Source organism: Thalassospira povalilytica, from assembly GCF_002844235.1.
Taxonomy (GTDB): Bacteria; Pseudomonadota; Alphaproteobacteria; order Rhodospirillales; family Thalassospiraceae; genus Thalassospira; species Thalassospira povalilytica.
Map to the genome: position 1 here is coordinate 114,810 of NZ_PGTS01000001.1, position 115,343 is coordinate 230,152.

100 protein-coding genes, 1 tRNA gene and 1 riboswitch (1 of these 102 only partly in view) are annotated in these 115,343 nt (G+C 54.3%); of the genes, 50 read left to right on the forward strand and 51 right to left on the reverse strand.

All coding sequences use genetic code 11. The features are described from left to right. Nucleotides 1–63 precede the first annotated feature (63 nt). Nucleotides 64–213, forward strand: a complete 150-nt coding sequence (locus tag CU041_RS20500; RefSeq protein WP_170310061.1) for a hypothetical protein — start codon at nucleotides 64–66, stop codon at nucleotides 211–213. Between the two features lie 186 nt (nucleotides 214–399). Beyond that, nucleotides 400–555, forward strand: coding sequence for a hypothetical protein (locus tag CU041_RS20505; RefSeq protein ID WP_170310062.1), 156 nt, complete (start codon nucleotides 400–402; stop codon nucleotides 553–555). Between the two features lie 65 nt (nucleotides 556–620). Here the strand turns inward: CU041_RS20505 and meaB are convergent, their stop codons facing one another. The 3 genes from meaB to CU041_RS00445 form a co-directional block, all read right to left on the reverse strand. After that, nucleotides 621–1,679 (reverse strand): methylmalonyl Co-A mutase-associated GTPase MeaB, encoded by a 1,059-nt coding sequence (gene meaB / locus CU041_RS00435; protein ID WP_101245307.1) that lies wholly within the window; start codon nucleotides 1,677–1,679, stop codon nucleotides 621–623. A gap of 82 nt (nucleotides 1,680–1,761) precedes the next feature. Beyond that, nucleotides 1,762–3,915 (reverse strand): methylmalonyl-CoA mutase, encoded by a 2,154-nt coding sequence (gene scpA / locus CU041_RS00440; protein ID WP_101245308.1) that lies wholly within the window; start codon nucleotides 3,913–3,915, stop codon nucleotides 1,762–1,764. Nucleotides 3,916–3,917: 2 nt separating this feature from the next. Then, nucleotides 3,918–5,966, reverse strand: coding sequence for a methylmalonyl-CoA mutase family protein (locus CU041_RS00445; protein ID WP_101245309.1), 2,049 nt, complete (start codon nucleotides 5,964–5,966; stop codon nucleotides 3,918–3,920). 148 nt (nucleotides 5,967–6,114) lie between these two features. Next, nucleotides 6,115–6,222, reverse strand: a riboswitch (cobalamin riboswitch). A gap of 321 nt (nucleotides 6,223–6,543) precedes the next feature. Between CU041_RS00445 and CU041_RS00450 the strand changes: the two genes are divergently transcribed. Next, nucleotides 6,544–6,966, forward strand: a complete 423-nt coding sequence (locus CU041_RS00450) for a response regulator (protein WP_101245310.1) — start codon at nucleotides 6,544–6,546, stop codon at nucleotides 6,964–6,966. Nucleotides 6,967–6,993: 27 nt separating this feature from the next. Here the strand turns inward: CU041_RS00450 and CU041_RS00455 are convergent, their stop codons facing one another. Both CU041_RS00455 and phhA read right to left on the reverse strand, forming a co-directional pair. Beyond that, nucleotides 6,994–7,968 (reverse strand): hypothetical protein, encoded by a 975-nt coding sequence (locus CU041_RS00455; protein WP_101245311.1) that lies wholly within the window; start codon nucleotides 7,966–7,968, stop codon nucleotides 6,994–6,996. A 347-nt stretch (nucleotides 7,969–8,315) separates the two neighbouring features. Next, on the reverse strand, nucleotides 8,316–9,206 hold the full coding sequence (gene phhA, locus CU041_RS00460) for a phenylalanine 4-monooxygenase (protein WP_101245312.1): 891 nt from the start codon (nucleotides 9,204–9,206) through the stop codon (nucleotides 8,316–8,318). A 140-nt stretch (nucleotides 9,207–9,346) separates the two neighbouring features. On the opposite strand from phhA, the gene CU041_RS00465 reads away from it, so the two are divergent. The 3 genes from CU041_RS00465 (at nucleotide 9,347) to CU041_RS00475 (ending at nucleotide 11,283) form a co-directional block, all read left to right on the forward strand. Then, nucleotides 9,347–9,826, forward strand: coding sequence for an Lrp/AsnC family transcriptional regulator (locus CU041_RS00465; RefSeq protein WP_101245313.1), 480 nt, complete (start codon nucleotides 9,347–9,349; stop codon nucleotides 9,824–9,826). Nucleotides 9,827–9,935: 109 nt separating this feature from the next. Then, nucleotides 9,936–10,940 (forward strand): asparaginase, encoded by a 1,005-nt coding sequence (locus CU041_RS00470; RefSeq protein ID WP_101245314.1) that lies wholly within the window; start codon nucleotides 9,936–9,938, stop codon nucleotides 10,938–10,940. A gap of 22 nt (nucleotides 10,941–10,962) precedes the next feature. Continuing rightward, nucleotides 10,963–11,283 carry a YnfA family protein gene (locus CU041_RS00475; RefSeq protein ID WP_101245315.1) on the forward strand — a complete coding sequence of 107 codons (321 nt, stop codon included), beginning with the start codon at nucleotides 10,963–10,965 and terminating at the stop codon, nucleotides 11,281–11,283. Between the two features lie 42 nt (nucleotides 11,284–11,325). Here the strand turns inward: CU041_RS00475 and CU041_RS00480 are convergent, their stop codons facing one another. The 4 genes from CU041_RS00480 to CU041_RS00495 all read right to left on the reverse strand — a co-directional run bounded on the left by CU041_RS00480 (nucleotide 11,326) and on the right by CU041_RS00495 (nucleotide 16,544). Further along, a complete protein-coding gene (locus tag CU041_RS00480; protein ID WP_101245316.1) occupies nucleotides 11,326–12,726 on the reverse strand; it encodes a two-component system sensor histidine kinase NtrB in 1,401 nt (466 codons plus the stop codon). Between the two features lie 30 nt (nucleotides 12,727–12,756). Continuing rightward, on the reverse strand, nucleotides 12,757–13,941 hold the full coding sequence (locus tag CU041_RS00485) for an HD domain-containing phosphohydrolase (RefSeq protein ID WP_233432958.1): 1,185 nt from the start codon (nucleotides 13,939–13,941) through the stop codon (nucleotides 12,757–12,759). A gap of 14 nt (nucleotides 13,942–13,955) precedes the next feature. Next, complete coding sequence (locus CU041_RS00490; RefSeq protein ID WP_101245318.1) at nucleotides 13,956–15,179, reverse strand: HDOD domain-containing protein; 1,224 nt, start codon at nucleotides 15,177–15,179, stop codon at nucleotides 13,956–13,958. A gap of 141 nt (nucleotides 15,180–15,320) precedes the next feature. Next, nucleotides 15,321–16,544 carry a response regulator gene (locus CU041_RS00495; RefSeq protein WP_101245858.1) on the reverse strand — a complete coding sequence of 408 codons (1,224 nt, stop codon included), beginning with the start codon at nucleotides 16,542–16,544 and terminating at the stop codon, nucleotides 15,321–15,323. A 355-nt stretch (nucleotides 16,545–16,899) separates the two neighbouring features. Here CU041_RS00495 and CU041_RS00500 point away from each other — a divergent pair, with 355 nt between their 5' ends. Then, nucleotides 16,900–18,171, forward strand: a complete 1,272-nt coding sequence (locus CU041_RS00500; protein ID WP_101245319.1) for a pentapeptide repeat-containing protein — start codon at nucleotides 16,900–16,902, stop codon at nucleotides 18,169–18,171. Between the two features lie 170 nt (nucleotides 18,172–18,341). Next, the gene (locus tag CU041_RS00505) at nucleotides 18,342–19,616 is read left to right on the forward strand and encodes a pentapeptide repeat-containing protein (RefSeq protein ID WP_101245320.1); all 1,275 of its coding nucleotides are present in this window, start codon (nucleotides 18,342–18,344) and stop codon (nucleotides 19,614–19,616) included. A gap of 81 nt (nucleotides 19,617–19,697) precedes the next feature. Here the strand turns inward: CU041_RS00505 and argJ are convergent, their stop codons facing one another. The 4 genes from argJ to CU041_RS00525 form a co-directional block, all read right to left on the reverse strand. Beyond that, nucleotides 19,698–20,927 carry a bifunctional glutamate N-acetyltransferase/amino-acid acetyltransferase ArgJ gene (gene argJ, locus CU041_RS00510; protein WP_101245321.1) on the reverse strand — a complete coding sequence of 410 codons (1,230 nt, stop codon included), beginning with the start codon at nucleotides 20,925–20,927 and terminating at the stop codon, nucleotides 19,698–19,700. Nucleotides 20,928–21,104: 177 nt separating this feature from the next. Further along, a complete protein-coding gene (locus CU041_RS00515; RefSeq protein ID WP_101245322.1) occupies nucleotides 21,105–21,971 on the reverse strand; it encodes a peptidylprolyl isomerase in 867 nt (288 codons plus the stop codon). Nucleotides 21,972–22,257: 286 nt separating this feature from the next. Further along, on the reverse strand, nucleotides 22,258–23,382 hold the full coding sequence (locus tag CU041_RS00520) for a hypothetical protein (RefSeq protein WP_101245323.1): 1,125 nt from the start codon (nucleotides 23,380–23,382) through the stop codon (nucleotides 22,258–22,260). Between the two features lie 54 nt (nucleotides 23,383–23,436). Further along, the gene (locus CU041_RS00525) at nucleotides 23,437–24,546 is read right to left on the reverse strand and encodes a hypothetical protein (protein ID WP_101245324.1); all 1,110 of its coding nucleotides are present in this window, start codon (nucleotides 24,544–24,546) and stop codon (nucleotides 23,437–23,439) included. Nucleotides 24,547–24,881: 335 nt separating this feature from the next. Between CU041_RS00525 and secA the strand changes: the two genes are divergently transcribed. From secA to CU041_RS00550, 5 genes are all read left to right on the forward strand, one after another. Then, nucleotides 24,882–27,590, forward strand: a complete 2,709-nt coding sequence (gene secA / locus CU041_RS00530; RefSeq protein WP_101245325.1) for a preprotein translocase subunit SecA — start codon at nucleotides 24,882–24,884, stop codon at nucleotides 27,588–27,590. Between the two features lie 201 nt (nucleotides 27,591–27,791). Then, nucleotides 27,792–29,840: an O-linked N-acetylglucosamine transferase, SPINDLY family protein gene (locus tag CU041_RS00535; protein ID WP_101245326.1), complete on the forward strand. Its 2,049-nt coding sequence runs from the start codon at nucleotides 27,792–27,794 to the stop codon at nucleotides 29,838–29,840. Nucleotides 29,841–29,924: 84 nt separating this feature from the next. Further along, a complete protein-coding gene (gene mutT, locus CU041_RS00540) occupies nucleotides 29,925–30,356 on the forward strand; it encodes an 8-oxo-dGTP diphosphatase MutT (RefSeq protein WP_101245327.1) in 432 nt (143 codons plus the stop codon). Between the two features lie 65 nt (nucleotides 30,357–30,421). Continuing rightward, nucleotides 30,422–31,186 (forward strand): competence/damage-inducible protein A, encoded by a 765-nt coding sequence (locus CU041_RS00545; protein ID WP_101245328.1) that lies wholly within the window; start codon nucleotides 30,422–30,424, stop codon nucleotides 31,184–31,186. 124 nt (nucleotides 31,187–31,310) lie between these two features. Beyond that, nucleotides 31,311–31,661: a hypothetical protein gene (locus CU041_RS00550; protein ID WP_101245859.1), complete on the forward strand. Its 351-nt coding sequence runs from the start codon at nucleotides 31,311–31,313 to the stop codon at nucleotides 31,659–31,661. Nucleotides 31,662–31,905: 244 nt separating this feature from the next. On the opposite strand, the gene CU041_RS00555 is transcribed toward CU041_RS00550, so the two are convergent. The 3 genes from CU041_RS00555 to CU041_RS00565 form a co-directional block, all read right to left on the reverse strand. Further along, entirely contained in the window at nucleotides 31,906–32,157 is a 252-nt protein-coding gene (locus CU041_RS00555) for a hypothetical protein (RefSeq protein WP_101245329.1), read from the reverse strand. Between the two features lie 44 nt (nucleotides 32,158–32,201). Further along, a complete protein-coding gene (bluB, locus tag CU041_RS00560) occupies nucleotides 32,202–32,888 on the reverse strand; it encodes a 5,6-dimethylbenzimidazole synthase (RefSeq protein ID WP_101245330.1) in 687 nt (228 codons plus the stop codon). Nucleotides 32,889–33,019: 131 nt separating this feature from the next. Beyond that, the gene (locus tag CU041_RS00565) at nucleotides 33,020–34,333 is read right to left on the reverse strand and encodes an autotransporter domain-containing protein (RefSeq protein WP_233432959.1); all 1,314 of its coding nucleotides are present in this window, start codon (nucleotides 34,331–34,333) and stop codon (nucleotides 33,020–33,022) included. Nucleotides 34,334–34,640: 307 nt separating this feature from the next. Here CU041_RS00565 and CU041_RS00570 point away from each other — a divergent pair. Continuing rightward, a tRNA-Leu gene (locus CU041_RS00570) sits at nucleotides 34,641–34,728 on the forward strand. A 279-nt stretch (nucleotides 34,729–35,007) separates the two neighbouring features. On the opposite strand, the gene CU041_RS00575 is transcribed toward CU041_RS00570, so the two are convergent. Then, entirely contained in the window at nucleotides 35,008–35,745 is a 738-nt protein-coding gene (locus CU041_RS00575) for a substrate-binding periplasmic protein (RefSeq protein WP_101245331.1), read from the reverse strand. 326 nt (nucleotides 35,746–36,071) lie between these two features. Here CU041_RS00575 and CU041_RS00580 point away from each other — a divergent pair, with 326 nt between their 5' ends. After that, a complete protein-coding gene (locus tag CU041_RS00580) occupies nucleotides 36,072–36,458 on the forward strand; it encodes a hypothetical protein (RefSeq protein ID WP_228195133.1) in 387 nt (128 codons plus the stop codon). Between the two features lie 29 nt (nucleotides 36,459–36,487). Here the strand turns inward: CU041_RS00580 and CU041_RS00585 are convergent, their stop codons facing one another. Continuing rightward, entirely contained in the window at nucleotides 36,488–37,258 is a 771-nt protein-coding gene (locus CU041_RS00585) for a substrate-binding periplasmic protein (protein ID WP_101245333.1), read from the reverse strand. Between the two features lie 276 nt (nucleotides 37,259–37,534). Here CU041_RS00585 and CU041_RS00590 point away from each other — a divergent pair, with 276 nt between their 5' ends. After that, a complete protein-coding gene (locus tag CU041_RS00590; RefSeq protein WP_101245334.1) occupies nucleotides 37,535–37,810 on the forward strand; it encodes a DUF3572 domain-containing protein in 276 nt (91 codons plus the stop codon). A gap of 6 nt (nucleotides 37,811–37,816) precedes the next feature. Here the strand turns inward: CU041_RS00590 and CU041_RS00595 are convergent, their stop codons facing one another. Further along, nucleotides 37,817–38,377: a GNAT family N-acetyltransferase gene (locus CU041_RS00595; protein ID WP_233432960.1), complete on the reverse strand. Its 561-nt coding sequence runs from the start codon at nucleotides 38,375–38,377 to the stop codon at nucleotides 37,817–37,819. 37 nt (nucleotides 38,378–38,414) lie between these two features. Further along, nucleotides 38,415–39,245: an undecaprenyl-diphosphate phosphatase gene (locus CU041_RS00600; protein WP_101245335.1), complete on the reverse strand. Its 831-nt coding sequence runs from the start codon at nucleotides 39,243–39,245 to the stop codon at nucleotides 38,415–38,417. A gap of 265 nt (nucleotides 39,246–39,510) precedes the next feature. Between CU041_RS00600 and CU041_RS00605 the strand changes: the two genes are divergently transcribed. Further along, on the forward strand, nucleotides 39,511–40,941 hold the full coding sequence (locus tag CU041_RS00605; protein ID WP_101245336.1) for an NAD(P)-dependent oxidoreductase: 1,431 nt from the start codon (nucleotides 39,511–39,513) through the stop codon (nucleotides 40,939–40,941). Between the two features lie 29 nt (nucleotides 40,942–40,970). Continuing rightward, entirely contained in the window at nucleotides 40,971–45,536 is a 4,566-nt protein-coding gene (gltB, locus tag CU041_RS00610) for a glutamate synthase large subunit (protein WP_101245337.1), read from the forward strand. Between the two features lie 243 nt (nucleotides 45,537–45,779). Here gltB and CU041_RS20880 read toward each other — a convergent pair whose 3' ends face one another. From CU041_RS20880 to CU041_RS00630, 4 genes are all read right to left on the reverse strand, one after another. After that, nucleotides 45,780–45,926: a hypothetical protein gene (locus tag CU041_RS20880; protein WP_233432961.1), complete on the reverse strand. Its 147-nt coding sequence runs from the start codon at nucleotides 45,924–45,926 to the stop codon at nucleotides 45,780–45,782. Between the two features lie 218 nt (nucleotides 45,927–46,144). Further along, the gene (locus tag CU041_RS00620; protein ID WP_101245338.1) at nucleotides 46,145–46,369 is read right to left on the reverse strand and encodes a hypothetical protein; all 225 of its coding nucleotides are present in this window, start codon (nucleotides 46,367–46,369) and stop codon (nucleotides 46,145–46,147) included. 273 nt (nucleotides 46,370–46,642) lie between these two features. Continuing rightward, nucleotides 46,643–49,000, reverse strand: a complete 2,358-nt coding sequence (locus tag CU041_RS00625) for an ATP-binding protein (protein WP_101245339.1) — start codon at nucleotides 48,998–49,000, stop codon at nucleotides 46,643–46,645. A gap of 42 nt (nucleotides 49,001–49,042) precedes the next feature. After that, nucleotides 49,043–50,947 (reverse strand): ABC transporter substrate-binding protein, encoded by a 1,905-nt coding sequence (locus tag CU041_RS00630; RefSeq protein ID WP_101245340.1) that lies wholly within the window; start codon nucleotides 50,945–50,947, stop codon nucleotides 49,043–49,045. A gap of 920 nt (nucleotides 50,948–51,867) precedes the next feature. Here CU041_RS00630 and CU041_RS00640 point away from each other — a divergent pair. From CU041_RS00640 to CU041_RS00650, 3 genes are all read left to right on the forward strand, one after another. Further along, nucleotides 51,868–53,082, forward strand: coding sequence for a hypothetical protein (locus CU041_RS00640; protein WP_101245341.1), 1,215 nt, complete (start codon nucleotides 51,868–51,870; stop codon nucleotides 53,080–53,082). A gap of 102 nt (nucleotides 53,083–53,184) precedes the next feature. Then, nucleotides 53,185–53,544 (forward strand): TraR/DksA family transcriptional regulator, encoded by a 360-nt coding sequence (locus tag CU041_RS00645; protein ID WP_101245342.1) that lies wholly within the window; start codon nucleotides 53,185–53,187, stop codon nucleotides 53,542–53,544. Between the two features lie 179 nt (nucleotides 53,545–53,723). Beyond that, nucleotides 53,724–54,317, forward strand: coding sequence for a hypothetical protein (locus tag CU041_RS00650; RefSeq protein ID WP_233432962.1), 594 nt, complete (start codon nucleotides 53,724–53,726; stop codon nucleotides 54,315–54,317). Nucleotides 54,318–54,325: 8 nt separating this feature from the next. Here the strand turns inward: CU041_RS00650 and CU041_RS00655 are convergent, their stop codons facing one another. The 3 genes from CU041_RS00655 to CU041_RS00665 all read right to left on the reverse strand — a co-directional run bounded on the left by CU041_RS00655 (nucleotide 54,326) and on the right by CU041_RS00665 (nucleotide 57,333). Then, nucleotides 54,326–55,000, reverse strand: a complete 675-nt coding sequence (locus tag CU041_RS00655; protein WP_233432963.1) for a Crp/Fnr family transcriptional regulator — start codon at nucleotides 54,998–55,000, stop codon at nucleotides 54,326–54,328. Nucleotides 55,001–55,212: 212 nt separating this feature from the next. Continuing rightward, the gene (locus CU041_RS00660; RefSeq protein ID WP_101245345.1) at nucleotides 55,213–55,884 is read right to left on the reverse strand and encodes a response regulator transcription factor; all 672 of its coding nucleotides are present in this window, start codon (nucleotides 55,882–55,884) and stop codon (nucleotides 55,213–55,215) included. 45 nt (nucleotides 55,885–55,929) lie between these two features. After that, nucleotides 55,930–57,333 (reverse strand): cache domain-containing protein, encoded by a 1,404-nt coding sequence (locus tag CU041_RS00665; protein WP_101245346.1) that lies wholly within the window; start codon nucleotides 57,331–57,333, stop codon nucleotides 55,930–55,932. A gap of 433 nt (nucleotides 57,334–57,766) precedes the next feature. On the opposite strand from CU041_RS00665, the gene pyc reads away from it, so the two are divergent. The 4 genes from pyc (at nucleotide 57,767) to glcF (ending at nucleotide 65,428) form a co-directional block, all read left to right on the forward strand. After that, nucleotides 57,767–61,237: a pyruvate carboxylase gene (pyc, locus tag CU041_RS00670; RefSeq protein ID WP_101245347.1), complete on the forward strand. Its 3,471-nt coding sequence runs from the start codon at nucleotides 57,767–57,769 to the stop codon at nucleotides 61,235–61,237. Nucleotides 61,238–61,252: 15 nt separating this feature from the next. Then, nucleotides 61,253–62,737 (forward strand): FAD-linked oxidase C-terminal domain-containing protein, encoded by a 1,485-nt coding sequence (locus tag CU041_RS00675; protein WP_101245348.1) that lies wholly within the window; start codon nucleotides 61,253–61,255, stop codon nucleotides 62,735–62,737. Between the two features lie 115 nt (nucleotides 62,738–62,852). Next, nucleotides 62,853–64,103 carry a glycolate oxidase subunit GlcE gene (gene glcE, locus CU041_RS00680; protein WP_101245349.1) on the forward strand — a complete coding sequence of 417 codons (1,251 nt, stop codon included), beginning with the start codon at nucleotides 62,853–62,855 and terminating at the stop codon, nucleotides 64,101–64,103. Then, entirely contained in the window at nucleotides 64,103–65,428 is a 1,326-nt protein-coding gene (glcF, locus tag CU041_RS00685; protein WP_101245350.1) for a glycolate oxidase subunit GlcF, read from the forward strand. Before glcE ends, glcF begins: the two co-directional genes overlap by 1 nt. 158 nt (nucleotides 65,429–65,586) lie before the next feature. Here glcF and CU041_RS00690 read toward each other — a convergent pair whose 3' ends face one another. Continuing rightward, nucleotides 65,587–65,889: a hypothetical protein gene (locus CU041_RS00690; RefSeq protein ID WP_101245864.1), complete on the reverse strand. Its 303-nt coding sequence runs from the start codon at nucleotides 65,887–65,889 to the stop codon at nucleotides 65,587–65,589. Between the two features lie 411 nt (nucleotides 65,890–66,300). Here CU041_RS00690 and CU041_RS00695 point away from each other — a divergent pair, with 411 nt between their 5' ends. The 6 genes from CU041_RS00695 (at nucleotide 66,301) to phoB (ending at nucleotide 72,454) form a co-directional block, all read left to right on the forward strand. Continuing rightward, nucleotides 66,301–67,332, forward strand: coding sequence for a PstS family phosphate ABC transporter substrate-binding protein (locus CU041_RS00695; RefSeq protein WP_101245351.1), 1,032 nt, complete (start codon nucleotides 66,301–66,303; stop codon nucleotides 67,330–67,332). A 134-nt stretch (nucleotides 67,333–67,466) separates the two neighbouring features. Next, on the forward strand, nucleotides 67,467–68,846 hold the full coding sequence (gene pstC, locus CU041_RS00700; protein WP_101245352.1) for a phosphate ABC transporter permease subunit PstC: 1,380 nt from the start codon (nucleotides 67,467–67,469) through the stop codon (nucleotides 68,844–68,846). Nucleotides 68,847–68,898: 52 nt separating this feature from the next. Further along, nucleotides 68,899–70,188, forward strand: coding sequence for a phosphate ABC transporter permease PstA (pstA, locus tag CU041_RS00705; protein WP_228194620.1), 1,290 nt, complete (start codon nucleotides 68,899–68,901; stop codon nucleotides 70,186–70,188). Nucleotide 70,189: 1 nt separating this feature from the next. Further along, complete coding sequence (pstB, locus tag CU041_RS00710) at nucleotides 70,190–70,993, forward strand: phosphate ABC transporter ATP-binding protein PstB (protein WP_170310064.1); 804 nt, start codon at nucleotides 70,190–70,192, stop codon at nucleotides 70,991–70,993. Nucleotides 70,994–71,015: 22 nt separating this feature from the next. Next, complete coding sequence (gene phoU, locus CU041_RS00715; RefSeq protein ID WP_101245354.1) at nucleotides 71,016–71,738, forward strand: phosphate signaling complex protein PhoU; 723 nt, start codon at nucleotides 71,016–71,018, stop codon at nucleotides 71,736–71,738. A 17-nt stretch (nucleotides 71,739–71,755) separates the two neighbouring features. After that, nucleotides 71,756–72,454 carry a phosphate regulon transcriptional regulator PhoB gene (phoB, locus tag CU041_RS00720; RefSeq protein WP_101245355.1) on the forward strand — a complete coding sequence of 233 codons (699 nt, stop codon included), beginning with the start codon at nucleotides 71,756–71,758 and terminating at the stop codon, nucleotides 72,452–72,454. A 113-nt stretch (nucleotides 72,455–72,567) separates the two neighbouring features. Here phoB and CU041_RS00725 read toward each other — a convergent pair whose 3' ends face one another. Further along, the gene (locus CU041_RS00725; RefSeq protein ID WP_233432964.1) at nucleotides 72,568–74,622 is read right to left on the reverse strand and encodes a cation:proton antiporter domain-containing protein; all 2,055 of its coding nucleotides are present in this window, start codon (nucleotides 74,620–74,622) and stop codon (nucleotides 72,568–72,570) included. Between the two features lie 299 nt (nucleotides 74,623–74,921). Between CU041_RS00725 and CU041_RS00730 the strand changes: the two genes are divergently transcribed. The 7 genes from CU041_RS00730 to moaE all read left to right on the forward strand — a co-directional run bounded on the left by CU041_RS00730 (nucleotide 74,922) and on the right by moaE (nucleotide 82,196). After that, a complete protein-coding gene (locus tag CU041_RS00730) occupies nucleotides 74,922–75,884 on the forward strand; it encodes a calcium/sodium antiporter (protein WP_101245356.1) in 963 nt (320 codons plus the stop codon). A 47-nt stretch (nucleotides 75,885–75,931) separates the two neighbouring features. Further along, nucleotides 75,932–76,702 (forward strand): SDR family oxidoreductase, encoded by a 771-nt coding sequence (locus CU041_RS00735; RefSeq protein WP_101245357.1) that lies wholly within the window; start codon nucleotides 75,932–75,934, stop codon nucleotides 76,700–76,702. Nucleotides 76,703–76,789: 87 nt separating this feature from the next. Next, a complete protein-coding gene (folB, locus tag CU041_RS00740; protein ID WP_101245358.1) occupies nucleotides 76,790–77,230 on the forward strand; it encodes a dihydroneopterin aldolase in 441 nt (146 codons plus the stop codon). Nucleotides 77,231–77,669: 439 nt separating this feature from the next. Continuing rightward, nucleotides 77,670–79,607: an excinuclease ABC subunit UvrC gene (gene uvrC / locus CU041_RS00745; protein WP_101245359.1), complete on the forward strand. Its 1,938-nt coding sequence runs from the start codon at nucleotides 77,670–77,672 to the stop codon at nucleotides 79,605–79,607. A 159-nt stretch (nucleotides 79,608–79,766) separates the two neighbouring features. After that, nucleotides 79,767–81,017, forward strand: a complete 1,251-nt coding sequence (locus CU041_RS00750; protein WP_228194615.1) for a uracil-xanthine permease family protein — start codon at nucleotides 79,767–79,769, stop codon at nucleotides 81,015–81,017. Nucleotides 81,018–81,167: 150 nt separating this feature from the next. Continuing rightward, nucleotides 81,168–81,719: a CDP-diacylglycerol--glycerol-3-phosphate 3-phosphatidyltransferase gene (gene pgsA, locus CU041_RS00755; protein ID WP_101245361.1), complete on the forward strand. Its 552-nt coding sequence runs from the start codon at nucleotides 81,168–81,170 to the stop codon at nucleotides 81,717–81,719. A gap of 24 nt (nucleotides 81,720–81,743) precedes the next feature. Continuing rightward, entirely contained in the window at nucleotides 81,744–82,196 is a 453-nt protein-coding gene (gene moaE, locus CU041_RS00760) for a molybdopterin synthase catalytic subunit MoaE (RefSeq protein ID WP_101245362.1), read from the forward strand. A gap of 24 nt (nucleotides 82,197–82,220) precedes the next feature. On the opposite strand, the gene CU041_RS00765 is transcribed toward moaE, so the two are convergent. The 4 genes from CU041_RS00765 to metX all read right to left on the reverse strand — a co-directional run bounded on the left by CU041_RS00765 (nucleotide 82,221) and on the right by metX (nucleotide 85,256). Continuing rightward, entirely contained in the window at nucleotides 82,221–82,508 is a 288-nt protein-coding gene (locus CU041_RS00765) for a hypothetical protein (RefSeq protein ID WP_101245363.1), read from the reverse strand. A gap of 16 nt (nucleotides 82,509–82,524) precedes the next feature. Beyond that, nucleotides 82,525–83,367 (reverse strand): hypothetical protein, encoded by an 843-nt coding sequence (locus tag CU041_RS00770; RefSeq protein WP_101245364.1) that lies wholly within the window; start codon nucleotides 83,365–83,367, stop codon nucleotides 82,525–82,527. A gap of 120 nt (nucleotides 83,368–83,487) precedes the next feature. Beyond that, nucleotides 83,488–84,144 (reverse strand): methionine biosynthesis protein MetW, encoded by a 657-nt coding sequence (metW, locus tag CU041_RS00775; protein ID WP_101245365.1) that lies wholly within the window; start codon nucleotides 84,142–84,144, stop codon nucleotides 83,488–83,490. 2 nt (nucleotides 84,145–84,146) lie between these two features. Continuing rightward, nucleotides 84,147–85,256, reverse strand: coding sequence for a homoserine O-acetyltransferase MetX (gene metX / locus CU041_RS00780; protein WP_101245866.1), 1,110 nt, complete (start codon nucleotides 85,254–85,256; stop codon nucleotides 84,147–84,149). A 237-nt stretch (nucleotides 85,257–85,493) separates the two neighbouring features. Between metX and CU041_RS00785 the strand changes: the two genes are divergently transcribed. From CU041_RS00785 to CU041_RS00800, 4 genes are all read left to right on the forward strand, one after another. Beyond that, nucleotides 85,494–86,387: a chorismate mutase gene (locus tag CU041_RS00785; RefSeq protein WP_101245366.1), complete on the forward strand. Its 894-nt coding sequence runs from the start codon at nucleotides 85,494–85,496 to the stop codon at nucleotides 86,385–86,387. Between the two features lie 53 nt (nucleotides 86,388–86,440). Continuing rightward, nucleotides 86,441–87,538, forward strand: a complete 1,098-nt coding sequence (gene hisC, locus CU041_RS00790) for a histidinol-phosphate transaminase (protein ID WP_101245367.1) — start codon at nucleotides 86,441–86,443, stop codon at nucleotides 87,536–87,538. Nucleotide 87,539: 1 nt separating this feature from the next. Next, entirely contained in the window at nucleotides 87,540–88,505 is a 966-nt protein-coding gene (locus CU041_RS00795) for a prephenate/arogenate dehydrogenase family protein (protein ID WP_101245368.1), read from the forward strand. A gap of 84 nt (nucleotides 88,506–88,589) precedes the next feature. Beyond that, nucleotides 88,590–89,471 carry a DMT family transporter gene (locus CU041_RS00800; RefSeq protein ID WP_101245369.1) on the forward strand — a complete coding sequence of 294 codons (882 nt, stop codon included), beginning with the start codon at nucleotides 88,590–88,592 and terminating at the stop codon, nucleotides 89,469–89,471. Between the two features lie 5 nt (nucleotides 89,472–89,476). Here the strand turns inward: CU041_RS00800 and CU041_RS00805 are convergent, their stop codons facing one another. Both CU041_RS00805 and CU041_RS00810 read right to left on the reverse strand, forming a co-directional pair. Then, nucleotides 89,477–89,932 carry a GAF domain-containing protein gene (locus CU041_RS00805; RefSeq protein ID WP_212733748.1) on the reverse strand — a complete coding sequence of 152 codons (456 nt, stop codon included), beginning with the start codon at nucleotides 89,930–89,932 and terminating at the stop codon, nucleotides 89,477–89,479. Between the two features lie 36 nt (nucleotides 89,933–89,968). Continuing rightward, nucleotides 89,969–91,660: a gamma-glutamyltransferase family protein gene (locus CU041_RS00810; RefSeq protein WP_101245370.1), complete on the reverse strand. Its 1,692-nt coding sequence runs from the start codon at nucleotides 91,658–91,660 to the stop codon at nucleotides 89,969–89,971. A gap of 134 nt (nucleotides 91,661–91,794) precedes the next feature. Here CU041_RS00810 and CU041_RS00815 point away from each other — a divergent pair, with 134 nt between their 5' ends. From CU041_RS00815 to CU041_RS00840, 6 genes are all read left to right on the forward strand, one after another. Next, nucleotides 91,795–92,589, forward strand: coding sequence for a GntR family transcriptional regulator (locus tag CU041_RS00815; protein WP_101245371.1), 795 nt, complete (start codon nucleotides 91,795–91,797; stop codon nucleotides 92,587–92,589). A gap of 43 nt (nucleotides 92,590–92,632) precedes the next feature. Beyond that, nucleotides 92,633–93,574 (forward strand): tripartite tricarboxylate transporter substrate binding protein, encoded by a 942-nt coding sequence (locus tag CU041_RS00820; protein WP_206926744.1) that lies wholly within the window; start codon nucleotides 92,633–92,635, stop codon nucleotides 93,572–93,574. Beyond that, entirely contained in the window at nucleotides 93,571–94,185 is a 615-nt protein-coding gene (locus CU041_RS00825; RefSeq protein WP_101245372.1) for a hypothetical protein, read from the forward strand. Before CU041_RS00820 ends, CU041_RS00825 begins: the two co-directional genes overlap by 4 nt. A 9-nt stretch (nucleotides 94,186–94,194) precedes the next feature. After that, nucleotides 94,195–95,793: a tripartite tricarboxylate transporter permease gene (locus CU041_RS00830; protein ID WP_101245373.1), complete on the forward strand. Its 1,599-nt coding sequence runs from the start codon at nucleotides 94,195–94,197 to the stop codon at nucleotides 95,791–95,793. 244 nt (nucleotides 95,794–96,037) lie between these two features. Further along, the gene (locus CU041_RS00835) at nucleotides 96,038–96,598 is read left to right on the forward strand and encodes a gamma-glutamylcyclotransferase (RefSeq protein WP_101245869.1); all 561 of its coding nucleotides are present in this window, start codon (nucleotides 96,038–96,040) and stop codon (nucleotides 96,596–96,598) included. Then, a complete protein-coding gene (locus tag CU041_RS00840; RefSeq protein ID WP_101245374.1) occupies nucleotides 96,598–97,563 on the forward strand; it encodes a DMT family transporter in 966 nt (321 codons plus the stop codon). The genes CU041_RS00835 and CU041_RS00840 overlap by 1 nt, the downstream gene beginning before the upstream one ends. 138 nt (nucleotides 97,564–97,701) lie before the next feature. On the opposite strand, the gene CU041_RS00845 is transcribed toward CU041_RS00840, so the two are convergent. The 4 genes from CU041_RS00845 to ftsE form a co-directional block, all read right to left on the reverse strand. Further along, nucleotides 97,702–98,520: a lysophospholipid acyltransferase family protein gene (locus CU041_RS00845; protein ID WP_101245375.1), complete on the reverse strand. Its 819-nt coding sequence runs from the start codon at nucleotides 98,518–98,520 to the stop codon at nucleotides 97,702–97,704. A gap of 101 nt (nucleotides 98,521–98,621) precedes the next feature. Then, nucleotides 98,622–99,341, reverse strand: a complete 720-nt coding sequence (locus tag CU041_RS00850; RefSeq protein ID WP_101245376.1) for a YdcF family protein — start codon at nucleotides 99,339–99,341, stop codon at nucleotides 98,622–98,624. Between the two features lie 118 nt (nucleotides 99,342–99,459). Further along, a complete protein-coding gene (locus tag CU041_RS00855; protein ID WP_101245377.1) occupies nucleotides 99,460–100,362 on the reverse strand; it encodes a cell division protein FtsX in 903 nt (300 codons plus the stop codon). Nucleotides 100,363–100,413: 51 nt separating this feature from the next. Next, the gene (gene ftsE, locus CU041_RS00860; protein WP_101245378.1) at nucleotides 100,414–101,091 is read right to left on the reverse strand and encodes a cell division ATP-binding protein FtsE; all 678 of its coding nucleotides are present in this window, start codon (nucleotides 101,089–101,091) and stop codon (nucleotides 100,414–100,416) included. Nucleotides 101,092–101,449: 358 nt separating this feature from the next. On the opposite strand from ftsE, the gene CU041_RS00865 reads away from it, so the two are divergent. Beyond that, entirely contained in the window at nucleotides 101,450–102,277 is an 828-nt protein-coding gene (locus CU041_RS00865; RefSeq protein ID WP_101245379.1) for a DUF3426 domain-containing protein, read from the forward strand. A gap of 94 nt (nucleotides 102,278–102,371) precedes the next feature. Here CU041_RS00865 and CU041_RS00870 read toward each other — a convergent pair whose 3' ends face one another. The 4 genes from CU041_RS00870 to argH all read right to left on the reverse strand — a co-directional run bounded on the left by CU041_RS00870 (nucleotide 102,372) and on the right by argH (nucleotide 107,804). Then, nucleotides 102,372–104,804, reverse strand: a complete 2,433-nt coding sequence (locus CU041_RS00870) for a DUF4175 domain-containing protein (protein ID WP_101245380.1) — start codon at nucleotides 104,802–104,804, stop codon at nucleotides 102,372–102,374. A 173-nt stretch (nucleotides 104,805–104,977) separates the two neighbouring features. Next, entirely contained in the window at nucleotides 104,978–106,249 is a 1,272-nt protein-coding gene (lysA, locus tag CU041_RS00875; RefSeq protein ID WP_101245381.1) for a diaminopimelate decarboxylase, read from the reverse strand. Then, nucleotides 106,246–106,392: an LPS translocon maturation chaperone LptM gene (gene lptM, locus CU041_RS20510; RefSeq protein ID WP_170310066.1), complete on the reverse strand. Its 147-nt coding sequence runs from the start codon at nucleotides 106,390–106,392 to the stop codon at nucleotides 106,246–106,248. Before lptM ends, lysA begins: the two co-directional genes overlap by 4 nt. Continuing rightward, nucleotides 106,389–107,804, reverse strand: coding sequence for an argininosuccinate lyase (gene argH / locus CU041_RS00880; protein ID WP_101245382.1), 1,416 nt, complete (start codon nucleotides 107,802–107,804; stop codon nucleotides 106,389–106,391). The genes lptM and argH overlap by 4 nt, the downstream gene beginning before the upstream one ends. A gap of 30 nt (nucleotides 107,805–107,834) precedes the next feature. Here argH and CU041_RS00885 point away from each other — a divergent pair, with 30 nt between their 5' ends. Beyond that, on the forward strand, nucleotides 107,835–108,395 hold the full coding sequence (locus tag CU041_RS00885) for a TlpA disulfide reductase family protein (RefSeq protein WP_101245870.1): 561 nt from the start codon (nucleotides 107,835–107,837) through the stop codon (nucleotides 108,393–108,395). 21 nt (nucleotides 108,396–108,416) lie between these two features. Here the strand turns inward: CU041_RS00885 and rbsK are convergent, their stop codons facing one another. The 8 genes from rbsK to CU041_RS00925 form a co-directional block, all read right to left on the reverse strand. Beyond that, nucleotides 108,417–109,340, reverse strand: coding sequence for a ribokinase (gene rbsK, locus CU041_RS00890; protein WP_101245383.1), 924 nt, complete (start codon nucleotides 109,338–109,340; stop codon nucleotides 108,417–108,419). Between the two features lie 142 nt (nucleotides 109,341–109,482). Next, a complete protein-coding gene (gene xylB, locus CU041_RS00895) occupies nucleotides 109,483–110,949 on the reverse strand; it encodes a xylulokinase (protein WP_101245384.1) in 1,467 nt (488 codons plus the stop codon). Between the two features lie 164 nt (nucleotides 110,950–111,113). Next, nucleotides 111,114–112,001, reverse strand: coding sequence for a 3-hydroxybutyryl-CoA dehydrogenase (locus tag CU041_RS00900; protein ID WP_101245385.1), 888 nt, complete (start codon nucleotides 111,999–112,001; stop codon nucleotides 111,114–111,116). 68 nt (nucleotides 112,002–112,069) lie between these two features. Next, the gene (locus CU041_RS00905) at nucleotides 112,070–113,005 is read right to left on the reverse strand and encodes an electron transfer flavoprotein subunit alpha/FixB family protein (RefSeq protein WP_101245386.1); all 936 of its coding nucleotides are present in this window, start codon (nucleotides 113,003–113,005) and stop codon (nucleotides 112,070–112,072) included. 15 nt (nucleotides 113,006–113,020) lie between these two features. Continuing rightward, complete coding sequence (locus tag CU041_RS00910) at nucleotides 113,021–113,770, reverse strand: electron transfer flavoprotein subunit beta/FixA family protein (protein ID WP_101245387.1); 750 nt, start codon at nucleotides 113,768–113,770, stop codon at nucleotides 113,021–113,023. Between the two features lie 242 nt (nucleotides 113,771–114,012). After that, nucleotides 114,013–114,585: a cob(I)yrinic acid a,c-diamide adenosyltransferase gene (locus tag CU041_RS00915; RefSeq protein ID WP_101245388.1), complete on the reverse strand. Its 573-nt coding sequence runs from the start codon at nucleotides 114,583–114,585 to the stop codon at nucleotides 114,013–114,015. A 54-nt stretch (nucleotides 114,586–114,639) separates the two neighbouring features. Then, entirely contained in the window at nucleotides 114,640–114,834 is a 195-nt protein-coding gene (locus CU041_RS00920) for a twin transmembrane helix small protein (RefSeq protein ID WP_101245389.1), read from the reverse strand. A gap of 169 nt (nucleotides 114,835–115,003) precedes the next feature. After that, nucleotides 115,004–115,343: the 3' portion of a sigma 54-interacting transcriptional regulator gene (locus CU041_RS00925; RefSeq protein WP_101245390.1), read on the reverse strand. 1,616 nt of this gene lie beyond the right edge of the window; only the last 340 of its 1,956 coding nucleotides appear in the window; its start codon lies beyond the right edge, outside the window — the gene reads right to left on this strand; its stop codon occupies nucleotides 115,004–115,006.

Below are 115,343 nucleotides of genomic sequence, written 5' to 3' on the forward strand. Positions count from 1 at the left end.
CCGGTCAGACTCAGACATTGCTCAGACAATGGTTGGTATCTGACAGGGCAGGAGCCAAAAAAGATGCTGTATATTTTTGAAAGTGCCTTTGATGAAGTCGAAGCTGTTTCGCGCGAAGCCCGTGAAAAGCTTTCCGGTCTTGAAACGGTGTTGAAGTCAACGTCTGAAAGCCTTCAGGTTCTGAAAGAACGTCTGGAACAGACCGCCTCCTGATCCGTTAAAACCATATCGAGATGCTCCCTCAAAGACGATTACCCGGGCAAATACAAAGTGTTTCCGCAGGTTTGATCTATATCTTTGAATTGCAACACGAACAGGTACATGCTTGGTGCTATGGTCATTACGTGCCAGCCCGACACGATGCGTGTCAGTGCCAAGACGCATGAAGGAGGATTGAGAATGCTTTATATCGTTGAAAAAGCTTTGGACGAACTCGAAGCAATGCCGCGCGAAAAGCGCGAAGGCCTTGCCCATCTTGATCGCGAAATCAATGATGCCGTCGAGAAGCTTAAAATCCTCAAGGACAAGCTCAAGGCCGAGCCGGAAAACAAGTAACGCATCCGCGTTTGAAAAATTCAAAGGGTCGCACATTTCTGGTGCGGCCTTTTGTTATGGCCGGTTTATGCCTGTCCGGTTGTTTTGATCAGGCCCAGCAATTCCTCGACCGCAGCGGTCGGGTTAGTGGTGCCTGAAAGAACGTCGGCTTCAAGCGCGCTCAGGCGGCTTGCGACGTCATCGCGATGGGTAAAGGTTTCAAGCAGCCGGTCACGCAGCATGGTCCACATCCAGTCGCGCTGTTGACGGGCGCGCTTGGCGGTGAATTCGCCTTCCTTTTCCATCACAGCACGATGCTGGTTGATCAGGTCCCAGATGGTATCAAGCCCGTCATTGATCAGGGCGGAAACCATCACTGATTGCGGGCGCCAATGTTTGCTGGTCGGCTGCAAAATTCGCAAAGCCGAGGAATACTCACGTTTGGCTTCGCGTGCTTTGGCGGGGTCGGCATCGGACTTGTTGACCGCGATCAGATCGGCGATTTCAAGCACACCTTTTTTGATGCCCTGCAATTCATCCCCGGCACCGGGCAGCATCAGCACCAGGAAGAAATCGGTCATCTGGGCGACCATTGTTTCGCTTTGTCCGGCACCCACCGTTTCGACCAGAACCACATCAAATCCGGCGGCTTCGCACAGAAGGATGGTTTCACGGGTCATGCGATTGACCCCGCCAAGATATCCGCTGCTGGGGGACGGGCGGATATAGGCGTTGGGATCAATGGAAAGCTCGTTCATGCGGGTTTTGTCGCCCAGAATCGAGCCACCGGATCGGGCACTTGTCGGATCGACCGCCAGAACCGCGACCTTTTTGCCCGCACCGGTCAGGTTCTTGCCGAACGCTTCGATAAAGGTGGATTTACCCACGCCGGGTACACCGGTAATGCCGATGCGCTGCGAACCGCCGGTATGGGGCATCAGACGGGCGAGAACCGCCTGGGCCTGTTCGAAATGTTTGGGATTGCGGCTTTCGACCAAGGTGATGGCACGTGAAAGGATGGTGCGATCACCGGCACGCACGCCATCAACCAGTTCATCAGTTGATAGCACACGTCTGCGCACGGCCTTGCGCGGGCTGATATTGCCGCCCGTGCCTGCGGGTATGGTGCGCAGCGTTTCTTTCACCGATGGTTCCTTTGCGGATGCCAGATCACGGAGATATGCCCGCCGTCAGGTTAGGGCATGAAAGCCGGAAGAAGCAAGCCGATCAGGCTGCTTCTTCGCCAGACTGATTTAGCTTTTCTAGCAGGTCGCCCGCGGCTTCGGCAATCACCGTTCCGGGTGGGAAGATCGCCTCGGCGCCGGCTTCGAACAGCTTGTCGAAATCCTGTGGCGGGATAACGCCCCCGGCAACGATCATGATGTCTTCACGGCCAAGCTTGTCCAGTTCGGCGCGAAGCTGCGGCACCAGCGTCAGGTGGCCCGCGGCCAAGGAGCTTGCACCGACAATATGAACGTCGTTTTCAACAGCCTGCTTTGCGGCTTCTTCCGGGGTCTGGAACAGCGGGCCGATATCAACATCAAAGCCAAGATCGGCAAAGGCGGTGGCAATGACTTTCTGGCCACGGTCATGACCATCCTGGCCCATTTTGGCGATCAGGATACGCGGACGGCGGCCTTCGGCGGCTTCGAATTCCGTGATCAGGCGATCAACCTTGGCCAGGGCCTCGTTATCGGCACCAACTTCGGTTTTGTAAACGCCGGAGATGGAACGAATAACCGCCTGATGACGTCCATAAACCTTTTCCAGTGCATCGGAAATCTCGCCGACGGTGCATTTGGCACGAGCGGCCTGAACAGCAAGTTCAAGCAGGTTGCCCTTACCGCTGTCTGCGGCATTGGTCAGGGCCGTCAGGGCACTTTCAACCGCACCATTGTCACGTTCAGCCCGCAGGCGTTCCAGTTTGGCGATCTGCTGGCGGCGCACTTCGGCGTTATCGACCTGAAGCACGTCAACCGGGCGATCATCGGTTACACGGTATTTGTTCACTCCAACCAGTGTCTGACGGCCGCTATCGATGCGGGCCTGTGTTCTGGCGGCGGCTTCTTCGATGCGCATTTTGGGAATGCCTGCTTCAATCGCCTTGGCCATGCCGCCCTGTTCTTCGACCTCGGCAATATGGGCCCATGCCTTTTCGGCCAGATCGCGGGTCAGGCGTTCGATATAATATGAACCACCCCACGGATCGATGACATTGGTCGTACCGCTTTCCTGTTGCAGGAACAGCTGGGTATTACGCGCAATCCGGGCCGAGAAATCGGTCGGAAGGGCCAATGCCTCGTCCAATGCATTGGTATGGAGCGACTGGGTATGGCCCTGGGTTGATGCCATGGCTTCGACGCAGGTACGGATGACGTTGTTAAACACATCCTGCGCGGTCAGGGACCAGCCCGACGTCTGGCTGTGCGTACGCAGCGACAAGGATTTGGGGTTTTGCGGATCAAACTGTTTGATCAGCTTGGCCCAGATCATGCGCGCGGCACGCATTTTGGCGATTTCCATGAAGAAATTCATGCCAATCGCCCAGAAGAAGGACAGACGCGGCGCGAATTTATCAATCGGCAACCCTGCGGCCTGACCGGCACGGGCATATTCGATACCGTCGGCTAGGGTATAGGCCAGTTCAAGATCGGCGGTCGCGCCTGCTTCCTGCATATGATAGCCGGAAATCGAGATCGAATTGAATTTCGGCATGTTTTGCGAGGTAAAGGCAAAGATGTCCGAAATGATCCGCATCGATGGTTTGGGCGGATAGATATAGGTGTTGCGCACCATGAATTCTTTGAGAATGTCGTTTTGGATGGTGCCCGAAAGCTGTTCGTGTTTCACACCCTGTTCTTCGGCAGCCGCAATATAAAGCGCCATGACGGGCAGAACCGCGCCATTCATGGTCATGGAAACTGACATCTGATCAAGCGGAATGCCATCAAACAGGGTGCGCATGTCATAGATGCTGTCAATTGCCACACCAGCCATTCCGACATCGCCGGTTACGCGGGGATGGTCGCTGTCATAACCGCGATGGGTGGCAAGGTCGAAGGCAATCGAAAGGCCCTTTTGACCGGCTGCAAGGTTGCGGCGATAGAACGCGTTGGATTCTTCTGCGGTCGAGAAACCGGCATATTGGCGGATCGTCCAGGGGCGCTGCACATACATGGTCGGATAGGGACCGCGCAAGAAGGGCGGCATACCGGGCATGGTTGACAGATGATCAATACCGTCAAGGTCGTTAGGGCCATAGACCGGTTTGACGTCAATGCCTTCTGGTGTGGTCCATGGTTCTGACTGGAACGGGTCCTTTGCCCCGGCAGAAGCCCCGTCAAACAGCGGAAGGTCGGAGAAATCAGGAATGCGGGTCATGGTTATTTCTCCCCCCGTTTGCCAAGAAGGTGGTCAAGTGCGGCACCACAAATCGCCAGAACATCCGCCCCGACATAGATAAATTCATCAATCCCGGCAGCCTCGTAACTGTCGCGGGCCTCGCCCGGATGTCCGGCAAGGTAAACCATGCTGGCACCGGCCGATTTCAGGGCCTTGGCAACGTCACTGGCCATGTCGCCATATTGCGGATCCGATCCACAAATGACGGCGATCTTTGCGTCACTTTCGGCAAAGGCCTTGGCGGCGGCATCGGCAGTATCAAAACCGTTACTGGTAATCGCCTCGATCCCGCCTGCTTCAAAGAAGTTGCGAGCAAAGGTCGCGCGGGCGGTGTGCTGGGCAACCTTGCCAAGATTGGCCAGGAAGATTTGCGGGAAGCTGCCCGATGCGGATTTATGCGCGTCTGCACGTTTGCGCAGGGCCTCAAAGCTTTCGGACAAACGATGCGGCGTCAGCGGTGAAATACGAGTCGCGGCACTGGTGCCATAAAGGTCGGTAAAGATATGACCGATGGTGGCACCTGCACGGGCGGCCTCCATCATCGAAGCCAGATCTTTGCCAACGGTGCCGTCATATTTGGTCTGACGGGATTTGGCGTCGGCCTGAATCGCATCAAGGTCAGGCGTGTCGCATTGAACCTTTGCCTCGGCGATATTGGGGAATTCCGAAACGCCGGTCAGCGGATCACGCCGGGTCGCCAGACGCTTTTCGCGTTCCTGCCAGACAGTTTCGATTTCCGATTTCAGTGACCCGTTGGCAAGGGCCTTAAGGATACCACCGGATGCTTCAAGCGACTGGAACTTGCCCCATGCGGTTTGTGCCAGTTCCTTGGTCAGGTTTTCGATGAACCATGACCCGCCAGCCGGGTCGATTACGCGGTGAACGTTGCTTTCTTCCTGCAAGATCAGTTGCGTGTTGCGTGCGATGCGACGGGCAAAGCCATCAGGCAGGCCAATCAGATGATCATAGGGCAGGCAGGTCACGCTATCGGCACCGCCAAGACCGGCCGCAAAGCTTGTAACCGTCGTGCGCAGCATATTGACCCATGGATCAACCTTGGTCAGGGCCATTTCAGCGGAAATCGCGTTGATTGAAATCGTTGCATCCTGTGCGCCCGACGCGGAAAGAACGCGGCTCCACATCATGCGAAGCGCACGGAGCTTGGCAATACCGGCAAAGAAATCCGTCCCAACCGCAACGTTAAAGACAATCTCACCCGCCGCCTGATCAACGACCATGCCCGCATCGGTCAGGGCGCGTAAATAGGTCACCCCCGATGCCAGCAAGCATGCCAGTTCCTGACCGTCGGTCGCACCGGCATTGTAATAAGGCGTGCCATTTACCGAAATTGCAGTTGCCAGCGGGAACAGATCAATCAGGTCACAGGCAACAGATGCGGCATGACCAATGGCATCTTCGGCACTACACGGCAGGGCACCCGTGGCGGCAAGGGTGCCGATCGGGTCGATATTAAAGGCCGGCGCTGCTTCGTCGGCATCGTCGGAGCTTGCGATATGAGCCGCCAGAAGGGCGGCTGCGGGAACACCGGCGGCCCCGGCATCCAGCCCGATGGTGGCAAGATTGGTATAAATATCATCAAGGGCGATCTTAAGGTCCGCCAGGCAATGGATCGCGATCCCGTCAACGCCGACTTCGCCTGATGAAATTTCGCGCCCCTGACGGGCAGCGGCATCAAGCTTCAGCGTGATCGATGTCGCGCCATTTTCGAGATCGTCAAGAATCGCGGCATTGGTTGCCTTGGGATCGGGATGGGTATGAAGTTGGCGAATATCCCAGCCGGTCACGGTTTCGCGCGGCTCGACCGTTGCGGTCAGAACTTCGTGGATCAAGCGGGTTGCATCATCCTGATCATCAAGGGTGTAGATCGGCTGAACGGAGAATCCGTCGCGCGCACGGGTCACCAGTTTCTTGTCGAAAGGCGCGCCTTTAAGGGCGTCCTCGGCAAGTTTACGCCAGCTTGCGTAGTCGGCAGATGGAAATTCAGATGCAAGTTTAAGCGGGTCGGACATGGATTCTCCCGGCTTGGTGACTTCTGTCTGATCCGCGGTATATGGGGATGGTGCGCAACCGACAGAACGTTTCCAAATATTATTTTACTACGGATTCCCTGTACCCGGTACACCCCGCCCGGCCCAATTCAAACCACGGAAACAGTATCGGTATTCTGACTCGTGCATCGGCAAAATCCGCCTTTGCACATACAGTTGCGGGGGCAGTTCCGGATTTGGCGACAGCATATTTGCACCAGACCGCACCGGATTCCCGACGATATTTCCCGGTCACATTTGCGACAGGGCGGTTTATAGCACCTGACAATAATTCCGTAAATAGGCATGGAAATACCTATTTAGGCGTAGTCACCACGTCAGAGATGATGGTTCCGTAACGTCATGTCGTGGAAACCGGCGGATTTTCTTGCACTGCACATAGGTGCTTGGGCTTGCTGCTGGTCGGAAAATCGCTGTGTACTTTGATGGCAGAATCCCTGTTGCCAAAGCTATGTGGCAAAAAATCGGCAGGTTTAACCAATTTGACATTTTCATCTGCCAATTTGGGGCTGTCCCAATTCTCGGAGTATCGCCATCCATGAACGCGCTTAGCGCCATGCCGTCGCAAATCAGTCCTGATGGGCTGGTTGCCTTTGCCGACGACAGCCCCAGTGCCAAGGCCGCACTTGAAACAGTGTTGCGCCGGGCAGGATATGACGTGGCCGGTTTTGATTGTGCAGATGACCTGATCGATCAGCTTGACGGGCTGTATCCCCGGGCCATCATTCTTGATATCGAAATGCCGGGCATGAGTGGCTTTGAAGCGTTTTGTGAAATTCGCCGCCGTTATCCCGATGCGGTGAATGTGCCGGTATTTTTCTTCTCGGCCCATTATGACGCCGATACCCGCGCGCAGGCAGATGCACTTGGCGCTGCTGATTTCATCAGCAAGGATGCCAGCCCGACCGTGGTGCTTGAGCAACTCAACCGAGTACTGTTAGGGGCCGAGTGTTTGTGTTGAGGAATGGGGACAATGGGTAGTTTAACCTCAACTTTTTTGCCTAAGTAGCATGTAACCGGTCCAGGGATGTAGGATTGACTCACCGGATATATTTATCGGGTGGTTCTTCGTCGCTTTATTTTGTGGGCCTTTTTCATCTAGGTTGTTGTCCAAATGCTTGGTGCTATGTGCAAGTGGTCGATATATTACTGAAATATCTTTAGAGTCTGTTTCAACCATTAAATGCCAATTTCTGACGTATGTGCGGAAAAGATACCTTGAATCTGGCTCTACTCCAATTGGATGTATCTTTCGTGTCTTTCTTATTAGGGTGTATTTCTCTTCTCCGCTCAGTTCGATACTATAGGTTGTCCGGCCATCTTTTTCTTGAGCGAATTGCGTGAAATCTGTCTTTGGAAATTCTTCAACCGAGAGCTTTTCAATAGTGATAGTCGATTTTTTACCGTCAGAAATTTGATCCGGTGTGTTCTGGAAATGTAATTTAACGGTGTCAGATTTGCTGTGCGGTATGATAATGCTTTTTACTGTTTCTTCTTCAACAAATGAACTTTTTTTATTTTTGTCGAGCCAGTTTATCTTGATATTTCTTCTTATTTCTTCATAGTAATAGTTCTCGTTGGATAGTATTCTCTTTTGTATCTCGCTCAGCATGCCGTTGGTTAGGTCATCGAACTTCCAAGACATGTGGGCAATTGTAACTTTATTCCAGATATCTTCTATGTCTTTTCGACCACTCAATGACTCTTCAGCGTAAACAATTTTTCTAAGTGCGTCGCTGAATAATTCGAGAAAAGTGTGGGATTTAACTATCGCGTTGAAAACACCACCAGCTAGAATCGCTTGTCCCATACTGGATAGTGTTGCTTTTATTTCTGCAGTCAGCAACGAACTGGCAATTTTGATATCTAGTAATGGCAGCAAAATTAGCGTGATACCTAGACCTGTCATTATGTAGGTCAGATTTTTAAAGAGCCATGATCTTACGTTTGCAAGGCGCACCATTTTAAGTAATCTCTATAAAACTCTTAGTATTTTGATTTTCTAATTTGTGAATTTATAGGGGCATCTTGATTCTCGTCAAGGTTGAATTTTTGTTGCGTCTTCGGTGCTTAATTGGTTGTTTGCATTTGGGGGTGTATAGTAGTATCTGAGGAGCCCGCGTTAACGGAGGATATAAATGTCGTTCGATGAAGAGATTGAGTAGTTGCTACTATAGTGACTGTACTTAAGATTTTTGAAGTTCTAGGGCAGAGTGAAGCAGACTGATTTTGCGAAAGTCAGCCTCTGCTGCGTTGAGACAAGAGTAATTCGCGACTTGAAGGTTCTCGAGTACTGATACGCGGTGGCTATTAACCGGAGAGTGGTTCTTTACAACCATCGGGTTCAATGGCGATGACGCTGTCCGCATCCCCATGCACATGATAAAGCCGATCTGTTGGCAGGGTGGTTTCCGGATCTATGGCCGGTTTTTCCGCCAGACGATCATAGATCGGGGCCATCGGCATATTCATCGCATCAAACAGCTGATCGTAGCTTTCCAGAACAAAATAGGTCTTCTGGAAATCATCAATCGCATAATCGGTGCCCATCACGCGTTCAAGATCAAAGGCAACCCTGTTGGGGGTTGGATCGGTGACGGAATAGATGGTTTCGGTTTGCGATGACAACATGCCTGCCCCATAGGCGCGCAGGCCATATTCGGTCATGATCAGGCCGAATTCGACCATATACCAATACATCCGCGCCAGGTTTTTTAGGCCGCCCATGGCGATGGCCTCGACCCCCTTGGCGCCATAGGCAGCAAGGTAATCGGCAAAGACCGGATCATAAAGCATCGGCACATGGCCAAAGAAGTCATGGAAAATGTCGGGTTCGACCAGATAATCCATTTCTTCGGGTTTGCGCAGCCAGACCGTTACCGGGAACCGCCGGTTGGCGAGATGGTCAAAAAACACATCATCAGGAACAAGTCCGGGCACCGCGACAAGATGCCAACCGGTGGCGGCATGAAGCTGTTCACTGACCCGGCCGAAATGCGGAATCTGATCCGCGGCATCAAGGCGGGCAAGATTTCGAATGTAATCCGGGGCGGCATAACCCGGCAGAATGGCCGACTGGCGGGCATAAAGCTTGCGCCATAATTCGTGTTCTACCTCTGTGTAGGCATCCCAGTCCTGCAAGATGGTGTAATCATCATTGATGTGGCTGTAGTCGCCGCGCAGATTTTTTCCCTGATCCATGGCCGTCCTCATTTTGGTTCTTGTGCCGATTTATGAGAACGATTCTACATCAGTTTAAATGTCATTTTCGGGCCAATAAGATATCGAAATCGGATGCTATTGATATAATGTGACCATAGGTTGATATTTTGGGGTGAAAAATGACCGACGTAACCTTAAGCACAACAGACATCCGCATTCTGCAAGTTCTGCAACGGGATGCCTCGATCAGTAATGTGCAGCTGGCTGAAATGGTTGGTATGTCCCCGTCACCCTGTTTGCGCCGGGTCAAGCAACTTGAAGAAAGCGGGGTGATCAAACGACAGGTCGCACTGCTTGATCGCAAGAAACTGGGATTCGGGGTGTTGGCAACCATTCAGGTCCGTCTGCAAAGCCACACCGAAGCCGGGGCAGAGGAATTCGCCCGTGCGATGAACGATCTTCCGGAGGTTCTGTCCTGCTGGGCGATGACCGGCAGGCAGGATTTCCTTTTGGTTGCCGTTGCACGCGATATCGAAAGTTTCGGTGATTTCGTCACCCACCGGTTGCTTTCAATGCCCAATGTTCGTGATGTGCAGTCCAGTCTGGTTCTTAAGGAATACAAGAATCTGACCGCCATCCCGATGCCCAGACTGCCCTGAAATGGCAGGGTAGCACGGTGGAAATGATCGGGGGTGCTTGGCGAGGCTTGCTTTTGGCCCCATGTTTCGGGCATAGGAAGAACAGTCCCACATCTGCCGGAGCAACAAGATGTCCCAAGCCGCCAATCCGATCCTGGTTGAAGCCACCCGTGGCGATATGGTCGAAAGTTTCCATCGTGGACGCTATGTGGTGATGAAAGCGGATGGCACGGTGATTGATCAGGGCGGGGATATCGATGCGTTGATGTATCCGCGATCGGCGATTAAGCCGTTGCTGGCGATCCCGTTTATTGAAAGCGGCGCGGTTGAGGCATTCGGGCTTGAGGACAAACATATTGCACTGGCGTGCTCGTCCCATAATGGCGAAGAAGAACATGCACAGACGGTAAAGGCCTGGCTTGAAAAGATCGGATTTTCGGTCGATACGCTTGAATGCGCGCCGCACTATTCACTTAGTGCAGCAGCCGGGATCAAGCAGGCAGCCGATCACGTGACTCTGACCAAGGCGCACAATAATTGTTCGGGCAAGCATTCAGGTTTTCTCAGCACGATTGCGCATCTGGGCGAAGACCCCAAAGGATATATCGAAGAAGCCCATCCCGAGCAGCAGCGCCTGATCAAGGTGCTTGAGGAAATGGGCGATTGTGATTTGTCATCGACCCCGCGCGGTATTGATGGCTGCGGCATTCCGGTGATCGGCATGCGGTTGCGTGACCTTGGACTGGCCATGGCGCGAATGGCGGACCCGGCCGGGCTTGATCCCAAGCGCATTGAGGCGATCAAACGCATCCGCAAGGGATGTGCAAATGCGCCCTTCATGGTCGCAGGCACGGGCCGTTTCTGTACCGGGATCATGGAAGAATGCGGTGAAGATGCATTGGTCAAGGTCGGGGCAGAGGGTGTCTATTGCGCTGCTTTCCCGAAGCAAGGGTTGGGCGTTGCCCTTAAGATCGATGACGGGACCCAGCGCGGCGCGGAAGTCGCCATGGGCGGACTGTTGCGCAAGCACGGTGTGATTGACGATGCCAAGGCAGAAATTCTTAAAAACTATCTGACCCCGGTTTTGACCAACTGGGCGGGCAAATATGCCGGTGATTTACGTCCGGCTTTCTGATTGCGGATAAACGGAAAAGTATATGCAAAGCATCGCGGCCTATATCTTTGCAGCTATTGCTGAAATTGCCGGATGCTTTGCCTTCTGGGCCTGGCTGCGATCGGGGAAGTCGATCTGGTGGATCGTGCCGGGGATTGCATCGCTTGTTGTGTTTGCCTGGTTGCTGACCAAGGTCGATGCCGAATTTGCCGGGCGTGCATATGCAGCCTATGGCGGGGTTTACATCACCGCATCGGTTTTATGGATGTGGGTTGTTGAGCGCAGCAGTCCCGATCGCTGGGATGTGACCGGGCTTATGGTATGCCTGCTTGGTGCGGGCATCATATTGTTTGCACCGCGCTGAGTGGTTGGTTGTCAGCTGCGGCGTCCTTGATCGTCGATCTGTTTATTCGCTTGCCGATTTGCCTGTGCGGTCCTCGCCCGGAAGCAGCACATGGAACGTTGTTCCCTTGCCGACCTGGGTTTCAAACCAGATTCTGCCACCATGGCGCACCGTTACGATGTCATGGGTAATCGAAAGCCCCTGACCGGTGCCCTTCCCGACTTCCTTGGTGGTGAAGAACGGGTTGAAGATTTTCGATCTGTTTTCCTTGTCGATGCCCGTGCCGTTATCGGAAATGCTGATCAGGATGCTGTCATCAAGGGATGTGGTTTTGACGACAATCTCGCCTTCGGACGGTTTGCGTCCGGCTTCCTGAATGGCCTGGACCGCATTGACAATCAGATTGAGAAAGACCTGGTTGACCTCGTTGATATAGCAAGGAATATGCGGAATTTCCGGGTCAAACTTTTCGACCACGTCGGCATAGTGTTTCCATTCATTGCGCGAAATCACAATGACGTTTGACAGTACCCGGTTGATGTCGGTTGTTGTTTTTTCCGTCCCGCCGGGATGGGAGAATTCCTTCATCGACAGGACGATGCGCGCGACCTGATTGATACCGTCAAGGGATTGCTGGGTCGCATGCGGGATTTCTTCGAGCAGGAATTCCATATCTGAATTGCGCAATTGCTTGGCGAATTCTTCAAAGGTGTTGTCGGGCAGAAATGCGCGGTTTTTCCAAAGTGTTTGCAATGACAGTCCAAGGACACGCGAAAGCGCACCATAACTGTCATTGAGGAATTTCAGATTGTCGCGGATATACTGGCTTGGCGTATTGATTTCATGGGCGATGCCGCCGGCAAGATGGCCAATTGCCTCAAGCTTCAGAGCTTCACGCAGATCTTCTTCGAGCTTCTTTTGCGCATCTTCGGCCTGACGGCGGCGGGTGATGTCGCGGAAAATGTAAAGGTAGCTCATTTCCGAACTGAAATTGGCCGGGCTGACGATGATTTCCATCGGGAAACTGTCGCCATCCAGTCGCTGGGCCATGGTTTCGGTATAGTCGTATTTCAGAACGCCGGAACTGATATTGATACACCGGTTCAAAAGTCGGTGGCGCACCGTCATCTTGCGGTCGATAAACATCACATCGACTGATGTTCCAAGCAACTCGCCACTTTGCGCACGCAGGATTTCTTCGGCGGATTTGTTGAAGTCCTGAATGATGCCGGCGGCATCCACAATCAGGATGCCTTCGACCACGGTATCGAGGATCGTTTTAAGGCGCTGGGTGATTTCCAGTTTGCGGCGGCTCTGTTCGTTGAACAGTTCCATGAATTGCTTCTGGAATTCTTCGGGGGCTTCGATCTTGCTGATTTCGTCAAGCAAGTCGTCATTGGTGATCAACTCGTCACCGCCGCTCATGATTTTCGGCGTTTCGATGTTATCCTGATCTTCGGCCATGGTTCTTTCCGTCACGAAATTGTTGCAGTATCAACCGCTTGCGCCTTTGCCGCCGCGGCGAACACGGATCGGCTCATGAAACTGATGCAGTTTCTGGAAAACACGCAGGCGTTGGATCTGAACTTCGGAAATATAGTTTCCGTGGGTCAGCAAGACATGCCCGTCACGGGTTTCGATGTCGGTCAGCAGGAAATCGCCCATCCGCAGATGTTTGAGATAGATGTCATGTTCGGTTCCTTCGGGGAAAGCGGTCTTGTCATAGGAGGGATCAACAACCGCGAGAACCATTTCGATCTTGTCGAGAAGGCTCATGTCATAACGTTTCGGCTTTTGACGCAACTCGTCAAAATGCTGTTTGACCACCAGTTCGCTTTCCGTGATTTTCCCCAGATCATTGAATATCCGAAGAACCCGTGATCCCAGCGGGATATCGGTTCCTTTCGGGCCGTCTGACGGGAAGCCGGAACCATCAAAATCGCGATATTGCATATAGACAATCTGCGCGACATTTTCGAGACGGGGGATATTTGAAATCAGACTGCGCGCAACTTCTGGCGTGCGTCTTACGACATCGCGTTCAAGGGGCTGAAGCGGCTTTTCCTCGCCAAGGCGGCTTAAGATATCGGCGGGCAACGAAACATACCCGATTGGCGCAAGAAGGGCGGCAAGCCCCAATTCCCAGGGGTGCGGGTATCCGATCGACTTGGCGATCTGGTCACACCAGACCTTTGCGCGCATGGCCTTGCCAAAGATCGCGGGGTTCAGCTGTGACAGGACTTCGGTCAGGACCTTGATGCTGCCGGCAAGTGTCTGTTCAATCAGCGCCTTTTCAGCTGTGATCAACTGATGCTGGCGCAAGGCGGCATTGACCCCGACAAGCAGTTCTTCGTCTTCGCAGGGCTTGTTGAAAAAACGGAAAATCCGCCCCTGATTGATGGCTTCGACCGCTGTTTTCTGGTCGGCATTGCCCGTCAGCATCATATTGACGGTATCGGGGCTGAGTTTTGCGACATTGCTGAGAAGTTCGACCCCATCCATTTCGGGCATGCGCATATCGGCAACACAAACCGCGTATTTTGCCCCGCCCTTGATCTTTTCTATGGCCTCAAGCGGGCCAAGGGCGGTGTCGAAACTGAATTTGCCCCGCAGCCGGCGTTTCAGTCCCATCAGCAGGTTTTCATCGTCATCGACGAAAAGTACACGCGGCTCTTCCATGATATGTCCCTCCCTTACTTGGCGAGTTCCGAATATTTTTCTTCGACCAGCTTTGCGGTTTCACGCCATGCCGGCAGTCTGTCGGCCTTGTTCATCCGTTCAAGATATTCGATGTCGATCCGGCTTTCCGGGGCTGTGCCGGTTCTGAGTTCGATGGCGACTTCGCGCGCAAGATGTTGCGCAACGTAAATTGTCGTCAGCGCATCCATTTCATTGTGGGGCGTGTCCTGGGGGCGGTGGTGATAGGCGACGGTTTGAACCATCGCGCTGGGGAAACCCCACAGACCCAGAAGATAGGCGCCGATTTCCGGGTGGGCGGCACCGAACTGGTCACGTTCGGCAAGATTGATCGGGATGTCTTCGCTTTCGACGCGTTTGATGACTTCGGTCATTTCCTTGGCGCGGAATGCGTAAAGGATCAGGCTGCCGGTGTGGCTCAGCATGCCGATGGCAGGCATGACATTGATGATTTCCGGGGCGAGCTTTTCTTGTTCGGCAATCAGGGTTGCCAGAACGCCAAGTTGCTGGCTGCGCTGGCACAGTTGCATCATGCGCGTGGCATCGGTTTTGGGGCCGTCGTAACTGCGAAACAGGCCGGTAAAAAGTGCCAGCGCCTTAAGCGTATCAATGCCAAGCATGCGGATGGCAAGTGATACAGACGTGATGTTCTGACGAATGGCAAAATAGGCCGAATTGGTCAGTTTCAGGATTTCGGCGGTCAGGGCAATGTCAGACGCCACGATCGAGGTCAGCTTGTCATTGCTGACCATCGGGTCTTCAAGGGCATTGACCAGATTGGTATAGGTGCTGGGCGGGGATGCCAGCGTATCAATCCCGCCGACCAATGATCGCAAGTCCGGATTGGTCAGCAAATTGCGAAGATCAAGCGCGTTGTCGATGGTTTCAAGCAACATGTTGTCGTCGCAAGGTTTGGCCAGATATTGATGGGCCGGGCCGACAGTTCGCAAGACGGCTTCTTCTTCGCTGAAGCCCGAAAGAATGATACGTGCCGTGTGTGGATGCTTTTGCTGCATCACGGTCAATAGTTCCGCCCCGTCCGTACCGGGCATACGCATATCGGAAATGACGACGTCGGGCTCTGTTTCCGCGGCCTGGGCAATTGCACTTTCGGCATTCGCCGCAAATGACAATTTCCAGTCAGGACGCACAGAGTGCAGACGTCGACGCAATCCTTCCAGAATGTTTGTTTCATCATCGACAAACAGGATGATGCTCATGGTTACCCTCTTACGCACGTTTCATATTGTTTAGATGGGATTGCAGACCGTCCATTCACAGTCCGCATTTGAGGAGGGAGTTCAGATAATTGCAGGAAACCCATGGCAATTGGCCTGCAACGCCGGGATGCGGCGGATGTGTCAGCTGTTGGTAAGTTCACTGTATTTTTGCGAAACAATTCGGGCAATGTTTGTCCATTCTTCGATCCGGCCCGTTTTGCCGATCAGCGCCAGATAGTTCATATCAATTCGGCTTTCGGGATCTTGCCCGTTTTCCTGGTCGGCGATTTCACGGGTGAGATGCTGGGCAACATAAATCGCTGTCAGGGCATTCATCTCCTTATGGGGGAGATCCATGGGGCGATGGTGATAGGCAACCGCCTGGATTACCGGGGCCGGGAACCCCCACAGCCCCAAAAGATAGGCACCGATTTCGGCATGACAGGCACCGAATTGCTCGGTTTCGGCCTTGGCAATTGAAATGCCTTCGGTCTCGACCCGTTTGGTGACGGCCTCCATCTCGTCAGGCCGGTTGGCATAGAGGATCAATGTGCCGATGTGGCTGAGCATCCCGATACTGGGCACCGCGTGGCAGATTTCGCGCGGCAGGTCTTCGAATTCGGCAATAAGAGCCGCCGTAACACCGATTTGCTGGCTGCGATGGCACAGGCGTTTGAGGTTGGCGGCCTGATTGGGCGGACCTTCAAAACCGCGATAAAGCCCGACAAAAAGCGCCAGCGCCTTGAGCGTTTCCTTGCCCAGCATGCGCACCGCATGCGAGACCGATGACACCGTCTGTGTAACTGCGAAATAGGACGAGTTGGTCAGTTTGAGAACTTCGGTCGTCAGCGCAATGTCAGACTCGACAATTTCCGAAATGCTTTCGAGTGAATAATCCGGATCGGCAAAGGCGTCCTCAAGCCGGATATAGGTATCGGGCGGGGAGGCGAGGCTTTTGGAATCCGCCACCAGTGTTCTTAGTTCCGGACTTTGCAACAACTGGCGCAGTCCCAGCGCATTTTCCATGCTTTCGATCAGTGTTTGATTGTCGCAGGGTTTGCTCAGAAACTGGTGGGCGGGGCCGATGGTGCGCAGATAGGATGCGTTGTCAGCATGCCCGGTCAGGATGATCCGGACAGCATCGGGGTGGGTTTCTTGAAGTTTTTCAAGCAAGGTAATCCCGTCCATTTCCGGCATCTGGATGTCGGAAACAATCACATCGAAATTCATCTTGCTTGCAAGTGTCAGGGCTTCTGCGCCGCTGGTCGCGAAATAGAGATTCCATTCCGGCCGTGCACTGCGCAGCCAGCGGCGCAATCCGCTCAGAACATTGGTGTCGTCATCAACAAAAAGGATGTGATGCATTCGCAGGGTCGCCTTGTTTTTCTTGCTTTGCAGGTGGGGGCTTTGCGGCGCGATCACAAGATCGGCTGTTTAATTCAGGGAAAGCTGAAAAAAGGCAGCCAGGGTGTGACGTGTGATGCGGTTTCGTGGATGGGCAGAGCAACATTGATGCATTGTCCAATCCGGATGGATAAGGTATGGGTATCTTATCCTTCGGTATAGTTATTGATGTGTAAGCATCTATATTTGCAGTGCTTTTTTATGCAAATGTCATATTTTGTCAGACTGTAACCGGCCGGGGACAGTTACAATTATGTGGCTCGCGAACGACATAGAAGTATATTGCCGTATGAATGATCGGGGTGCGGTTTAATAGATGACAACGCGTTCAGAACTGATTGACGCGATAAAAAAACACCAGCTGTATGTGACTAAGCAGCCGGGTGGCAAACGCATGCAACTGCGTAACGGCAACCTTTCCCGCATCAAAATGAGCAAGATCACCCTCGAAGACGCAGTCCTTCCGGGCGCGAACTTTATTCAGGCCGTGATCCGTGACGTTAAGTTCGATTTCTGTGACCTGTTTGGTACCAATTTTGTCGAAGCCGACCTTGAAGGATCCAGTTTTGTTCGTGCGGATTTGCGCGGGGCAAATATGGCGCGGGCGAAATTGCGGCACGCCAACCTTAAGGGGGCTGACCTTCGATCCGGTGTGATGGTGATTGTTGATGCCGGGCGCGAGAAAAAGGTCAAACGTGCAACGGATCTTGCCAATGCCGATTTGCAAGGATCGATGTTGTCCGGGGCCAATATGGCCGAAAGCAATCTTTCAGGCGCGCGTCTTGCCGATGCCGATCTAAGCGATGCCAACATGTTTGCGGTCAACCTTGCCGGGGCTGATCTGACGGGATGCAATCTTTCGGGGGCGAAGCTTAAAAACGCCAATCTCAAAGGGGCGCGTCTTAAAGACAGTCTGCTGGTTGGAACCGACCTTACCGGTGCAAATTTGCGCAATGTCGATTTGACGTCTGTCGATCTATCGCAGGCCAATATTGCCAATTCAATTGGCAGCAAGGCCGTAACCCCCTTGCCCGAAGACATTCGCGAACTGATCAACAGCCACACCGAATGGCTGACCAGTGGCGGTTCATCCGGTGTGCCGTTAAATGTCACCGGCCGTGATCTGACCGAGCTTGATTTTTCGGGACTGGATCTTTCGGCGGCGTGTTTTGATGATTGCATTCTTAAGGGTGCATTGTTTGTGGATGCCATTCTGGCAATGACATCAATGCGCAATGCCGATCTGCGCAATGCCCGTCTGAGCGGTGCGATCATGAACGGTGTGCGGATGTCTTATGCCAATTGCGCCAAGGCGATTTGTCAGGGCGTGCGGTTTGGTGGCGTGGAACAGCGCGATGCCAAGGGCAACAAGACCGGTGATGTCTGGCGGGCCGATCTGACGGCGGCGGATTTTTCACATGCCGATCTTCGGAATTCTGTATTTGAAGCCCCGCAGATGAAGGGTGCGATTCTGAGCAAGGCAAATATCGCAGGCGTCGCATTCGGGGAAACCGACCTGTCCGAAGTTGAGCTGACCGGAACCAATATCGGCGCCATCCTTAGCGGCACAATTCCCGAACAAGTATAGTGTTTTTGCCGGCTTCCTGTTCATCAGGATAGTCCGAAAACCGAAATTCTTCCGATAAAACTAATTTAGCGACAGGTGCGGTGCGATTTGCATTGCGTTGCTGCTAACTGTTGCAGTTTATTAGATTAATACAAAACAGTGTGATCTTGGTGTGGGGGAAAATTGGTCACATGACAGCGCGTGCCGAGCTGATTGATGCAATCAAATTGCATCAGCTTTATTTGAACCAGAAACCGGGTGGCCGGCGCATGCAGGTGCGCAACGGCAACCTGTCGCGCATCAAGATGAGCAAAATCAGCTTGCAGGAGGCCGTCCTGCCCGGCGCGAACTTCATTCAGGCAACTGCGCACCAGGTCTGTTTTGATTATTGCGATCTGTTCGGGGCCAATTTTGTCGAAGCTGATCTTGAAGGATCAAGCTTTCTGCGTGCCGATCTTCGTGGTGCGAACATGGCACGCAGCAAATTGCGATACGCCAATTTAAGCGGCATTGATCTACGTGCCGGCATCATGGTCGTGGTCGAGGGCAGCCAGGAACGCCCGGTCAAAAAAGCAACCGACATGAGCAACACCGACCTTGAAGGCGCAATGATGTGGGGGGCCAATCTGTCGGGAGCCAATATGTCCGGTTCGCGGCTGGCCCACACTGATATGAGCGATGCCAACATGTTTGCCGTCAACCTTGAAGGTGCGGACCTTACGGGCTGTAACCTCAGCGGTGCAAAATTGCGCAATGCCAATCTCAAGGGGGCGAAACTTGCCGGTTGTGAACTGGTTGGTGCGGATCTGAGCGGGGCGAACCTGCGCAATGTGGACATGACCGATGTCGATATCAGTCAGGCCAATACATCCTATTCGATCGGTGGCGGAACACCGTCCGCACCGCTGGCCGACGATATTCGCGATCTGGTCAACGGGCATAGTGAATGGCTTTCGACAAGCGGGAAAAGCGGTGTTCCGATGATTGCGGTTGGTCGCGATCTGAGCGGGCTTGATTTTTCGGGGCTTGATCTTTCGGGGGCGTGTTTTGACAAATGCATCCTGCGCGGCGCGCTGTTTGTCGACACCATTCTTGCCATGTGTTCAATGCGCGATACCGATATGCACAAGGTCCGCATGAACGGGGCGGTACTTGACGGGGTGCGGATGGCAAATGCCGACTGCACCGAGGCCGTGTTTCAGGGCGTGAAATTTGGCGGTGTCGATCAGCGCGATAAGAAGGGGGCCAAAACCGGCTCTGTCTGGCGGGCCGATCTGACCAATGCCAATTTCGAACAGGCTGATTTGCGCAATTCGGTTTTTGAAGAAACCCAGATGAAAGGTGCCAATCTGACCAAGGCGAATGTTGCCGGTGTTGCATTTGGCGCAACGGATTTGACCGAAGTCGAACTTGAAGGATCAAATGTTGGTCTGATCCTTAATGGCTATATCCCGGGCCGCAAGTAATCGGGCATTGCATCATCATGTGAAATGCAAAACGCCGCCCGGGCAGGCGGCGTTTTTTATGTTTGATCAGACGATCGTCGATCAGCTGCGGTAATCCGCATTGATCGAGATATAGCCATGGGTCAGGTCACAGGTCCAGACCGTGGCCGCACCATCTCCAAAGCCAAGATCCGCTGCAATGTCGATATACTGGCCCTTGATATGGGCTTCGACCGGGCCTTCGTCATAATCGGCAACCCGTTCGCCGTTTTTGGCAAGTTCAATGCCGCCGATGGAAACGGTCAGTTTGTTCGGATCCGCGGTCACACCGCATTTGCCAACAGCCATGACAATACGGCCCCAGTTGGCGTCTTCACCGGCAATCGCGGTTTTGACCAGCGGGGAATTGGCAATCGCCTTGGCGGCAATTTTGGCTTCTTTTTCATTCACCGCACCCGTGACATTGACCGTGATGAATTTCGATGCACCTTCGCCGTCGCGAACGATCTGATGGGCAAGATCACGAAGGACACCTTCAAGAGCATCCTTGAATTCGGCGATTGCCGGGTCATTGGCATCAGACACGGTGTCATTTCCGGCCTTGCCGGTGGCGGCAAGCAGCAAGGTGTCAGACGTGGAGGTGTCGCTATCCACCGTAATCGCGTTGAAGCTGCGATTGTTGCAGTCCGACAGCAATGCCTGAAGGACACTGTGCGGAAGGGCAGCATCGGTGAAGACAAAGCCGAGCATGGTGGCCATGTTCGGTTCAATCATGCCTGAACCCTTGGCAATGCCGGCAATGGTGACTTTGGTGCCATTGATGGTGGCGGTCGCCGACGCCCCTTTGGGGAAGGTGTCGGTGGTCATGATGGCCTTGGCCGCATCAAGCCAGCCTGCATCATTGGCAAGAATATCGTCCAGCGCATCGGTAATGCGGGTTGCGGTGGTTGGCTCGCCAATCACCCCGGTCGACGCGGTGAAGATTTCATTTTTGGCACAGCCAAGGGCCTTGGCAGCGCATTCAACCTTGTCTGCGACGAACTTTTCGCCGGCCTTGCCGGTAAAGGCGACCGAGTTGCCCGCATTGACAAAAAATGCACGTGCGGTCCCGCCTTTGAGTGCTTCGCGGCCCCAACGAACAGCCGCAGATGCGGTGGTCGATGTCGTGAAGACACCGGCAACCTGGGTGCCCGGTTCAAGTTCGGCAAACAGAACATCCGGGCGGCCCTTGTATCGAATGCCAAGGGTGGCCGTATGCAGTTTGACACCGGCAATAGCCGGGAGTTCAGGGAACCCTGCGGGGGCAAGCGGTGAAAGCGAGGTCGCTACCATCAGTGCAATTTCCTTAAATGGACAAGTTTGGTTCATCCTGCCGCAACGGTGACGAAAAGCAAGCAGCAGAATGCATTTATTCAGATCGGTGATCGGCAACACAAACGGGGTGAAGCCAGTGGCCGCACCCCGTTTGGTTCAAGTGAATTCAAGATCAGTCGGTATGAGCCGGGCTGATTAGTTCTTCTTGTCTTCTGCAGGTGCGTCCTTGGCAGCTTCTTCTGCTGCTTTTTCGACATTGTTCACGATGTCGGCTTTTTCGCGCAGGCCTTCAACAATGGTGTTGATGGCATCGCGGGTGACTTCGGCGGTCAGCTGTTGACGAACTTCGTCAAGCGAAGGCTGGGTGCCTTCTTTCTTTTCTTCAACCTTGATCACGTGCCAGCCGAACTGGGTCTGAACCGGTTCTTTGGAATAGGTGCCGGCTTCCATTGCAAAGGCTGCTTCGGCAAACGGGGCAACCATGTCAGCACGGTTAAAGAAGCCAAGATCGCCACCATTCGGGGCAGACGGGCCGGTCGACTTTTCCTTGGCGAGTTCTACGAAGTCCGCGCCATCATCAAGTTCGGCGATGACTGCTTTGGCGTCTTCTTCGTTTTCAAGAAGGATGTGACGGGCATGAACCTGCGGTTCGGGTTCGTTGTTTGCGACGAACTCATCATATTTTGCCTTGATCGCGTCTTCGGTGACGGCATCGTCAAGTGCACGGTCAAGATAGGTTTCGGCAATCACGCGGCGCTCAAGCGCTTCGACGCGTTCCTTGACTTCCTCGTCGTCGGCAAGACCGGCGTCGCTACCTGCAATCATCAGCAGGCGCTGGTTGATTTCGCGGGTCAGCAGATCGGCCTTAAGCATTTCGAACGGCAGCTGGCGATACTGTTGCGGCAGGCCCTGTTGGGTTGCACGGACTTCAGATTCCAGAATTTCTTCGCCGTTCACCGTTGCCAGAACCGGGTCTTCGGCCGGTGCAGCATCCTGTGCCAGAACAGGGGATGCAAAAATGACGGATGCCAGCGACGCGGCAAGAAGGGTATTGCGCAGCATAGTTTCTCCAGACTTTGATTTCGCGGGCTTTCAGCCCAGTGCCTCTCTCCACGGGTAAATCACATAAGCGGGTCATGCACAAGGCTTCGCCGTGGAAGTCGGGCTTTTTCGCAAAGCAATCTGTCCAAAATGTGAAACCCTTACATGCAAGAGTAAAAATATGACTTTCCGTGCCAAATAGCTGTGAAAATGCCCGCGGTCATCCACGTCATCAAAACCCGTTTCAATCACGCGGGCATGTCAAATCCGGTGAATGACCGATTTATGAAATTTGGGGTGGGGCTGATCAGGCTTTCACGTCAAAAAAGACTTCGCCGACCTGACCTGTTGATCCGTCATCGCGTTCAAACTTCGACTGTGCCACCAGATCACCGCCGATCAGGCGTTCATCGATCGGGGTTACCATGGCAAGCGAAATGGATTTGATGCCGGCATCAGCCAGGCCTTGCTGGCTGCCATCCGCGCGCAGCAAGACAAGGGATGAAAATACGCCGTCCTGCTGGTCAATCAGGCCATCAAGATTGTCGTCAAATTTCGACAGTTCCGCGAAGCCGTCCTTGGCGCCGTGCTGGTCACCAAACAATTCGCGACCATCGTTGATTTCACCGTCACCATTGCGGTCAAGTGCCAAAAGGGCATCTGCGCCCTTTATCCAGGCGGTCTGGTCAAGTGTGCCATCGCCATCGATGTCAAACAGCTGCCCGTCCTTGAGGCTTGTGATGTCTATGCCGTTGCCATCAAGGTCAAGGATCAGGGGGTCTTGCTGGAACATCAGGGCAATTTCGATCCGCACCATTTCGATATGTGCCTTGAATTCCGAGATCGAGACATTTGTCTGACCACCGATGCGCGAAAATTTCGCTTCAAAGGCGCTGATATCGATTTCAACCCGCTGGGATGAAACGGACAGGGCACCAAGATTAATCTGGTTTGCGCCATTGCTGATGTTCAGTGACAGTTCCTGTGCCGAAATCGCCCGACCCGAACCGTTCGCACCGGAAACGGCCATATCTTCGGGGGCGCCACCGGTCATGGCATTGGCCATGGCGCGTGCCTTGGCCGGGGGAATGCCCATCATTGCCAGCACAATGAAAGCTTCGCGGTTCATTCGCGTCTGCGCTTCGTCCATTGCCGGTTTGATGGCATTGACCACATCAAGGGCATTGGTCTGAATTTCGAAAACCGGGCGCTGCAATTGGCCAAGCGTTTGTTCGATACGCTGGTTTGCTTCGATGCTGAGATCAATCTGATCGACGATCGCGCGCTGACGGGCAAGTTCCCCATCGGCTGCGTCATTATCACCGGACTTTGTGGTTACGCTGACCGCACTTTGTGATGCGGCCTGCGACAATGCGACCGTGGCGGCATTTTGATGGGCCGTCGGGTTTGTCAGGTTGGTATGGTCAAACATTCAGCGCCTCCTTCCTGAAGGGCTGCGGGATGCCACAGGGCATCCCGTTTGCAGTTAAATCAGAACATCCTGTTCCTGTGACGGGTCGATCACCGGTACGGTTTCGCCGGTCGGGAAGGTGAAGGTTGCATCACCGCCGTCCTGACCAAAACGTCCCATCGGCATCAACATGTCGACTGTAAGTTTCAACTGATTGTTGTCAGCACCTTCTTGCGGTGCGGACTGGCTGATGCCACGGACGATCAATGTCGCCTGTTCCATGAACTGTTCGGTGATCTGGGCATTGAGTGCAGCCATACGTTCTGTTGCAATCGACTGGCCGGTCGCCGGGGGTGTTGATGCGTCTTCGCCGTCGCCAGATTTGCTATCATCCGAACCGACTGTTGCATTCATCAATTCGCGGATGAACTCGGCGACTCCGTTATCATTAATATCAAACAGCAATCCGCCATCTTCGGCATTGGCCGGGTTGCCCAGCATATCAACAAGAGAACCGCCGCCAAGGCCGTCCATTACCGTGCCAAGCGCACCCAGTGCTGCCCCCATGCTGTTGCCAATGGCAACGGCTTCGGTACGGACAACCTCGATTTTGGCAGCCTGATAATTGAACGAGAATTCGCCGGTATCGTTATTGATGCTGATATCAAGTGATTGGACGGCCATCATGGCTGTTTCGGAAACACCAACAGCGGCACCATTCGCGCCAGCATATGAAATCGCTGTCTTGCTGTGACTTGCAATGGCCTGGTCAAAGGAAAATTCAAACTGGTCCTGACCCTTTGCGGCATCGCGAATGCCGTCAAACATGGCATCGGTTGCGGCAATTGCGTCTTCCTGGCTCATCCCGGACAGGGCAAACATTTCCTGGACACTGCCGCGGATCATGTCAAGCGACGCATCAAGGGCGCGCTCAAACAATTCTTCGGTCGTCAGCGGTTTGTTTGAAAGGGCTTTGCCATTGGCCGGTGCAAGCTGCTGGCTTTCATTATGAGCGGCCAGCGCATCATCAGACAAGGCAACCGGGTCCATACGGCTGCGCGCATTGGCATTCGCCTGTGCGGAGTCCTGACCGTTTTCTGTGCCGGGCTTTGCAATGGCCTGACGCGCGTCCTGCAGGCTGGATTGGCCCTGACGGAACGGATTAAGCGCGGAGAAATCTACCATTTCCTCCTCCTGAGGATGCGTTCAGGCATCGGGACAAAACCCTTTTTGATTGCCGGAACTGAGCTACATGCTCTTTGAAGTTTAAAACTGTGGGCCAAATAATACGGTTTTTTTGTGCATTTCTCAAGCCAGAAGCGATCAGGGGCAAAGCCAACTCTCCCTGGCATGGTGATCGGGCGTGAAACGGCGGTTCAATCGGTGCCTATTTTCGGCCCAACATTAGCGATATTGGTTCGTTCCGTTGACAGATGGCAGGCAGGGTTCTATCTGTGATCGGGCTCGGCTTTCTGCCGTTGCCTAATCGTGTCTTTATTCATTTGTTCAGGAACGTATTAATGCTCGGCGCCATTGCCCGGAAAATTTTCGGTTCAGCTAACGATCGTGAAGTCAAAGCCCTGCGGGCCACGGTCGAGCAAATCAATGCCCTGGAACCCGAAGTCGAAAAGCTTAGTGACGACGAACTGCGCGCCCGCACGGACTGGCTGCGCGAACGTCTGAAAAACGGCGAGACTCTTACCGATATTCTGCCCGATACATTCGCCACCATCCGCGAGGCATCCAAGCGTGTTCGCGGCGAACGGCATTACGATGTTCAGCTGCTTGGCGGTATGGTTCTGTGCCAGGGCAAGATTGCCGAAATGAAAACCGGTGAAGGTAAAACGCTTGTTTCAACCTTGCCGGTTTATTTGAATGCGCTTGAGGGCAAGGGCGTTCATGTGGTGACCGTCAACGACTATCTGGCCCGCCGCGATGCGGAATGGATGGGTGAAGTGTATGGCTTCCTTGGTCTTTCGGTTGGCGTGATCATGCATGGCATGACCGATGATCAGCGCCGCGAGGCATATGCGTGTGACATCACCTACGCGACCAACAACGAGCTGGGCTTTGATTATCTGCGCGATAACATGAAGTTCCGCCTTGAAGACATGGTACAGCGCCCGTTCAACTTTGCGATCGTCGATGAAGTCGACTCGATCCTGATTGACGAAGCCCGTACCCCGCTGATTATTTCCGGCCCGGCCGAAGACAGCTCGGAACTGTATCGTGCGATCGATGTCCTGATCCCGAAACTGACCGAAGATGATTTCGAAAAAGATGAAAAAGCCCGTGCCGTTACCCTGACCGAAGACGGGACCGAGCACGCCGAACAGCTTTTGATGGAAATGGGCATCCTGACCGAGGGCACGCTTTATGACGTTGCCAACGTTCATCTTGTCCATCACGTCAACCAGGCCCTTCGTGCGCACAAGCTGTTCCAGAAGGACACCGATTACATCGTCAAGGACGACAAGGTCGTCATCATTGACGAATTTACCGGTCGTATGATGGAAGGCCGCCGTTATTCCGATGGCCTGCATCAGGCGCTTGAAGCCAAGGAAAAGGTCAAAATCCAGAACGAGAACCAGACGCTGGCATCGATCACGTTCCAGAACTATTTCCGTCTGTATCCGACCCTGGCAGGCATGACCGGTACGGCAATGACCGAGGCCGAGGAATTCGAAGAAATCTATGGCCTGCAGGTTGTCGAAATCCCGACCCATCGCCCGATTGCCCGTAAAGATGCCGATGACGAGATCTATCGCACGGCCAAGGAAAAATGGGTGGCAATTGCCGAACAGCTTGCAGATTGCCACGAACGCGGTCAGCCGGCACTGGTTGGGACCGTCTCGATCGAAAAATCGGAAATTCTGTCTGACCTTCTTAAGCAGAAGAAAATTCCGCACGAAGTTCTCAATGCCAAGCAGCATGAACGCGAAGCATTGATCGTTGCCCAGGCCGGTGCGCCCGGCGCCATTACGATCGCCACCAACATGGCCGGTCGTGGTACGGACATCAAACTTGGCGGTAACGTCGAGATGCGTGTTGAACATGAACTGGCTGACGTTACTGACGAGGCCAAGCGCGCGGCTGCAATTGAAAAAATCAAAGCCGAAGTCAAGGCCGATCAGGAAAAGGTTCTGGCTGCCGGTGGTCTGTTTGTGATTGGTACCGAACGTCATGAATCACGCCGCGTGGACAACCAGCTGCGTGGTCGTTCCGGTCGTCAGGGTGACCCGGGCGGTTCGAAATTCTATCTGTCGCTTGAAGATGACCTGATGCGTATTTTCGGGTCCGAGCGCATGGACGGGATGCTTCAGAAACTGGGGCTTCAGGAAGGCGAGGCGATCTACCATCCGTGGATCAACAAGGCGCTTGAAAAGGCCCAGCAGAAAGTTGAAGCACGTAACTTCGACATTCGTAAGAACGTTCTGAAATTTGACGATGTCATGAATGACCAGCGTAAGGTCGTTTATGAACAGCGCCGTGATCTGATGCAGGCCAAGCATGTCGCCGAAGACGTGGCCGACATGCGTGCCGAAGTGATCGAAGAACTTGTCGAGAAATACTGCCCGGCAAAAGTTTATCCGGAACAGTGGGAAGTCGCGAGCCTGCATGAGGAAACCACGCGACTTCTGGGCCTTGATCTTCCGATTTCGGAATGGGTCAAGGAAGAAGGCATCGATCAGGAAGTCATGCGTGAACGCATCGAAAAGGCAGCATCTGAAAAAATGGCTGCCAAGGTTGCGAATTACGGCGCGGATATCATGCGTCAGGTCGAGAAAAGCCTTGTTCTTCAGCTGCTCGATCAGTCGTGGAAAGAGCACCTCCTGGCGCTTGATCATCTGCGTCAGGGCATTGGGCTTCGGGCCTATGGACAGCGCGATCCGCTGAATGAATTCAAGCGTGAAGCATTCAATATGTTTGAAGGCATGCTGGCCAATCTGCGCGAACGTGTGACCCAGATGCTGTCACATGTTGAACTGCAATCCGCACCGCGCCCCGAAGACCTTGAAGCCCGTCGTCCGCAGCAGGAAATGCACGAAAACCGCGACGAACTTGAAGGCAGCGAAGAGGGATCGGACAGCGCAACTGTTCAGTCGCGTCAGGCATCGGGCACCGTGAACCCGAATGACCCGTCCACCTGGGGACGTGTCGCCCGCAATCAGGCCTGCCCGTGCGGTTCAGGCAAGAAATACAAACATTGTCATGGTCAGCTTGCCTGATTGCATCTGGTAATATCGATCACAAAACGCGCATTCTTCGGAATGCGCGTTTTTTTGTTTCTGTGAAGATAGCTAAGAATTTTGTCCTGTTTAGAGTTGCCTAGGTAATTGGATTTATTTTTATTTTCCAGGTGTGTTGCTGCTTTGAATCTGGTGATTTAAAATTTCTCGCGACAGCACAAGCATTGGAAAGGAAGCAAGGTGTCCTCATTCGATCAGGTCTCCAGGCGGGCCAAAAAACTGGAAGCCGACGGCCGGATCGGTGAAGCGATCAAGCTTTACGAGGAGTTCTTGCAGAAATTTCCGAAGAATAGTCGCGCGAAGGCTGCCCGCGAAGAATTACTGCGCCGAACCAAATCCGCAAGCATGAGTGCTGCACAAGAATCCTATCAGACTGCCAAGGCGCTGTTTGATCGGGGGGATTTTGCAAAAGGGATCGCTATTGCGGAACGGATTGTTACTGAAGTTCCGGAAAGTGCGGAGGCCTGGAATTTTCTGGGGGCAGCGTATTTCCGAAGTCAAAATTTGGTTGAAGCGGAGCGCTGTTTGCGCAAGGCGCTTGAAATCGACAAGAAGCTGATCCCGGCATGGACAAATATCGGAACTCTGTTTCATGCTCAGAACCGGCTGGACCAGGCGTTGGTTGCGTTTCAAAACGCAAGTTTTTTGGAACCGGAAAATGGCGGGTTTTACAACAGCATTGGCGGGATATTGATTTCAATGGGCCGCCTTGAAGAGGCGGAGCAGTTTTGTGCGCGTGCGATCAAATATGCGCCGAACCTGCCAAATGCATATAGCAATCTTGCTATTGTCTTCTATCACAGGTCCAAGTTGGATTTGGCAAAGAAAGCATATGAAAAAGCCTTGCAGCTTGAACCCCAAAACTTCGCGGCTTTTGGCGAGTATTTCTATATCCGGGCAAAGCTGTGCGACTGGTCAGAAGTTGCGATTGAATTGCCAGACACCAGCCCAGTTGGCGAGCCGGGCAACTCTATGTCGCCGTTTTCAATGTTACCGTATGAGGATGACCCGTTCGCACAACGCAAGCGTTCCGAGGTGCGTGCACGCGAGTTGCAGGTTCCAAACCGGTTTCCGGCGTTCCAGCCGCCTTCGGCACGCCCGGAGAAATTGAAGATCGGTTATTTCTCAGCTGATTTCCATAATCACGCCACCATGTCGCTGATGATGGGGGTGTTGGGTGCCCACAACAAAGACAAGTTTGAAATTCATGCCTATAGCTATGGCGGTGTGAAAGAAGGATGGCGTCGGGCGCAGTTTCAGGAAAAAGTCGAAAAATGTTGGGATGTTCACGGTGCCGCGGACGAGGAAATTGTCAAGCACGCGCGCGAGCAAGGGATTGATATTGCCATCGATTTGAAAGGTTACACCGATCAGGGGCGGACGCGTCTGTTTGCACATCGCATTGCACCGGTTCAGATCAGTTATCTTGGCTATCCCGGCACATTGGGCGCCGACTTTATTGATTATATGATTGCAGACCGTTCGGTCATTCCTGATCAATACAGGGATGCTTACTCGGAAAAGCTGATCTACATGCCGCATTGTTATCAGCCAAACGATGCCGGTCGCAGGTTTGAGCCAAGCCACCAGTCGCGCGAGGATCTTGGTTTGCCGGAACGTGGCTTTGTCTTTTGCGCATTTAATGGCTGCTACAAGATTTCCCCGCGGGAGTTCGAAATTTGGATGCGACTTCTGGACAAGGTAGATGGATCGGTGCTGTGGTTGCTTGGCGGTAGTGAAGACGCGGTAAGTAACCTCAGGAAAGAGGCCGAGCTGGCCGGCATTGATCCCGGTCGCTTGATCTTTGCAGATTTGGTGCCTGAAGAGCAGCACCTTGCGCGGCAAGCCCATGCTGACCTGTTTCTTGATACCTTCAACGTTAACGCCCACACGACGGCAAGCGACGCTTTGTGGGCCGGGTTGCCCATTCTGACGGTGGCGGGCAAACAGTTCGCAGCAAGGGTTGCTGCCAGCATTCTCAAAGCGGCAAACCTGCCAGAGCTGATTGCGAAAGATGAAGCCGAGTACGAGGAAATCGCTCTTGATCTTGCGCTGAATCCTGAGAAGGCACAGGCCTTGAAAGTCAAAGTTCAGGAGCAGCTTCAAACCTGTCCGTTATTTGATACCAAAAGCTATACCATTGCGCTGGAAGCCGGGTTTGAAGCGGCATATGACCACTATTTGAACGGGGTTGCGCCAGAAGACATTGATCTGAGTTCATCTGTTTGATGAAGAGTGTTTTCTGCACTTGGCGAAGCACATTGGCCGCGATAAAACATTGTCATGACGATACAACAACCAGAGAAAGGCTGCATGTCGGTCGACTTGCGGCAGGGTAAAATACCCTGGAAAACAGTGTTTGTCAGTGCCGTGGCACTGGTGGATGCCGATCATCGCGTATTGATTGCGCAGCGCCCCGAAGGCAAATCCATGGCGGGGCTTTGGGAGTTTCCGGGTGGTAAGGTCGAACCCGGTGAAACACCGGAAATGGCACTGGTGCGCGAACTGAAGGAAGAGCTTGGCATCGATATTACCGAAAGCTGCCTGGCGCCTTTTACCTTTGCCTCATTTACCTATGATGACTTCCATCTGATGATGCCGCTTTATCTGTGCCGCGTCTGGAAAGGCGAGATCACCCCGATGGAAGGCCAGCAGGTAAAGTGGGTGCGTCCTGTGCGCCTGGGTGACTATCCGATGCCGCCGGCTGATGTGCCGCTGGTTGCGATGTTGCGCGATTTCCTGTGACCCGGACGCCTGTTAGGTGCGTAAGGTCTAGAGTCTGAAAATGATATTGAAGTTGTGGGGAAGTGATGTCTGATCCGGTCCGTGCCTGTTTGATTATTATCGGCAATGAAATCCTGTCTGGCCGTACCCATGACAAGAACCTGCCCTATCTGGCAGAAGAACTGAACAAGATCGGCGTGCGGCTGGCCGAGGCCCGTGTGATCCCCGATATCGAAGACACCATTATCGCCACAGTCAATGAATGCCGGGCGAAGTTTGATTACGTCTTTACCACCGGGGGCATCGGGCCGACCCATGATGACATTACATCGGAATGCGTTGCCAAGGCGTTTGGCGTAGAAATTGAACTCAATGCCGAGGCGCATGAACTTCTTAAAAGCCACTATGAAAACCCCGAAGACCTGAACGAGGCGCGTCTGCGTATGGCGCATGTACCGGTCGGTGCCGAACTTGTGCAGAACCCGATTTCAAAGGCGCCGGGTTTCCGCATGGGCAATGTTTATGTCATGGCCGGTGTGCCGATGATTATGCAGGCCATGTTCCAGGGCATCAAACATCAACTGGTCGGTGGCAAGCCGATGGTGTCGCGCTCTGTCGGTGGTTATATCCCCGAAGGTACAATCGCCAAGATGCTTGCTGAAATTCAGGGCGATTTCCCGCAAACCGATATCGGATCCTATCCGTTTCTGCGCGAAGGGAAACTTGGCACGACCTTGGTTGTGCGCGGGGAAAGCCCAGAAGATGTCAATCACGCAGCCGAGCGTATCCGTCTTGTAATTATCGAAAGCGGGCGTGAGGTCATTGAAGATAGCGGTACTATCAGCGCCTAGCCCGTAGCCCCGACTTCAATCCTCGATCCTTTACGTCATGTCAGCTTTGACCAATTGCGTTTGGTCAAAGCATCGCGCGGGATGGATGTCTAGAATGGTTCTGACCTTGAACAAAGGACAGGGCATGGAACAGCATCACAACGACCCCGATCGCCGTCCCGAACAGGATATTCGCAACAGCAAGGCTGCGCGTGAGGCCCGGTCGATCGTGCGCTTCATGATCGAACATACTGCCTATGGCGGGTTTGGTGCCTTGGTGTTTGGTGGGCTGGTTCTTTATTTCGACGTTGGCGGCATATACAGCCTTGCGATGGCATCGCGGGATGCGCCGATCTTTGTGTTTTTATTGTTTTTCGGACTGTTCGTTACCTTTGGCGGTATCAGTCTTGGCATCGGGATCATGACGCTTGGCGGTTTTTCCGATGATGACCGATACCGGGATGAACGATCCCGAAATCAAAGACATGATGATTAGGGGCGGGACCTGATAATTTGATCGGAGTGGCAGAGCTTATATCTGCAGGGTATGCATCGTCGCGAAACCTTGAATGATTCCTCTCTGCTTTCCGGCGGTTTCATTTGAGGGCCCAGCGCAAATCCGAGTGGCTACGCGAACCCAATTAAGAGGTCATGTTTCGAGGGATCGGTAGGAAAAAAAGCGCCCGACCAAGGGCGCCTTTGCTGCAATCTGGGGTGAAGTACCCTGTTTGAATGCCTTCTTACGGGCGGTCTGCCCCGGACTTTTTGACGATGATGCGTGCCACGATCATCCCGATGATCCAGCCCGCCAACGGAACCACAAAAATATAGTCAAACAGCGGATGAGCGGTGTCACCGCCTGATGCAGCCAGAATAAAACCGACCCAGCCAGCCGTCAGCAAATAGCCCATGATCTTGAAATAGACACCGTTTGACAGGCCTTTCTTCTCAGGCTGTTCGGGGGTGTTTGGTTGGGTTTTGTCGGCGGACATCCTGGTATCCTTGTATCTTGAAATGGGAATAGATGCGGGCGTTATCAGCGTTCAAGGGTCAGGGCATCGGGATCAATGCGATCCTGCCAACCTTCGCGGACCAGTTCGGGAACGATGTGGTCTTCTTCCGGATAGCCGATACACAGATAGGCAATCAGTCGCCAGTGATCGGGGACTTCAAGGGTTTTGCCAACCACGTCGGGTTCAAGGATTGAAACCCAGCCTACACCAATGCCCTTTACCCGGGCTGCCAGCCACAAAAGCTGAACCGCTGCCACAGCAGAATAATCAAGCATTTCAGGCATGGTCTTGCGGCCAAGCCCCATGCCGGCTTCGGTTTCTTCGTCGGCAAAAACGGCAAGCTGTACGGGGGCCTGATCCATGCCCTGAAGTTTAAGGGACGCATACATTTTTGCCCGTTCACCGTGATAGTCATTAAGCGCGTCATTGTTGGCACGTTCGAAACTGTCGCGAATGGCCTTGCGTCGTTCGGGGGCATTGACCTTTACAAATCGCCAGGGCTGGCAATTGCCAACCGACGGCGCAAGGCAGGCTTCCTTGATCAGGTCATTGATATCATCTTGCGGGATCGGGTCGGTGCGGAACCGCCGCACATCACGCCGCCACAGCAACAGATCGATGAACTGTTTTTGAAAATTCCGGTCAAAGACCGGCGGGGTCAGGGTTTTGGTATCCACCGTGGACCGGTTTCCCGGATCTGGCTTGTTCATGGCGCAAACCTGCTGGAATTGGCGTTATTTCTGTATTTCTGTTTGCACCCTACCTGTCACAGGGGGGATCGCCAATAGCAAGATGCCGTCTTTGGTGATATTGGCGCTGCGCCAATGATTTGGGTTACATCCTAGAACGGAAAATCGATGGTAAGCAGCCCGGAATAGTCGCTGTGCCGGACTTCATAGGTGAATTTTCGGCGTACTTCAAAACTCAACTGGCCGGGAATTGCGCCCCAGTTCTGGGTAATGCCGCCGCCCGTATCGAGATACATATTCGTACTTTCAACCATCAGAAACGGCTGCAGGGTCACATAGCTTTGGGGTAAATCGCGGGTCAGCGCGATTTCGGACCGAATACCTTCCAGCGGTTCGCTGTCGGTTGCGACTTCGCGGAAGCCGGTGATGCTAAGATCAAATTTCAGCGGGTCATAGCGGTATTCCGATCCGCCGTAATAACGTGTCGAACCACTGCGTCCATAATTCTGGTTCAACAGCGAAATCGTTTCTTCCTGACCGGCAAAGGGCGTGATTTTGTGACGGCCAAGATCAAGGTCGTATCGTGCTTCAAGTGCTGCATCAAACAGCCTTGTCGTCGCGGTTTTTGCGGTGATGGTGCTGCCATCGGTCGCCCGCGCAGAGCCGATATATTCATGGGCGGTGATCATGTCGCCATCAAGCTGCAAGCTTACCGGCAAGCCGCCAAAATCGTATTTCGAGGCAAACCCGATCGAATTGGAAAACGTGTTGCTTTCAAGGCTTTCGGCATAGGGCACATCGCTTGGCGGGGAAGCAATGGCGGATTGGCTGATCATGCTTTTGCCAAAACTCAGACTGCCGCGCAGATTAAGCCAGTCCGTCATACGGGCGACGAAATAGGGGGAAACTGCAAGGTTGCTTTCGCGATATCGCAATTGCCGTGAGCCTGTTTCGCCCAAAGTATTGCCCCAGCCAATGCCAAGGCCAACGACAAGACCGTCATCAAGCAAATAGTCAACGCCACTATCAATCGAAACCGAATCACCGCTTAGTCCCGGATCATATCCGGCCCGGGTGATGCGGTTTTCAAGATCGGTGTGGTTTCCGACCACCCAGATGCTGATGGGGACGCGCACGGTGCGTGACTGCATGGGGAAGGTTCCCGCCGCACTGTCAAAATCGATACGCCGGGCAAGCGACGTTAGTGCTGCGCGACCGCCAAAGACTTCGACATTCGGGTCCGTGTTTGTATCAAGATACAGCGACGGCGATGTTTCATCGGCCGGGTCAACAAAATCGTCAAACAACAGCGGCGATATGGTGCTTTCATACAGATCGTTGTCGATCTTGTCATAAAGCCGGTTCATATGACGTCGGCGGTTATCCGCACGGTTCAAGGTTTCGCTTCGCAAAATCAGTGAATCAGGGCGCGCTCCGCCGTCGCCGGCAAAGGCCAGCGAGATCATCCTTGGGAGAACCCCGCGATGGTAATAAAGCGCAGCGGTTGCGATGCAAACCGTGGCCGCGAGGGCAGTTTTCAGATGCCGGTGCATGTGTGATACAGCGCGTTGATTGGTATCTGGCACCATGTTGCAGGGCAAAAGTGCAGGGATTATGGAGTAAGGCGGGCAATTTTGCCGTAATCAGTATCGGGTGGCTGTTGATCGGGGATCATTTCTGTATGACGCGATAAAGCGGCAATAGGATGTTGCACCAATTTCAAAGCCGCGCTAGAACCCTTTTTCCGGTTACAGGCCGGGTGCGACACGCAATGCGGGCGTGGCGAAATTGGTAAACGCAGCGGACTTAAAATCCGCCGGCCCTAAAGGCTTTGCCGGTTCAAGTCCGGCCGCCCGCACCATCTTTTACCGGCCATTTTTGATTGTCCTGAGCGGTTGCCTTTGATAGCCGGGCATCAAATTGGCCTGATTGCGCCATTAAATTACCTGTTTTGCATTTTAGCGTTTGCTTTCGGTGTCCTTTGGCCGTGTTCGCCATTGGACGTGGTTTGCGCTGCCCAAATTCAGGAGACAGAAAAATGATCCATCTGATCGCATTTGGCGTTATTGCCCTTACAGCATTGACCGTGGCCTGAAGCCAGTTTATCTGCCGCCAAATTCAGCAATCGGCGGCACCCGTTCTAATTCGTATCGATCCGGATTTGCTGCTTAAGTGGTGTCGGCTTGGCCTTTGCCAGGTGATGGCGAATGTGTTCCATGTTCAGCCGAGATGCCGGTGATGTCGCGAAATAGAACGTTTGGGTGGCAACGGGCGTGTTGCTGATATGAATGACACGGCCAAGTTCAGGGTGCGCCTGTATCAGGGCGTCGGCCACAGATTTTTCCATCAACCCGCCATCGGCGCGCCTTGATGCCACCATGCGCAGGATCGAAAAATCGTCGACCACTTCCATGATGTCGACTTGGTCGCGGCGGTTTTCGAATTCATCGCCATACCAATATCCCGCACCCAGAGCGACGCGGTGTTCCCATAGTTGATCCGTCGGAAGCGGGTAATCACGATGCGACAGCAGCACCGTGTCGCTGATCAGAATCGGGAACTCGTATTCAAGACCGTAATTTTGCGCCTGTCCGGCTTCGGCACAGAAGATAACGTCGACATCCCCGTTGCGTGCCGCATCAATTGCGCGCTTCCAAGGGTAAATTTCGATCCTTGTCTTGTATCCGAAGGATGCCAGCAATTCTTCGACATAATCGACCAGAATGCCCCCGGGGCGGTTGCCTTCGATAACGTATGGCGGCCATGGGCTGCAGGATGCGACGATCTCGATGCCGGTTTCGCCGCTGGCATGCCCGACGGAGGGCAGGAGAAGGCTTGCCGTTATCAGGCATCCGATGATTTTCAGTTTAGGCAGCATCCAAAGGTCCCGGTCTCATGCATTGTTGTTTTTATGTATGGCGGGTGGTCGGCTAATTACAGGGCTGACATGGGGGCTTGCGGATTGTCTTTAATCCTGCTGTCCGGGAAGTTTTTGAAAAAACGGAAAACAGCGCGGTAAAATCTTGGAAAAGGTTTTAGGGCATCATAGCTGCGCGTTGTCTTTCGGGATGTGATGCATGGTGAGGCGCTTCTCGTTCAAACCCCGTGTATCGATGGTTTACCTGATGTAAATCGGTTGGGGCTACGGTCTGTTTTCGGGCAGGGTCTGGCTTTGCCGGCCACAGGGGAAAAGATCGAGTGAACATGATCGAGAAAGAAGATGATGCGCCGCGCAAAAAAGAACGGATTGGCAAATATGTTGCCCCCGAAGAGCGCGCTGCGAACATCGTAAAACAACTCGACGAGTTCCTGCGCAAAGGTCCGCGAAAGGGGCTGAAATATTCCCGCTGGCAGCAGCTTGCCTGGTACGAGATTGTCGATGAAATCAAACGCGCAGAAGCTGCGCAGAAAAATCAGGATACCCTGACCAAGTCCGCATTCCTGAGCCTTGCTATCGGGTTCGGAACAGTGGGGTTTTGGGGGCTGGTGCTTATGGCGGGGAACGGCCTGGGTGGTGTTGCTGCTGCTGTGATTGTCATTGCCGGTCTGGTGATCTGGCGGGCTATGTCCAAGGCCAAATGGTTTAAATAACTCCCGGTTCTCGTAAGGTGTCGCGTCGATCAGTTTGTGCTTTCTTCAAGGCCCAGCGCCTGCGCGACCCCGTATTTTTGGGCGATCGTTCTGAACCGCTCGGATTGGCGGAAAGTCTTAATGGTTGTGTCCATTTGTGCGATAAAGCTGCGTGTTATGTCGGAAACATGACAAACAATCGCATTTCGTGTTTTTGTCAGAATCAGCGATTGGCTGTATTGCGGTGATCCGAGTTTAAGATCCTGAAAAGTGATCTGAAAATCAGGAGACCATCCAACAATCGCATCGAGATGGCCGGCAACCAGCATGCTTACTTTGTTATCCTGCAGCGGGATAAGGGCAACCTGTGCGTCAGCGTTGCGGAGTTCCTGTTCGACATTTGACCCGATTGTCAGTCCAATCGATCTGCCGGCAATTTCTTCCATGGATGTAATTGGCGCAGTCCCAGGGGCGGTGAAAATATGCTGGGTCGCCTCAAAGACGTAGGTGCTTTCAAGAATATCGATGTCATTTCCGACCAACTTGACGATCAGGGTGCGGTCAACCGGCCAGATACAGTCGGCTTTGCGTTCGGCAAAGTCGACAACGGACCGTTTCAAAGGTCGAATGCGAATTTCCGGGCGGTAATTTTCGATTGTCACGAGTGACGTCAAAATGTCGGCATAAAAACCTTGCCCGTCGTTGGTGTTCAAACCTTCGGCAAGCTGGATGGACGCAATCTTGATCGTGTGATCATCGGCCATGGCCCTGCCAATGGATATGATCATCACGGTCAGTGCAATCAGCAGCATTTTGACCATAGAAAACCTGCATGTATCAGTTTTCTTATCTATGCCCGATTTGCGCAGAAGAACACGGTCGGCCCGCGTCAGTACATTCCGCGTTTGTTGCAAATGAAAGGCATCATTGCTTGATGTGTGGTCTGCGCATTGAAATTACAGCGGGCGATCCAAAGGTTTTCCGCTAGTGTCATGGTTTGATGGATGAAATATCCTGCGGTGGTGCTTTGCTGCCTGATAGGGATATCTGTAAAGAATTGCGCAGTGTCGTGAATGTTGATGAGATAAGGGTGACAAATGAACAAGGAAGCCGCCGAGACGCTGGCCATTCGGGCGATTGCACATATCGCCGGGGATGATGAATTGCTGCAGGGGCTGGTTGCGCAAACCGGGCTGGGGCTGGATGATCTGCGTGCCGGGATTACGTCAAACGAAGTGCAGCTTGGCGCACTTGAATTTCTGTTATCGCATGAGCCGTTCCTGATGCGATTTGTTGATGATTCCGATTACGCGCCCGAAGACCCGGCGCGTGCACAAATGGTGTTGGCCGGTGGTCCGGTTTGGCAGGATTAAGGGGGGCTATTTACCGGTTTCGACAAGCACGGGTTTGTCAGGAATGGACGGGCGTGGGTCGGTTCTGAGCAGGCCGTAAATGACCGAGTCCCGGATGCCGATATGGGTAACCCATTCCCCGCGCAGGACGCCTTCCCGGGTAAAGCCAAGTTTTTCAAATGTTTTGACGGATGCATGATTGTCCGGGTCTATGTCTGCATAGATCCGGCGTGCTGTTGTCGTGGCAAAAAGATACTCAATGGCGACAGATAGCGCACGCGCAGCGATGTTTTGTCCCCGTGTGGCGGGCGACACCATGCAGGCGGCTTCCCAGACATCCTTGTCATGGCCAGTGTTAAAAAGCGAAATTCGCCCGATGGCCGGGCCGTCGGGCGTCCGGGCAATGGCCCATGATGTCTTTTCGAACCCGGTGGTCCAGTCGGTCAGTTTTGCAATGGTTGCATCAATGTCTGCAAAGGCCGGTTCCGGAAGCCAAAGGCAGCATTGCGGGTCGCCGAATATGGTGTGCAATGCCGGGCCATCGGCAACCGGATCAAGCGGACGCAGATAGATGGGGGAATGTGCCATTCTGTTTGGTGCCTGCCAGGCGGAATAACAAAACCGGTCAGCTCATGAAGGGCAGCGGCGCGCCACCATAAACGTAAAGCCAGATCAGCAGACCACCACCAAGCAGGATGCGATAGATCGCAAACGGGGTGAAGCTTGAACGCTTCAACCAGCTCATCAACACTGCAATGGCAATAAGTGCTGTCAGGAAAGAAAGCCCGGCTGCGAGAAGCACGTCCTGGTTAAGGGCGATGTTCCCGGCCTGATGCAGGTCGATACCGGCCAAAAGACCCGCGCCCAAAATAACCGGAATGGACATCAGCATCGAAAACTGTGCAGCGTCGGAACGCTCGTAGCCCATGAAACGGGCAGCGGTCATGGTGATGCCTGATCGGCTGGTGCCCGGGATAAGGGCCAAGACCTGTGCCAGACCGATAAACAGTGCACCGCCCCAGCGCATATGTTCCAGCCGGTTGATCGTCATCCCGACCTTGTCCGCAATCCAGAGCAGGATCCCAAAGCCAAGTGTGGTCCATGCGATGATCTCGACAGATCGCAATTGCTCCTCGATGCCCGAGACCTTGAGATAGAAACCGACCGCGACGACCGGGATGGTTGCAAGCACAATGTGAATTGCCAGACGGGCACCTGCGTTGATTCGCCCGGTAAACAGCCGGACGAATCCGCCGAGCATGGCGAACACATCGCGCCAGAAATAGATCAAAACAGCTGCCAAAGTACCGACATGAACCGCAACATCTACCAACAAACCCTGATCCGGACTGCCGGTCAGGGCCGGTGCCAGAATGAGATGTCCTGATGAGCTGATGGGAAGAAATTCGGTGATCCCCTGGACGACTGCCAGAAGAATAATGTGCTGTAAGGTCACGCCGGCCTCTGTGCCTGTTCGCTTTAAAAACTCATCGCTTATAGCAGTTTAGCGTGATTCGGCGAAATGCATAAATAGTTCCATTTTGGTACTAATGAAACTTTATTACGGGCCAAACCGGCAGTGATTTCTGGAAGACCCGAAAAATTGTGCGGATATTTATGTCAGCAAAACTGACCTATAATGCATTTTGTGCTAGATTCTTGCGTATTTGGCACGTATACAGACCGAAACCCGCAACATAAAACCCTTCCAGAGGGCCGTCATGACAGAAAAGATGCTGAAATTTGTTCATCTCGAACAAAAATATCCGCACAAAAGAGAGGCGTCCGAGCGTCGGACAGACTTCAACGAAATCTATGAAGCATTCGAGGACGACAAGGCTGCCGATCAGGCGTCGCGTTGTTCCCAGTGTGGCGTGCCGTTCTGCCAGGCCCATTGCCCGCTTTATAACAACATCCCCGATTGGTTGCGCCTGACCACCGAAGGTCGCCTTGAGGAGGCTTATGCCATCTCGGCCGCAACCAACAACATGCCCGAAGTTACGGGTCGCATCTGTCCGCAGGATCGCCTGTGCGAAGGCAATTGCGTGATCGAACAGTCAACCCATGGTGCTGTCACCATCGGTTCGGTCGAGAAATACATCACCGATACCGCCTTTGCGAACGGTTGGGTCAAGGCCCCGAAGCCGGCAAAGGAAAACGGCATGTCGGTCGGTATCATCGGCGGTGGCCCGGGTGGTATGGCGGCTGCCGAGCAGCTGCGTCTCAAAGGATATGAAGTCCATATCTATGACCGTTATGACCGTATGGGCGGCCTGCTGGTTTATGGTATTCCGGGCTTCAAGCTTGAAAAAGATGTGGTCGAGCGCCGAGTCAAGCTTCTTGAGGAAGGTGGCGTTATCATGCACACCGAATTCGAGGTTGGCCGCGACGCGACCCTTGATGATCTGCGCAAGAAGCATGACAGCATTCTGATCGCGACCGGTGTTTACAAGGCCCGCGAACTGAAACTGCCGGGTGCCGGTCTTGGCAATGTTTATCCCGCACTTGAATATCTGACCACGTCCAACCGCCATGGTCTGGGTGACAAGGTTCCGGCATATGAAGACGGAACGCTGAACGCCAAGGACAAGAATGTTGTCGTGATCGGTGGTGGTGATACCGCCATGGACTGTGTCCGTACCGCGATCCGTCAGGGGGCGAAGTCGGTCAAATGTCTCTATCGCCGTGACCGTGCCAACATGCCCGGTTCCCAGCGCGAAGTTGCCAATGCCGAGGAAGAAGGCGTCGAGTTTGTCTGGCTGACCAACCCGGAAGCCTTTGTCGGCGATGACAAGGTCACCGGTGTTCGCGCCGTGAAAATGCGCCTTGGTGCCCCCGACGCCGGCGGCCGCCAGAGCCCGGAAGTCATCGAAGGATCAAGCTACACCATGGATGCCGACATGGTCATTCTGGCACTTGGCTTCGAGCCCGAAGATCTGCCGACCCTGTTTGATGCGCCGGAACTTGGTGTGTCACGTTGGGGCACGGTCAAAATCGATTTCCGCACGATGATGACCAATCTTGATGGCGTGTTTGCTGCTGGTGACATCGCCCGTGGGGCGTCGCTTGTGGTGTGGGCGATTCGTGATGGCCGTGATGCGGCAGATCGAATTGATGAGTATTTGCTGGCGCGCAAAGAAGCTGCTGCTTAAGCCCGCTGCCGCATTAGGAGAGAGAAGTTATGAACAAGATCGTTCAGGACAAATTGGATCAGGGCCGCGGTGCTGCCGAGATCGCCCGTTTTGAGAAAAACGCGGCACATCTTGAAGCCAGTGGCATGTATGACCCGGCCGAAGAACACGCCAACTGTGGTGTGGGTCTTGTCGGCGCCATTGATGGCAAACCGCGCCGCGAAGTGGTTGAGGCCGGTATCGAAGCCCTGAAGGCAATCTGGCACCGTGGTGCTGTTGATGCCGATGGCAAAACCGGTGACGGCGCTGGTATCCACCTTCAGATCCCGCAGGATTTCTTCAAGGCTTACCTTAAGGTGATCAACCAGGAAGCCCCGGAAAGCCTGATTGCGGTTGGTCAGGTGTTCCTGCCGCGTATCGACATGTCGGCACAGGAACGTTGCCGTGCAATCGTCGAAACCGAAATCCTCAAACAGGGTTATGGTATTCTTGGTTGGCGGCAGGTCCCGGTTGATGTTTCGGTCATCGGTGAAAAGGCAAACCAGACCCGCCCGGAAATCGAACAGGTTCTGATCGGTGTCCGTGACGATGTCGACGAAGAGAAATTCGAAATCGACCTTTATGCGATCCGTCGTCGTATCGAAAAGGCGGTTCTGTCCGAAGCGATCAAGGATTTCTACATCTGTTCGATGTCGTGCCGTTCGATCATCTACAAGGGCATGTTCCTGGCAGAAGATGTTGATACCTTCTATCCGGATCTGCGCGACGAACGCTTTATTTCAAGCTTCTGCGTCTATCATCAGCGTTATTCGACCAACACCTTCCCGAGCTGGCCGCTGGCACAGCCGTTCCGTGTTCTTGCCCATAACGGCGAAATCAACACGCTGCGCGGTAACGTCAACTGGATGAAAAGTCACGAAGCACGTATGGCGCACGAAGTGTTCGCCGACAGCATCGATGACCTCAAACCGGTTATTCAGCCGGGCTCGTCTGACTCGGCAGCCCTTGATGCGGTGTTCGAATTGATGATCCGTGCCGGCCGTGACCTTCCGATGGTGAAAACCATGATGGTTCCGGAAGCATGGTCGAAAAAGGCATCGACGCCTGACAGCTATAAAAACCTGTATGCCTATTGCAACGCTGTGATGGAGCCGTGGGACGGTCCGGCAGCACTTGCGGCATATGGTGGCAAATGGCTTCTGGGTGGTACGGACCGTAACGGTTTGCGTCCGCTGCGTTATGCGGTCACCGGTAACGGCCTTCTGATCGCCGGTTCCGAAGCCGGTATGGTGCATATCGACGAAGAAAGCTGCATTGAAAAAGGCCGCCTTGGCCCGGGTCAGATGATTGCCGTCAACCTCGAAGAGGGCAAGCTGTATCATGACCGCGAGCTTAAGGACAAACTGGCCAACCGTCGTGACTGGTCGAAATGGGTCGGTCGCACCAAGGTTCTTGATGACCTGATTTCGCCGGAACATACCGAGCCGTCGCATATCGAAAAAGAACGTCTGCTGCGTTTGCAAAAGGCGATGGGCCTGACCCACGAAGATCTTGAGCTGATCCTTCATCCGATGGGTGAAGACGGCAAGGAAGCTATCGGCTCGATGGGGGATGACACCCCGCTTGCGATCCTTTCGGATCGGTATCGCGGCCTGCATCACTTCTTCCGTCAGAACTTCTCCCAGGTGACCAACCCGCCGATCGATTCCCTTCGTGAAGCGCGCGTCATGAGCCTGAAGACCCGCCTTGGTAACCTTGGCAACGTTCTGGACGAAGATGAAAGCCAGTGCGATCTGCTTCAGCTCGAAAGCCCGGTTCTGACCAACGCCGAATATGACGCCATGCGCGGCTATATGGGCGAAACGGCGGTCGAGATTGACACCACCTTTGACATCAATGGTGGCCAGTCGGCCCTGCGCGATGCGATTTCCCGTATTCAGCGCGAAGCCGAGGAAGCCGTTCGTGGCGGTGCATTGCACATCATCCTGACCGATGAAGCGATCAGCGAAGAGCGTGCAGCAATCCCGATGATCCTTGCGACCGGTGGTGTTCACAGCCATCTCGTGAAGACGTCACTGCGTACCTACATTTCGCTGAACGTGCGTTCGGCGGAATGCATGGACGTGCATTACTTCGCCGTTCTGATCGGTGTTGGCGCAACCACGGTTAACGCCTATCTGGCGCAGGAAGGTCTGCTTGACCGTTATGCACGTGGCCTGTTCCCGAATGTGAACAGCACGGCTGAAGTAATGCAGCGCTTCAAGGCCGCAATTGATGCGGGCTTGCTCAAGATCATGTCCAAAATGGGCATCTCGATCATCAGTTCCTATCGCGGTGGCTATAACTTTGAAAGTATCGGTCTGTCGCGTTCGCTGGTGGCCGAATTCTTCCCGGGCATGCCGTCGCGTATTTCGGGTATTGGTCTTCAGGGTATCCAGCGCCGCACGATCGCCCAGCATAAAGAAGCGTTTAACGGCAATGTCGTCAGCCTTCCGGTTGGTGGCCTTTATAAATACCGTCGCAGTGGCGAGCGCCATGTCTGGACCGGTCCGCTGATCCATACATTGCAGTCTTCTGTCACGACGGGCAGCTACAACACGTTCCGAAAGTTCTCGGAAGGTCTGCGTTCGCGTGAACCGCTGCATCTGCGTGACTTGCTTGATTTCCGTTCCGATCGCAGCCCTGTTCACCAGGACAAGGTCGAAAGCATCACCGAAATCCGCAAACGTTTCGTCACCCCGGGCATGTCCCATGGCGCATTGTCGACCGAGGCCCACGAGGCATTGGCGATTGCCATGAACCGCATCGGTGCGAAATCGAACTCGGGTGAAGGTGGTGAATCGCGTGAACGTTTCCGTCCGCGTGCGAACGGTGACAATGCGCGTTCCTCGATCAAACAGGTTGCGTCGGGTCGCTTTGGTGTGACGGCTGAATATCTGAACAACTGTGAAGAAATTCAGATCAAGGTCGCCCAGGGTGCAAAACCGGGCGAAGGTGGTCAGCTTCCGGGCTTCAAGGTGACGGTTGAAATTGCGCAGCTGCGTCATGCGACGCCGGGTGTGACCCTGATTTCGCCGCCGCCGCATCATGACATCTATTCGATCGAAGATCTGGCACAGCTGATCTATGACCTCAAACAGATCAACCCGCGTTGCCGCGTTTGCGTCAAGCTGGTGTCGCGTTCGGGTGTTGGTACGATTGCAGCCGGTGTTGCCAAGGCAAAAGCCGACGTGATCCTGATTTCCGGTTATGACGGCGGTACGGGTGCAAGCCCGCAGACCTCGATCAAATATGCAGGCGTTCCTTGGGAAATGGGCCTGTCGGAAGTCAACCAGGTTCTGACGCTCAATAACCTGCGTGACAAAGTCAAACTGCGCGTTGACGGTGGTTTCAAAACCGGTCGTGACGTTGTGATTGGTGCGATGCTTGGTGCCGAGGAATTCGGCATCGGTACGGCTTCCCTGATCGCCCTTGGCTGCATCATGGTCCGTCAGTGCCATTCCAACACCTGTCCGGTTGGTGTCTGTACCCAGGATCCGGCACTGCGTGCCAAGTTCGTTGGTACGGCCGACAAACTGGTCAACCTGTTCACCTTCATGGCCGAAGAAGTCAAAGACGTTCTGGCCGAGCTTGGCTATGACAAGCTGGAAGACGTAATTGGCCGCTCCGACCTGCTTCAGCAGGTTCACCGTGGCGCGAAAGACCTTGTTGACCTTGATTTGAACCCACTGCTGGCACAGGCTGATGCCGGTGATCATGCACGCTTCTGCACCATCGAAGGCCGCAACGAAGTCCCGGATACCCTTGATGCCCAGATGATCAAGGATGCCCGTCCGCTTCTTGAAGACGGCGAGAAGATGCAGCTTCAGTACAACATCCAGAACACCCAGCGTGCAATCGGGACCCGGATGTCGTCACTGATCACGCAGAAATACGGCATGACCGGCCTGAAACCGGGCCATCTGCATGTCCGTCTGCGCGGTTCGGCTGGTCAGTCACTTGGTGCCTTTGCGGTTCAGGGGCTCAAGATCGAAGTTCAGGGCGATGCCAACGACTATGTGGGCAAAGGTCTTTCGGGCGGGACGATTGTTCTGCGTCCGCGGCCTTCCAGCCCGCTCAAGACCAATGAAAACACCATCATCGGCAACACCATTCTTTATGGTGCGACGTCGGGCAAATTGTTTGCTGCGGGTCAGGCCGGTGAACGTTTCTGTGTGCGTAACTCCGGTGCGACCGTCGTGGTCGAAGGTTGTGGTTCGAACGGTTGTGAATACATGACCGGCGGTACCGCAGTTATTCTGGGCTCGGTCGGTGAAAACTTCGGGGCCGGCATGACCGGTGGCATGGCATTCATCTATGACGTTGAAGGCACCTTTGCCGATGTCGTCAATGATGGCTCCATCCTGTATCAGCGCATTGAAACCCAGTATTGGGACGAACATTGCCGTTCGCTCATTGAAGAGCATGTTGCAGAAACCGAAAGCGGTTATGCACGTACGATCCTTGATAACTGGGATCGTGAACGCGGCAACTTCTGGCAGATCGTGCCGAAGGAAATCGTCGACAAACTGGAACATCCTATTCGCTCCGAGAGCGAAAACCAGGCAACTGCGTGATCTGATCACGCTTTTGCGCAAGCTCCCTTGTCCAACACACCTGGACAATTGAACTGGCCCCGTACTTCGGTACGGGGCACTTTTCTTTGTTCGTGACGGATGAGGCGAGCAGGCAAAAAGGCGGGCCTTTTGGTCCGCCTTTTATTTTGTGACGTTGCCAAGGTTGCGGGAACGCGCGCAAAGGCGTCGCAAACAACGGATCGGTTCACGACGGGCAATCCACAAAGATGGCCGAAAAGAGCGTCAAAGCAGGATGTTAAGGTAGGTCCCGCGACGCGCATTGTGATCAATCTGATCGGTGGCAATCAGGTTGCGCAGACGCGCAAGCTGGGCCGCAATGAAGCTGTCAGAAGATGGTTGATCTGAATTGGCCGTAACACGACCGCCCATACCCGGGATACCCTGGGGGCGGGATCGTGCATCCTGAAGTCCCGTTTGGGACGAACCTGTTCCAATTCTGTTGGCGACCATCATACCGTCCAAATGCGCAATATCCCCGAACCTTAGCACGGGGCTTGCTGCTTGTCATGACCGGGTATTTGAAAGCATTCAAATACAAAAAGGGGTGGTCGCAGACCACCCCCGGAGGAAGCTAACGAGAGGGAAAATCACGTTAGGATATTAACCTTGGTGCCGCGATGGCCACTGGTTTCAAGGGGCTGATGTTCGGTCACAATGGATCCGATAACCTTGGCCAGACCGGTCGCCTTGTTAATGGCACCTTCTGCTGCTGCAAAGGGCAGGGACGGGTCAGCACCACCATTCGGGGTGATGGCATCGTTAACAGCCTGTGCTGCGGCACCAAGTCCTGAACCTTGAACTGAACCGATCATTCTGACCTCTTCATGCTCGTGCGTAATCTGTCTGTTTATAAAGGTAGGGATGAAACAGATCAAAAAAAGTGACGGCTGTCACACCGGGCTGGTTAGGAGCAGCTCATCACACAAAGAACCGTAGTCACGCCAATTGCTTAGCGGGCAACTGTATCGAAAGAATTTTTTAACCTTTGCGCGATGATCGCGGTCTGAAATGCTGTTGTTTGGCGAGGGACTCGGGCGGACTGGTGCCCGGTCAAGGGGCGGATTTCCTGTTCTAATACGCCGCTGTCAGGTTTTTTGCCGCTCGGCTCGCAAGGCCAATGCATCATGGATGGCCTTTTGCAACTGGCTGGGGCGGAACGGCTTTTTGACAAACACGTAATTGCCGAGCAGCTTGTCGAGTTCCTTGCGCGAGCGCGCGGGATAGCCCGACATGAAAACAACGCCATAACGCGGGTTGCTGCGCAATGCCTCGATGACCAGTTGCGGCCCGCTTCGGCCGGACATGACAACATCGGTCAGAATGACGTCAAACGGGTCATCCTGTTCGGCCGCACTTAGCAGGCATAGTGCTTCTTCGGTGTTTTTGGCGGTTTCGGTTCTGAAGCCGACATCTTCAAGAATAATACGTGCGGTGGTGCGCAGTGCCTGTTCGTCATCGACAATCAGAACCCGCTCGCCATTGCCCGGGAATTTGTCGACTTCATCCACACGAAGGGCGGTCTCGCCGCCTGCTTCGGAGCGCGGCAGATAAACCGAGAAGGTCGTGCCTTCGCCTTCGATGCTTTCGACATTGATGAAGCCGTGTGATTCTTCGACCCAGCTGTGAACAATTGAAAGACCAAGACCAGTACCCTTGCCCGGCTCCTTGGTGGAGAAGAAGGGTTCGAAAATATTGTCGATAATGTCGTCGGGAATACCGGTACCGGTATCCTGTACCGTAATGACAACAAATTCACCTGCGACATCTTCGGGATAGGTATCTTCGTCCTCGTCCGGGTTGCGCTGGGCAAGGGGCGGGATTTCGACACTGCGCGACGATATTTGCAATGTGCCGCCATCAGGCATTGCATCACGCGCATTGATCGCAAGGTTAAGGATACAGGCCGAAAGCTGCGTCGGGTCGACGCGGGTGTAAAGTTCCGGATTGTCCGACCAGATTTGCAGTTCAATCCGGTGTTCAAGTAATGTCAGCAGAAGTTTCTCCATCTCGGAGAAAATGCTTTGCACCCGGATATTGGTCGGCTGGTCAATACGCCGCCGTGAGAACATCAGAAGCTGATCGGCAACACTGGTTGCACGTTCTCCAAGCGAGATGACGTGATCAAGATATTCCTTAACCCGTTCGGGATCATCGATTTTGGCACGCGCAACTTCGGCAAAGCTCAGAATGCCGGCAAGGCAGTTGTTGAATTCATGAGCAACCCCGCCGGCCATCTGACCAACAGCTTCAAGCTTTTGGGATGTGGCAAGCTGACGCTGAAGAGCTTGCTGTTCTTCGGCGGCGCGGTGCTGGGCTGTGATGTTGCTGCCGGTGCCGCGATATCCGTTAAATCGACCATCAAGCGAAAAGACCGGGACGCCGTTGATGCGGCCATAATTCTTTTCGCCTTTGCGTGACGTCCAGGAAAATTCGACGTTCTGGAACGCCATATGGGCATCAAGCCTGCGTTGCAGATAGTGCCAACCTTCGGGATGTTCGGATGTCAGGCCAAGCTTGTCGAATGACTGCCCCTGTGGGGAGCCGTTAATTTCTTCGATCAGCTGATAGAACTTATAGGATGCGAACGCGATCTTGAGATCCGCACCCATTTCCCAGTACCAGTCCGCCGATGACAAGGTGAAGTCACGGAAACGTTCTTCGCTGTCGCGTAAGGCGTCCTGTGCGATCTGATGTTGCTGGGTTCGCCGTTCGAGACTTTCGGCCATCGCATTCAGGCCGCGCTCAAGGGTTCCGATTTCATCGCGTCCCATCGGTGTCAGCCGCGAACTCAATTTGCCAAGCTGGATCTTGTTCACGAACTGGGCTGCCGAAATCAGGCGCCGAAGAACGGTTTGCTGTGTGAACAGGAAAATCAGCGCAGAAGTCATCAGAATACAGATTGCCGATCCGATCAGCAGAACCGACTGCATCTGGCGTTGGCTTTCTTCAAGGCCCTTGGTCGAGACTTTGAGAAACACATACATGAATGGCTGATTGGCATTCAGGCTGAAAAGCGGGGTGATCGAAACGATGCTGTGACCATCGACGTCATCGACTGTAAACAGCGCCGGCTCGGTCATGTTGGGGCGCAATTCATCGGACGGGAAATCCGGAAGAACGTCGGTTGAACTGCCGATCAGAAGCGGATCAATCGCATGATAAATCGTGCCGTCAAAGCCGATTGCCATGGCTTGCTGCAAATGATCGCCAAGCAGCAATTTCATCTGCTTGGCATCACTGAGAATGGAGACCTTGAGTTGTTCGTCCTGAATCAGGCGGCCGGGGGTGCTGATCTGTTCTGCAATGCGCCGGTCAATTTCGGCACCGAAATACTGAACGTAATAGCCGCCGAACAATCCAAGCAGGATGGTTTCGACAATCACAATCGCCAGTGCGATCTTGAAAACCAGGCTGCCGATCATTCGGTCAAACAGCTTCTTCACGCCTCGTCGTCCCCCCTGACCAATGATCCGAGCCCGTGCCGATTACTTTTGCTCAATATAATATTGGCTCGGGTTGGTCGGTGCCGGTGTTGCATAACTCCAGGCCGCCGGGATTACCTTTGGAACGTTGTGGAAGTTTTTGGCGACCACGCCTTTCCGGTTTGGCGGCAGAGCGATGCCCATAACGTAAAACTGATCGGCGCTGATGTCGAGGATGTCGCGCATCAGTTGATTTTGTTTTTCTGCATTCGCGGTTTCCTTGAGCTGGTTATAAAGGGCCAGCTGCTTTTGGACCGCTTCAGGCGGCGTCATGGCATCGGGGCTGTTCGGATTGACGTACCAGTTGGCCCAGCCGGTTGCAAACCATGATGATTCGGCCGACATCGGAAGATAGTTGATCGGGATAACCATCGCATCAAGCCCGCCATCACCTCCCCAGGCGCTTGCTTCGTGGTCGTTGCGTTCACGCAGCGAGACGAATTCGTCACGGGGCAGGTTTCTTGCGGTCACGTCGACACCGATATCACGCCAATACTGGATGACGGCATCAAGCATCGCGAACCGGTCGGCACCCTCTGTATCGATGGTGAAGGACAAACGCTTGCCATCCGGACGTAACAAGAAGCCATCCTGATCCTTTTCCATCAGGCCGGCCTTGGCCAGATAGTCCGTTGCCAGTGCCTGGTCATAATGGATGTATTGGCGGGCAAGAACGGTGTGGTAAAGCGGGCTTTCCGGTCGCGGTGCCGCCTGATGGGGCAGGGCACCGGGCACGAAACGCGCAATGATGTTGTCACGGTCAATCGCATGCGAAAGCGCGATCCGGAAATCCTTGTTCTGGAAAATCTTGCGCAGCACCGGGTCCTTGTCATTCAGGTTCAATGACAAGGTCAGGGTGTTCATGTCGCTTTCAATCAGCGTAAAGGGCAACAGATTGTCATTGGCAGCCAGAACTTCGTCCGCGCGTGTGCTGACATGGCGTTCCTGCATATTGACCTTGCCGGCAATTGCCGCATCCCCCGCGGCACTTTTCGACGGAACCAGGGTAAAGGATACCTCGTCGATATAGGGCAGTTGACGTCCAGTCGGATCGATTTTCCAGTAATAGGGATTGCGTTTGGCGATCAATGGATCGTCTTTGCCATAGACACCGGTCAGGACCCAGGCATTCAATGTCGGAACATCAGGATTAAGCCAGCGCGACGGATCGTCGATCGTTCCCGGATTGCCAAAAACATCAATGAAGCGATCTTTCCAACCCGCAAAGCCAAGAGCACGGGCTTCTTGATCGGCGTTCGGATTATATTTGGGCAAAAGCGGCTTTAAAAAATGTGCCGGATAGCTGACCGGTTCAACGCCTTCTGGCCGGGCAAGTGCGGTCGGGAACAGGCCATAAGGCGTGCTGAAGCGGAAGGCGACGGTATTTTCGTCGACTTCATCAATCTGAACAGCGTTCCCGCCAGCCGTCAGCCATTCGGGAACAGCATCGGGAAAGGCCGGGTTCAGCAGAATGTCCTCGTACCAGAACGTAATGTCATCAGCGGTAAATGGCGCGCCATCAGACCAACGCATGCCAGGACGCAGACGGAAAAAGAACTCGGTCGCGTCACTGCTGGGCTGGAAGGAAAGGGCAACGTTCGGAATGGTCGATGTCCATTGCGGCGTCCAGCGCAAAAGCGGCTCGTAACCGATGTTGCGGATCAACAATGCCTGGTCGCGCTGATCGCGCTGGGCCATTTTCCAGGTGCCGCCATAGACGCCAATTCGATCGTTTGGCGTGACAATCATCGGCGTGGTTGGTAGACGATCTTTGACAGGGGGAAGTGTTCCGGCGGCAACTTGCGACGCAAGGACCGGGGATTCACCAAATTCCACGGCACGCGCTTCCGGGATGTTGACCAAAATGGTCCCCAGTGCGGCGATCAATATGTACTTAAACTGCTTCAAAGAAACTGAGCCCCCATCGTGTTGCCGTTTGATCGAAGGTATCGGCAAAACTATTCAAAGGTGGTGAATACCCTGAGTGGATACGAAGGTAAATACACCAGTGGGCTTGATAAACCCCAAAATGACAGGAATTGAACTTTCCTCCTGCGAAACAATTTACTTAATTGGATTGTTCTATTGGTGTTTTTACAATGGGTTGTATCGAATGGTTCGGTCTCTATCACGGCAAACCCCGCAGAACTGAAAGGTTTTGACGACAAGTTGAAAACGTTCGAGGGTGCGGAGCGTATTATCCTGGGTTGAGATTTTTTTGGTCACCGGGATCGTTTGCTCATACATATCCTACTAAAGTTTAATATCCGCTAATTTAGGTTTTTCGGCTTCCCGGAAGGCAAAATTATTGAAAGACGGTGCAGTTCCAACGACGAGTCGCCATATCTTGACGAAGAAGCATGTTTGCCATCTGACGAAGGACAGGTCGTGACGGAAAGTGCAAAAAAGCAAACGCAGTCCATTTCGGCCCCATTCATGGGCGGTCCGAAACCTGCGGCGCCGATTCCGAAATATGAACCGGGTTCGGATGCAGTTTTGCGTGATCGTTTGCGTGGCACATCGTCGGCGGCGTCAATTGTCCCGGTCCAAAATGATGCTGATGGAATCAGTGTTGCGGGCATCGAAGGAATGATCGACCGCAAAAAGGCAAATGTCGCGACAAAGCTTGTTGAAACGGATCCTGATCATGCGCTTCGGATTATTCGGAACTGGCTTTTGGAAGAATAAGGTTACCCGATCACGCCACCTGTGTGATTGAGGCTGCAAATTCGTGACATCATCGGTTTGTCTTCCGATAATTCCTTGGCAACAGGTGATTTTTTGTCATGCTGGTGGCTTCCACGCGTAACGGGGCGCGCAAAAGGCCAATGACAGATTTTACCAAACTGATTTCACAACAGTTCACGGCATTTGATCCGGATTATGTGACGCAGCAATCGGCTTTTGCCGCCAAGCTTTCCCCTTTGCAGGACGAGTTGATCGAAATCCAGAAGACCGGTAACAGCATGGCTTCATCCGATCAGCAGATGATCGAATGCAAATGGCTGTTGATGTATACAGCCGACTGGAAAACGCTTTCGACCAAGATTGATGCCTTTGCGGCATCGCTTGATAATCGCGATCAGGACTGGGCCGGGAAACAGGTTGCAAGCGATGGTTCCTGGGGGCCTTGCTATGATCAGTGGTTTCTCAAGGTTGATGCCATGATCGATGCGGTCAATACCCTTGCCGATGAAGGGCAGGCACCGCAATACCCGTTGGCATTTCTTGCCCCGATAGCCACCCCGGAAAAAATGGTCGCGTGGCTTGAAAGTCAAAAAACATCAAAGATTTACGCAGATGGCCTTGATCGTCGCGATGCATTGGGGGCCGTCAGCGCGGCCCTTTCACAAATGTGCTTCAAAAGCGAAATTCGCGACTATTTCCAGGCCAATGTAAAAGGGTTTGATCTGACCCAGGATTACATCGATGCCTATAAAAAGTGGCTTGATCGCTGGCAGGACGGGCAAAGCGGCTATTGGGGCGGGTGGTTCGATACACCCGATCAGGGCGTGCTTAAAAGCAACGACCTTAGCCTGACCTTCCACAATATTTCCTATCAGCACGGGAAGGTCGATTTATGGACCGAGATTTTCCAAACCACGCTGGCGATCCGCGATGATGCTTATCCGTTCGGCTGGAAGCACAATGGCGATTTCAATAACCACAATAACTATGACGTGACCAAGATCTTCGATCTGGGCTGGTCAAAGGTCGATGTCGATACCCAAAAGACAGCCGCGTCTGACATCGCACTTGTCCTGGACTGGTGTCTGACAAAGTCAATGACACCCGATGGCGGATTTATCGATGACCCGACCTTTTATAATTCGGTTGGGGCTGCTTATTACTACGGTGTTTCGTTCCTTGATCAGGCGGGGTATTTCGGCACAACAGCACCGTTCTGGACTGAAAAGCCGTTCCCCGATGGGCCGGCGCTTTGCTGCAAAATCCAGAAAAACATCAAAGCCGAAGGTCTTGATGATGATGAGGCAAAGGCAGCATTGGAAAAGCTTGTCGATGCATGCGGAAATTGCGCCTGAGCGGTCGGGCAAACCGGTCAAATCTGTTCGGGGGTTGGCGAAACAGCGGTGCCGATCCCCATATGGAATAAAGAAGAACAACAACTGGTCACGAGGTTTCGCATGACGGACCGTAAAGACATCGATCTGGCTTCGCTGCGTGCGCGTCTTGAAGAAAGGCGTGCTGACATCCTGGCACATTCAAGCCATTCAGAAGACTATCGAAAACCTGTCGAGCTGGATCAACAGGCGGTTGGGCGCTTGTCACGCATGGACGCGCTTCAGAACCAGCAGATGCATCTGGAACAGGAACGTCGTCGCAGCGCTGAACTCGACCGGATTGAAAAGACGCTCAAGCGGATGGACGATGATGAATATGGCCATTGTCATAATTGCGGTGAAGACATCGACAAACGGCGTCTGGAATTTGATCCGACCACACCGCTTTGTGTCGAATGTGCAGACAAGGTTCGTCATGTCTGAGGTTTGCAGCCGACTTTATCGCATCAGCACGGGGAACTGACGTGTCGCAATGCGATCAACGATACCGGCTGTTATCGCGACACCATGTCATTGGTCTGCTTGTTTTGCTTGTCATATGGGCATGGCAAAGCCCCGCATATGCGCAAGGGACCTGTGCACCGATAAGGTCGCCCGAGGCAATGCTTGAATTCAATCACAAGGACCCGATGCTTGATCGTCACCGGTCGGTACGATGGTTGAACAGTCGCGCGGGCGGTGGATCGCGTTATCTGGTGGCCGGACTGACCGAATACGAAATGCGGGCATCATTTGACATGCGGTTTGAACCGCGCGAAGTCGGGTTTGGGCGGTATTGTCTGGATCCGGTGCGAGTCAGCCCAAAGGTCGATGTCGTTAAACATCTGGTCTATATCGCATCGGAGCTCGAACGCGGGTCATGCGAATATGATGTGGTTTACGCCCACGAAGGCGAACATGTGAAAGTCAATCAGGGCATGGAAGCCGATATTCGCGCTGCCCTTGATGATCTGGTCAATGATGTCGTGGGCAAGGTCAGTGCGATGTTCCCGCTTTCTGCGGATAATGTGCCATCCGCGATCAAGCGGCTATTGTCGGAATATGGTCGGGATTTCAAGCGCCGGCTGCGCGATATTGACCGGCGCCGTCGCGAAGAACAGCGCCAGATCGACACCCCCGAAGAATATCAACGACTGTCCTTGGCCTGCGGTCCGAATTCAGCATTCCAGACCGTTTTGCAACAAGCCATCAGGTAGTCGGGATATCACCTTGTCTCGTCAGGCAGGGGGTCGGTTTCATCAAGACCAGCCACTTCCCTTATCCCGTCAAGGTCCAGTCGAAAGACATTGCGTGACAAGAAGGCAAGCAAGTCCGCCCGCCTGAAATCAGCGATGATACGGCTTGCCGTTTCCGTGGTGATGCCCAGCATCGCACCGATATCTTCGCGGCCGGGCAACTGACAGGTGCCGGTTTCGGGATCGTTCAGAAACAGACACAGACGGGCCACCCGTTCGCGCGCCGTGCCCGTCGACATCTGGGTCAGCCAGTTATCTGAATCCATCACTGCCTGATGCCAGCGATTAAGGACCTGTTTGTGCAGACGGGGGCTTTCGCGATCCAGTTTCTCGATCACGGCAATCGGAATGCGGCAAAGCTGACTGTCCTGAATGGCTTCGGCGTGATGGGTAAAACATTCACTGACCAGGGCTTCAAGACCGATTGTCCCGCCCGGACGCACCAGCCGCACCACCCTTTGCCCACCATCGGGAAGATAATGCACAAGTTTGATCAACCCGCTGCGCAGGGTGAAGATCGATTGTGCCATGTCCCCCGCATTGTAAAGGGTGCCCCGTCTGGGCAAGCTGACATCTTCAACCGGCATATGAACAAGTTTGAAATCCTCGTCCGTCATATTGTTAAACAGCGCAAACTTTCGCACGCCACAATCGCGGCACCGCGCAAGGTCGGGTCGGGATGTATAGCTTACTGAATGGTTCACACGTTCCGCCTATCAAGGAGCTATATACAGGTAGCGTGACGTCAGATGAAAAGTTTAATCAATCCAAACCATTGACCAATGTACCGGTTTCATTTGTTAAATCAATATAAAGTCGTATCTAGCACGTCGCAAACCAGACCGGAACCGGACGATCAGGCGTTGGTGTCGAGCGTGACCAGACCTTTTTCGATTGCGTAACGGACAAGACCGGCAGAACTGTCGATATCAAGTTTGCGCTTGATGTTGCGGCGGTGGGTTTCAACTGTTCGCACACTGATGTCGAGTTCGCGGGCAACGTGCTTGTTGCTGGCCCCTTTGGCAAGAAGACGCAAAACGGTTCGTTCGCGCGTCGTCAGCGGCACGCCGTCACTGTTGCTGCCTTCGCCGGCACTGATGCGATCAAAGGTCGAACTGTATGCTTCGCCGCCATTGGCGATGGTTTCAATCGCGCGGACCATGTCGTTGGATGAAACATCCTTAAGGATGAAACCCTTGGCGCCAGCCTGCTGGGCGGTGCGCAGATATTCCGGGTTTTCATGCATCGACAGAATGACAACCTTGGTATCCGGAAGCGTTTCGCGGAACTTTTCGGCGGCCTCAAGCCCGTTCATGACCGGCATTGAAATATCCATCAATACGACATCGGGGCGCAATTCACCGGCCAGCGACAGGGCTTCGACGCCGTTGCTGGCTTCCCCAATGATGTTGATGTGATCAAAACATTCCAGCCGCGAACGAATGCCATCCATCACAAGCGCATGGTCATCGCACAGCAAGATACGCAACGGGCGGTCATTGGAATAGATTTGATTGGCACTGTTCATTGATCGAAACTTGGTCCTGTCGATGGGTATGGTTGCCAGCCCAGATTAACCGCTGATTCGCCCGTCGGGTAGATCATTCTGGCTGGTGGCGGGAATAAATGCGGTAATTTTGGTTCCGTCATCGGGTTCCGAGCGCACGGAAAGACCACCGCCATGGAACTCCATCCGTTCGCGCATGTTGCGCAATCCGATCCCGGCGCGCGGGTCGCGGTTACGGATATAACGGTTGGTTTCAAAGCCCACACCGTTATCGGTGATGCGCATGACCACGCTGGTGCCTTCGCGCTTGATGGATATCTTGATCACGGTTGCATCGGCGTGGCGTTCAATATTGGTCAGTGTTTCCTGCAAGACCCGATAAAGCGTTGTCTTTTTGGCCATATCAAGCTGGTTGTCGATATTGTCGATCTTGACTTCCATCAGGATGCCCGACCGGTCCTGCAATTCGGCGCACATGCTTTCGATTGCGGGTTTCAGGCCAAGATCATCAAGAACCGCCGGGCGCAAATCGCGCGAGATGCGCCGGACTTCGTGAATGGCGTCCTGCAACCGTTTGGCGGCCTTTTCCATCGGTTCAATCGCATTTTCCCGGTTTTGCCCGATCCGCGCGATTGCGGTTTCAACCGAATATTTGACCGATACGAGAATCTGACTGATGCCGTCATGCAGTTCGCGCGACACCCGAAGACGTTCCTGTTCCTGGACATCGACAACGCGATGGGTCAGTTCCTTGAGCTTGGAATCGGCAAGCTTGCGTTCCGAAAGCGTGACCACAGTTCCGGAAATGCCAACCAGCAAGACCGCAAGGATGGTGACACCGATGATCGAAATTGTGGTTTCGCGGATATGGGTAGAGACCTCTGCCTCGATTTCGGTCACCTGTTCGGCAATGTCGTCGATATAGATGCCGGTCCCGATCATCCAGTCCCATTTATCAAGCATCAGCGAATAGGTGATCTTTTCGGTTGGTTCGCCGGTTGATGGCTTTTCCCAGACATGGCGCATGAAATCGCCACCCTTTTCGGCATTGAATATCAGCCCCTGAATGACCGAATTGCCGTTAATGTCGCGCAGGTTCCAATAGGTCCGCCCAACCCGCCATGGTTGGGGTGGTTCAACAAGCGCGGTGCCGTCGCGGTCGTAAATGAAGAAATAGCCGTCTTCGCCATAGGTCAGATCTTCGATAATCGCCTTTACCCGTTCCTTGGAAACCGCATCCAGCGGGCTTGCCACCGAATAGATATGGTCAATCGATGCCATGGCGAGCTCAAGATAACTTTTGAGCTCCTCCTTGCGGGCTTCAAGGATGTTGCGTTCAAAAGTCCTGATTTCGGCTTCGGCCAGTCTTTCAGCCTGCGCAAAGACCAGCCATGAGATGGCCGATGCGGCAAGAACCAGTGGTAAAATGGAAAGCAGCAGGAACTTTAGTCGAAGATTGAGCTTCGGCATGGGCGCGACCGTTCTGGGAATTGGGTGTTTCAGGCGTGGGCGGACAATAACATATCTGTGACAAAAGTCCCCAAAGATCACGGATTTGCACGTCACCGTTCACGTGGAAAGGCGATTTTCGTTCCGCATGGTGAAAAGCGGCTGGCCTTGCTTTTGCGTGATTGGTATTACCAATTCATGAGATCATGCTTTGACAGGGAGAGGGCAATGCGCATATACCAGAACCGACGCCTGCCCACCGGGCGCCAAAAGCTCTGGATGCATTGCACAAGATCTCAGCGTGCAGGCATCTTGTTCCGCCACAAAAGGTATGGCGTTGCAGGCATCCCGCACCGCAGCGCATTCCGGGACCATATCGTGGCGTTTCACTTGGTTTTGGCAGGCGCGCACAGGCACGTTCCTGCCAGGAAAATGTGGTAGGAGCCCGGTGTCAATGACGCGTTCTGCACCTAAGCGTATCCGTAAACTTCTGGTCGCCAACCGTGGCGAAATCGCGATTCGTGTTTTGCGAGCTGCCAACGAACTTGGCATTCGCACCGTTGCGATTTTCTCTGACGAGGACCGGTTCGCCCTTCACCGTTTCAAAGCTGATGAAAGCTATACGGTGGGCAAGGGCAACAAACCCATTCGCGCCTATCTGGATATTGAAGACATTCTGCGGGTGGCACGTGATGCCGACGTGGATGCAATCCACCCCGGATATGGTTTCCTGTCTGAAAATCCGGAATTCGCCGATGCCTGTGCCGAGGCCGGAATTCAGTTTATCGGTCCTGATTCCGATGTCATGCGCACGCTTGGCAACAAGGTGTCTGCACGTAATCTGGCCGAAAGTGCCGGCGTGCCTGTCATGCCGGCATCCAGTGCGCTTCCCGAAGACATGAAGGAAGTCACCCGCATCGCCGAGGAAATCGGCTATCCGCTGATGCTCAAAGCCAGCTGGGGCGGCGGTGGCCGCGGTATGCGGGTCATCGAAAATGGCAAGGACCTTGCCAATCAGGTTCTGGCAGCGCGCCGCGAGGCCGAGGCGGCCTTTGGCAATGGCGAAGTGTATTTCGAAAAGCTGATCCGCCGTGCCCGGCATGTCGAAGTTCAGCTTTTGGGGGATACCCACGGTACGTTGGTGCATCTTTATGAACGCGACTGTTCGGTTCAGCGTCGAAACCAGAAGGTTGTCGAACGTGCACCGGCCCCGTATCTGAATGATGAACAGCGTCAGGAAATCTGTGATGCTGCCATTCGGCTCGGGACGGCGGCAAATTACGTCAATGCCGGTACGGTCGAGTTCCTGATGGATGTTGATACATCCAAATTCTATTTCATCGAGGTCAATCCGCGTATTCAGGTCGAACACACCGTGACCGAATGCGTGACCGGCTTTGACCTGGTCAAGGCACAGATCCTGATTGCCCAGGGTGGTCGCATCGGTTTCCCGTCAGAAACCGGTATTCCGTGGCAGGACAAGATCAAGCTGCGTGACCATGCGCTTCAGTGCCGTATCACGACTGAAAACCCGGAAAACAACTTTGTCCCCGACTATGGGATCATCAAGGTTTATCGCGGGGCCAACGGCTTTGGCATTCGTCTGGATGGTGGCACGGCCTATTCCGGGGCGGTGATCACGCCGTTCTATGACAGTATGCTGGAAAAGGTCACCGCATGGGGCAGCACTCCGCGCGAAGCCGTTGACCGTATGGACCGTGCATTGCGCGAATTCCGAATTCGTGGTGTTGCGACCAACCTGGCCTTCCTTGAAAACCTGATCAACCATCCGAAATTCCGGGCGGGTGAATATACCACGCGGTTTATTGATGAAACGCCCGATCTGTTCAAGTTCGTGCGTCGTCGTGACCGCGCAACGCGTTTGCTGCGCTTCATTGGCGAGGTCGCGGTCAATGGCAACCCGGAAGTCGAAGGCCGCGTTGTCCCGACCAATCTGCATGATCCGGTCATGCCGAAATCGATTGATCTGGGTGAAATTCGTCCGGGCACCAAGCAAAAGCTTGATCAATTGGGACCGGAAGGTTTTTCACGCTGGATGAAAGATCAGGAACGTGTCCTGATTACCGATACCACCATGCGTGATGCGCATCAGTCGCTTCTGGCAACGCGTATGCGTACCTATGACATGCTTGAAATTGCGCCATATTATGCGCATGGCCTCCCGGAACTGTTTTCGCTGGAATGCTGGGGCGGGGCGACGTTTGATGTTGCCATGCGTTTCCTGAAAGAAGATCCATGGGATCGTCTGGTCAAGCTACGCGAACGGGTGCCAAACATCCTGACCCAGATGTTGCTGCGGGCGTCGAACGCGGTCGGTTACACCAACTATCCTGACAATGCGGTGGATTACTTCGTCAAACAGGCGGCCGAACATGGCATGGATGTTTTCCGTGTGTTTGATTCCCTGAACTGGGTTGAAAACATGAAGGTCGCGATGGAATCGGTTCTTAAAACCGATAAACTTTGCGAAGCGACCATTTGTTATACCGGCGACATCTATGACAAGAGCCGCCCGAAATATAACCTTGATTACTATGTGAATATGGCGCGCGAGCTTGAAAAATCTGGTGCGCATATTCTGGGCCTTAAGGACATGGCCGGGGTTATGCGGCCAGCAGCGGCGACCGAGCTGATCAAGGCGCTTAAGGATACCGTCAATATCCCGATCCATTTCCATACCCACGATACCAGCGGCATTTCCGCGGCAACGGTGATTGCAGCGATTGATGCCGGGGTGGATGCGGTTGATGCCGCAATGGATTCCATGTCGGGTCTGACATCGCAGCCAAGCCTGGGCTCAATTGCCAATAACTATATCGGTCAGCCGCGCGATCCGGGGCTCAAGGCCGAGGCACTTAAAGAAGTGTCGACATATTGGGAACAGGTCCGTCGTTACTATGCCGGCTTTGAAAGCGACATTCGCAGCGGCACGTCCGATGTCTATGTCCATGAAATGCCCGGCGGCCAATATACCAACCTGCGTCAGCAGGCCCGTGCGTTGGGGATCGAGGATCGCTGGCCCGAAGTTTCCAAGGCCTATGCCGCGGTCAACAAGATGTTTGGTGATGTCGTCAAGGTCACGCCAAGCTCGAAGGTGGTTGGCGATATGGCACTGATGATGGTGACATCGGGCCTGTCCGAGGAAGACGTTCTTGATCCCAGAAAGGATATCGCCTTCCCCGACAGTGTGATTTCGTTCTTCCGCGGTGAAATCGGCCAGCCGGTCGGTGGCTTCCCGCCCGCTCTTCAGCGCAAGGTGCTTAAGGGCGCCGAGGCGCTGACAGATCGTCCGGGCAAGTCATTGCCGCCGATTGATTTCGAGGCCACCCGCAAGGAAATCGAAAAGAAAACGCACCGCAGCAACATCAGCGATGCCGAAGTGGCATCCTATGTGATGTATCCCAAGGTGTTCCTTGATTATGCCGAACATCGCAGTCACCACGCCGATGTATCCATTCTGCCAACACCGGTCTTCTTCTATGGGATGAACCAGAATCAGGAAATCTCGGTTGATCTGGAAAAGGGCAAAACCCTTGTCATCCGATATTTGGCGACGTCCGAATTCGGTGACGAAGAAGGCCATCGCACAGTGTTCTTCGAACTGAATGGCCAACCCCGCACAGTCAAGGTCGCGGACAAGACGCTGGCGGCTTCGGGCAAGGCAAAACCGAAGGCCGAAGACGGCAACAAGCTTCATGTCGCAGCCCCGATGCCCGGTCTTGTGGTCGAGGTACATGTCGCCGAAGGCCAGAAGGTCAAGTCCGGGGACGTGATGTGTTCACTTGAAGCCATGAAAATGGAAACCGCAGTTCACGCGGAAAAGGACGGTATCGTGGCCAAAATCCACGCACCGGCCGGTACACAGGTCGACAGCAAGGATTTGCTGGTCGAATTGAAGGAGTAACTACCGATGCTTAGGATGCCTGAGCCGAACCAGAACACACTTGCGCGTCGCAAGGACATTATTGCGGCCATGCGTGACATTGTTCCCGCAACCGGCGGCGTAATCGTCGATGAGGATCAGCTCAGGCCCTATGAATGTGACGGGTTGATGGCTTATCGCCAGCTCCCGATGATTGTGGTCCTGCCCGAAAATACCGGGCAGGTCGCAGCCATTCTTAAATATTGTCACGAAAACAAGGTGCGTATTGTCCCGCGCGGGGCCGGTACCGGACTTTCCGGCGGGGCTTTGCCGATGGCTGATGCCATCACGATTTCGATGATGAAGTTCAATCGCGTTCTTGAAATTGACTGGGACAACCGGGCGGCTGTTGTGCAGCCCGGTGTCACCAATCTGGGGATTACCCGCGCGGTCGAACATAAGGGTTTCTATTACGCGCCGGACCCGTCCAGCCAGATTGCCTGTTCGATTGGCGGCAATATCGCCGAAAATTCCGGCGGCGTGCACTGCCTGAAATACGGTTTGACGACCAATAATGTGTTGGGCGTTGAAATGGTCACGATCGAAGGAGAAATCCTGCGCGTCGGCGGCAAGGGCCTGGATCAGGCAGGATATGACCTGCTTGGTCTGATCACCGGATCCGAAGGGTTGCTTGGCATCGTTACCGAGGTCACGGTTCGTATTTTGCGTAAACCCGAAACGGCACGCGCGCTGTTGCTTGGGTTCAATTCATCGGAAGAAGGCGGTAAATGCGTGGCCGCCATCATTGCAGCCGGGATCATTCCGGGCGGCCTTGAGATGATGGATGCCCCGGCGATCAAGGCGACCGAGGATTTCGTCCATGCGGGATATCCGCTGGATGTGGAGGCATTGCTTCTGGTCGAACTGGATGGACCCCAGGTCGAAGTTGATTATCTGATTGATCGGGTTGGCAAGATTGCGACCGATTGTGGCGCGATCTATTCACGAATTTCCGAGAATGAAGAAGAAAGGCTTCTGTTCTGGTCAGGGCGCAAGAATGCCTTTCCGGCCATCGGGCGCATTTCCCCCGATTATATGTGTATGGACGGCACAATCCCGCGCGGCCGTCTGGCCGAGGTTCTGACCGGGATGCAGGAATTGTCCAAGCGACACGGCCTTGGCGTTGCCAATGTCTTTCATGCCGGTGATGGCAATTTGCATCCGCTGATCATGTTCGATGCCAATAAGGCCGGTGATCTTGAAAAGGCCGAGGCATTCGGTGCCGACATCCTGAAACTGTGTGTCGAGGTTGGCGGCGTGCTGTCTGGCGAACATGGCATCGGCGTCGAAAAACGTGATCTGATGGGCGAAATGTTCACCCAAGACGACATGATGCATCAGGAACGGATCAAGATGGCCTTTGACGAGGATCAGCTTCTCAATCCGGGCAAGGTATTCCCGACCTTGCATGGCTGTGGCGAGCTCAAGACACTTCATGCCAAGGCCGTCGCCGACAAATTCCCCGATATCCCGCGCTTCTAGGTCGGAATTCAAACAAGACCGTCGATCATAAGACGCAACAATAAAGCCAAATATCAGCATGTCGTTTCCCGCAAATCCGGCATGTCTGGTTCAGGAGAGGAAAAGAGAGACCGCCATGGCGGAAATTTTGACACCCACCACCCCGGAACAACTGCGCGATGCCGTTGGCTGGGCGCTTGGTTCCCGGACCCCGCTTGAAATCATCGGATCAGGATCAAAACGCGCGTATGGACATGCCGTAAAGACCAACGCGGTGCTTGATTGTTCGAAATTGTCCGGAATTCTGTTTTATGAGCCCGAAGAATTGGTGATATCGGCCCATGCCGGGACGCCATTGGCCGATATCAAGGCTGCTTTGGCTGAAAAGAACCAGCAATTCCATTTTGAACCCGGAAACTTTCCGGAACTTCTTGGCAGCGGGAACGCGCCGGATGCCGGAACGATCGGCGGCCTTGTTGCATGTAACCTTGCCGGGCCGCGCCGGATCAAGGTCGGGTCGGCACGAGATCATCTTTTGGGGTTCCAAGCGGTGTCAGGCCGTGCCGAAGATTTCAAATCGGGTGGCCGGGTGATGAAAAACGTTACCGGTTTTGACTTGTCCAAACTGATGTCGGGATCTTTCGGAACGCTTGGTGTCATGCATACCGTGACCTTGAAGGTCATGCCCTGCGACGAACAGTCGGCAACCGTTATCGTTGCCTGTGATGATCCGAAAAAGGCAGGCAAGGCAATGACCGCCGCGATGGGGTGCGAGAACGAAGTTTCCGGTGCGGCCTGGATTTCGGCGGCTGATATCGCCGGGCTTGAAATTCCGGTGGCTTCTGAATTCGGGTCGGGGCTTGTTGTCTTGCGGGTCGAAGGACCAAAGCCATCCGTCGCCTGGAGGGCCGAGGCGCTTTGCAAGGCGCTGGCATCTTTTGGTGAAACCCATGAACTGGCTGACAGCTACAGCCACCGTGTCTGGCAATATGTTGCCGATGCAAGACCGTTTGTGGAAACGTCAGGCGGGGCAAGCCTGCTGTGGCGGGTGTCGGTCCCACCGGCAATCGGCGGTGATGTGTGCGCGCAGTTGCAAGATGTCACGGGCGGTCGGGCAATGATGGATTGGGCCGGTGGTTTGATCTGGTTGGCGCTTGATGATGCCGACGCGATGGCAAACCGGATTCGCGAGATTGCAGAAATGGCAGGCGGGCAGGCCAATCTGGTCCGGGCCCCTGAAAGGGTGCGTGAAACAGTGCCGGTGTTCCATCCAGAAAGTCCTGCACTTGCGCGCATCAACGCCAAGATCAAAGAAAACTTTGATCCGGAAGGCATCCTTAATCCGGGACGACTGATGCCCGGCACCCAGATTGCGGAGGGCGCGTAATGCAGACGAATTTCAGCACCGCCCAACTCGAAAATCCGATGTTTGCCGAAAGCGAACAGATTTTGCGCAAATGTGTGCATTGCGGCTTTTGTACTGCGACCTGTCCGACTTTTGTAACGTTGGGGGATGAGCTCGACAGTCCGCGTGGGCGTATTTATCTGATCAAGGACATGTTGGAAAATGACAAACCGGCAACGGATCGGGTTGTAAGACATCTGGACCGTTGTCTGTCATGTCTGTCCTGTACCAGCACCTGCCCGTCGGGTGTTGACTACATGCATTTGATCGACAACGCGCGGGCCCACATCGAAGAAACCTATGAACGTCCTCTTGGCGATCGTCTGTTGCGCAAGCTGCTTGCGCTTGTCGTGCCCAACCCGACCCTGTTCCGGTTGTCAATGATCGGGGCAAAAATGGCGGCACCTTTTGCGCGCCTGATGCCGGGCCGTCTTAAGGGCATGGTGAAAATGGGCGCGCGCCACATGGCCCCGCCCAGCTGGGTGGACAAACCGCAAATCATTCCGGCCATCGGTCCGCGCAAGGGGCGGGTGGCAATTTTGACGGGATGTGCCCAGCAGGTTCTTGAAACGGAAATCAACGAATCGACGGTTCGTCTATTGACCCGGCTTGGGATCGAAGTTGTGGTCGCCAAGGGGGCGGGCTGTTGCGGGTCGCTTGTCCATCACATGGGCAAGGAAGAAAAATCCCACCATCAGGCCAACGGCAATATTGATGCCTGGTGTGCCGAAATTGACGGCGAGGGGCTTGATGCCATTGTCATTACCGCATCTGGTTGCGGCACCACGGTCAAGGATTACGGGCATATGTTGCGCAATGATGCTGCCTATGCGCAAAAGGCCGCCACGGTGTCTGCCTTGGCCAAGGATATCACCGAATATCTTGCCGGGCTTGATATCGAAGACAATGTGTTTGCCAACGCCACACATGGTGGTCCGCGCGTTGCCTATCATTCTGCTTGTTCGATGCAGCATGGCCAAAAGATCACCCGACCGCCACGCGATCTTTTGAAAATGGCCGGGTATGAGGTGCTTGAAATTGCCGAAGGCCATTTGTGCTGTGGCTCGGCCGGTGTCTATAACCTGTTGCAGCCCGAAATTGCGGGCAAACTCCAGGAACGCAAACGCGGCAATATTCGCGCGACCCAACCTGATCTGGTGGCAACGGGCAATATTGGCTGCATGGTTCAGATTGAAACCGATGACCTTAAGGTCATTCATACTGTGCAGTTGCTTGACTGGGCGGCAGGTGGGCCGGTGCCCGAAAAGCTGCGCGACCGGATTGGCGCAGCAAGCCTGGCGTCCTGACCCCGGTCCGGATGCTGCGGGGAAAAACTTCCCTGGGCCATTAATAAAAGAAGACGAAATATAAAAAGACGGCGGGGAATCCCGCCGTCTTTTTATTTAAGGATCGTCATGCGCGATCACAAACTGGTCAATTGGCGTTTGGGCTGGTTAATGCCGGCTCAGGATTCTTCCTTGCCCAACAGGCTTTGTGCGATGCCTTCGGCGGCCGATCCTTCGTTGCCGTCTTCGGCATATGCCGCGGTTTTGTCGCGAATCCACTGTATTGCGGCGGCGTCGTCAATTTCGACCTTTTGCGCGACAAGCGCCAGAATCGCCTCGATCGCCAGAACGTGGGATGCCACGTTATTTACTGCGACATGCAGATCATCGATATGCCGGGATGCTGCTTCGGACATTTCGCCGAGTTCCCCTGACAGTTTCTGGATCAGTTCCTGAATCTCGTCGATCGATGCGTTGCTCATGTCGTTCTCCTGATGATGCCGCCCGGTCGTGCGGGCGGCGTTTTGCTGTCCCTGATGCACAGTTGCGTGGATTGCCTGTCATGTAAAGAGGGCGCCGGGATTATTCCTGAACCGTGTGGCCGCATCTTTGCCCGATCAGCCGGAACCATCAAATGTGACAGTTTTTGTTACAGTGTGTCGCCAATTGGCCCGCCAAGGCAGAAAATCGGTCGAATTTGACGTGATTTCTGCCGGGCCGTGATTCTTTTATATCATTGATATTTATCGACAAATCACGGCGTTTTTACTGCTCTGATACGTTGTCACATAACGTTAACAAAAGCGACACAATACCGTAAGCACCCAGCGTTAGAGTCCGCCTCGCAGATCGTTGCACCGTTCCGAAGTGGAACAACCATTGGGGAATATACCATGAAGAAGACTCTTGCTGTTGCGGCGCTGATGAGCGTTGCCTTTGCTGGCGCTGCCCAGGCACGTGACCAGATTCGTATCGTTGGTTCGTCCACCGTTTTCCCGTTTGCAACCGCAGTTGCAGAAGAATTCGGTAAAACCACCTCGTTCAAAACCCCGGTTATTGAATCGACCGGTTCTGGCGGTGGTTTGAAGCTGTTCTGTGCAGGTGTTGGCGAACAGCACCCGGACATCACCAACGCTTCGCGTCGCATCAAGAAGTCCGAAGTTGAAACTTGTGCAAAGAACGGCATCTCCGAAGTTACCGAAGTTAAAGTCGGTTACGACGGTATCGTTCTGTCGAACTCGAACGAAGCACCTGAAATCGATCTGACCAAAGAACAGATCTTCCTGGCGCTTGCCAAAACCGTTCCGTCCAAAGACGGCAAGTCGCTTGTAGACAACTTCTACAGCACCTGGTCGGAAATCGATCCGAGCCTGCCGGACGTTAAAATCGAAGTTCTCGGCCCGCCGCCGACCTCCGGTACCCGTGACGCCTTCACCGAGCTGGTACTCGAAGAAGCTTGCGATGCCTTCCCGGCGATTGCTGCTCTGAAAGACAGCAACAAAGACCAGCACAAAGCAGTTTGCGCAGGCGTTCGTGAAGACGGTGCCTATGTTGAAGCTGGTGAGAACGACAACCTGATCGTTCAGAAGCTTGAAGCAAACCACGATGCGCTTGGCATCTTCGGTTTCTCCTTCCTCGACCAGAATGGCGACAAGCTTCAGGGTTCGAAAATCGAAGGCGTTTCGCCGACCTTCGAAGCCATCTCGGCTGGTGACTATCCGGTTTCGCGTTCGCTTTACTTCTACGTAAAGAACGCACACGTCGGCACCATCCCGGGTATGAAAGAATACCTCGCAGAATTCACCTCTGACAAAGCATTCGGTGACGAAGGTTACCTTGCTGACCGCGGTCTGATCCCGATGGATGCCGCCGAGCGTGAAGCTGTACGCAACGCTGCGATGAACCTTTCGCCGCTGAGCATGTAACGCGATCTTTCAACCGATGGCGGCTAATGCTGCCATCGGTTTCTTTGTTTCCAGGCTTGATTAATTTATTGTTTTTGTCCTATTGGCCTCTCATCTGATTACTACAGGCTCACCTGGCAAACGGATTTAACGTAATGTCCCTGTCTTTCCTGTTGCTCGCGGTTGCTGCACTTTGTGCATTGTCCTTCTATTTCGGGCGCCAGCGGGCCGTTGCCCTTTCGGGTGGACGCTACAGCAATCTTCATTCTCTTCCGGCTCATTACGGGACATATGTTGCCCTGTGGTGCGGCCTTCCTGCTTTGCTGTTGCTGTTCGTCTGGCACACGTTCCAGGGATCGGTCATCGAAGCGATGATCATTGCCGATCTGCCTGCAGAAATCACATCTGACAGCGGTCAGCTGTCGCTTGCACTCAACAGCATTTCGTTGATTGCGGCGGGGAATGGTCAGCATCTGACTGTTTCACCCGAAGTTGTCGATGCCGGTCGCCGTCTTGCGAATTTGCAGTCGATTGCCAACGCAGCACTGATTGTCGTGATGCTGTGTGGTGCGGTTATCGGGGTTTCGCTTTCCTATCGCAAAATTTCGCCGGAACTGCGCGCACGTAACAATGTCGAACGCATTTCGCGCTGGGTGATGATTGCCTGTTCGGCGATTGCAATCCTGTCGACGGTCGGAATTGTGTTTTCGCTTCTGTTCGAAGCACTGCACTTCTTTAGCAAGATCAACCCGCTTGAATTCCTGTTCGGTCTGGAATGGAGCCCGCAGACGGCCATTCGCGCCGACCAGGTCGCATCCGAAGGCGCATTCGGTGCCATTCCGCTGTTTGTCGGAACACTTCTGATTACCGTGATTGCAATGTGTGTTGCGGTTCCGGTCGGTTTGTTCTCGGCCATTTATATGGGGGAATATGCATCCCCGAAATTCCGTGCGGTTGCCAAACCGGCACTGGAAATTCTGGCTGGTGTGCCGACCGTTGTTTACGGCTTTTTCGCAGCCCTTACGGTTGCGCCGTTCCTGCGCAACAATGGTGCTATCCTTGGTCTTGATGTCAGTTCGGAAAGCGCGCTGGCGGCGGGGCTTGTCATGGGGGTCATGATCATCCCGTTCGTATCGTCACTTTCGGATGATGTGATGTCACAGGTGCCCAAATCGCTGCGTGACGGGTCGTATGGATTGGGCGCAACCAAATCCGAAACCATCCGCCACGTGATTTTCCCGGCGGCTTTGCCCGGGATTGTCGGTGCGGTTCTTCTGGCTGTGTCGCGCGCAATTGGTGAAACGATGATTGTGGTGATGGCCGCAGGTCTTGCTGCCAACATGACGGTCAACCCGCTTCAGGCCGTGACGACTGTGACTGTGCAGATTGTTACTCTTCTGGTCGGCGACCAGGAGTTTGACAGTGCAAAAACCCTCTCAGCCTTTGCGTTGGGGCTGGTTCTTTTCCTTGTCACCTTGGGCTTGAACGTATTTGCCCTTAAGGTAGTTCAGAAGTATCGCGAGAAATATGACTGATATGGCATCCCTTATGGAAGACAGAGCCGCAGCAAAGGTGATTTCGGACAAAATGCACAAGCCCGTAGACTGGGACAGCCCGAAGATCGCACGTAACATCAAAAAGCGTTACGCAGCTGAGCGTCGTTTTAAAATCTATGGACTAAGCGCGATCGGTGTTGCGCTTCTGGCCTTGTTTGTTCTGGGTTTCTCTATTGTCTCCAAAGGCTATAGCGCATTCTTCCAGACCTACATTCAGCTTGAAGTTCACTTTGATCCGGCGGAAATCGATCCGGACAGGACGGGTGATCCGGCCGTTATCGGCAAGGCTAACTTTGACGGCCTGATCAAGCAGTCCCTGCGTGAACGGTTCCCCGAAGTAACCAGCCGCCGCGATCGCCGTGATCTGTATGGCATCGTGTCAGGTGGTGCGTCCTATGATCTGCGTGAACGGGTTATGGAAAACCCGAACCTGATCGGGCAGACCCGCAAGATCTGGCTGATTTCCGGTGATGATTTCGACATGCTCAACAAAGGCTATATCGATGCCGAAGTTGATGAAAGCAGCCGTCGTCTCAATGACCAGGAAATCGGATGGTACAATGCGCTGGTCGAAGACGGTGCGGTCGAAAAGCAGTTCCATGCCCGCTTCTTTACCAGTGGTGACTCCCGCGAGCCGGAACTTGCCGGTATCTGGGGGGCGGCTGTCGGGTCGTTCTATACCCTGCTTGTGACCTTGGCCCTGTCTTTCCCGATCGGGGTTCTTGCGGCGGTCTATCTTGAAGAATTCGCACCGAAGAACCGGTTCACGACCATTGTTGAAGTCAATATCAACAACCTTGCTGCTGTGCCGTCGATTGTGTTCGGTCTGCTTGGTCTTGAGGTCTATCTCAATGTCATGCATCTGCCGCGTTCGGCCCCGGTTGTCGGTGGCTTGACGCTGGCTCTGATGACCTTGCCGACCATCATCATTGCGTCGCGTGCAGCGATCAAGGCGGTTCCGCCGTCAATCCGCCAGGCGGCCCTTGGTCTTGGTGCCTCGCCGGTTCAGACCGTAACCCACCATGTGCTGCCGCTGGCGATGCCGGGCATTCTGACCGGGACGATCATTGGGATGGCACAGGCACTTGGTGAAACGGCACCGCTTTTGATGATCGGCATGGTTGCCTTCATCGTTGATATCCCGGGTGGTGCACTTGATCCGGCAACGGTTCTGCCGGTTCAGATCTATCTGTGGGCAGACAGCCCGGAACGTGCCTTTGTCGAGAAAACCTCGGCAGCGATTATGGTGTTGCTGGCCTTCCTGATCCTGATGAATGGACTGGCTGTGTATCTGCGCAAAAAATTTGAACGGAAGTGGTAAAATGGCTGCTGTATCCCAGAGCGCAATGACGGCAGAGCCGTCGGTCGCAAGCCCGAAAATGACGGCACGTGACCTTAATCTTTTCTATAGCGACAATCAGGCGCTGTTCGATGTCAATCTGGATATCGTCGAACGTCAGGTTACCGCTTTGATCGGCCCGTCGGGTTGTGGCAAGTCGACCTTCCTGCGGTGCATGAACCGCATGAACGACACGATTGATGGTGTGACCATCAATGGCAAGGTGACCCTTGATGGCCGCGATATCTATGACAAGCGGATCGACGTTGTTCAGTTGCGCGCACGTATCGGGATGGTGTTCCAGAAACCGAACCCGTTCCCGAAATCGATCTATGACAACGTGGCCTATGGCCCGCGCATTCATGGTCTGGTCAATTCGCGTGACGAACTTGATGAAATTGTCATGACCTCGCTGGAGCGTGCCGGTCTTCTCAAGGAAGTCAAAGATCGCCTGCAATCGCCTGCTACCGGTCTTTCGGGTGGTCAGCAGCAGCGTCTTTGCATCGCACGTGCGGTCGCGGTCAGCCCGGAAGTCATTCTGATGGACGAGCCGTGCTCGGCACTTGATCCGATCGCAACGGCAAAGGTCGAAGAGCTGATTGACGAACTGCGTTCGAACTACACGATCGTGATCGTGACGCACTCCATGCAGCAGGCTGCGCGTGTATCGCAGCGGACCGCATTTTTCCACCTTGGCAAGCTGGTAGAAGTTGGTGAAACCGATCAGATCTTCACCAACCCGAAAGACGACCGCACCAAGGGTTACATTACCGGTCGCTTTGGTTAAGCGATACGAGGAGAACGCATAAATGGCTGACGACAAAACACATATCGTGAGTTCGTTCGACGAGGAACTGACCCGTCTGAACAACATCATCTCGCAGATGGGCGGGCTTGCAGAAAGTCAGCTGATCTCTGCGATCCGCTCTATTGTAAAGCGTGACTCGGAACTGGCTGAAAAAGTCATTCTTTCAGACCATCGTATCGATGTTCTCGAACAGGAAGTGCAGGATTTTGCGGTCCGTCTTCTGGCCCTGCGCCAGCCGATGGCTGATGACCTGCGTCAGGTCGTGACGGCGCTTAAGCTGTCCAATGATCTTGAGCGTATTGGTGATTTGGCCAAGAACATTGCCAAACGTGCCCAGGTCCTGAACCAGATCCCGCCGATCCGTCCGGTCCAGGTGATCCCGAATATGGGCAAGCTTGCCCAGGAAATCATCAAGGATGTTCTCGACGCCTATATCGAAGGTGACGCCGAAAAGGCGGAACGCGTCTGGGCGCGCGATCAGGAAGTCGATGACATGTACAATTCGCTGTTCCGCGAATTGCTGACCTACATGATGGAAGATCCGCGCAACATTACGGCATCGACCCACATGCTGTTCATCGCCAAGAACATCGAACGTATTGGCGATCATGCCACCAATATCGCCGAAACGATCTATTACCGGATCAAGGGCGAAGACCTGCCGGCAATCGACCGGCCAAAAAATGATGCAGCGAACTTTGCTGTTGTCGAACCGAATGAGTGACACTGGAGCATAGGAAGATGGACCCAACGGTTCTTATCGTCGAGGACGAAGCTGCAATCGTAACCATGTTGCGCTACAACCTCGAACGTGAGGGGATGCAGGTTGTCGAAGCCGGTGACGGTGACGAAGCGTTGAAAATTCTTGCTGAAACGCATGTTGATCTTGTCCTTCTGGACTGGATGTTGCCGGTCATGTCGGGGATCGAGGTTTGCCGTCAGATCCGCCGCAAGCCCGAAAGCCGCGATTTGCCGGTCATCATGGTGACCGCGCGCGGCGAAGAAGGGGATCGCATTCGCGGCCTTGATACCGGTGCTGATGACTATGTCACCAAACCGTTCGCGATTGGCGAGTTGCTGGCACGTATTCGCGCACTTCTGCGCCGATCCGGTCCGGCGCAACCACAAGGGCAGTTGGTCTATTCCGATATCGAAATGGATCTTGCCGCCCATCGCGTCAGCCGCAATGGCAAGGCCATCCACCTTGGTCCGACCGAATTTCGTCTTCTTCGGTATTTCCTTGAACATCCTGGACGTGTTTTCTCCCGCGAGCAGCTTTTGAATGCTGTTTGGGGACCGAACATTTATGTCGAAACCCGTACGGTTGATGTGCATATCCGCCGCCTGCGCAAGGCCCTGAATGATGTCAAAGGTACCCGCGACATCATCCGGACGGTTCGGGCAGCCGGCTATGCGCTGGACTCGGAAACTGCGGCCTGATTGATCCGGCCACAAGGCCGGACTGCTGGCTGGTTGGATGGCTCGTCGGAAAAAATTCTGCCACTCAGATCAAACAAAACCCCCGTTGCCACAGGCCGCGGGGGGGGGTGCATTTAGCTGTCTTTAGCTTTGCCGCGTGTGGTGCGGCCTGACCGGGATGTAGCCGGTTTGTCTGATGGCGCAGTCTTTGTCGCCGGTTTGCGGGGCGCTGCTTTTTTTGCCGATGTGGTTTTGCCCGACGTTGTTTTGGTTGCGGCGGGTTTTGTCGCAACCTTGCGCGCGGTTGTTTTCTTTGGCGTGGTACGCGACGCAGGTTTCTTTGCCGTCGGTTTGGGTTTTGCGGTTTGCGCAGCCGTGCCGGATGCCTTTGTTGTTTTCGCGGTCGCCGGGGATGCAGATGCCGCAGATGGTGTTGTTGCTGGTGCGACTTCTGATGCCGGTGCTGCTTGTGCCGGTTCCGGGGCTTTTTTACGCTGGGTCCTTGGCGCCAGTTCGTTCATCAACAGCATGTCGGCACGCCGGAACTTGGCGATTTCGGCATCAATGTCTTCTTGTGGCACGTCGCAGGCCGACAGCACATGATCCGAAAGCCGAAGGCCGGTTTCCAATACTTCGGGAATTGCCGCATCGGCCCCGCTGCGCGACAGCGGACCGATATGGGTGATGTCCTGGGCGCGGGCAAAGATCTTGAGATGCGGATAATGCTGACGTAGAAGCGCAACGGTCTTTTCGGTTGCATGCGGGTTACCCATGGCAACAACCGCAATGCGCGCTTCATCGGTGTGGGCGGCGCGGAATGTTTCCGGGCGCGATCCGTCGGCAAAGAATACGGGGAGCCCCTCTGCACGACCGCGCGATACCTGTTGGGCATCACTGTCGAGAACAATGAACGGAATATCTCGGGTTTTCAAAAGACGCGCCAGAACCCGGCCAACACGCCCGCTGCCAATGACCAGCACATGCTGGTGGATGCCTTCGGTTTCATCCGAGATCGGGCCAAGCTGGTCGTCTTCCTTGGGATGCAGCTTTTCCTCGATCCGGTGGCCAAGATTGATCAGGGTCGGTGTCAATGCCATCGACAAGGCAACCACCGGGATCAGCATCGCGGCAAGATCACGCGGAATTGCACCATTCTGGGCCGCCAGTGCAAACATGACGAATGCAAATTCACCGCCTGCTGCCAGGCTCATCGCAACACGAAGGGCCGAACCCCGTTCGAACCGGATCGCTAAGGACAAGACAAACAGAACGGCCGTCTTGATGACAAGCAATGCAATCAGCCACAGCAGCACACTGCCAAACTGTTCATAGACAACATTGGCATTGACCGACATCCCGACCGACATAAAGAACAGCGACAGGAAAACGCCACGGAATGGCGCGATATCGGCTTCGATCTGATGACGGAATTCGGTTTCGGCCAGCATCACACCGGCAATGAACGCGCCAAGTGCCATCGAAAGTCCGGAAACCTCAGTCAGGGTGCTGGCGGCAAGGACAACGAACAGGGTGCCAATCGCAAACAGTTCCGGGTTTTTAAGCGACGCGATATAGCGAAACAGATGTGGCAAAAGATACCGTCCTGCGACCAGAAGCAGGGCGACAGAACCGAAGCCAAGAAGAATACTGATCCACGGGCTGGTTTCGGTACCGGCATTGCCCGCCGCCTGAACCATGATCAGGAACGGACCAACCGCCACGTCCTGGACCAGAAGGATTGCAAGGGCGGCCCGCCCGAAACGGGTATTGAGCTGTCGGTCATCGGACAACTGTTTAAGGATAATCGCGGTTGATGACAGGGCCAGCGCACCGGCAATAACAAGGGATGCGGCCAATGGCAGATCAAGCAGCGCCAGAACGCCCATGATCGCAGCCATTGAAACCAGGATCTGCAACAGGCCGAGTGCCGCAAACCGCCCGCCAATGACGCGCAATCGTTCGCGCGAAAGTTCAAGCCCGATCATGAACAGCAGGAAGACGACCCCCAGTTCGGCAACTGTGGAAATGTCTTCACGTTCGGTAATCAGTCCAAACCCGAATGGCCCGATGCAAAATCCGCCGATCAGAAAACCGATAATCGAATTGGCGCGCAAACGATGCGCGATGGGTACTGCAACCACAGCCGCAGCAAGGATCAGGAACAGCTCGAACAGAACGCTGTGATGCATGGTCAGAATCGATCCGGCAAAGCAGATAAATATTTGAAAACAACGAGATGATCAGGATAGCGGAATTGAACGGTATCGTCCTGTGGAAATTTGACGATGCCAACGCAATTAACCCGTACCGGTTTGATCTGTTTCAAGGCTTGTCTTGTTGGTTTGACCTAATGCGCCGGGCGGGGAATTCAATTGTGTGCTGTGAAAATTGTCATGCCCTGATGACTTGCCAATCCCGGTGCCAGATGCCATGTTCCGCGGGCCTGATCAGGTCCATATAATTGACACCCAATAAGAGCAAACGCGTCTTGGAACAGCTTATCCCCTATCTTCAGATTATCGCCGGTCTTGTCCTGTTGACGGCTGGTGGCGAATTTATCGTGCGTGGTGCCGTTGGATTGGCTCTTTTGCTTGGGGTGTCAAAAGTCATTGTCGGTTTGACGATCGTTGCGGCCGGGACATCGGCGCCGGAATTTGTCGTGTCATTGAACGCATCGCTCAAAGGAACGGCCGATATTGCGATGGGCAATGTGGTCGGTTCCAATATTGCCAATATATTGCTGATCCTCGGTGCGGTTGCGGTGCTTAAACCGGTTGCGGCAGGTCGTATCACGGTTGTTCGCGATGGCGGTACCATGCTGCTGGGCACCGTTTTGTTCATCGCACTTTGCATGTTCGGGGCGATTGACCGGTGGGCCGGGGCCCTGATGCTGTGTGTGTTGGCGGCTATCTGGTACTTCACCTACAAGCATGACAAAAACATGCCCAGCGAAGCCAGCCATCTGCATGAAGAAGAAGTTGATGAAGTCGGCGAGGTGCCCAAAGGCTGGGCCAAGCCGCTTGTGGCGACCCTGATCGGGATTGGCGCACTGATGTTCGGGGCGGAATGGCTTGTTGACGGTGGCGTTGCCGTTGCCCGGCAGTTCGGTGTTTCCGAGGCCGTTATCGGTTTGACGCTGGTTGCGTTCGGAACGTCATTGCCCGAGCTTGCGGCATCTGTGGTCGCGGCATTCCGTGGTCATTCAGATGTTGCACTTGGCAACGTGCTGGGCTCGAACCTTTTGAACCTTCTGGTGATTATTGGTGGGGTGTCGCTTATTGCGCCAATTCCGGTGCCGGAACAGATTTTGAATTCCGATTTGTGGATCATGCTGGCGGTAACTGTCGGGTTGCTTGCCGTTGCCTATGCGTTTCGCAAAATTTCGCGCATTACCGGAAGTGCATTTGTGATTGCCTATTTGGTTTATGTCTTCCAACTTGTAGCAGCCTGAAAACCGGCTTGGTTGAATTGACAGACGCATAAAGGGATCCGCAGAAAATGACTGCACAGGTGCCCAAAACCGTTTTGATTACAGGTGCAGCTAAACGCATCGGTCGGGCCCTGTCGCTTGATCTGGCGCGAAATGGCTATGACGTAGCGCTGCACTGTCATCATTCGCGCAAGGATGCCGAAAGCCTGGCCGAGGAAATCCGTGCATTTGGCCGAAGCGCCTGTGTGATTTCCGCCGATCTCGCCAGCGAAGAGGACACCCACCGGATCGTGCGCGAAGCACAGGCGGCCTTGGGGCCGATTGCGGTTCTGATCAATAATGCGTCGACATTTGAATATGATGACATTCAGTCGGCCACCCGCGAAAGCTGGGACCTTCATATGGAGGCCAATCTGCGGGCGCCGTTTGTTCTGTCACAGGAATTTGCCAAACGCCTGCCCGACGATGTCAAAGGCCTGATCGTCAATATTATCGATCAGCGGGTCTGGAATCTGAACCCGCATTTCGTGACCTATACATTGTCAAAGGCCGGGTTGTGGACCTTGACCCAGACCCTTGCACTGGCATTGGCGCCGAAAATTCGTGTAAATGCGATCGGGCCGGGGCCGGCTTTGCCTAGTAGCCGACAAACACAGGACATTTTCGATCAGCAGTGCGAGAAAACCCCGCTTAAAGTCGGGACAAACCCGCAAGAGATTTGCGACGCGGTTCGATTTTTCCTTGCCGCGCCTGCCATCACCGGGCAAATGTTAGCCCTTGACGGCGGGCAGCACCTTGATTGGGCGCCCAGTGGCAATAATGACAAGCCAATCGAATGATGTCAGGCATGATGGTCTGACATCGGCCGGACGGGGAGGGCAGCACAAGGCGCCCATACCCAAAAGCAGCACAAGGAAGACCCGACTATGACCGCAGGCCTGAAACAGGATGCCAAAATTACGACATTGCCTTTTGCCGATCTGCCTCATGCAGACCGGGCCGGCAGCCTGCGCCGTGTCTTTGTGCGCGATATGGTCATTCATACCTCGATCGGTGTTTATGACCATGAAAAGGAAGCCCCGCAACGGGTCCGGATCAATCTTGATCTGGCAGTCCTCGAAGGGGACGGGGTTCAGAATGACGATATCACCACAGTCCTGAGCTACGAGGATCTTGTGGTTGGGACCCGACGCATCTGCCAGGATGGTCATGTGAACCTTGTGGAAACCCTTGGGGAAAAACTTGCGGATATGTGCCTTGCTGATCCGCGCGTGCGCAAGGTGATCGTCCGGGTTGAAAAGCTCGACGTTTTTGAAGACGTCTCGGCGGTCGGGGTCGAAATCGAACGGCACAATATCGCGCGTTGATTTACGCCCGATTTCGTTAAAAAATTTACTTTTTCAAACCGGCGGGTCAAGGGACTCTGTGATTCCCTTGGGGCGAATCGCAGCAGTCCTTATGCACAAGCATTTGGCGAGATGGAATCAAAGGAAAATATTCGATTTTTACGGCTGTATTACCGAATGATTTCATGTTGACAGTTATTTTTGATATATAAATCAATTACTTAACTGTTTTGCTCAATATTTGGGCACTTCACAGAAAGTTAAGACTCTCAAGGGGTGCAGGAAGAAGCCCCCCTATTACCCACATAGTTATCCACAGTCTTGGTGGACATCTTTTTTCCGCCACGATTCCCTGACGCGGTGTTGCGATGTTAATCTTTTCGGCTATGTTCCAAAGCCCGGCCAGATTGTGACGGCCGTCACAACTTTGGATGTATTTGTCTGATTGCGGAGTGCCTTTATGAAGCCTGATGCCCCCTCCGAAAACCCGAACGGGGAAGCTGCCCCGGGACGGGAAATCGGTTTGTCCCTTGAAGGTGACGAGAACCGGGGCGGGGCCGCGCGTGGTGTCGAGGCAATCAAATACGCCCTGAAAACCATGCCGGGTGCACCGGGCGTTTACCGGATGCTCGATGACAAGGACCGGGTTCTTTATGTCGGCAAGGCCAAGAACCTTAAAAAGCGCGTGGTGGCCTATACTCGCATCATGCAATTGCCGATCCGGATTGCCCGTATGGTCGCCCAGACGGTCCGGATGGAAATCATCACCACCCATACCGAGGCCGAAGCCCTTCTTCTTGAATCCAACCTGATCAAGAAGCTCAAGCCGCGTTACAACATTCTTCTGCGGGATGACAAAAGCTTTCCCTATATCCTGATCACCGAAGATCATGATTACCCGCGCATCGTCAAACATCGCGGGGCACGCGCCAAGGATGGAAGCTGTTTTGGGCCTTTTGCGTCTGCCTGGGCGGTGAACAATACGATCAACCATTTGCAGCGCGCATTCCTGTTGCGATCCTGTACCGATGCGGTTTTCTCGAACCGGTCGCGCCCGTGTTTGCTGTATCAAATCAAGCGGTGTGCCGCCCCCTGTGTGGACCGCATATCCAAGCCGGAATATGACGGGCTTGTTGATATCTGCCGTGACTTCCTGACCGGCCGAAGCCAGAAAATCCTCAAGCAGCTTGAAGCTGATATGATGGCCGCGTCCGAGCGCATGGAATTCGAACAGGCCGCGATGTATCGCGACCGCATACGGGCATTGAGCCAGATCAGATCGCATCAGGACATCAATCTTGAAGGCGTCGAAGAAGCCGACGTCATCGCCCTGCATCAGGAAGGCGGACAAAGCTGTGTGCAGGTGTTCTTTTTCCGGTCTGGATCAAACTATGGCAACCGGTCCTATTTTCCGCGCCATGAACAGTCTGCGGAAATTCCCGAAATCCTGTCGGCCTTTGTCGGGCAGTTCTATGCCGATAAGCCCGCGCCCAAACAGATTTTCCTGTCTCATGAGATCGAAGGTCAGGAACTGGTCGAAAATGCACTGGGCATCAATAACAACCGCAAGATCGAGTTGCTGGTGCCCAAACGGGGCGGCAAACGCAAACTGGTCGAGCATGCCCTGACCAACGCCAAGGATGCGCTGGGACGGCGTCTTGCCGAAAGTGCAACACAGCGCAAGCTGCTTGAAGACCTTGCTGACAAGCTTGATCTGGAAAGCACGCCCGAACGGATCGAGGTTTACGATAACTCCCACACCCAGGGGACCAACATGGTGGGCGGGATGATTGTGGCCGGACCGGAAGGCTTTATGAAAAACGCCTATCGCAAATTCAATATCAAGGGCGACATCGCACCGGGTGATGACTTTGCCATGATGCGCGAAGTTCTGACCCGTCGGTTTGCCCGCGCCCAAAAAGAAGATCCGGATCGTGAAAATGGCACCTGGCCGGACCTGTGTCTGATTGACGGTGGTTTGGGGCAGCTTGGCGTTGCGCGCGAGGTCCTTGAAGATCTTGGCATCGAAGATGTGATGCTGGTTGGTGTCGCCAAGGGTGTTGATCGAAATGCCGGTAAGGAAGTTCTTCACATCCCGGGCAAGGCACCGGTGCGTCTTGATATGAAAGACCCGGTTCTTTATTTCATCCAGCGCCTGCGCGACGAAGCGCACCGTTGGGCGATCGGAACCCACCGGGCAAAACGGGCCAAGCAGATCGGCAAAAGTGTTCTGGATTCGGTTCCGGGTGTTGGTGGTGCGCGCAAAAAGGCGCTTTTGCATCATTTCGGATCGGCTCGGGGGGTTGCCGATGCCGGGCTTTCGGATCTTGAGGCAGTCGAGGGCATCAGTGCCGCCCTGGCGCGAAAGATCTACGATCATTTCCACGAAAATGACTGATAACCTGTTGCTGATGTCTTGCTTTTTGGCGGCAGGCGGGTAATACCCCGTGTGCATATTGCCGTCCCGGCAGCGCGCTTTTGTGCGATCAACGATCTCAGCTTAAGGAAACAAATGCGATATTTTCCTTCCTGGTCTTTGACCCGGTCTTCAACAGTCATGCCTGATGAACGTCTGCCGTGGGGTGAGATGTTCCCGATGGGATTGCAGCATCTTGTTGCCATGTCTGGTGCCACAATTCTTGGCCCGCTTCTGATGGGGTTTGATCCCAATCTGGCCATTCTGTTTTCCGGTATCGGAACCCTGATTTTCTTCATCTGTACTGCCGGTCGGGTGCCAAGTTATCTGGGCTCGTCCTTTGCGTTTATCGCGGTTGTCATTGCTGCGACGGGATATGCGGGGACCGGTCCGAACCCCGATATCGGGGGCGCGCTTGGTGGTATCATTGCAGCCGGGGCGCTTTATGTCGCCATCGGTCTGGTTGTTATGGCAACCGGCACGGGGTGGGTTGAAAAACTGATGCCGCCTGCGGTGACGGGTGCCGTCGGTGCGGCCATTGGCCTGAACCTTGCGCCGGTGGGGATCAGCGGCATCACAGGTGACAATATGCACATGCTGGTGGCGCTTCTGACCTTGTTGTCGGTTGCTGCTGTTTCTGTCTATGCACCTGTTGCGTTGCGCCGTGTTTCGATTCTGGTCGGTATTTTGGCGGGTTATGGTCTGGTTCTTGTTCTGGGGAACGGTCTGGGACTGATGCCGGGTGTTGATTTCTCTGGTCTTGCGCACGCCGCCTGGTTTGGCATGCCGGATTTCGTTGCACCGCGTTTTGAAAGTTCCGCCATGGTCATGATCGCACCGGTGGCCTTCATTCTGGTGGCTGAAAACCTTGGTCATATCAAGGCGATCGGCGGCATGACCAAACAGAATATGGATCGTTATATCGGCCGCGGTTTTGTTGGCGACGGCTTGGCGACCATGCTGGCAGGTTCGGGCGGTGGCACGGGTGTGACCACCTATGTTGAAAATATGGGTGTCATGGCGGTCACACGCGTTTTCTCGACCCTGATTTTCGTCATTGCGGCGGTGATTGCCATTTTGCTTGGGTTCTCTCCGAAATTCGGCGCATTGCTACACACAATTCCGGCACCGGTTCTGGGCGGGCTTGGTGTGGCTGTGTTCGGACTGATTGCCGCGGCAATGGTCCGTTTGTGGGTTGATAACCAGGTTGATTTTTCTGATCCGCGCAACCTGTTTACGGTTGGTATTACCCTGATTTTCGGTGGTGGCGACTTTACCGTGACGTTCGGTGGTTTTGCGATTGGCGGGATTGGAACCGCTACTTTGGCTGCGATCATTCTTTATCAGGTCCTGAGCATCGGCCGGAAAAAGAAAGACGCCATAGCCGCTTAGGTAAATGACTTGGGCCGTGTCTCAGTTTTATGGCAATTGAACACGGCCCTTGTCGTCATGGACCCAAGGCTTTAATAATTGCGCGGCTTCGGGGTGCAAATCCCTCTGGCCGGAAATTGTCGCCCTAAATACCCGCAAACAGGCCTGTTCATGAAAAACCAGATTCCCAATCTGCTGACCTTGTCGCGCATCATCGTGATCCCGGCACTGGTCGCATCGTTTTACATTGACGGCCCGGTTGGCAACTGGATCGGTTTTGCGCTGTTTGCCTTTGCCGGGGTGACCGATTTCTTTGACGGTTATCTGGCGCGCAGCATGAATGTGGTTTCTCCGCTTGGCCGGTTCCTTGATCCGATTGCGGACAAGTTGCTGGTGGCTGCGGCCCTTATGATGATGGTGGCGTTTGAACGCATTGCCGGTCTTGCGGTATTGCCGGCTGTCGTGATCATGTGCCGCGAAATCATGGTTTCGGGCTTGCGCGAACATCTTGCCGAACTGAAGGTGCCGCTTCCGGTGACGGTGCTTGCCAAATGGAAAACAACCGCCCAAATTCTGGCGATCGGCTTTCTTCTGGTCGGGGATGCGTCGCCCGATATGATCCCGTCGATCCTGATTGGTGATATCTTGCTGTGGATTGCGGGGATTGTGACGGTTCAGACCGGCTATATCTATTTGCGGACCGGGCTTAAGCATCTCGACTGAGTTTCGAATTACCGGACTGGGGCCATGTCGCGCGTTTCTGTTCAACAACATGATTTTGACCCGGGGGCAGAACTGTCTGCACTGACCGATGGTCGCACCGACATCGGGGCTGCTGTCAGTTTTGTCGGACTGGTACGTGATCTTCATGGCGATGATCGGGTATCAAGCCTGACGCTGGATCATTATCCCGGCATGACAGAACGCGAACTTGAAAAAATCGCGGACGAAGCATCACAACGCTGGCCGCTTGATGATGTTCGCATTGTTCATCGTTTCGGCAAAATGCTGCCTGGCGATCGTATCGTGCTCGTCATCACCTTGTCCGCACATCGACGTGCCGCGTTCGAGGCCTGCGATTTCATTATGGATTTCCTGAAAACCCGGGCACCATTTTGGAAACGTGAAGAAACGCCAGAAGGTGAAAAATGGGTCACCGCAAAGGCATCGGACGACGCCGATGCCGATCGGTGGAACTGACGCCAGGTCGCCCCTTAAGACCCGTCAGACGAATTTCAAAATCAGCGCCACCATCGATGACAAGGCGGTTTGCAGGGTGGCTGCATCATTTACCTTGTTCCGCAAATCCTGCATGGCGGCGACATCCTGATCGCTTACGGTAATGGCACCTTGCAGCTGCTTGGTACGCAGGGTGACAATCAGTTCCGCAGCCTGATCAAGTTTGGGTTTGGTGGCGATCTTTTGATCAATGCTTGCGGATTGGTAGGTCACCAATGCCTGTTGATAGGCCTGTTCGGCGGCTGAGATCAGGGTGTCGATATTCTCGGTCATGTGATGATCCCCGGCTTTACTGTGTTGCAGTTTCAAGCAGGCCTTTGCCCTGCGAGACAAGTTCTTGCGGACTGAGCTTGTTGATCTGATCGGCAAGGGTGATGCCCTGTTCAACAGCCCCGATCAGGGATGCGACATCCAGTCTGGCGTAATTGTCGATCTGTCCCTGCAATTTGTCGCCAAGTTTTGTCGCAGTCAAAAATGCCCGCAAAGTTTTGGACTGCATTGCCTGTTCTTCTGCCAGAAGGCCTTGCCAGCGTTGCCACCAGATCTGGTATTCCAGGTCGCGCGCTTCGGGGTCGTTGCTGTCATTCTTGCGGAATGTATTAAGCTCTGCGATCAGTGTGCTGCGTCTTGTCAGATATGTCGGCGGATTGCGCGCAAAATCACTGGTGATGGTTGCCAGTTGCGTGCGCAGCTTTTCCAGTATCGGTCCCGATTGGGTAACAGCAGATGTACCAAGTGCGGAACCGGCTTCGATATTGTCAAAGATGGCGACGAATTGCTGATACTGGTTGCGCAGATCACGAAGCGTTGCTGTCCATTGATCGCGCACGGTCGGGGATATCTTGACCGCATCCGGATCCAGAAGTGTTTCGATATTTGATGGTGTTACAGGCCCGGTGAATGCAGCCATGTTGCGCACAAATTCATCACGTTGTGCATCCGCCGATTTGGGGAAGGGGGCAAACTGGGCACTGAAGGCGGCATCATATCCGTCAAAGGCGGTTTCGGTCGCCGTGCCAAACTGTGTGACCGAAAGTTTGAGTGTCTCGGCCTTCTGGCTGCATGCGGCAAGCAGGCCGATGACGGTGACAAGGGCACCGTTACGAATGATGCGTTTGAATGTGCAAAACATCTTTTGTCCCCGCGATGAATTTGATGGTCATCAGACGTGGACAGACCGGGTTTGTGATGCAAAACAAAACGCCGCAACATTAATTGCGGCGTTTGTCAGATCGGAAACAGGAAAGATGGGTTATTTGCTCAGCATGAACAGGGCCTGATTGCCAAAGAAATTGGCAAAGCCCGAATGGCTGTCCATTGAAACACGTGAACCGCTTTCATTCAGAACCATCGATCGTTCGATTTTGAGATTCATTTCATTACACAAGGCGACAAAGTCCCGCACGGTGCAGAAATGGATGTTTGGCGTTTCATACCACATGATCGGAAGGTTCGGGTTTTGCGGCATCCGGCCGCGGAACATCAGGTCAAACCGCGCACGCCAATGTCCGAAATTCGGAAAGGACACAATCGCCTTGTTGCCGATACGCAGCAATTCCGACAGGACTTCTTTCGGGCGATGGGTGGCCTGAAGGGTCTGGCTGAGGATCGCGTAATCGAACGCGCCATCCGGATAATCGCCAAGATCGCGATCCGCATCCCCCTGCATCACAGGAAGCCCCTGTGCGACGCAGTTGCGCACCCCTTCGTTGGAAAGTTCAAGGCCGCGGCCATCGACATTTTTGGTACGGGTCAGATAGCCAAGAAGCTCCCCGTCACTGCACCCGATATCAAGAACACGTGTGCCGGGCTCGACCATGTCGGCGATCAGCTGAAGATCGACACGGATGCGGTCGCTATGTGCCGGAAGCGACGGGTTGCCGGCGGCATTTGAAACAGTATTGGTCATGATTATTTCAGTCCCCGGCTTTCGGCAGCACCATCGATAAAGCCGCTCAGAACCATGTGGAAATCGGGTTCATCAAGCAGGAAGGCATCATGGCCCTTGTCACTTTCGATCTCGACACAACTGACATTGCACGATGCCGCATTCAAGGCATGGGCAAGGGTTCGGCTTTCAGCGGTGGTAAAGCACCAGTCGCTTGAGAACGAGATAACGCAGAACCGGGTTTTGCAGCCGGTAAAGGCCTCGGCGAGCCTGCCGTCATATTCCATCGACAGATCGAAATAATCCATCGCACGGGTGATATAAAGGTAACTGTTGGCGTCAAATCGATCGACAAAGCTTTTGCCCTGATGACGCAAATAGCTTTCGACCTGAAAATCATGGTCAAAACTGTATGTGATTGCGCCGCGGTTCTGAAGCTTGCGGCCGAACTTGCGATGCAGGGCCGGCTGCGACAGATAGGTGATATGTGCGGTCATGCGTGCAACGGCAAGCCCGCGCGCCGGCTTCTTGCCTTCGAGCAGGTAATTGCCCCCGCACCAGTCCGGATCGGCCATGACGGCCTGACGACCAACTTCGTGGAAGGCGATATTTTGCGCGGAATGTCGGAACGATGTTGCAATCGGTGCTGCGGCAAAAACGCGCTCCGGATAGCTTTTGCACCATTCAAGGACCTGCATGCCGCCCATGGAACCGCCAATGACAGCGAACAACGTATCGATGCCCAGCGCATCAATCAGCATGGTCTGGGCGCGCACCATATCGGCAATCGTGATCACCGGGAAATCAAGCCCCCAGGGCTTGCCGGTTTCCGGGTTGATATCCTTGGGACCCGTACTGCCAAGACAGCCGCCGATCACGTTGCTGCAAATCACGAAATATTTGTCGGTATCAATGATTTTGCCCGGCCCGACAATTTCACGCCACCAGCCTTCCTTGCCGGTAATCGGATGAACATCATCGGCAACATACTGATCCCCGGTCAGGGCATGACAGACCAGAATCGCGTTTGATTTTTCGGCATTGAGTTCGCCATAGGTCTGATAAGCCAGCGTAAAGGGACCAAACTCGACACCGCTATCAAGGCGCAGCTTGTCCGTCTCTCCCAGAACCATATGATGGCCGGGGAGCGGCGGGCGCTTGTCTTTGTTAAGGGCGGTGTTCATGGACGTTGGTTTCCCTGTCATAACGTGACTTTTCGCTAAAACCCGGTTGTGTTTTTGCATTTGTTGCCGAGTTTGCAGAAAATTCGTTTGTTCTAGCTATGAAGCAGACCCGGTTTAGTCAATCTTTTCTTTGCAATTCGGCGGCCCTGTCCTAATACTGTGCGCCGTTCAAAAGAAGAGTAGATTATGGCGTCTGACGATAAAAATTTGGCAAATCTTGACCTTGATGGCTTGCGCGGCGAGATCGACGAAATCGATCAGGCGCTGCAATCGCTGATCATTCGGCGTACCAAAGTAGTCCAGGCCGTCGGGGCCTATAAGGACCGGGTGATTGCTGCTGGTGGCAAGGTCAAGGTGCCCTATCGTCCGGCCCGCGAAGCCCGCATCATGCGGACATTGGTCAATCGTCACGACGGGGCCTTTCCGAAATCGGCACTGATCCAGATCTGGCGCGAAATGATCGCGGCGGGCACAAGGCTTGAAGCGCCATATACGGTTGCATTGTGCCGTAACGCCGATGGTCAGGATTGCTGGGAACTTGCCCGCCTTAACTTTGGCTGTTTGAACGAAATTATCGAATTTGATACCCCGCGCGAAGCATTCGGTGCGCTTGAAGACGGCCGGGCGGCGGTGGGTGTGTTTCCCAAACCCGAATTTGGTGAAGCCATGCCGTGGTGGACGTTGCTGACGGATGATACGGCAGTCAAAGTCGTTTCCAAATTGCCATTTGGCGGTCGCCCGGTCGGGCGCGGCGAACAGACCGAGGGTTTTGTTCTTGCCGCGATTGATCTGGAAGACAGTGGCGATGACCGGACTCTGTTTGTTGTCAGCCTGTCGAAAGAAATATCGATGGATACGGTGCGCAAAAAAATTGCGGATGGTATCGACGGGGCGACAATCCTTGGCTTTTCTGACGATACGGTCGCAGATCGGCGTTTTGTTCTTGTTGATGTGCCGGGATTCTTTTGTAATCGCGCCGACGCGTTCGAGGACACACTCGCAAAACAGGGACTTGCCCCTGAAAGCTTGCGTGTGGTCGGTGCCTATGCGGTGCCGATTTCAGAAGACGCACTGAGTTAACAATTTTTGGCAGGCTGCCATTGGCTGCCGCTTCCTCTGGGAGAACCTAAGTAATGTCTGCGCCCACCCCCCGCCCCGGAATTCTTGATATCGCGCCCTACAAAGGCGGAAAATCCAGCTCTGCTGGTGCCCAGCGCGTGATCAAGCTGTCGTCCAACGAAGGTGCCCTTGGTCCGAGCCCCAAGGCGATGGAGGCCCTTCGCAATACCGCTGATCGTCTGCATCGTTATCCGGATGGTGGTTGTGATCTTCTGCGCAACAAGCTTGCCGAAAAATACGGCCTTGAAGTCGACCAGCTTGTTTGCGGTGCCGGTTCTGATGAATTGCTGACGCTTTTGATCCGTGCCTATGCCGGGCCAGGCGACGAGGTTCTTTATTCTCAGCACGGCTTTTTGATGTATCCGATCGCGGCAATGGGGGTTGGTGCAACCCCAGTCACCGCGCCGGAAACCAACATGACGACCGATGTCGATGCATTGCTTGGCGCTGTTACCGACAAAACCAAGATCGTCTTCGTTGCCAATCCGAACAACCCGACCGGGACCTATATCACCGATGCCGAGATGAAGCGTCTGCGTGATGGCCTGCGCGAAGATATCGTTCTTGTGGTTGATGCGGCCTATGCCGAATTCATGACCGGTCAGGAAGATTACAGCGCGGGCGAAGAACTGGTCAAAGCCGGCAACAACACCGTGATGACCCGGACATTCTCCAAGATTTATGGTCTTGGCGGCATTCGTCTGGGCTGGTGCTATGCGCCGCCGGCAATTGCCGATGTGTTGCAGCGCCTGCGCAATCCGTTCAACGTGCCGTTGCCGACCCAGGAAGCGGGCGTTGCGGCCCTTGATGATGATGATTTCGTCAATGAATGTGTACGCCACAATGCCGAAACGCTTGCCTGGTTCCGTGACGAGATCAATGCGATTGCAGGCCTCAAGGCACATCCGAGCTATGGCAACTTTGTCATGGTCGAATTCCCGGAGGTTGCCGGCAAGGATGCCGATGCCGCCAATGATTTCATGATGGCCCGTGGCGTGATCCCGCGCAAAATCGGTGCCTATGGTTTGCCGCAGATGCTTCGTGTTTCCATCGGCACGAAGGAAGAAATGGAAATCTGCCTTCAGACCATCAAAGACTTTGTGAACCAGTAAAATGACCAACACCGCATCCCAGTCGCTTTTTGATACTGTTGCCTTTATCGGTATGGGCCTGATCGGGTCCTCGATGGCGCGTCGCATCAAACGTGACGGCCTTGCCAACAAGATCACCTGTGCCGTGCGGTCTGAAAAGACCCGCGATCGCGTGCTTGAACTTGGCATCGCCGATGAAGCTTATTGTGACATCAAGGAAGCGGTCGGGGATGCGGATCTAGTTATGATCTGTGCGCCGGTCGGTGCGAACGAAGCCATTGGCGCGCAGCTTGCCGGTGCCTTGAAAAAGGGTGCGATTGTTTCTGACGTCGGATCGGTCAAGCAATCGGTCATTCGTGACATTGCACCGCATCTTGACGAAGGCGTGCATTTTGTTCCGGGCCACCCGCTTGCCGGGACCGAACATTCCGGTCCGGATTCAGGTTTTCCCGAATTGTTCGAGGAACGCTGGTGCATTCTGACCCCGATTGCGGGCGAACCCGAAAGTGCGACCCAAAAAGTCAAAGCCCTTTGGGAAGCTTGTGGCATGTATGTCGAATGCATGGATGCCGACCATCATGATCGCATTCTGGGGATCACATCGCATCTGCCGCATCTGATTGCCTACACCATCGTCGGTACGGCAACCGATCTTGAAGATGCCCTGCGTCAGGAAGTGATCAAGTTTTCCGCATCGGGTTTCCGTGATTTTACCCGTATTGCGGCATCCGATCCGACCATGTGGCGCGACGTGTTTCTGAACAACCGCGAAGCCGTGCTTGAAGTTCTTGGCCGTTTTCAGGAAGACCTGATGGCATTGCAGCGCGCCATCCGCTGGGGCGAGGGGGACAAACTGTTTGATCTGTTTACTCGCACGCGTGAAATCCGCCGTGGCATTGTCGATGCCGGACAGTATTTCACCAATTTCTCGGCCGAGGGTGAAAACCGCCAAAGCGACGAAAAGGGCAAGAAAAAGCCCACGGAATAATATCGAGACGGCCTGTTAGTACAGGCCGTCATTCGGTTGGTGATGCGCCCCATTCTGCACCGCCCGCCGGTTAGAGGGGAAGTCATGTCTGCCACCAACCACCCGGCATTTGGCCGGATCATGCCGTTTGTCTTTGTGTTTCTCTGGAGCACCGGATTTGTCGGCGCCAAATTCGGTCTGCCATATGCCGATCCGTTTGTTTTCCTGTTTGTCCGGTTTGCGATTGTCATCTTGTTGATGGTGCCGGTCGTGATGCTGATGAAGGCAAGGTGGCCGTCCTCCTGGCGGGAAGCATCGCATATCGGAACGGCCGGTGTTCTGGTGCATGGCATTTATCTGGGCGGCGTTTTCTGGGCGATTGATACCGGTTTGCCATCCGGCCTTGCCGCATTGATTGTCGGGTTGCAGCCCGTCGTCACGGCATCGGTTGTTGGCAGTCTTCTTGGCGAACGGGTTTCGATGCGCCAGTGGGGTGGACTGGTTCTTGGACTTGTCGGTGTGGCCCTTGTCCTTGTGCCCAAAATTGGCGATGGCATTGGCATTACCCCGTTTGGCATCGGGCTGGCCGTGATGGCCTTGCTGGGGATGACCGCCGGTACATTATATCAAAAGCGTTTCTGTACCGGCATGGACCTGATGAGCGGTACGGTCATTCAATATGTTGCCGCTGCGGCCTTTGTCGGTGTCGTCGCACTGTTCAAGGATGAGCTGACCGTCGAATGGAGCATGAATTTCATTCTGGCGATGGCGTGGCTTGTGCTGGTGCTGTCAATCGGTGCGATCATGTTGTTGATGGTTCTGATCAAACAGGGCGAAGCAACCCGGGTCGCCAGCATGTTTTATCTTGTGCCGCCGACCGCTGCTTTCTTTGCGTGGGTTCTGTTTGATGAACATCTTGGTGCGCTTGGCTTTGCCGGTTTCGGGGTTGCGGCACTTGGCGTTGCGCTGGTGATTATGAAACGCTAGGCCGGTCAGGCCAGTCTTGCTGCCAGGCAGGCCGCAAGAAGCTGGGCGATGGCTTGTTCCTGCAGGCTAAACGGCTGGTGCGGGCGCAGGTAATTCATCGTGCCGACAACCTGTTCACCCAAAATAACCGGGACATTCATAACCTGATCAAGACCCAGCCCAAGGATGGTTTCGTGGTCGGAAAATGCCCAGCGAATATCGTCAGCACCGCTGCCAAGATTGATGTGGCGATCTATCAGGACCTTTTGTCCCCAAGGCGTGTCCTTTTTAGGTTTGCGACCGCCAACCGGGTAAATTTCGGGCATGGTTGACACTATGCGTTCTACCTCGATCGTGGCGGGGTGGTAACGCATGGCGCTATATAGTTCGTTTAGGATCGCGTTCGCACAAAGGTCGTGAAACGCGGTATCTGTCGTCGCCGGATCGGTCAATTGCGCAAACAGTTCGGTCGGAAGTTCCATGCTGCCTGTCTCCTGCGTGGTGGTGGCGCGAAGGGGTTAAGCGTTGACTGTTGCGGTGCCGGCACGGCGGGGATCGGCAAAGGCGTTCAGATTGCCGTTTTCATCAGACATGGCGACACAGATCCCGCCAGCCTTCCAGGTTTGTTGCGGCCAGGCTTCCATGTCATGACCGCGTGCTTGCAGCTCCGCGATCGCGGCATCCGGCAGGTCCTGTTCATAAAGAACCTTGTTCGGATAGGCGATATGGGGGGCAAAGGAACCGGGATAGGCGTAACTTGAAACGCGCGGTTCCAGAATGGCCTCCTTCAGGCCTTTGCCGCGATCCATCATATGGATAAGAACCTGTGCCATCGCCTGGATCTGAATGTCACCGCCCGGGGTTCCCATCGCCAACCATGGTTTGCCATCTTTAAGGCCCAGGATCGGGTTGGGCGTAAGGCGCGGGCGTTTACCCGGTGCCAATGCATTCAGATGCCCCGGGATGGCGCGTGACTGTGACCCGCGCGACGATACGCTCAGTCCTGTGCCGGGAATGACCTGGGTGTCTGAGCTTGGGTCGCTTGGCGTGGCAGAAAACATGTTGCCGTCGCCATCAATCACACTGACATGTGACGTGTCGGCAGAACCGCGCGCATATTCGGGAGTTTCGCCGGCGTTATTGCGATATGGGGCATTGATGTGTTCCATGTCGCCCGGGGCGGGCATCGGATCAGAACGGGTTTCCGATATCGTTGCCAGGCGTTGAGCAACAAAAGAGGCATCAAGCAAGGACGCCGGATCAACTTTCATGTAATCGGGATCGGTGACAAAGGCTTCACGATCGGCGAAAACCCGTTTAAGCACCTCAAGCAGGAAATGTCGGTCAATATCGCCATCTGGCGTAAGGATTCGCTCCTTGCCAGCCTTTTCAAGCATGGTCAGTGTTTCAGCCATTGAAATGCCCTGACACCATGCCCCGCAACAGTAAATTTCGCTGTCGCGGAACTTCACCGGAAATGTTGTTTCTTCGCGCACTTCATAGGATGCCATGTCTTCCATGGTCAGAAGACCGCCATTTTCAGCATGGAATGCGGTGATGCGCTGGGCAATTTCACCTTCGTAAAACGCAGCCCTTGCCGCGGCCAATCCGGCTTTGCGGTCACCTTTGGCATTGCGTTCGGCATCGACCATGATTTGCAAACTGTTGGCGAGATCCGTCTGGACAAAGGTTTCGCCAACGACCGGCGGTTTGCCATTGGGCAGGAAAATCTCGGCTGTTGATTCAAATCGCTGATATTCGCGGTGGCGGGATTTTACGAATTCGGAAAGCAATTCGAACACCGGAAAACCGTCACGTGCCGCCTTGATCGCCGGGGCTGCCACATCACCAAAGCGCATGGTGCCAAATTCGGACAGGGCGCGAATCCAGGCAGCCGGGGCGGCGGGGACCACCGTACGCAAAATGCCCTCGGGCACGGAATCGCCGAAATTCTTGTGGAACCATTCGACATTGGCGGCTTTGGGCCAAACACCAACCCCGTCATAGCTTGTAATCCGTCCGGTTTTGCCATCGCGCAAAATGATCGGGGCAACACCGGCAACAGACACAAGTTCGGGGTGAACAACGCCAAGTGCCAGCCCCGCAGCAACGCCGGCATCGATGGCATTGCCACTTGCGCGCAGCATTGTTTCCGCTGCTTCTGTGGCGATCGGGTGGCCTGTGGCAATGGCGAAGTTATTGGTACTCATAGGTTTTCCTTGAAGTCTTTCCAAAACAGCAAAGACGGGACGCAACGCGCCCAACCGCCGTTATCTTCATAACTGTTTCTATTCTTTAACTACGTAGTTGACAAGTCATAACTAGTTAGTTTTATGATTGTGTCATGAACAAGGAACGCACAACAAACGCATTGAAACGTGTGGCCGCAGAAATGGAAGCCGGTGATGCAAACAGCTCGCTTCCGAAATATGCGCGCCTTGCCGAAGCCTTTTACGGCTGTGTCCGTGATGGTCATTACCTGCCCGGTGATCCTTTGCCGAGCGAGACGGAACTGTGCGACGTCCTGCCGGTTGGTTTGAGCACCGTGCAAAAGGCGCTGGCGCAGTTGGTTGAGCAGGGCATCGTTGTGCGTCGGCGCAAACTCGGGACCTTTATCGCCGATTTCCGAAATCAGGTTCCCGAGGTGCACGTCTATCGGTTTCGCGATCCGGTCACGGGTGAAAACCTGTTGCCCTATACGCGGGGAATCTCGGTCGAAGAAGCCCATACCGAAGAACTCGGTCCTTTGGCCGCCGGCTTTGAAGGCGATCCGGTCGTACGACTTGATCGTCTGGTCTGGATCGAGGGCGAACGCCCGGTCTTCAGTTCCATTTTCCTGCGCAAGGCCCACGCCGAAGGACTGTCAGACCGTGGTGGTCTGAACAATTTCGACGGGGTTTCGGTCCACCGGCATCTCGCAGAAAAATTCAATCTGCCGACCTTGTCGGTCACACATCGCGTCACGGCGGGCGAGCTGTCTGCCAAGGCCTGCGCAAACCTTGATCTGGCGGCACCGCATGTTGGCCTGATCTGGGAAGCAACAGATCGCAGTTTCAACGAAAAACAAATTCTTGTGCAGCGTTTCGAACTGCCAAGGGGGCACCGTCCGATGGAAATCATCGAAGGAAAAAAATCGTAAAGATTTTGGAACCTATCACGTCTGGAGAACGAGGAGTTTGAGAATGAAAAAGGTACTGGCGGCAGCTGCAATGCTGGCCTTGAGCACCGGTTCGGCATTCGCCGCAGACTGGAAACCCGACGGACCGATCCGTCTTTGGATCGGTTATGGCGCAGGTGGCGGAACCGATGTTCAGGCCCGTATGCTGGCCAAGGAACTTGAACAGACCCGTGGCTGGATTCTGGTCCCGGAAAACAAATCCGGCGAAGATGGCGCTGTGATGTCTGCACAGCTCAAGAACGAGGCACCCGATGGCCAGACTCTCGGCTTTGCCATCACCACGACCTATAACTTCGCACCGATGAACAGCGACAATATCTCGCCCGAAGACTTCACCTATATCACCACCACTGCCGGTTCGCAGATGGCGGTACTGGCACGGACTTCGTCGGGCTGGAAATCGCTTGATGACGTGAAAGCCGCGGCAGAAGCCGGTGAAACCCTTGTCTGGGCCAACTGGGGCACCCAGGTTGAAGCCGGTGCAGAAGTTATTGCACGTAAACTTGGTATCACTGTTAACCACCTGCGCACCGCAGGCGGCAAAGGTGCCCTGAATGCCGTTGTGGCCGAAGATGCCAACCTGTCGTGGGGCGGTGGTGTTCAGCGTCCGCTGGTCGAAGCTGGCGAACTGACCATTCTGTCGTCGGCCGAAAGCACCCATCTGGTGCAGGCGCCTGATACCCCGACCCTGAAAGAACAGGGTATCGACCTTGATCTCGGCTACAAATACATCATCGTTGCGCCGAAAGGCATGTCTGACGAAGTTCGCGACACCATCGCGGAAGCGGTTGCTGAAATCCTGAATAATCCGGAAAGTGAGACCCGGAAATTCATCGAAAAACAGTATCCGCCGGCACCGGTTATCGAAACCGGCGACGCATTGCGCAAAACCATCATTGATGGTTATGCCGCCAATGTCGAGATGATGAAAGCACTGGTAGAATGAGTGCTTCCCGTCTCGAAGCGCCAGAGAAAAAGGCGCGGTGGAACCTTTGGCTGGGGGTGGGAACACTTGTTTTCTGTGTTCTGTGCTTCACCGTCTGGTTTCCCAATGACATTCGGGGCGGCATTATCGAACGTACGATCTCCGGGCGGATTGCGCCCGGAGACTCCTTCTTTCCGGTGATCCTGGCCGGACTGATGATGCCGCTTGGCTTGTTGCTTACGCTTGGTCACTTTCGTCGCGGTCCGGACAATGCCGGGGAACCGACAGGTGAAATCACGGGCGCCAATATCTTTTTCCTGGTGCAGTTCCTGTTGCTGACTTTTGTCGGGTTGTTCTTCATGTCCAATACCGGCCCGGCGCTGGTATGGGCGTGGAACGGTCTTGGCCTTGGTGTCATTTCGTCTTATCGCGCGGTTTCCACCACGTTCCCGATCAATGTCGCTGGCTTCTTCCTGGGCGGAATGGTGATTACCTGCGGCTTTGTTTTCATGACCCGGCATCGTCTGCGTTGGCGTGATGTGCTGATCTGTCTTTTGACCGTGCTGTTTTTGATTCTCGTCTTTAACGGCCTGCTCGAAGACGTGTCGCTGCCGCCCAACCGCAATCTTTAAGGATCGATCATGGAATTGGCGTTTCAATATATCGGGCTGGGCATCCATTCGGTGTTCTTTGATGCCGATGGACAGTTCTGGCTGATGCCGGTCCTGATGGTTCTGACCGGAATTATCTCGGGGATCTTCTTTGGTGCCATTCCGGGGCTGAGCGGGCCATTTGCGCTTGCGCTTGCCTTGCCGGTTTTGACATCTGTTTTTGGCTATTCGAACGAAGCATTGCTGCCGGTTCTGGGCTGCCTTGTCGGTCTGATGAAGGGGGCGACGGTTGGCGGTGCTGTGCCGGCCATCCTGTTTAATACGCCAGGCACGCCCGATGCGTTCCTGACGACGGCTGACGGTTATCCGATGGCGCAAAAAGGTCAGGCCCGCAAGGCGATCCAGACCAGCCATTTTGCATCGGTCATGGGCGACAGCTTTTCCGACATCGTGCTGTTTGTAGCCGCACCTGTATTTGCGGTGGCGGTTGAACGTGTTCTCGATCTTCCGGAAAAGTCGGCCCTGATTATCCTGTCGCTTTGTTTCATGGCGGCCGTTGTCGGGAATGCACCGCTTAAAGGATTGCTTGGCGGGCTTTTGGGGATGTTGCTGTCACTGGTTGGCACAACGCTTTCGGGGAATGGTGTGCGTCTGACCCTTGGCCTTGATGGTCTTGGTTCCGGCGTGCCTTTGACGTCGGCGGTCCTCGGCGTTCTGGTTCTTTCAGAAGTTCTGATCAGTGTCGAAGATATGTCGCGCGCCCGAAAGGCGCGTGAAAGCTTGCCGCAAACGCCTGAAATGGGGCCACCCCTGACATGGGCGGAACGGTTGCGAATGATGCCGGCAATCCTGCGTTCGGCAAGCATCGGGACTGTCATCGGTGCCCTGCCGGGTATCGGGACCACCACTGCGGCAACGCTTTCCTATGATACGGCCAAGCGTCTTTCCAAAAAGCCCGACGAATTCGGCAAAGGCACGCCCGAAGGCGTCGTCGCAACCGAGGCCGCCAATTCCGCAGTATCGGGTGCCAACCTTATTCCGGTGATGAGCTTGGGCATTCCGGGGAATTTCGCGGCTGTGTTCCTGATCCTTGCGGTCGAGACGATTGGCGATTTCTCGTTTGGTCCATCGGTGTTCAAATTCACCGAGATCAAGGAAATTGACGGCTATGGCATGATCATGAACAAGGATCTGGTCATGGCATTCGGGCTGTTCACGCTGATGGTGATGGGTAATATCTTCAACTGGACCTTTGGCGGGTTTGTCATGCGCTTCCTGGTGCATATGGCCCGCATCCCCAAAGATATCGTCATGCCGCTGATCTTGCTGGTTTCGCTGACAGCTGCCTATGTTCAGGATGGCGGGTATCGTGGTCTGGGTACGGCACTGGTATTTGCCGTCATCGGTTATCTGATCAGACGGCTTCAGGTTTCAACGTTGCCATTCGTGATCGGTTTCTTGTTGGCCCCGGCCCTTGAGCAATTGATCCGCGGCGCATTCACCGCCAGTGGTGGTGATGCGCTCTTCCTTCTGAAATCGCCAATCGCGGTAATCATGCTGGGCCTTTCCGGGTTCCTGATTGTGCGCATGGTTCTTCAGGGACGGCAAAAGGCGGCGTCACAAAGTTAGCTGGGATAACCTGATCCTGATATCAGCTCAAATATGGCACCCCGACCGGTGATTTGACCCGGTCGGGGTGTTTGTATCTCGGGGCTGCTTTCAGGGTCGGCAAAGAAAGCCATTTCTTTTGTGCTCGGCTGTTTTCAAACAAGTCGAAAATGATTAGGGTCACCTTCCTTGCTGACCAGATGCTTGCAAGACGCTGTAATCAGGCGCGTGCACTGGCAGGAAGGTCTTGTCGCCGGAGGAAATTTTGGTTCAGCACGAAGAAAGATGGGTTTTTGGGTATGGGTCGCTGTTATGGCGGCCCGGTTTTGAATTTACCGAGCGGTCGCGTGCATTGTTGCGTGGCTATCACCGGTCATTCTGCATCTATTCCCATCATTATCGCGGAACGCCCGAAAATCCGGGGCTTGTTCTTGGCCTGAATGCCGGGGGCGAATGTGTCGGGAATGCATTTCGTATCGCGCCGGAAAACTGGAACGCGGTCAAGGCGTATCTCGATGAGCGGGAACTTGTGACCAATACCTATATTCCGGCCGATGTTGAAGTCGAACTTGAGGATGGTCGCACCGTGATTGCGCATACCTATGTCGCCGATCCGACCCACCAGCAATATGCCGGCAATCTTCCGGTGCGTACGGCTGTTGAGATCATTGTTGCTGCACACGGCAATGTTGGCCCCAATCTGGAATATCTTGAAAATACTGTGCAACATCTTGACGAGATGGGCATTGTCGACCCGCCCTTGCATGATCTGATGGATCTGGTTCGGCGCGAATATGGTGAGATCAATATGGGGGCCGGTATCTGATGGCGCAGGGGAATAATCTTACACAGGGCTCTGCTACGGCAACAACCGGTTCGGCTGGTGATCATACCCCGATGACGGTCGCCTATCTGATGCTGATTGCCTGCGCGATGATGTGGGGGTCGAACCATGTGGTGGCGCGCGGTGTCAATGCGACCGTGCCGTTTGAAGCATTGTCATTCTGGCGCTGGGTCGTGGCAGCCGTGATGCTGTTCCCGGTCTGCTTTAAATATTTGCGCCGCGACCTCAAGCTGATGGCACAGCACAAAATGTCGATGTTCCTGATCGGCTTTACCGGCGTGTTCCTGTTTTCGGTCGTGATTTATCTGGCGGCTTATAACACGACGGCGGTTAATACCGGCCTTTTGAATGCGACAACCCCGGTCTGGGTGTTGTTGTTTGCCGCAGTCCTCAGTGCTGACAAGCCCAAGCTCGGGCAATGGGTCGGTGTTCTTGTCGCCGGTGCCGGAACGGCCACCATCATTGCCAAAGGGGACCTTTCGGTCTTTGCGCGGATGGATTTCGTGTCGGGCGATGTGTTTGCGATGATTTCGGCGATGGTGTGGGCCGCCTATTCCATGCTGCTGAAACGTGCGCCCAAGGGGGTTCATCCGCTGAGCCTTGTCTTCGTTTCCGCGCTGGTCGGCTTGTGCTTTTTGACGCCGCTTTATATCTGGTCGATCCTGATTGATGGGGAACCGTTCTTTACCCATCTTGATCCGGCATGGCCCGACATGCTCAAGATTTTCTATATCGGTGCGGGGCCAGCCTTCCTTGGGTATCTGTTCTGGAACAAGGGCGTTTCGGTGGTTGGTCCGGCCAATGCCGGGGTGTTCCTGTATCTGATGCCGGTCTTTGCCAGTGTGCTTGCGATCATCTTCCTTGGGGAAGAATTGCATATGTATCACCTGGGCGGGATTGTTCTGATTGCCTTTGGCATCTGGCAGGCGACGCGCCGCAAAAAATAGACCGCACGGATCGCGATCCGCATTCAATCAAAAAGGCCGGTGACGAATATCACCGGCCTTTTATTTGTTGGGTCTGTATCTGATGTGGCTGTATCGGTTGGGCGGGCCGTGATGGATTTCAGCCATGCCCAAACCGGATCAGGACGCCTTGTCCGAAAGGGTGTCTTGCTGTTTGGCGGCTGCCTGATCGGCCTTTTCCGCGGCAATGTCATCGGATGTCAGCATCGGCAGGTTGAATTCCTGCTGTGCTTCGGCTTCGAGTTCCCGGGTTCGGGTATCGATGCGGTTCTTGATTTCTTTCATAAAGGTCTTGCGATCAAGATCGGGTTCGATCGGCTTCATGAATTCCATCGTGACCTTGCCGCCATATTTCATGAAACTGTGACGCCCCCAGAACATGCCGGAATTCAACGCAACAGGTATCACCTTATATTGCGGGAACGCTTTATACAGCGCATAGATACCCGGATGGTACGGGCGGTCTGAACCGGGTGGTGTTCGCGTTCCTTCCGGGAAGATCACCACCTGGCGGTTTTCTGCCAGTGCTTCGGCGGCACCTTTGATCATGTCCTTAAGGGCGGATCCACCTGCCGAACGGTCAACGGCAATCTGCCCCGAAAGTGTCAGGAACTGTCCAAAGACCGGAATTTTCGTCAGTTCCTTTTTCAGGATATAGGCCGGATCGGTAACCACGGTATGGAAGGTCAGTGTTTCCCACGCAGACTGATGCTTTGCCACCAGAATACAGGGACCATCCGGCAGGTTTTCCAGTCCGGTAATTCGTTTGCGCATGCCTACCGAATAGCGCAGCATGAACTGTACCAGCCGACACCAGGCATGACCGACAAACTGATTGGCCTTGCGCCCAAACAACATTAACGGGATCAGGCTGAGGCACAAAATCGCCGTTCCACCGAAAAACAACACGTTAAACAGTAACGCGCGGAGGGTTCTCATACAGAAAAGTCCTTCATACGCCTTGGGTCTAAACCCACTTACATGATCTTGATATTTACTGCTTTGTAACAGCTATATTGCAATCGGAAAATGCCGATTGTTCAACTGCCTTTGCCTGTTGCATTCGATGCGGAATAATCCTGCGGGGCGGGGGATGCATCACCGGGACCGCGCAAGCCCGGATGATTGCCATCGGGCAACCATTGCAACAGCGTGTTGCGCAGGCTGGCAAACATATATTTGTTGAATTCACTGGCAATCAGCGCCGTGCTTCCCGGGAACCGCCACCAGTTATCGATTTTGACATTATCGGGAAAGACCGGGTGCGGGATGATCTCGACATCGGGCATCAGACTTTTGAATTCAAGCATCGATCGCGGCATGTGATAGTTCGCGGTCACAATGCGAAGGCTTTTATACCCTTCTTCATAGACCCAGACCGCTGTCTCCAGTGCGTTGCCGCGCGTGTTTTCAGCGACATGTCCCAGAACCACACAACAGGATATCAGGCGCGGGTCTGACTTTCCGACCGACAGAAGTTCATCAACTTCAACACCGCGATACACACCGGAAATGAAAAGCTTGTCAGCCATGCCACGGGTCAGCAAACGGCGCCCTTCCGAAAGGCGTTCACTACCCCCGGTCAGAACCACAATGGCATCGGTATGCTGATCGGTGTTTTCGACGGAAACCGGGATCGAGCTGACATACCAGACAAACCCGGCAGCCCACACCAGTGCACATACAATCAACATTGAAAGCAGAAAACGAAACCGGCGGAACCGGCGACGGTGCTGCACGCTGAGCGGTGGCTTATTCATGAATGCGAGCCTGGATAGCAGTGCGCGGGCATGTGTTCGGGTCTCCTGAGGTGGCCAAGGCCATGATCCCAAAAGGGAAGCAGCTCTACAAACGGACTATACGGAGCCGGGCGGCGGGTTACAACATTCGGTGCAATACACGAAGAACCGTGCGTGTTGCTGTGATCCCGGCCACCATCGCAACGATAAAGGGAATGGCCACAATCAGCGCAATGAAAGTCGGGCTAAGGACAAGTGACGGGATCGGCCAGCCAGCCCGCAGACCAAGCCAGGCGATCAGGGCCGATACAGGAAGGGCAATCAGAAGGCCGATCAAGGCCCCGAAAAACGCCAGCCGCTGGTTATGACGTCCGAACTGTTTGGCGATATAGCCGTCCTGCGCCCCGATCAAATGGAGCAATTCAATGATCCGATGATGGATCGAAAGGCCCGAACGGGTTGCAAAAACCACCGAAAGCATGGTGGCCCCGAACAGCACAACAATCAGCAGTGACAAGGCAAGTTCGACCGAGAAAGCGACATCGGCAATGCGTTCGATCCAGATGCGATGATCATCAAGAACCGCCTCGGGCGCAATGACGCCAAGGCGGCTTTCAAGCGCGTCGTAATTGAACCCAGTTTCGGGGGTGATTTCGATAATGCGCGGGATGGGAAGTTCACTGACAACTTCATCCGGGCCAAGCCACGGTTCAAGCAAGGCCGCCATCGTATCAGGGCTGAGTTCCTCGATCCGGGCAATGCCGGGCATGTCGGAGACATCATCAATGATTGCATCAACGGTATTTTGCAGCGCCTGTTCACGTTCATCAGGTGACCGGTTGGCAAGTTCGGTTGGCGGGACCTGAATGGACAGGCTGCCTTCGATCTGGCCAGACCATTGACCAACGCTGTCATGCAGGGCCGCAAGGCCGACAATCGAAAAAGTCAGCAAGGCCACCATCAGGGCGACGATGCTCGGCAAAAAGCGCGAGGATGAATCGCTTTCAAGCGGTAGATGCGATGGATGTGCGCGAAATGCCATGATCGTCGTTTGGTCCTGTTGATCGGTTTGATCTTGTCGTTCAGGTCGTCGTCAGCCGCTGTGGGTGACATCGTGAAGGGTGCCACCTTCGAGAAGCCACTGCGTATGACCAAATCGCCTGACCAGTTGCCGGTTATGGGTGGCGATCAGAACAGTGGTGCCCAGTTTGTTCAGTTCTTCAAACAGATATAGCAACCGCATGGCGATTCGGTCATCGACGTTCCCCGTCGGCTCATCGGCCAGCAACAGGGCCGGACGGCCGATCACGGCGCGAGCGATGGCGACACGTTGTTGTTGACCACCCGAAAGTCGTGATGGTTGGGCATTGATATGATCGCCCAAACCGACCCATTCGAGAAGTTCGGTCACGTTTTTGCGGATTTGCAGATCCTCAACCCCGGCGACCCGCAACGGCAAGGCAACGTTTTCAAAGGTCGTCAGGTGATTGATCAGACGGAAGTCCTGAAAGACGACGCCGATTTTTCGGCGAATCGCAGGCAGTTCTTCGCGCGGGATGCGGATATTGTCGCGACCGAAAATATTGATTTCGCCACGGGTTTGACGCAACGCCAGATATAAAAGTCGCATCAGCGTCGATTTGCCCGCCCCGGAAGCCCCGGTCAGGAAATGGAAACTACCACGGCCCAAAGAAAAATTCAGGTCGCGCAAAATTTCCGGCCCGGATTCGTATCGGACCCCGACATTCCTGAAACTGACAACTTCGGTCAAAATCGGTGCTCCATCTGGCAGAATGACGGTCTACATTGGCGTGTGCCGGGGCAAATGATCAAGGGTTTCTCTATGGTCTGGCACGGTTGGAATTCACGTTTGCCATGACAATATCGGAAATGACCAAATCGGTTTACCCGGATTTCGTATGCTTTCGGATGCCATGTTCGCAGCAATTAGGCAACGATTAGACACCCAAATCCGGGCAGCTTCTGTTATCTGTACTTAACAGTCTGTTAAATCGCGGCTATTTACATATAGTGTAATTCACTGCTGACGTGATTGGGGGATCGTCAGTCGTGCATGCTTTGTTGTCCCCGATGTTTGATGCCGCTGTCATCGAAATGCCAGGTTTGCAATGATCATTACTTGCCCAGAGTGTTCAAAGAAATACTCAGTTAAAACAGAAGCAATCGGTCCAAAAGGCCGAACCGTGCGCTGTAAAAGCTGCGGCAATAGCTGGCATCAGGACCCGCCGGGGGCAAAGAAGCCTGCGCCACAGCCCGCAGCACCGGAAAATGATCTTCCGCCACCCTTCAATCAGGAAGGCTCGCTTGGTGCGGACTTCAATGCCGACCAGATGGGTGGGGGACAAGTTGATCCCGGATTTGAAGAAGCGGACAAGATCCCCGATCCGCCGCCCATTCCCCAGCAGCTGATTCGCAATAATCCCAAGCCCGAACCCAAAAAGAAAAAGGGTATCGTTGGCTGGATCATCTTCCTGTTGCTGATTGGCGGCATTGGTGCGGGTGGCTATTTTGCCAAGGATTACCTGATCAATCTGTGGCCGCCGGTTGCCAAGGTCTATGACATGATCGGGCTTGATGTGCCCCATGTTGGCGAAGGCCTTGATATTCGGGAATTGCCGCCGACCCGTGAAGATGAAGACGGTGTTGATGTTCTGGTCGTCCGTGCCGAGATCGTCAATATCAGCGAAGAACCGCGCGTACTGCCCTATCTTCTGATCGAGCTGCTTGATCCGCTCGATCGTGTGGTCCAGCGCAAAAAGGTTCCGCTGATCTATGACGAATCCAAAGTGCCCGCCGGTGCTGAAATGCCGATGGAACAGCAAATGTTGCCGGTTGGCGAAAGCCTGACGGTCGAAACCAAAATCCGTCGTCCGAACCCGACGGCAACCCGGTTGCAGGTTACCTTCCTTGATCCGCGCGAAGCGGTCGAGCCGTAAGGAACCCGATCGATCAAATCAAAAGGCAGCGTTGTCATACGCTGCCTTTTTTGTGTCTGGGGTACCTTGGTCCTTGTTGGTGGGCTGGTAATGCTCAGAACCGTTTCAGCAATCTGTCGATATATTCCTGTTCGATTTGCGGGCGATCTGGATCACCGGACCGGCGGCGCAATTCCTGAAGGATGCGCCATGCCCGTTCCAGGGTATTCACATCGGGAATGATGGTGGTGCCATCGCCACCGACCGGGCGGCCCAACGGGTCCCGGCGGCCGGTTCCTTCCAAATCTTCGAGCATCGGGGCCATCTGGCTCAGACCTTCAAGTGCGCGGCTGATCTCGCCAATGCCCTGTTGCAAGGCTTCCATCGCCTGTCTTTGGAACTGCAATGCCTCGTGTGAGCGGTTATGTCCAAGCGCATCTGCAGCCCCGCGCATGGCATCAATGACCGTATTCATGCCGCTGACATCACCAAACTGGTTGATACCCGGACTGTTCATGATGTCGGTAGCATCATCGGCAAGACCCTGTTGCTGATTGGCACGTGGAACCGGGCCAGATTGGGCTGATGAATTGTCGCCCTGGTTCATAAGGTCCTGTTGGCGGCGCGCCAGATCACGCATCCCATCAAGCATTTCGCGCAGGGTGGACGTGATGTCCATGCCGCCTTCACCGGTGGTGACCTGCATGTTTTCGACCAGTTCGCGCAGGCGATCAATCAGTTGGCGTGCCTGATCACGCGCACCGGCCCGCATCAGCGCATCAATCTGATCAATGATACGCGAAAGATCCTGCTGTTCGAGGGTGGCGGATGCTTCGGGCTGATCTTCGCCCATCTGGGGACTTTCGCGGGTCAATGCGGCCAGATATTCGTTCAGCGCCTGACGGTATTCCTCGATCAGGCGGGCAATCTCGGTTTCGGTGATATCGGGGTTTTGTAACGCTTCAAGCAGCCGTTCCTCGGCCTCCATCAGGTTGCGTTCGGCAATGCCGTAACTGCCCCGCTCGACCTCCTCGGCAATGTGCCAAAGAAGGCCCGCGACATCCTGATGAACAGCACGGTCATGCAGATTTGCCGCCAGCCGGTTTTCGGCAACCGACAATGCAAGAAACACTCCGATATGCCCATTGAAGGCCTGTGGGGCATAAAGGATTGGCAAGATTGCCTGGTGCATTTCAAGTGCACGCTCGGGATAACGTAACAGCCCGCGTCGGATGGCAATCAGCTTTTGCGCAACCGGATGGGTGAATTCGCGTTCGGGCAACATCAATGACCTGATGTCGCTTTGTCCGGTTTGACCGGCATTGTCTTGCGACACCAACTGGATATTGACCGGCAATCCCGCCCAGGGATGCGCAACAAGATCAATGAAACGTGGTCCTTCTATACGGGTTGGCATTGCTGTTTGGCTGATGCCTTCGCCGCGAACATCAATCACGATCTTTTCAATCGGGCCATACTGGTCATATGACCCGTCATCGGGGGCAGGCGTGATCACAAGATCAAGCTTCGCCAGGCCGTAATCATCATTGGCCGTATAATCCAGCCGGACATGGTCGCGCCGGGTTATGGCGGGTGAACTGACAAAGGAAAGGTTTGGTGCCTTGTCCGGCACCAGTTCGATATTCAGGGTCAGCCGGTCATTGCCCCAGACAGATATGCGCCACTCACCGGATTGTTCGATTGCTGTTGACAGAACATAGCTGTTTTCACTGCTTTCGGTGAAGTCGCGTGCCCCGTCCGGCGCGGTCAGGGTTGGTTGCCAGATGCTGGAAATGCTGCCATCCAGTGTTGATCCAACCGGGACCTTGACCGTAATGACCTTGCTCTCGGTCGTTGGGGTGGTGTCCGTATCACTTGAAGATGAAGTCGTCCCGCTGTCAGATGAAACTGCATTAAATCGCAATACGCGCGGGACCTGTCCGGTATAGGCCGGCGGGGTGACCCAGAGTGTCGCACTAAAGTCCGCGGCACCAAGGCGTTGCAGGGGGCTGAACGCCTTTGAAAACCGTTCGGATATATGGTCGTGACCGGCAAGCAGCCCGACAAAGATCAATAAAACGGGAATGGCGGTCAGCCCGAAACGGTCAATGCGCGTCAGTGCCGGGATCGGCCGCGGCAGGCGAAGCTGCCCCAGCGTCCTTTCATGCAGACCCAACTGGCGTTGCCACAGGAAACTGGTCAGCGGATCATCTGTTTCATCAATATGATCTTCAAGACTTTGCAACGGGTTGTTTGAAAGCCCGTTTTCGATTTCAAGCCGGTGCAGGATATCGCGTCTTGTTGGCCAGCGGAAATTCCGCCACGGGGCGACTGCGGCAATCATGGTAACGACCGACAAAATCGACAGCAACATGATATGACCGGTGGCCGGCAAAAATTCGAACGTCCCGGTAAGCGTCAATCCACCGGTCAGAAGCACGATCGATAATGACGGGATCAGACAGGGCCAGGCCGCTTCCCATATCATGACCATGCGCGTTCTGCGCACATGGCGTTCCATTCCGGGATAGGGTGGTATCAACGACATGCGACCGGTCGTCCCTGATTGCCAAAAGTTGCGAGATTAATCGCAATGCTACCCTTTAAAGCTTGGGGTTTTGGCAGGACGGGTCAAGCTATTCCCGAAGATGTGGCGGAAATAAAAAGGGTGGCCCGCAATCAACGGACCACCCGGATGTGTTTCAGGACCGGTCTTATGGCTTATGAGTTTCCAAGCCAGGCCGGGATCTGATCCATATTGATCAGCTGATCGATTTCCTGACGCGGGCGCACAATCGCAAAATTGTTGCCCTTGACCAGAACTTCCGGCGTCAATGCGCGGGTGTTATAGGTTGATGACATCACCGCGCCATAGGCACCAGCCGACATGACCGCAACCAGATCACCGGCCTTAAGGTCATCAGGAAGTTTGCGATCCTTGCCAAAGGTGTCACCGGTTTCGCAAACCGGACCAACGACATCGACGGTCGCCTGTACGTCATCTTCGCCCTGTTCATCAACCGGGATGATTTCGTGATAGGCGCTGTATAGTGTCGGACGGATCAGATCGTTCATCGCGGCGTCAAGGATGACAAAGCGTTTGGCTTCGCCGTCTTTGATATACATGACGCGTGACACCATGATCCCGGCATTGCCGGCAATCAGGCGGCCCGGTTCAAGGGTGATGTGGCAGCCAAGATGACCGACCGTTTCGCGCACCATCTGTCCATAGGCATCAGGAAGCGGCGGTGTTTCACCCTGATAGGCAATGCCAAGACCGCCACCAAGATCAAGATTGCGGATTTCAATGCCTTCGGAACGAAGCTGTTCGACCAGATCGGCAAGGCGGGTAAATGCCTCGCGGAAGGGGGTCAGGTCGGTCAACTGGGATCCGATATGCATGGCAATGCCGGTAACCTCGATACCGTCCATGGCCGCAGCATCGCGGTACACTTCAATCGCACGGGTCCAGTCGATGCCAAACTTGTTTTCGGCCTTGCCGGTTGCGATCTTTTCGTGGGTTTTGGCATCGACATGCGGGTTGATGCGCAATGCAATACGCGCCTTTGTCCCCATGTCGATGGCAACACGGTTAAGTTCGACCAGTTCCGGGATGCTTTCGACATTGATCTGCGCGATACCGGCTTCAAGGGCTTCGCGCATTTCGGCGTCGGCTTTGCCCACACCCGAAAAGATGATCTTGGCGGGATCAATACCGGCGCGCAGTGCACGGCGCATCTCGCCAACCGAGACGACATCAGCGCCAGCGCCAAGATTGGCGAGGGTCTTGAGAACCGCCTGGTTCGAGTTCGCCTTGACCGCAAAGCAGACGGTGGCATCAAGCCCCTCGAACGCATCGGCATAGACATTGTAGTGACGTTCAAGCGTCGCGGTCGAATAACAGAAAAACGGCGTGCCGACTTTTTCTGCCATTTCCGGGATCGAGACACCTTCGGCGTGAAGCACGCCATTAATATATTCAAAGTGGTTCATTGCGCCGGGTAGTCCCTTGGATATTCATAACCTTTATCGGTTGGCGGTTCGAGCGGGCCTTTTTTGCCGCAAGCCGCCACCGAAAGACCAAGCATGATTGCCAGTGTGATCACGGTGCCGCGTTTAAGCAAGGCGGGGGTCATTTCAGAAACCTTTCCTTTGCTGCCTTGACGGATTCCTTGACGCGAACCGGTGCAGTTCCGCCAAAGCTCTGGCGGGCGGCGACCGATGCTTCGACAGTCAGAACGTCATATACTGCATTGGTGATTTTCGGCTCGATCCCCTGAAGATCTTCAAGGGAAAGCTGATCAAGATCGCACCCTTTGGACTCTGCCAGTTTCACGGTTGCGCCAACCACATGGTGGGCGTCACGGAACGGCATGCCAAGTTCGGCAACAAGCCAGTCAGCAAGATCGGTTGCGGTGGTGTAACCGGCACCGGCAGCTGCGCGCATGTTATCGGCATAGACCTTCATGTCGGCAACCATGCCGGTCATGGCAGCAACGCACAGACCCAGATGATCGTGAGCCTCGAATACCGGTTCCTTGTCTTCCTGCATATCCTTGGAATAGGCCAGCGGAAGCCCCTTCATCGACAGCATCAGGGAATTATAGCAGCCAACAATACGGCCGATTTTCGACCGGATCAGTTCGGCGGCATCCGGGTTGCGTTTCTGCGGCATGATGGATGAACCGGTCGAAAACTTGTCGGACATCCCGATAAAGCGGAACTGTGCCGAACACCAGATAACCATTTCCTCGGCCAGGCGCGACAGATGCATGGCGGCAATTGATGCCGCGTTCAGATATTCCAGTGCAAAGTCACGATCCGATACCGCATCAAGCGAGTTCGCCGTCGGGCGATCAAAGCCAAGCGTACTTGCCGTCAGGTGACGGTCAATCGGATAGGGCGTCCCGGCAAGGGCCGCGGACCCCAGCGGGTTTTCATTCACACGCGTCCGGCAATCGGCCACACGACCACGGTCACGACCAAACATTTCAACATAGGCCAGAAGATGATGGCCAAATGTCACCGGCTGGGCCGCCTGAAGATGGGTGAAGCCCGGCATGATGGTTTCAGCATGGGTTTCAGCCTGTGAAATCAGGGCTTCCTGAAGCCCCTTAAGGCCGGCTTCGAGATCGGCAAGGGCAACATCACGGACCCACAGTTTGAAATCGGTTGCGACCTGATCGTTACGCGAACGTGCAGTATGCAGGCGACCGGCCGCCGGGCCGATCAGTTCGCGCAGGCGGCTTTCGACATTCATGTGAATGTCTTCAAGTGCGCTCGAAAACTTGAACTGACCGCTCTCGATTTCTTGAAGGATCTGGTCTAGACCATTGGTTATCTTTTCGCCATCTTCTGCGGGGATGATGTTCTGCTTGACCAGCATCGCGCAGTGGGCTTTGGAGCCCTGGATGTCCTGGGCATAAAGGCGCTTGTCAAAGCCGATGGAAGCATTGATTTCTTCCATGATGGCAGACGGTCCTGCTTCAAAGCGACCTCCCCACAGGGAGTTGGCGTTTTTCTGGTCGGTAGCGTTTTGATCGGTCATCTTGATCCGCAGTATTGGAAGGTGGGTGTTGTGAAGGCTTTGCTTCGTTACGTAAAACTTGGCGTGATTGTCGCCATATCGGGCATTTATGCAACCCCTGCCTTTGCAGATACGCAATTACCACAAGAACTTTCAAAGATGGTGGCACCGTCTGATGATGGTTCTTTGCTCGATGGCGCAACCTTTGTCGATGAAAATGGCGATGAAAAACAGCTTAACCAACTGAAAGGTCAGGTTATTCTGGTAAATCTGTGGGCGACCTGGTGCGTGCCCTGTGTCAAGGAAATGCCGGAACTTGACCGGCTGGCTGCGGAAATGGATGGAAAGCCTTTCCGTGTTCTTGCCCTTAGTCAGGATCGCGGCGGGGCGGCTGCTGTTACGGAATTCTTTGAAAAGAATGGAATCGACAATCTGGATGTGGTTCTTGACCCGCGCGGGGCAACCGCCCGCAAAATGGGGGCGCGCGGTCTTCCGACCAGTTTCGTGATTGATGGTCACGGTGTGGTGCGCGGCAAGCTTGAAGGCATCGCGCGCTGGGATGCCCCCGATGTCATTTCCTACTTTAACGATCTGATCGAACAGACATCCTGATTTTTGAACCGCAAGCCGCGATCAGCTTCCTGGTTCCAGCAAGGCAAGAACCTGATCAAGGGTGGGGGCGGCATCGCCGGCCCCGTTGCGGGTGGTTGCCAGTGCGCCGGTCGCACATGCAAACCGCACGGCATCAGGAAGGGCTTGCCCGCCATGCAGGGCAACTGCAAGTCCGGCATTAAAGCAATCCCCCGCACCGACCGTATCAATGGCACTGACGGTAAAAGACGCGACCAACCCCGACATGTCGGGTGTTGAATAATAGGCGCCTTGACGCCCCATTTTAATGATCACGGTTTTTGGGCCCATGTCATGAAGGACTTTTGCGGCCTTCTTTGCGCTGGCTTCATCAACCGGTTCGATGCCCGTCATGGCGCGGCATTCGGTGCTATTGGGGGTGACGATATCAGTCAGCGCCAAAAGATCGCGCATCACCATGTGATCGGGTACGGGGGCGGGATCAAGCATGATTTTTGCCCCGCCTTCACGCGCATATTTGATCGCGCAATCGACAGCGACCACGGGGCATTCAAGTTGCAGCAGCAAATAGTCGCAGTCGCGCAGATAATCCTGTTTTTCATGCAAATCGCCACGGGTCATCGTCATGTTGGCACCACCAACGACCGTGATCATGTTTTCACCGGCTTCATCAATTGAAATCAGGGCCGTCCCCGTCTGTGCGGCATCGGCAATGATCAGGTGGCTGGTATCGATGCCTTCGGCGGCAAGGCTGGTCACCAGTTGCCGGCCAAGTGCATCGTCACCGATCTTTGATATGAAAACGGGGGAAACGCCAAGACGTGCGATGGCCAGCGCCTGGTTACATCCCTTGCCCCCAGGGCCCGAGATATATTCCTTTGCCGGGACGGTCTGACCCGGTTTCGGAAGCTTGGCTACGCGTGCTGCGAAATCAATGTTCGAGCTTCCGACGACTGCAATACTCATGGACTATCCAAATGGTCGAAAATTAATACTCGTACTAATGTTGGTGTTAAATCATTGGTTTAAAGAAGGCGGGAGATTAATTTACTCATGATCGCGGGCGTCTTCGGAAATATGTGCGGTTGGTGCGTCGGGAAGGTCATTTTCAATCGGGCGTAAATTCATCGGCCAGTGCATTATAAAGCCTGCGGAACTTTGCAAAGCGCGGCTGATAGGATGCATGTCGTGACGTGTCCGGTTCGATAATTTCCTCGATAACCGGTTTCAGGCATACATCTTCTACTGCTTCCTGTGTCAGGGCCAGTCGTGCCAGACGTGCAGCACCGAATGCCGGCCCTTTAGCAGCACCTTCATATCGGGCAAGGGGGGTGCCCATGATGTCGGATATCAACTGGATCCAGTAACGGCTTCTTGCACCGCCACCAATCACACCGGGCAAGGCACAGCGGGTCCCGGCAGCATGCAGACGCGATTGTGCGTCACTTAGCGCAAAGGCCACCCCTTCGAGAACCGATTGCACCATTGCTTCGCGCGATGTGTCGCTGCCCAGACCAAAAAACACCCCGCGCGCATAGGGATTGTTATGCGGTGTCCGTTCCCCGTTCAGATAGGGCAGAAAGACAATATCAGCGGGCTTATGATGCTGGGCCTCAACCCGTTTCAGCAAGCCACCAATATCACTTTCGCCAAGCAACTTTGCCGCCCATTGCAGGCAACTGGCCCCGTTCAGCAGAACGGCCATCTGGAACCAGTGGGCCGGAATGGCATGGGTGAAGCTGTGCAGAAGTTCTTCGGGTTTTGGGCGGTATTTGTCCGATGCGACAAAAATCTGTGAAGATGTGCCAAGCGATATGAACCCGTCACCGTGACTGACGGCACCAACACCAATCCCGCCGGTCGCGGCATCACCCCCGCCACCGGCAATGATGACGTCACCCTTCATGCCCCAGCGTTTGACAAGTTCGGCCCGCAAAGTTCCGGTAATGTCCGATCCTTCGACCAGTTCGGGGATTTGGTCCATCGAAAGCCCGCAGGCATCGATTGCCGCCCTGTTCCAACTGCGACTTTCTTCTTCAAGCCACAAGGTCCCGGCCGCATCGGACATTTCCGTTACCTTGTCACCAGACAGGCAAAACCGGATATAGTCCTTGGGCAACAGGATGGTGCGTACTTTGGCAAAGATGTCGGGTTCATGCTTTTGCAGCCACAGCATTTTCGGTGCAGTCATGCCCGGCATGGTCGCGACACCGGCCCTTGTCCCGAGATCGGGCAGCATGGCATCAAGTTTGTCACACTCGGCCTTGGCGCGGCCGTCATTCCACAAAATTGCCGGGCGCAGCGGTTTGTCATTTTCATCAAGCAACGTCGCGCCATGCATCTGTCCGGACAGGCCAATCGCGCGGGTGGCGGCAACAGCCCCCGGATTTTGATGGTGCAGGGCATCAATCGCGCGCAATGTCGCGTCCCACCAGTCATCGGGGTTCTGTTCGCTCCAGAACGGGTGGGGATTTGATACCGACAAAGGAATATCTGTCTCGGCAACCGTGGCCGAGTGTTCGTCAATCAGCAATGCCTTGACGGCCGATGTGCCGACATCAATTCCGAGATACATTTTCGGACGGCCTCCAGACTTCTTTTGTCATTTTGTCCCGCATTCCATCCGTGCGGGTTTTAACGGACCTTATTCCAGATGGTTGGCGGTCCGATTGCAACAAAAAAAGCCGCTGAACAAGACAGCGGCTTTAATTTGAAAATGCGAATGTTTTAAAGCAGTCCCTAGCGGGTCGGGACCGGCTCATCACCGCTGTAATCATAGAAACCGCGGCCAACCTTGCGGCCAAGCCAGCCTGCTTCGACATATTTGACCAGAAGCGGGCACGGGCGATACTTGGTGTCGGCCAGACCATCATGCAGAACATGCATAATCGAAAGACAGGTATCCAGACCGATAAAGTCTGCCAGTTGCAGCGGACCCATCGGGTGGTTTGCACCCAGACGCATTGCGGTATCGATGGATTCGACGTTCCCCACACCTTCATAAAGGGTGTAGATCGCCTCGTTGATCATCGGAAGAAGGATACGGTTGACGATGAAAGCCGGGAAATCTTCGGCACTTGCCGTGTCTTTGCCCAGTTTTTTGGTCAATTCATGAATGGTGCGATAGGTGGTTTCATCCGTGGCAATGCCGCGGATCAGTTCCACCAGCTTCATCAGCGGCACCGGGTTCATGAAGTGCATGCCCATGAATTTCGCCGGGCGGTCCGTGTAGGATGCCAGACGTGTCACCGAGATCGACGAAGTGTTGGTTGCGATGATGGCTTCGGGGCCAAGAACCGGGCAAAGCGCCTTGAAGATCTGTTTCTTGATCTCTTCATTTTCGGTTGCCGCTTCGATCACCAGATCGCAGTCCGAAAGGAAGCTGTATTCCGTTCCGGTTGAGACCCGCGCAAGTGCGGAATCTTTTTGCGCTGCGGTAATCAGTTCTTTTTTGACCTGACGGTCCATGTTCTTGTCCATCAGGCCAAGCGCCTTATCAAGGGCGTCCTGCGAGATGTCGAGAATTCGGACGTCGTAACCGGCAAGTGCGATCACATGGGCAATGCCATTGCCCATTTGACCGGCGCCAATTACGCCAATGGTTTTGATATCTTCCAACGAAGCCATTTGTTCCCCACTCGTCCCCTAGGGTCAAAACAACAGTATGCATTGCTTTGACCCTAATCGGGATCAGATTATTTGTCGAGTTCACTCGCCAGTGCGGGAAGGGCTTCGAACAGGTCACCGACAAGGCCGTAATCCGCCACCGAGAAGATCGGCGCTTCTTCGTCCTTGTTGATTGCAACGATGACCTTGCTGTCCTTCATGCCGGCAAGGTGCTGAATAGCACCCGAAATGCCTACAGCAATGTATAGCTGCGGTGCAACAACTTTGCCGGTCTGACCGACCTGCCAGTCATTCGGAGCATATCCAGCATCAACCGCAGCGCGTGATGCGCCAATGGCTGCGCCCAGTTTGTCGGCAATCGGTTCGATCAGATGGAAGTTTTCAGCCGATCCCATGCCGCGACCGCCGGAAATGACGACGCTTGCCGCGGTCAGTTCCGGACGTTCCGACTCGGTCAGTTCCTGACCGACGAAGCTGGACTTGCCGGCATCCGAAACAACGGAAACGTCTTCGATGGCAGCAGAACCGCCTTCGGCGGCAACCGGATCAAAGCCCGTGGTACGAACCGTGATCAGTTTTAGGCTGTCTGCCGACTGCACGGTTGCCAGTGCGTTACCGGCATAGATCGGACGGACAAAGGTATCGGCGCTTTCAACATCGGTGATGTCGGAAATCTGTGCGACGTCTTTCAATGCCGCAACGCGCGGCATGAAGTTTTTACCAGAAGTCGAGGCCGGAACCAGAATGTGGCTGTAGCCATCGGCAAGTTCGGAAACCAGACCGGCCATGTTTTCAGCCAGGAAGTGGCCATAGGCGGCATTGTCTGCGACCAGTACCTTGGAAACACCTGCAACTTTTGCGGCTGCTTCGGCAACGCCGCGGCAGTTTTCACCAGCAACGAGGATGGCAATGTCGCCACCGATCTTCTGTGCGGCTGCAACGGTGTTAAGCGTGCCGCCCTTCAGTTCGGTATTGTCGTGTTCGGCAATAACAAGAATGCTCATTTGATTGATCCCCGCTTAGATTACTTTTGCTTCGTTGCGGAGCTTGTCGACAAGCTCTGCGACGTCGGCAACTTTGACACCTGCCTGACGTGCCGGCGGTTCCGTCACTTTCAGGGTTTTCAGGCGCGGCGCGGTATCAACACCAAGATCGGCCGGGCTCAGGGTATCGAGCGGCTTTTTCTTGGCTTTCATGATGTTTGGCAGCGACGCATAGCGCGGCTCATTGAGGCGCAGGTCGGTGGTGACGATTGCCGGAAGGTCAAGCTTGACGGTTTCAAGACCGCCATCAACTTCACGGGTAACGTCAAGTTTGCCGTCAGCAACGGCAACTTTGGATGCGAAAGTACCCTGCGGCCAATCCAGCAAAGCAGCCAGCATCTGGCCAGTCTGGTTGGCGTCATCGTCAATCGCCTGTTTGCCGAGGATCACAAGATCCGGGCTTTCCTTGGCGACGACTTCTTTCAGGAGTTTTGCAACGGCAAGCGGTTGCAGCTCATCCTCGGTTTCGACCAGAATGCCGCGATCGGCACCCATGGCAAGGGCGGTGCGCAGGGTCTCCTGGCACTGTTTAACGCCGAGCGATACGGCAACCACTTCGGTCGCGGTACCTGCTTCCTTGAGGCGGACAGCCTCTTCAACGGCGATTTCGTCAAACGGGTTCATGGACATTTTGACGTTGTTCAATTCAACGCCAGACTGGTCCTGTTTGACTCGGATCTTGACGTTGTAATCCACAACGCGCTTAACGGCGACAAGAACCTTCATGACAGACCTGTTCGTTTTTGTTGTCGAAACTATGGGCTTTCTGCTCCCTGCCGAGGCAGTTTGCTGCGGCCCGCATGTTACTGTTTTCCCCGCGATGCACAATAGGGGGTGCTACGCAGGTTGTCAATTTACGTAAAGAGGTTGACGTTAACGATAACTTCTTTACTGATTTTTTGATGCCCTTCGCAACCTTGATACGGCACAAAGCCGCCAAATGACAGGGGTTTGTCCAAATATTTTCGTCAGCGTGTCAGGCCGGGTTGCCACAAAATGTCATCCTTGCCGCCGTTATTTGCGTGGCGGGCAAGAACAAACATATGGTCCGACAGCCGGTTGATATAACGAACGCATTCCGGGTTGATCGGCTCGACCCCTGCCAGTTCGACAATAAGCCGTTCGGCGCGGCGTGATACGGTCCGGACCACATGAAGCTGTGCCGAAAGCGCACTGCCACCCGGCAGGACAAAGGATTTCAGCGGATCAAGGCCGGCATTGATCTGATCGATTTCCTGTTCAAGGCGTTCGGTCTGGGTTGCGGTGATGCGAAGGGCGGGCTGTTCGGGATTGTCATCCGATCCGTCACCCGGGGTGCAAAGGTCCGCACCCAGATCAAAAAGATCATTCTGGATTCGGGCGAGCATCGCATCTATGTCGCCATCCGCATGCAACCGGGCGACACCGATGAATGCGTTGGTTTCATCAACCGTGCCATAGGCCTCGACGCGGACTGAATTTTTGGGGACGCGTGTCCCGTTGCCAATGGCGGTTTTGCCCTTGTCGCCGGATTTCGTGTAGATGCGGGTCAGTTGAACCATGTGTCGTCCATTAATGCGTAAGATGTCATAAGAATTGAAAACGGTCGCAGATGCCTATTTGCCAAGTGCCAGCATCGACAGAATGAACAAAAGCAACAATGCGACGGCCTGAAGCAGCACGCGAAGCTGCATCAGTTTGTTGGATTTGCGTGCATCCTTGCCGCGGGCCATTGAAATGATCCCCATCACGAGAACACCGGCAACGGCGGCCATCGCGACTAGCACGCCAATTTGAAGAAATGCGGTCATCTGTCTTCTTCCCTGTCTGTTGCCTGCTGATGGTCACCTGAAAACAGGGGCCGCAATCGGAACAAGCCGAACTTGCCGCAGGTCGAATTTATTGATGCCATCTTACGGGCGGCGTCATGCTGCGCCAAACCGGGACCGCAGGCAACTGGTGGATGGAAACTTTTCGACATTATCGGGTATTTTGATTTTCCGGTGCGGCAAAGTCACGGCGATCGATTTTGAATTTCTTGATACGGGACGCCAGCGTTGTCGGTTTGATATCAAGAAGTGCCGCGGCTCCGTCCGGGCCAAAAATCTTGCCCTGCGTCTGTCTTAGGGCATGGGTGATATTGTCATATTCGGTTTGTTGCATTTCAGCGCGCGTCAAAATGGTCCGGGCGGGCTGGGTATCCCGATCAGCTTTGGACGCGGGGGATGGTTTTTTGCCGTCCCGGGTGCTGAAATCGGGAAGATCGAAATGCAATTTACCGTCATGGGCCAAGATGGCAGCGCGTTCAATCACGTTTTCA

Coding starts and splice junctions, on each gene's coding strand:
- CU041_RS00695 (WP_101245351.1), top strand. CDS start 66,301: ATGAAGAAGACTCTTGCTGTTGCGGCGCTGATGAGCGTTGCCTTTGCT.
- CU041_RS00450 (WP_101245310.1), top strand. CDS start 6,544: ATGAACGCGCTTAGCGCCATGCCGTCGCAAATCAGTCCTGATGGGCTG.
- CU041_RS00620 (WP_101245338.1), bottom strand. CDS start 46,369: ATGATCGGTTCAGTTCAAGGTTCAGGACTTGGTGCCGCAGCACAGGCT.
- CU041_RS00505 (WP_101245320.1), top strand. CDS start 18,342: ATGACAGCGCGTGCCGAGCTGATTGATGCAATCAAATTGCATCAGCTT.
- CU041_RS00870 (WP_101245380.1), bottom strand. CDS start 104,804: ATGTCGTTGATACCACCCTATCCCGGAATGGAACGCCATGTGCGCAGA.
- CU041_RS00910 (WP_101245387.1), bottom strand. CDS start 113,770: ATGAAGGTTCTTGTCGCCGTTAAGCGCGTTGTGGATTACAACGTCAAG.
- mutT (WP_101245327.1), top strand. CDS start 29,925: ATGTCGGTCGACTTGCGGCAGGGTAAAATACCCTGGAAAACAGTGTTT.
- CU041_RS00595 (WP_233432960.1), bottom strand. CDS start 38,377: ATGGCACATTCCCCCATCTATCTGCGTCCGCTTGATCCGGTTGCCGAT.
- CU041_RS00770 (WP_101245364.1), bottom strand. CDS start 83,367: ATGTTTTGCACATTCAAACGCATCATTCGTAACGGTGCCCTTGTCACC.
- argJ (WP_101245321.1), bottom strand. CDS start 20,927: ATGGTAGCGACCTCGCTTTCACCGCTTGCCCCCGCAGGGTTCCCTGAA.
- CU041_RS20505 (WP_170310062.1), top strand. CDS start 400: ATGCTTTATATCGTTGAAAAAGCTTTGGACGAACTCGAAGCAATGCCG.
- CU041_RS00660 (WP_101245345.1), bottom strand. CDS start 55,884: ATGAACAGTGCCAATCAAATCTATTCCAATGACCGCCCGTTGCGTATC.
- CU041_RS00920 (WP_101245389.1), bottom strand. CDS start 114,834: ATGACCGCATTTCTTCAAATTGGCGTGCTAGTCGCGATGGCCGCCGTT.
- glcF (WP_101245350.1), top strand. CDS start 64,103: ATGCAGACGAATTTCAGCACCGCCCAACTCGAAAATCCGATGTTTGCC.
- CU041_RS00905 (WP_101245386.1), bottom strand. CDS start 113,005: ATGAGCATTCTTGTTATTGCCGAACACGACAATACCGAACTGAAGGGC.
- gltB (WP_101245337.1), top strand. CDS start 40,971: ATGAACAAGATCGTTCAGGACAAATTGGATCAGGGCCGCGGTGCTGCC.
- pgsA (WP_101245361.1), top strand. CDS start 81,168: ATGAAAAACCAGATTCCCAATCTGCTGACCTTGTCGCGCATCATCGTG.
- CU041_RS00850 (WP_101245376.1), bottom strand. CDS start 99,341: ATGAATAAGCCACCGCTCAGCGTGCAGCACCGTCGCCGGTTCCGCCGG.
- CU041_RS00470 (WP_101245314.1), top strand. CDS start 9,936: ATGTCCCAAGCCGCCAATCCGATCCTGGTTGAAGCCACCCGTGGCGAT.
- phoU (WP_101245354.1), top strand. CDS start 71,016: ATGGCTGACGACAAAACACATATCGTGAGTTCGTTCGACGAGGAACTG.
- CU041_RS00665 (WP_101245346.1), bottom strand. CDS start 57,333: ATGCCGAAGCTCAATCTTCGACTAAAGTTCCTGCTGCTTTCCATTTTA.
- CU041_RS00785 (WP_101245366.1), top strand. CDS start 85,494: ATGGCGTCTGACGATAAAAATTTGGCAAATCTTGACCTTGATGGCTTG.
- folB (WP_101245358.1), top strand. CDS start 76,790: ATGACCGCAGGCCTGAAACAGGATGCCAAAATTACGACATTGCCTTTT.
- CU041_RS20880 (WP_233432961.1), bottom strand. CDS start 45,926: ATGGGCGGTCGTGTTACGGCCAATTCAGATCAACCATCTTCTGACAGC.
- CU041_RS00725 (WP_233432964.1), bottom strand. CDS start 74,622: ATGCATCACAGCGTTCTGTTCGAGCTGTTCCTGATCCTTGCTGCGGCT.
- CU041_RS00650 (WP_233432962.1), top strand. CDS start 53,724: ATGCTTGAATTCAATCACAAGGACCCGATGCTTGATCGTCACCGGTCG.
- pstC (WP_101245352.1), top strand. CDS start 67,467: ATGTCCCTGTCTTTCCTGTTGCTCGCGGTTGCTGCACTTTGTGCATTG.
- CU041_RS00485 (WP_233432958.1), bottom strand. CDS start 13,941: ATGGAAGAGCCGCGTGTACTTTTCGTCGATGACGATGAAAACCTGCTG.
- CU041_RS00525 (WP_101245324.1), bottom strand. CDS start 24,546: ATGGTAGATTTCTCCGCGCTTAATCCGTTCCGTCAGGGCCAATCCAGC.
- moaE (WP_101245362.1), top strand. CDS start 81,744: ATGTCGCGCGTTTCTGTTCAACAACATGATTTTGACCCGGGGGCAGAA.
- CU041_RS00820 (WP_206926744.1), top strand. CDS start 92,633: ATGAAAAAGGTACTGGCGGCAGCTGCAATGCTGGCCTTGAGCACCGGT.
- CU041_RS00480 (WP_101245316.1), bottom strand. CDS start 12,726: ATGGCCGAAGATCAGGATAACATCGAAACGCCGAAAATCATGAGCGGC.
- pstB (WP_170310064.1), top strand. CDS start 70,190: ATGGCTGCTGTATCCCAGAGCGCAATGACGGCAGAGCCGTCGGTCGCA.
- lptM (WP_170310066.1), bottom strand. CDS start 106,392: ATGACCCCCGCCTTGCTTAAACGCGGCACCGTGATCACACTGGCAATC.
- hisC (WP_101245367.1), top strand. CDS start 86,441: ATGTCTGCGCCCACCCCCCGCCCCGGAATTCTTGATATCGCGCCCTAC.
- CU041_RS00865 (WP_101245379.1), top strand. CDS start 101,450: ATGATCATTACTTGCCCAGAGTGTTCAAAGAAATACTCAGTTAAAACA.
- CU041_RS00675 (WP_101245348.1), top strand. CDS start 61,253: ATGCCTGAGCCGAACCAGAACACACTTGCGCGTCGCAAGGACATTATT.
- CU041_RS00580 (WP_228195133.1), top strand. CDS start 36,072: ATGATCGAGAAAGAAGATGATGCGCCGCGCAAAAAAGAACGGATTGGC.
- CU041_RS00555 (WP_101245329.1), bottom strand. CDS start 32,157: ATGTCCGCCGACAAAACCCAACCAAACACCCCCGAACAGCCTGAGAAG.
- CU041_RS00915 (WP_101245388.1), bottom strand. CDS start 114,585: ATGGTTCAACTGACCCGCATCTACACGAAATCCGGCGACAAGGGCAAA.
- CU041_RS00765 (WP_101245363.1), bottom strand. CDS start 82,508: ATGACCGAGAATATCGACACCCTGATCTCAGCCGCCGAACAGGCCTAT.
- CU041_RS00575 (WP_101245331.1), bottom strand. CDS start 35,745: ATGCTGCCTAAACTGAAAATCATCGGATGCCTGATAACGGCAAGCCTT.
- CU041_RS00520 (WP_101245323.1), bottom strand. CDS start 23,382: ATGTTTGACCATACCAACCTGACAAACCCGACGGCCCATCAAAATGCC.
- CU041_RS00565 (WP_233432959.1), bottom strand. CDS start 34,333: ATGATCTCGCTGGCCTTTGCCGGCGACGGCGGAGCGCGCCCTGATTCA.
- CU041_RS00795 (WP_101245368.1), top strand. CDS start 87,540: ATGACCAACACCGCATCCCAGTCGCTTTTTGATACTGTTGCCTTTATC.
- CU041_RS00845 (WP_101245375.1), bottom strand. CDS start 98,520: ATGAGAACCCTCCGCGCGTTACTGTTTAACGTGTTGTTTTTCGGTGGA.
- bluB (WP_101245330.1), bottom strand. CDS start 32,888: ATGAACAAGCCAGATCCGGGAAACCGGTCCACGGTGGATACCAAAACC.
- CU041_RS00735 (WP_101245357.1), top strand. CDS start 75,932: ATGACTGCACAGGTGCCCAAAACCGTTTTGATTACAGGTGCAGCTAAA.
- CU041_RS00750 (WP_228194615.1), top strand. CDS start 79,767: ATGCCTGATGAACGTCTGCCGTGGGGTGAGATGTTCCCGATGGGATTG.
- phoB (WP_101245355.1), top strand. CDS start 71,756: ATGGACCCAACGGTTCTTATCGTCGAGGACGAAGCTGCAATCGTAACC.
- CU041_RS00550 (WP_101245859.1), top strand. CDS start 31,311: ATGGAACAGCATCACAACGACCCCGATCGCCGTCCCGAACAGGATATT.
- CU041_RS00840 (WP_101245374.1), top strand. CDS start 96,598: ATGGCGCAGGGGAATAATCTTACACAGGGCTCTGCTACGGCAACAACC.
- CU041_RS00830 (WP_101245373.1), top strand. CDS start 94,195: ATGGAATTGGCGTTTCAATATATCGGGCTGGGCATCCATTCGGTGTTC.
- CU041_RS00855 (WP_101245377.1), bottom strand. CDS start 100,362: ATGGCATTTCGCGCACATCCATCGCATCTACCGCTTGAAAGCGATTCA.
- CU041_RS20500 (WP_170310061.1), top strand. CDS start 64: ATGCTGTATATTTTTGAAAGTGCCTTTGATGAAGTCGAAGCTGTTTCG.
- CU041_RS00465 (WP_101245313.1), top strand. CDS start 9,347: ATGACCGACGTAACCTTAAGCACAACAGACATCCGCATTCTGCAAGTT.
- CU041_RS00490 (WP_101245318.1), bottom strand. CDS start 15,179: ATGAGCATCATCCTGTTTGTCGATGATGAAACAAACATTCTGGAAGGA.
- CU041_RS00545 (WP_101245328.1), top strand. CDS start 30,422: ATGTCTGATCCGGTCCGTGCCTGTTTGATTATTATCGGCAATGAAATC.
- CU041_RS00810 (WP_101245370.1), bottom strand. CDS start 91,660: ATGAGTACCAATAACTTCGCCATTGCCACAGGCCACCCGATCGCCACA.
- xylB (WP_101245384.1), bottom strand. CDS start 110,949: ATGTATCTCGGAATTGATGTCGGCACATCGGCCGTCAAGGCATTGCTG.
- CU041_RS00500 (WP_101245319.1), top strand. CDS start 16,900: ATGACAACGCGTTCAGAACTGATTGACGCGATAAAAAAACACCAGCTG.
- CU041_RS00445 (WP_101245309.1), bottom strand. CDS start 5,966: ATGTCCGACCCGCTTAAACTTGCATCTGAATTTCCATCTGCCGACTAC.
- CU041_RS00900 (WP_101245385.1), bottom strand. CDS start 112,001: ATGGCTTCGTTGGAAGATATCAAAACCATTGGCGTAATTGGCGCCGGT.
- CU041_RS00475 (WP_101245315.1), top strand. CDS start 10,963: ATGCAAAGCATCGCGGCCTATATCTTTGCAGCTATTGCTGAAATTGCC.
- rbsK (WP_101245383.1), bottom strand. CDS start 109,340: ATGAGTATTGCAGTCGTCGGAAGCTCGAACATTGATTTCGCAGCACGC.
- CU041_RS00605 (WP_101245336.1), top strand. CDS start 39,511: ATGACAGAAAAGATGCTGAAATTTGTTCATCTCGAACAAAAATATCCG.
- argH (WP_101245382.1), bottom strand. CDS start 107,804: ATGACCGATCAAAACGCTACCGACCAGAAAAACGCCAACTCCCTGTGG.
- CU041_RS00455 (WP_101245311.1), bottom strand. CDS start 7,968: ATGGTGCGCCTTGCAAACGTAAGATCATGGCTCTTTAAAAATCTGACC.
- metX (WP_101245866.1), bottom strand. CDS start 85,256: ATGGTTCTGGGAGAGACGGACAAGCTGCGCCTTGATAGCGGTGTCGAG.
- secA (WP_101245325.1), top strand. CDS start 24,882: ATGCTCGGCGCCATTGCCCGGAAAATTTTCGGTTCAGCTAACGATCGT.
- scpA (WP_101245308.1), bottom strand. CDS start 3,915: ATGACCCGCATTCCTGATTTCTCCGACCTTCCGCTGTTTGACGGGGCT.
- CU041_RS00585 (WP_101245333.1), bottom strand. CDS start 37,258: ATGGTCAAAATGCTGCTGATTGCACTGACCGTGATGATCATATCCATT.
- uvrC (WP_101245359.1), top strand. CDS start 77,670: ATGAAGCCTGATGCCCCCTCCGAAAACCCGAACGGGGAAGCTGCCCCG.
- phhA (WP_101245312.1), bottom strand. CDS start 9,206: ATGGATCAGGGAAAAAATCTGCGCGGCGACTACAGCCACATCAATGAT.
- CU041_RS00515 (WP_101245322.1), bottom strand. CDS start 21,971: ATGCTGCGCAATACCCTTCTTGCCGCGTCGCTGGCATCCGTCATTTTT.
- CU041_RS00495 (WP_101245858.1), bottom strand. CDS start 16,544: ATGCATCACATCCTTTTTGTTGATGACGACACCAATGTTCTGAGCGGA.
- CU041_RS00690 (WP_101245864.1), bottom strand. CDS start 65,889: ATGAGCAACGCATCGATCGACGAGATTCAGGAACTGATCCAGAAACTG.
- CU041_RS00590 (WP_101245334.1), top strand. CDS start 37,535: ATGAACAAGGAAGCCGCCGAGACGCTGGCCATTCGGGCGATTGCACAT.
- CU041_RS00800 (WP_101245369.1), top strand. CDS start 88,590: ATGTCTGCCACCAACCACCCGGCATTTGGCCGGATCATGCCGTTTGTC.
- metW (WP_101245365.1), bottom strand. CDS start 84,144: ATGACCAATACTGTTTCAAATGCCGCCGGCAACCCGTCGCTTCCGGCA.
- pyc (WP_101245347.1), top strand. CDS start 57,767: ATGACGCGTTCTGCACCTAAGCGTATCCGTAAACTTCTGGTCGCCAAC.
- CU041_RS00645 (WP_101245342.1), top strand. CDS start 53,185: ATGACGGACCGTAAAGACATCGATCTGGCTTCGCTGCGTGCGCGTCTT.
- glcE (WP_101245349.1), top strand. CDS start 62,853: ATGGCGGAAATTTTGACACCCACCACCCCGGAACAACTGCGCGATGCC.
- pstA (WP_228194620.1), top strand. CDS start 68,899: ATGCACAAGCCCGTAGACTGGGACAGCCCGAAGATCGCACGTAACATC.
- CU041_RS00815 (WP_101245371.1), top strand. CDS start 91,795: ATGAACAAGGAACGCACAACAAACGCATTGAAACGTGTGGCCGCAGAA.
- CU041_RS00825 (WP_101245372.1), top strand. CDS start 93,571: ATGAGTGCTTCCCGTCTCGAAGCGCCAGAGAAAAAGGCGCGGTGGAAC.
- CU041_RS00640 (WP_101245341.1), top strand. CDS start 51,868: ATGACAGATTTTACCAAACTGATTTCACAACAGTTCACGGCATTTGAT.
- CU041_RS00805 (WP_212733748.1), bottom strand. CDS start 89,932: ATGGAACTTCCGACCGAACTGTTTGCGCAATTGACCGATCCGGCGACG.
- lysA (WP_101245381.1), bottom strand. CDS start 106,249: ATGAACCACTTTGAATATATTAATGGCGTGCTTCACGCCGAAGGTGTC.